This window comes from Emticicia fluvialis, from assembly GCF_024793945.1.
GTDB classification, from domain to species: domain Bacteria; phylum Bacteroidota; class Bacteroidia; order Cytophagales; family Spirosomataceae; genus Emticicia; species Emticicia fluvialis.
This window is the reverse complement of record NZ_JANUSD010000003.1, coordinates 140,314-255,656: the sequence shown is the minus strand read 5'-3', so window position 1 is coordinate 255,656 and position 115,343 is coordinate 140,314. Positions and strand designations below refer to the sequence as shown.

At 44.2% G+C, this 115,343-nt stretch carries 95 protein-coding genes and 1 pseudogene (1 of these 96 running past the window's edge); 46 read left to right on the top strand and 50 right to left on the bottom strand.

The features are described 5' to 3' along the window. From NZ848_RS04940 to NZ848_RS04890, 11 genes are all read right to left on the bottom strand, one after another. Positions 1–1,551, bottom strand: partial view of an alpha-L-rhamnosidase-related protein gene (locus NZ848_RS04940; RefSeq protein WP_259014600.1) — the 5' portion only. Its footprint begins 717 nt before the window's first position; only the first 1,551 of its 2,268 coding nucleotides appear in the window; its start codon is at positions 1,549–1,551; its stop codon lies beyond the left edge, outside the window. Positions 1,552–1,605: 54 nt separating this feature from the next. Then, complete coding sequence (locus NZ848_RS04935) at positions 1,606–2,931, bottom strand: Gfo/Idh/MocA family protein (RefSeq protein WP_259014599.1); 1,326 nt, start codon at positions 2,929–2,931, stop codon at positions 1,606–1,608. A gap of 26 nt (positions 2,932–2,957) precedes the next feature. Continuing rightward, positions 2,958–4,499, bottom strand: coding sequence for a hypothetical protein (locus NZ848_RS04930; RefSeq protein ID WP_259014598.1), 1,542 nt, complete (start codon positions 4,497–4,499; stop codon positions 2,958–2,960). A gap of 29 nt (positions 4,500–4,528) precedes the next feature. Further along, positions 4,529–6,544, bottom strand: coding sequence for an NPCBM/NEW2 domain-containing protein (locus NZ848_RS04925; protein ID WP_259014597.1), 2,016 nt, complete (start codon positions 6,542–6,544; stop codon positions 4,529–4,531). A 17-nt stretch (positions 6,545–6,561) separates the two neighbouring features. Continuing rightward, on the bottom strand, positions 6,562–8,562 hold the full coding sequence (locus tag NZ848_RS04920; RefSeq protein ID WP_259014596.1) for an NPCBM/NEW2 domain-containing protein: 2,001 nt from the start codon (positions 8,560–8,562) through the stop codon (positions 6,562–6,564). Between the two features lie 25 nt (positions 8,563–8,587). Further along, a complete protein-coding gene (locus tag NZ848_RS04915) occupies positions 8,588–10,294 on the bottom strand; it encodes a hypothetical protein (RefSeq protein WP_259014595.1) in 1,707 nt (568 codons plus the stop codon). A gap of 41 nt (positions 10,295–10,335) precedes the next feature. Next, on the bottom strand, positions 10,336–11,703 hold the full coding sequence (locus NZ848_RS04910; protein WP_259014594.1) for a 3-keto-disaccharide hydrolase: 1,368 nt from the start codon (positions 11,701–11,703) through the stop codon (positions 10,336–10,338). Positions 11,704–11,774: 71 nt separating this feature from the next. Continuing rightward, positions 11,775–13,634: a RagB/SusD family nutrient uptake outer membrane protein gene (locus NZ848_RS04905; protein ID WP_259014593.1), complete on the bottom strand. Its 1,860-nt coding sequence runs from the start codon at positions 13,632–13,634 to the stop codon at positions 11,775–11,777. A gap of 20 nt (positions 13,635–13,654) precedes the next feature. After that, positions 13,655–16,960, bottom strand: coding sequence for a TonB-dependent receptor (locus NZ848_RS04900; RefSeq protein ID WP_259014592.1), 3,306 nt, complete (start codon positions 16,958–16,960; stop codon positions 13,655–13,657). A gap of 324 nt (positions 16,961–17,284) precedes the next feature. Then, the gene (locus tag NZ848_RS04895) at positions 17,285–18,367 is read right to left on the bottom strand and encodes a FecR family protein (protein WP_259014591.1); all 1,083 of its coding nucleotides are present in this window, start codon (positions 18,365–18,367) and stop codon (positions 17,285–17,287) included. Positions 18,368–18,434: 67 nt separating this feature from the next. Further along, positions 18,435–19,034 (bottom strand): RNA polymerase sigma factor, encoded by a 600-nt coding sequence (locus NZ848_RS04890; RefSeq protein WP_259014590.1) that lies wholly within the window; start codon positions 19,032–19,034, stop codon positions 18,435–18,437. Positions 19,035–19,678: 644 nt separating this feature from the next. On the opposite strand from NZ848_RS04890, the gene NZ848_RS04885 reads away from it, so the two are divergent. The 3 genes from NZ848_RS04885 to NZ848_RS04875 all read left to right on the top strand — a co-directional run bounded on the left by NZ848_RS04885 (position 19,679) and on the right by NZ848_RS04875 (position 23,116). Then, entirely contained in the window at positions 19,679–22,105 is a 2,427-nt protein-coding gene (locus NZ848_RS04885; RefSeq protein ID WP_259014589.1) for a TonB-dependent receptor, read from the top strand. A 233-nt stretch (positions 22,106–22,338) separates the two neighbouring features. Further along, complete coding sequence (locus tag NZ848_RS04880; protein WP_259014588.1) at positions 22,339–22,662, top strand: type II toxin-antitoxin system TacA family antitoxin; 324 nt, start codon at positions 22,339–22,341, stop codon at positions 22,660–22,662. Then, the gene (locus tag NZ848_RS04875) at positions 22,616–23,116 is read left to right on the top strand and encodes a GNAT family N-acetyltransferase (protein WP_259014587.1); all 501 of its coding nucleotides are present in this window, start codon (positions 22,616–22,618) and stop codon (positions 23,114–23,116) included. The genes NZ848_RS04880 and NZ848_RS04875 overlap by 47 nt, the downstream gene beginning before the upstream one ends. A gap of 208 nt (positions 23,117–23,324) precedes the next feature. Here NZ848_RS04875 and NZ848_RS04870 read toward each other — a convergent pair whose 3' ends face one another. From NZ848_RS04870 to NZ848_RS04860, 3 genes are read right to left on the bottom strand one after another with little or no spacing between them, the layout of a single operon-like run. Beyond that, positions 23,325–23,867 (bottom strand): YceI family protein, encoded by a 543-nt coding sequence (locus NZ848_RS04870; protein ID WP_259014586.1) that lies wholly within the window; start codon positions 23,865–23,867, stop codon positions 23,325–23,327. 2 nt (positions 23,868–23,869) lie between these two features. Continuing rightward, the gene (locus tag NZ848_RS04865; protein ID WP_229236260.1) at positions 23,870–24,772 is read right to left on the bottom strand and encodes a DUF5777 family beta-barrel protein; all 903 of its coding nucleotides are present in this window, start codon (positions 24,770–24,772) and stop codon (positions 23,870–23,872) included. Between the two features lies 1 nt (position 24,773). Beyond that, positions 24,774–25,199, bottom strand: a complete 426-nt coding sequence (locus NZ848_RS04860; protein WP_259014585.1) for a QcrA and Rieske domain-containing protein — start codon at positions 25,197–25,199, stop codon at positions 24,774–24,776. A 203-nt stretch (positions 25,200–25,402) separates the two neighbouring features. Between NZ848_RS04860 and NZ848_RS04855 the strand changes: the two genes are divergently transcribed. The 11 genes and pseudogenes from NZ848_RS04855 (at position 25,403) to NZ848_RS04810 (ending at position 37,187) form a co-directional block, all read left to right on the top strand. Then, positions 25,403–25,939 carry an RNA polymerase sigma factor gene (locus NZ848_RS04855; RefSeq protein WP_259014584.1) on the top strand — a complete coding sequence of 179 codons (537 nt, stop codon included), beginning with the start codon at positions 25,403–25,405 and terminating at the stop codon, positions 25,937–25,939. 5 nt (positions 25,940–25,944) lie between these two features. Then, the gene (locus NZ848_RS04850; RefSeq protein WP_259014583.1) at positions 25,945–27,135 is read left to right on the top strand and encodes a PorT family protein; all 1,191 of its coding nucleotides are present in this window, start codon (positions 25,945–25,947) and stop codon (positions 27,133–27,135) included. A 385-nt stretch (positions 27,136–27,520) separates the two neighbouring features. After that, a complete protein-coding gene (locus NZ848_RS04845; RefSeq protein ID WP_259014582.1) occupies positions 27,521–27,796 on the top strand; it encodes a hypothetical protein in 276 nt (91 codons plus the stop codon). 290 nt (positions 27,797–28,086) lie between these two features. Continuing rightward, positions 28,087–31,302 carry a S41 family peptidase gene (locus tag NZ848_RS04840; RefSeq protein ID WP_259014581.1) on the top strand — a complete coding sequence of 1,072 codons (3,216 nt, stop codon included), beginning with the start codon at positions 28,087–28,089 and terminating at the stop codon, positions 31,300–31,302. 296 nt (positions 31,303–31,598) lie between these two features. Next, positions 31,599–32,642: a hypothetical protein gene (locus tag NZ848_RS04835; protein WP_259014580.1), complete on the top strand. Its 1,044-nt coding sequence runs from the start codon at positions 31,599–31,601 to the stop codon at positions 32,640–32,642. Positions 32,643–32,963: 321 nt separating this feature from the next. After that, entirely contained in the window at positions 32,964–33,614 is a 651-nt protein-coding gene (locus NZ848_RS04830) for a hypothetical protein (RefSeq protein WP_253525547.1), read from the top strand. A 49-nt stretch (positions 33,615–33,663) separates the two neighbouring features. Continuing rightward, entirely contained in the window at positions 33,664–33,915 is a 252-nt protein-coding gene (locus NZ848_RS04825) for a hypothetical protein (protein WP_253525544.1), read from the top strand. A gap of 20 nt (positions 33,916–33,935) precedes the next feature. Beyond that, positions 33,936–34,244: pseudogene (locus NZ848_RS21550) on the top strand (C10 family peptidase); the annotation flags it as partial. A gap of 10 nt (positions 34,245–34,254) precedes the next feature. After that, positions 34,255–34,728, top strand: a complete 474-nt coding sequence (locus NZ848_RS04820) for a hypothetical protein (RefSeq protein WP_101726365.1) — start codon at positions 34,255–34,257, stop codon at positions 34,726–34,728. 1,125 nt (positions 34,729–35,853) lie between these two features. After that, on the top strand, positions 35,854–36,393 hold the full coding sequence (locus NZ848_RS04815; RefSeq protein WP_253525526.1) for a hypothetical protein: 540 nt from the start codon (positions 35,854–35,856) through the stop codon (positions 36,391–36,393). 113 nt (positions 36,394–36,506) lie between these two features. Beyond that, the gene (locus NZ848_RS04810; protein ID WP_259014579.1) at positions 36,507–37,187 is read left to right on the top strand and encodes a hypothetical protein; all 681 of its coding nucleotides are present in this window, start codon (positions 36,507–36,509) and stop codon (positions 37,185–37,187) included. 526 nt (positions 37,188–37,713) lie between these two features. Here the strand turns inward: NZ848_RS04810 and NZ848_RS04805 are convergent. Further along, positions 37,714–38,154 (bottom strand): DUF1579 domain-containing protein, encoded by a 441-nt coding sequence (locus NZ848_RS04805; RefSeq protein WP_259014578.1) that lies wholly within the window; start codon positions 38,152–38,154, stop codon positions 37,714–37,716. Between the two features lie 213 nt (positions 38,155–38,367). On the opposite strand from NZ848_RS04805, the gene NZ848_RS04800 reads away from it, so the two are divergent. The 6 genes from NZ848_RS04800 to NZ848_RS04775 all read left to right on the top strand — a co-directional run bounded on the left by NZ848_RS04800 (position 38,368) and on the right by NZ848_RS04775 (position 45,000). After that, positions 38,368–38,784 (top strand): hypothetical protein, encoded by a 417-nt coding sequence (locus NZ848_RS04800; RefSeq protein WP_259014577.1) that lies wholly within the window; start codon positions 38,368–38,370, stop codon positions 38,782–38,784. A gap of 741 nt (positions 38,785–39,525) precedes the next feature. Beyond that, the gene (gene aroC / locus NZ848_RS04795) at positions 39,526–40,605 is read left to right on the top strand and encodes a chorismate synthase (RefSeq protein ID WP_259014576.1); all 1,080 of its coding nucleotides are present in this window, start codon (positions 39,526–39,528) and stop codon (positions 40,603–40,605) included. A 106-nt stretch (positions 40,606–40,711) separates the two neighbouring features. Further along, positions 40,712–41,350 carry an O-methyltransferase gene (locus NZ848_RS04790; RefSeq protein WP_259014575.1) on the top strand — a complete coding sequence of 213 codons (639 nt, stop codon included), beginning with the start codon at positions 40,712–40,714 and terminating at the stop codon, positions 41,348–41,350. Between the two features lie 210 nt (positions 41,351–41,560). Continuing rightward, the gene (locus NZ848_RS04785; protein ID WP_259014574.1) at positions 41,561–43,708 is read left to right on the top strand and encodes a LysM peptidoglycan-binding domain-containing protein; all 2,148 of its coding nucleotides are present in this window, start codon (positions 41,561–41,563) and stop codon (positions 43,706–43,708) included. A 181-nt stretch (positions 43,709–43,889) separates the two neighbouring features. Continuing rightward, complete coding sequence (locus tag NZ848_RS04780) at positions 43,890–44,462, top strand: DUF3109 family protein (RefSeq protein WP_259014573.1); 573 nt, start codon at positions 43,890–43,892, stop codon at positions 44,460–44,462. Between the two features lie 208 nt (positions 44,463–44,670). Then, on the top strand, positions 44,671–45,000 hold the full coding sequence (locus tag NZ848_RS04775; protein ID WP_259014572.1) for an MGMT family protein: 330 nt from the start codon (positions 44,671–44,673) through the stop codon (positions 44,998–45,000). 97 nt (positions 45,001–45,097) lie between these two features. Here the strand turns inward: NZ848_RS04775 and atpH are convergent, their stop codons facing one another. The 7 genes from atpH to NZ848_RS04740 all read right to left on the bottom strand — a co-directional run bounded on the left by atpH (position 45,098) and on the right by NZ848_RS04740 (position 51,479). Next, positions 45,098–45,631: an ATP synthase F1 subunit delta gene (gene atpH, locus NZ848_RS04770; protein ID WP_259014571.1), complete on the bottom strand. Its 534-nt coding sequence runs from the start codon at positions 45,629–45,631 to the stop codon at positions 45,098–45,100. Positions 45,632–45,798: 167 nt separating this feature from the next. Next, the gene (atpF, locus tag NZ848_RS04765; RefSeq protein ID WP_259014570.1) at positions 45,799–46,293 is read right to left on the bottom strand and encodes a F0F1 ATP synthase subunit B; all 495 of its coding nucleotides are present in this window, start codon (positions 46,291–46,293) and stop codon (positions 45,799–45,801) included. 175 nt (positions 46,294–46,468) lie between these two features. After that, the gene (gene atpE, locus NZ848_RS04760) at positions 46,469–46,738 is read right to left on the bottom strand and encodes a F0F1 ATP synthase subunit C (RefSeq protein ID WP_101726376.1); all 270 of its coding nucleotides are present in this window, start codon (positions 46,736–46,738) and stop codon (positions 46,469–46,471) included. A 48-nt stretch (positions 46,739–46,786) separates the two neighbouring features. Further along, complete coding sequence (gene atpB, locus NZ848_RS04755) at positions 46,787–47,851, bottom strand: F0F1 ATP synthase subunit A (protein WP_101726377.1); 1,065 nt, start codon at positions 47,849–47,851, stop codon at positions 46,787–46,789. Between the two features lie 440 nt (positions 47,852–48,291). Continuing rightward, positions 48,292–48,507 (bottom strand): AtpZ/AtpI family protein, encoded by a 216-nt coding sequence (locus tag NZ848_RS04750; RefSeq protein ID WP_253525466.1) that lies wholly within the window; start codon positions 48,505–48,507, stop codon positions 48,292–48,294. A 498-nt stretch (positions 48,508–49,005) separates the two neighbouring features. Further along, positions 49,006–50,115: a glycerate kinase gene (locus NZ848_RS04745; RefSeq protein ID WP_259014569.1), complete on the bottom strand. Its 1,110-nt coding sequence runs from the start codon at positions 50,113–50,115 to the stop codon at positions 49,006–49,008. Further along, positions 50,112–51,479 (bottom strand): methylmalonyl-CoA mutase family protein, encoded by a 1,368-nt coding sequence (locus NZ848_RS04740; protein ID WP_259014568.1) that lies wholly within the window; start codon positions 51,477–51,479, stop codon positions 50,112–50,114. Before NZ848_RS04740 ends, NZ848_RS04745 begins: the two co-directional genes overlap by 4 nt. Positions 51,480–51,687: 208 nt before the next feature. Here NZ848_RS04740 and dnaA point away from each other — a divergent pair, with 208 nt between their 5' ends. Continuing rightward, a complete protein-coding gene (gene dnaA / locus NZ848_RS04735; protein ID WP_173830540.1) occupies positions 51,688–53,145 on the top strand; it encodes a chromosomal replication initiator protein DnaA in 1,458 nt (485 codons plus the stop codon). Here dnaA and coaE read toward each other — a convergent pair. Then, positions 53,131–53,736: a dephospho-CoA kinase gene (coaE, locus tag NZ848_RS04730; RefSeq protein WP_259014567.1), complete on the bottom strand. Its 606-nt coding sequence runs from the start codon at positions 53,734–53,736 to the stop codon at positions 53,131–53,133. The genes dnaA and coaE overlap by 15 nt on opposite strands. A gap of 123 nt (positions 53,737–53,859) precedes the next feature. Continuing rightward, positions 53,860–54,180 carry a c-type cytochrome gene (locus NZ848_RS04725; RefSeq protein ID WP_101726385.1) on the bottom strand — a complete coding sequence of 107 codons (321 nt, stop codon included), beginning with the start codon at positions 54,178–54,180 and terminating at the stop codon, positions 53,860–53,862. Positions 54,181–54,437: 257 nt separating this feature from the next. Here NZ848_RS04725 and NZ848_RS04720 point away from each other — a divergent pair, with 257 nt between their 5' ends. Genes NZ848_RS04720 through NZ848_RS04710 form a run of 3 tightly spaced genes read left to right on the top strand, consistent with a single transcriptional unit; the run spans position 54,438 to position 59,345 of the window. After that, positions 54,438–56,525, top strand: a complete 2,088-nt coding sequence (locus NZ848_RS04720) for an OmpA family protein (RefSeq protein ID WP_259014566.1) — start codon at positions 54,438–54,440, stop codon at positions 56,523–56,525. Between the two features lie 3 nt (positions 56,526–56,528). Then, positions 56,529–58,226, top strand: a complete 1,698-nt coding sequence (locus NZ848_RS04715; RefSeq protein ID WP_259014565.1) for a hypothetical protein — start codon at positions 56,529–56,531, stop codon at positions 58,224–58,226. 24 nt (positions 58,227–58,250) lie between these two features. Then, complete coding sequence (locus NZ848_RS04710; RefSeq protein WP_259014564.1) at positions 58,251–59,345, top strand: acyltransferase family protein; 1,095 nt, start codon at positions 58,251–58,253, stop codon at positions 59,343–59,345. A gap of 213 nt (positions 59,346–59,558) precedes the next feature. On the opposite strand, the gene NZ848_RS04705 is transcribed toward NZ848_RS04710, so the two are convergent. Together NZ848_RS04705 and NZ848_RS04700 are read right to left on the bottom strand one after the other, a co-directional pair. After that, positions 59,559–60,809 carry a T9SS type A sorting domain-containing protein gene (locus NZ848_RS04705; protein ID WP_259014563.1) on the bottom strand — a complete coding sequence of 417 codons (1,251 nt, stop codon included), beginning with the start codon at positions 60,807–60,809 and terminating at the stop codon, positions 59,559–59,561. A gap of 71 nt (positions 60,810–60,880) precedes the next feature. After that, a complete protein-coding gene (locus NZ848_RS04700; RefSeq protein WP_259014562.1) occupies positions 60,881–61,417 on the bottom strand; it encodes an RNA methyltransferase in 537 nt (178 codons plus the stop codon). A gap of 281 nt (positions 61,418–61,698) precedes the next feature. On the opposite strand from NZ848_RS04700, the gene NZ848_RS04695 reads away from it, so the two are divergent. The 3 genes from NZ848_RS04695 to NZ848_RS04685 all read left to right on the top strand — a co-directional run bounded on the left by NZ848_RS04695 (position 61,699) and on the right by NZ848_RS04685 (position 64,271). After that, entirely contained in the window at positions 61,699–62,382 is a 684-nt protein-coding gene (locus NZ848_RS04695) for a DUF3291 domain-containing protein (RefSeq protein ID WP_259014561.1), read from the top strand. A 135-nt stretch (positions 62,383–62,517) separates the two neighbouring features. After that, positions 62,518–62,862: a YbaB/EbfC family nucleoid-associated protein gene (locus NZ848_RS04690; RefSeq protein ID WP_259014560.1), complete on the top strand. Its 345-nt coding sequence runs from the start codon at positions 62,518–62,520 to the stop codon at positions 62,860–62,862. A 422-nt stretch (positions 62,863–63,284) separates the two neighbouring features. Continuing rightward, complete coding sequence (locus NZ848_RS04685) at positions 63,285–64,271, top strand: glycosyltransferase family 2 protein (protein WP_259014559.1); 987 nt, start codon at positions 63,285–63,287, stop codon at positions 64,269–64,271. Positions 64,272–64,317: 46 nt separating this feature from the next. On the opposite strand, the gene NZ848_RS04680 is transcribed toward NZ848_RS04685, so the two are convergent. Beyond that, positions 64,318–66,180: a CocE/NonD family hydrolase gene (locus NZ848_RS04680; RefSeq protein ID WP_259014558.1), complete on the bottom strand. Its 1,863-nt coding sequence runs from the start codon at positions 66,178–66,180 to the stop codon at positions 64,318–64,320. Between the two features lie 176 nt (positions 66,181–66,356). Between NZ848_RS04680 and NZ848_RS04675 the strand changes: the two genes are divergently transcribed. The 4 genes from NZ848_RS04675 to NZ848_RS04660 all read left to right on the top strand — a co-directional run bounded on the left by NZ848_RS04675 (position 66,357) and on the right by NZ848_RS04660 (position 69,110). After that, positions 66,357–66,623, top strand: a complete 267-nt coding sequence (locus NZ848_RS04675; RefSeq protein ID WP_158237930.1) for a type II toxin-antitoxin system HicB family antitoxin — start codon at positions 66,357–66,359, stop codon at positions 66,621–66,623. Next, a complete protein-coding gene (locus NZ848_RS04670; RefSeq protein ID WP_253525316.1) occupies positions 66,623–66,856 on the top strand; it encodes a type II toxin-antitoxin system HicA family toxin in 234 nt (77 codons plus the stop codon). Before NZ848_RS04675 ends, NZ848_RS04670 begins: the two co-directional genes overlap by 1 nt. Positions 66,857–66,960: 104 nt before the next feature. Beyond that, positions 66,961–67,209 (top strand): NifU family protein, encoded by a 249-nt coding sequence (locus NZ848_RS04665; protein ID WP_253525313.1) that lies wholly within the window; start codon positions 66,961–66,963, stop codon positions 67,207–67,209. Positions 67,210–67,340: 131 nt separating this feature from the next. Next, complete coding sequence (locus tag NZ848_RS04660; protein ID WP_259014557.1) at positions 67,341–69,110, top strand: D-alanine--D-alanine ligase family protein; 1,770 nt, start codon at positions 67,341–67,343, stop codon at positions 69,108–69,110. Positions 69,111–69,194: 84 nt separating this feature from the next. Here the strand turns inward: NZ848_RS04660 and NZ848_RS04655 are convergent, their stop codons facing one another. Beyond that, positions 69,195–70,541, bottom strand: a complete 1,347-nt coding sequence (locus NZ848_RS04655) for a tetratricopeptide repeat protein (protein ID WP_259014556.1) — start codon at positions 70,539–70,541, stop codon at positions 69,195–69,197. A gap of 259 nt (positions 70,542–70,800) precedes the next feature. Here NZ848_RS04655 and NZ848_RS04650 point away from each other — a divergent pair, with 259 nt between their 5' ends. Continuing rightward, entirely contained in the window at positions 70,801–71,406 is a 606-nt protein-coding gene (locus NZ848_RS04650; RefSeq protein ID WP_253525291.1) for an OmpA family protein, read from the top strand. A gap of 216 nt (positions 71,407–71,622) precedes the next feature. On the opposite strand, the gene NZ848_RS04645 is transcribed toward NZ848_RS04650, so the two are convergent. The 3 genes from NZ848_RS04645 to argS all read right to left on the bottom strand — a co-directional run bounded on the left by NZ848_RS04645 (position 71,623) and on the right by argS (position 75,221). After that, a complete protein-coding gene (locus NZ848_RS04645) occupies positions 71,623–72,504 on the bottom strand; it encodes a 1,4-dihydroxy-2-naphthoate polyprenyltransferase (protein WP_259014555.1) in 882 nt (293 codons plus the stop codon). A 304-nt stretch (positions 72,505–72,808) separates the two neighbouring features. Continuing rightward, a complete protein-coding gene (locus NZ848_RS04640; RefSeq protein ID WP_259014554.1) occupies positions 72,809–73,411 on the bottom strand; it encodes a glutathione peroxidase in 603 nt (200 codons plus the stop codon). A gap of 34 nt (positions 73,412–73,445) precedes the next feature. Then, the gene (gene argS, locus NZ848_RS04635; protein ID WP_259014553.1) at positions 73,446–75,221 is read right to left on the bottom strand and encodes an arginine--tRNA ligase; all 1,776 of its coding nucleotides are present in this window, start codon (positions 75,219–75,221) and stop codon (positions 73,446–73,448) included. A 246-nt stretch (positions 75,222–75,467) separates the two neighbouring features. On the opposite strand from argS, the gene NZ848_RS04630 reads away from it, so the two are divergent. Beyond that, on the top strand, positions 75,468–76,169 hold the full coding sequence (locus tag NZ848_RS04630; RefSeq protein WP_259014552.1) for a hypothetical protein: 702 nt from the start codon (positions 75,468–75,470) through the stop codon (positions 76,167–76,169). 87 nt (positions 76,170–76,256) lie between these two features. After that, positions 76,257–78,971 carry a PAS domain S-box protein gene (locus NZ848_RS04625; protein ID WP_259014551.1) on the top strand — a complete coding sequence of 905 codons (2,715 nt, stop codon included), beginning with the start codon at positions 76,257–76,259 and terminating at the stop codon, positions 78,969–78,971. 69 nt (positions 78,972–79,040) lie between these two features. Here the strand turns inward: NZ848_RS04625 and NZ848_RS04620 are convergent, their stop codons facing one another. Both NZ848_RS04620 and NZ848_RS04615 read right to left on the bottom strand, forming a co-directional pair. Continuing rightward, entirely contained in the window at positions 79,041–79,406 is a 366-nt protein-coding gene (locus NZ848_RS04620; RefSeq protein WP_259014550.1) for a hypothetical protein, read from the bottom strand. Between the two features lie 285 nt (positions 79,407–79,691). Further along, positions 79,692–83,123 (bottom strand): ThuA domain-containing protein, encoded by a 3,432-nt coding sequence (locus tag NZ848_RS04615; protein ID WP_259014549.1) that lies wholly within the window; start codon positions 83,121–83,123, stop codon positions 79,692–79,694. A gap of 262 nt (positions 83,124–83,385) precedes the next feature. On the opposite strand from NZ848_RS04615, the gene NZ848_RS04610 reads away from it, so the two are divergent. Further along, positions 83,386–84,126: an NUDIX hydrolase gene (locus tag NZ848_RS04610; RefSeq protein ID WP_259014548.1), complete on the top strand. Its 741-nt coding sequence runs from the start codon at positions 83,386–83,388 to the stop codon at positions 84,124–84,126. Between the two features lie 350 nt (positions 84,127–84,476). On the opposite strand, the gene NZ848_RS04605 is transcribed toward NZ848_RS04610, so the two are convergent. From NZ848_RS04605 to NZ848_RS04595, 3 genes are all read right to left on the bottom strand, one after another. Continuing rightward, positions 84,477–87,005: a heavy metal translocating P-type ATPase gene (locus tag NZ848_RS04605; protein ID WP_259014547.1), complete on the bottom strand. Its 2,529-nt coding sequence runs from the start codon at positions 87,003–87,005 to the stop codon at positions 84,477–84,479. A 484-nt stretch (positions 87,006–87,489) separates the two neighbouring features. Further along, complete coding sequence (locus tag NZ848_RS04600; RefSeq protein WP_259014546.1) at positions 87,490–88,152, bottom strand: hypothetical protein; 663 nt, start codon at positions 88,150–88,152, stop codon at positions 87,490–87,492. A 268-nt stretch (positions 88,153–88,420) separates the two neighbouring features. Next, positions 88,421–88,840, bottom strand: a complete 420-nt coding sequence (locus tag NZ848_RS04595; RefSeq protein WP_259014545.1) for a response regulator — start codon at positions 88,838–88,840, stop codon at positions 88,421–88,423. 536 nt (positions 88,841–89,376) lie between these two features. Between NZ848_RS04595 and NZ848_RS04590 the strand changes: the two genes are divergently transcribed. The 4 genes from NZ848_RS04590 to nhaA all read left to right on the top strand — a co-directional run bounded on the left by NZ848_RS04590 (position 89,377) and on the right by nhaA (position 93,488). Further along, positions 89,377–90,240, top strand: a complete 864-nt coding sequence (locus NZ848_RS04590; protein ID WP_253525207.1) for a cation diffusion facilitator family transporter — start codon at positions 89,377–89,379, stop codon at positions 90,238–90,240. A gap of 380 nt (positions 90,241–90,620) precedes the next feature. After that, positions 90,621–91,166 (top strand): Crp/Fnr family transcriptional regulator, encoded by a 546-nt coding sequence (locus tag NZ848_RS04585; RefSeq protein ID WP_259014544.1) that lies wholly within the window; start codon positions 90,621–90,623, stop codon positions 91,164–91,166. Positions 91,167–91,247: 81 nt separating this feature from the next. Continuing rightward, positions 91,248–91,892, top strand: coding sequence for a hypothetical protein (locus NZ848_RS04580; RefSeq protein WP_259014543.1), 645 nt, complete (start codon positions 91,248–91,250; stop codon positions 91,890–91,892). 450 nt (positions 91,893–92,342) lie between these two features. After that, positions 92,343–93,488 (top strand): Na+/H+ antiporter NhaA, encoded by a 1,146-nt coding sequence (nhaA, locus tag NZ848_RS04575; protein WP_259014542.1) that lies wholly within the window; start codon positions 92,343–92,345, stop codon positions 93,486–93,488. A gap of 5 nt (positions 93,489–93,493) precedes the next feature. On the opposite strand, the gene NZ848_RS04570 is transcribed toward nhaA, so the two are convergent. Beyond that, the gene (locus NZ848_RS04570) at positions 93,494–94,339 is read right to left on the bottom strand and encodes a polysaccharide deacetylase family protein (RefSeq protein WP_259014541.1); all 846 of its coding nucleotides are present in this window, start codon (positions 94,337–94,339) and stop codon (positions 93,494–93,496) included. Positions 94,340–94,504: 165 nt separating this feature from the next. On the opposite strand from NZ848_RS04570, the gene NZ848_RS04565 reads away from it, so the two are divergent. Both NZ848_RS04565 and NZ848_RS04560 read left to right on the top strand, forming a co-directional pair. Further along, complete coding sequence (locus NZ848_RS04565) at positions 94,505–95,320, top strand: helix-turn-helix domain-containing protein (protein ID WP_259014540.1); 816 nt, start codon at positions 94,505–94,507, stop codon at positions 95,318–95,320. Positions 95,321–95,414: 94 nt separating this feature from the next. After that, positions 95,415–95,858 (top strand): DUF6265 family protein, encoded by a 444-nt coding sequence (locus NZ848_RS04560; protein ID WP_259014539.1) that lies wholly within the window; start codon positions 95,415–95,417, stop codon positions 95,856–95,858. Between the two features lie 68 nt (positions 95,859–95,926). Here the strand turns inward: NZ848_RS04560 and NZ848_RS04555 are convergent, their stop codons facing one another. The 4 genes from NZ848_RS04555 to NZ848_RS04540 form a co-directional block, all read right to left on the bottom strand. Then, positions 95,927–96,907 carry a hypothetical protein gene (locus NZ848_RS04555; protein WP_259014538.1) on the bottom strand — a complete coding sequence of 327 codons (981 nt, stop codon included), beginning with the start codon at positions 96,905–96,907 and terminating at the stop codon, positions 95,927–95,929. Between the two features lie 795 nt (positions 96,908–97,702). Next, positions 97,703–99,079, bottom strand: a complete 1,377-nt coding sequence (locus NZ848_RS04550; protein WP_259014537.1) for a TolC family protein — start codon at positions 99,077–99,079, stop codon at positions 97,703–97,705. 61 nt (positions 99,080–99,140) lie between these two features. After that, complete coding sequence (locus NZ848_RS04545) at positions 99,141–100,487, bottom strand: HlyD family secretion protein (RefSeq protein ID WP_253524903.1); 1,347 nt, start codon at positions 100,485–100,487, stop codon at positions 99,141–99,143. A 6-nt stretch (positions 100,488–100,493) separates the two neighbouring features. Continuing rightward, a complete protein-coding gene (locus tag NZ848_RS04540; RefSeq protein ID WP_259014536.1) occupies positions 100,494–102,131 on the bottom strand; it encodes a peptidase domain-containing ABC transporter in 1,638 nt (545 codons plus the stop codon). 128 nt (positions 102,132–102,259) lie between these two features. Here NZ848_RS04540 and NZ848_RS04535 point away from each other — a divergent pair, with 128 nt between their 5' ends. Continuing rightward, positions 102,260–102,943 carry a TetR/AcrR family transcriptional regulator gene (locus tag NZ848_RS04535; RefSeq protein ID WP_259014535.1) on the top strand — a complete coding sequence of 228 codons (684 nt, stop codon included), beginning with the start codon at positions 102,260–102,262 and terminating at the stop codon, positions 102,941–102,943. Positions 102,944–103,235: 292 nt separating this feature from the next. On the opposite strand, the gene NZ848_RS04530 is transcribed toward NZ848_RS04535, so the two are convergent. Beyond that, positions 103,236–104,561, bottom strand: coding sequence for a Fic family protein (locus NZ848_RS04530; protein ID WP_259014534.1), 1,326 nt, complete (start codon positions 104,559–104,561; stop codon positions 103,236–103,238). 234 nt (positions 104,562–104,795) lie between these two features. On the opposite strand from NZ848_RS04530, the gene NZ848_RS04525 reads away from it, so the two are divergent. Further along, entirely contained in the window at positions 104,796–105,089 is a 294-nt protein-coding gene (locus tag NZ848_RS04525; protein WP_259014533.1) for a hypothetical protein, read from the top strand. A gap of 153 nt (positions 105,090–105,242) precedes the next feature. On the opposite strand, the gene NZ848_RS04520 is transcribed toward NZ848_RS04525, so the two are convergent. The 4 genes from NZ848_RS04520 to NZ848_RS04505 all read right to left on the bottom strand — a co-directional run bounded on the left by NZ848_RS04520 (position 105,243) and on the right by NZ848_RS04505 (position 107,506). Beyond that, on the bottom strand, positions 105,243–105,668 hold the full coding sequence (locus tag NZ848_RS04520) for an SRPBCC family protein (protein ID WP_101726421.1): 426 nt from the start codon (positions 105,666–105,668) through the stop codon (positions 105,243–105,245). A 52-nt stretch (positions 105,669–105,720) separates the two neighbouring features. Further along, entirely contained in the window at positions 105,721–106,047 is a 327-nt protein-coding gene (locus NZ848_RS04515) for a hypothetical protein (protein ID WP_101726422.1), read from the bottom strand. 97 nt (positions 106,048–106,144) lie between these two features. Then, positions 106,145–106,798, bottom strand: coding sequence for an SHOCT domain-containing protein (locus NZ848_RS04510; protein WP_259014532.1), 654 nt, complete (start codon positions 106,796–106,798; stop codon positions 106,145–106,147). Between the two features lie 21 nt (positions 106,799–106,819). Continuing rightward, on the bottom strand, positions 106,820–107,506 hold the full coding sequence (locus NZ848_RS04505) for a helix-turn-helix domain-containing protein (RefSeq protein WP_259014531.1): 687 nt from the start codon (positions 107,504–107,506) through the stop codon (positions 106,820–106,822). 277 nt (positions 107,507–107,783) lie between these two features. Between NZ848_RS04505 and NZ848_RS04500 the strand changes: the two genes are divergently transcribed. The 3 genes from NZ848_RS04500 to NZ848_RS04490 all read left to right on the top strand — a co-directional run bounded on the left by NZ848_RS04500 (position 107,784) and on the right by NZ848_RS04490 (position 111,283). Next, the gene (locus NZ848_RS04500; protein WP_259014530.1) at positions 107,784–108,182 is read left to right on the top strand and encodes a hypothetical protein; all 399 of its coding nucleotides are present in this window, start codon (positions 107,784–107,786) and stop codon (positions 108,180–108,182) included. Between the two features lie 618 nt (positions 108,183–108,800). Continuing rightward, positions 108,801–109,067, top strand: coding sequence for a hypothetical protein (locus NZ848_RS04495; protein WP_259014529.1), 267 nt, complete (start codon positions 108,801–108,803; stop codon positions 109,065–109,067). A gap of 1,214 nt (positions 109,068–110,281) precedes the next feature. Then, the gene (locus NZ848_RS04490; RefSeq protein ID WP_259014528.1) at positions 110,282–111,283 is read left to right on the top strand and encodes a hypothetical protein; all 1,002 of its coding nucleotides are present in this window, start codon (positions 110,282–110,284) and stop codon (positions 111,281–111,283) included. A gap of 444 nt (positions 111,284–111,727) precedes the next feature. Here the strand turns inward: NZ848_RS04490 and arsB are convergent, their stop codons facing one another. From arsB to NZ848_RS04470, 4 genes are all read right to left on the bottom strand, one after another. Next, entirely contained in the window at positions 111,728–112,759 is a 1,032-nt protein-coding gene (gene arsB, locus NZ848_RS04485; RefSeq protein WP_259014527.1) for an ACR3 family arsenite efflux transporter, read from the bottom strand. Positions 112,760–112,762: 3 nt separating this feature from the next. Then, entirely contained in the window at positions 112,763–113,377 is a 615-nt protein-coding gene (locus NZ848_RS04480) for an arsenate-mycothiol transferase ArsC (protein ID WP_259014526.1), read from the bottom strand. A 20-nt stretch (positions 113,378–113,397) separates the two neighbouring features. After that, entirely contained in the window at positions 113,398–113,871 is a 474-nt protein-coding gene (locus NZ848_RS04475) for a DUF6428 family protein (protein WP_253524819.1), read from the bottom strand. A 75-nt stretch (positions 113,872–113,946) separates the two neighbouring features. Beyond that, complete coding sequence (locus NZ848_RS04470) at positions 113,947–114,276, bottom strand: ArsR/SmtB family transcription factor (RefSeq protein ID WP_253524816.1); 330 nt, start codon at positions 114,274–114,276, stop codon at positions 113,947–113,949. Positions 114,277–115,343: the final 1,067 nt, after the last annotated feature.

Below are 115,343 nucleotides of genomic sequence, written 5' to 3'. Positions count from 1 at the left end.
TGCTTTAGTGGCATACAATTGTGCGTCGGCTGTTTTGCCCAGTATGGCGGCTATCTGGCTCATCAATACCAGATTACGGTAATAATAGGCGTTAATAACCGCGTTATAGGTATTGTACACAAAGCCATCGGTTTCTCCTTTATATTCTTTTTCATTACCAATGTAGTCGCCGGTTTGAGGCCAGTCTACGTTGTCATGCAGGCCGCGGCGGTTATCAAACGTGGCGGTTATATGAATGGTCTTCAGAAAATCATCAGTTTGTTTATTGGTTCGGGTGCTTATCAGGCCGTCCGGACCGGCAAGTGGCATCAGTATTTTGTGCTGCAGTTCGGTGTAGTATTTTCTGAGCAGCAGGTCATCGCCTGTGTATTGATAATCGTTCCAGGCTATCAATACATTTTGCAGGCTCCATTCGGTGGGCCAGGTAGGGTGGTAAATAAGGTAATTCATCGACCGCCTGCCAATGCTGTATTCGGCATCAACCGCATAGTGCGACAACTGATTAATCAGCGCATCGGCCTCGTAAGGAACCCGCTCGCGGTCGCCGTCTACATAATAACCGGTAAAGCTGGTGGCTTTCATTGAATATTTGCAGAGGTCCCATATCTGGTTCAGTACCGTATCTGCCGAGCTGAATGAAGAAGCGGTTTCATCAAACGGATAAAAAACTATTTTTCTTTGTACTGATTGCGGGTTGATGCTGCCCTGAAAGTTATGCAAGCTCAAATACCTGAAAGGATACACCTCGCCTATATAAGCGGGCATCTGAACCGGATTCCGGCTATTCCGTTTTTCGTTGGGTAGCCAGTTTATCACGTAGCTGTGCGTACCGGCCTTCACCCATATTCTTTGTTGATGATAGCGGATGTTTCTACCGGCGTTTTTGTTTATTACACCGGGTTTTTCCAATGCTTCGCCCACTTCAATCCAGATTGAATCAGTTACAGGGCTTGTCAGGTGCAAAGATATCTGCGCCAGTGCATCTTTCCCGAAGTCAAAAAAATAGCTGTTTGCCGTGGTTTTTATTATCTGCCGGGGTTTTTGCATTTCTGCTACCAGCGGCTGGTGGGCAAATGGCTCGGCGGCGTCAGGTTCGCTCAGATAAAAGGCTGCTGTTGCCGAATAGGCCGTGGCTACGCCTTTTTGGTTCCAGGTGCGCACTTTCCAGTAAATAATGGTGCCGGGTCTAAGCGGTTTGCCCTGATAAACCACCTGATTTTTACGGGAACTGATTTTTTGCGAATCCCACAAGTCGGCACGGTTGCTTTGCAGCAGGCGGGCATCAGTTGCTGCCAGAATCTGGCAGGCATTTACGCCGCCGGCCTCCCGGGGTGTTTCCCAGCTTAATACCGGGTTTGGGTTGCTTATATAGGCAAACTGATAGCGTTTTTGCTGTTTTAGGGCCGAATCAAGCGGTATGTCGACCAGAAAGCCCCTTTGGTAAACCTGATGAGTATTCAGCAGCTTATCCGTCCGCAAGCGAAAAGGTTCCTGACAGCGGGCTTCAAAAAATAATAATAATAACAGAATGGCGGGCGCTAGGCTTCTCATGCAATTAAGGGTGGATTGATTGAAAAAACTGAACAAATCTATATCACCCGAAATTTAAACTTTTGGGAATACAAAACCATTATGGTAGGTTGGTTTTATAAGCGCGTTGGCCTTTTTGTTGTCAAATTTTCCTTTGGCGGCATCCCAATGGATTCTGTCGCCGCTTCTGAGCGATACGTTACCCATGTGTGCATTAATGGCCACGGTGGCTCCGGCGTGTATAGGGCAGGCCAGTTGTTCAGGTTTGCCGTTTTTCATTACGTCCACAAAGTTTCTGGCGTGTAGTTCCAGCCCGTTGTCAGACTTCTCAATCAACGGAACGGCCTCCATCCTGAATCCCTTACCGTCTTTTTCAGGTATTACCTCCCAGCCGTTGCGGGTTACTACCAGGGTTCCTTTGGTGCCAATAAACGCAATGCCGTGGCCTTTGCCATATTGCCCGGCACCAATGCCCATGTAGTGTTCCCAGGTGTTAGAGAATGAGCCGAAGTCATACGTTACATGAATGTAATCCGGTGTTTCGCGCGGGTCGTCTGGGAAAAGCCTTTTACCACCTACCGACGATACCGACAGCGGCTCGCTGGCGCCCATGCCCCACAAAACAATGTCTATCAGGTGCACGCCCCAGTCGCACATTAGGCCACCGGCGTAGTCCCAGAACCACCTGAACTCGTAATGAAACCGGTTGGCATTAAATGGCCTTTTAAGTGCCGGGCCCAGCCACATATCATAGTCTACACCTGCAGGCACGGGGCCGTTGGCCACATTGGGCAGGGGAGTAGTGCCGCGGTACATCCAGGTTTTGGTATTGATGATGGTACCCAACTGGCCCGATTTTACAAACGCAACGGCGTCTTTAAAGTGTTTCTGGCTGCGTTGCCACTGGTTTACCTGCACTACCTTGCCCGACGCCTCAACGGCGCGTACCATAGCTTTGGCTTCGGCAATAGAGTTGGCCACTGGTTTTTCTACATATACGTGCTTACCGGCCGACAGGCTGTCAACCAGTTGCAGGCAATGCCAGTGGTCTGGTGTGGCTACCAGCACGGCATCCAGCTCTTTGTCTTCCAGCATTTTGCGGTAGTCTTTATATACTTTCAGATTCGGGAAACCCGCCTTGCTCAGGTCGGCTTTGCGTTTATCCAGTTGTTCGTCGTCTACATCACAAATGGCTGTCAGGTTAATTTCATTTATTTTCAGAAATGCCCTTATGTTATTAAAGCCCTGGTTTTTTACCCCAATCAGGCCCACGTTGATTCTGTCGCTGGGGGCAACTTTTTTTCTGATAGATGCCAGCGCTTCAAGGGGCAACAATTCCATTAAACCTAATCCGCCTAGTGTTGCGGCAGTGTTTCTGATAAAATTTCTGCGAGAACTCATTTTTATATAATGTAGGGTTGAATAAATTATTTTCCGGGTGTTATTTCAATGATGGGTTGTGTCAGTTTCTGCATGGCAGGCACCTCATACGTTATTTTATAGAAAAACGGTACGTCGTCTGCTATGGCATATTTTTTCTCGGCCGTTTTGGGGTCTGTTTTTTCTATGTTCAATACCTTCAGGCTGGTTTTTACCTGCATTGCAAAACCCGATAAGTTCCAGTTCTGTTTCATAAAATGGTCGGGCAGCGTAGCCGGGCTGTAAACCAGCACTTCAAGCTGATGCGCCTCCGGGCTGCTGCTGAAAATCTGCATGGTGGTGCGGGTGGTTTTTAAATTGGTGTGGCCGTCGCCCTGTATGGCCAGCCATCCGGTTGTGCCGCTGGTATTTTTCCAGTGTATGGTTCCGGTCTTTATTTGTTCCCATACGCGCTTATTGCCCCACATGGCGCCCATCATCCAGTTCTTATAGATGGCAGCACTTACGGCTTTGATACTGTCTCCGGTGTAATTATTTGGTACATCTCTGTTTACAAATACCGGAAACGATTGGGCTTTCATGGATTGAAGCGCCGCAACAGGTATTGACAGCCCCAGATGAAAAATAGTGCTGAGGTTGCTCATTTCGCCATATTTGCGGCCTATTCCGGCAGGTATCGGCGCCAGCGCTTCGTTGTCAACTGCCAGCGCAATCCAGATTCCGGTGATAGACAAGTAGCGGGTCATTTCCATGCCATAGCCTCTGAAATACGGCCCGGCCATGTTCTTTAGCACAGGGTTATAGAACAGCACAATTTCCTGCCAGAAATCTTTTTCAAGCGAATGCGCCATTTCGCGCAGTTCTTTCGAAAATGACATTTCTCGCCATAAGGCCAGGCCAATCAGGTTTACGCCATAATAAGTAGGCGAATTGTATTCGCTGAAAGTTTTGTGAGCCTGATACAGACTGAATATGGCTTGGGCCTTGGCCACCCCTGCTTTTTGCAGGTAATCTATACCCAGGGCAGTGCCTGTGTATTCCATCAGAAAGGCACTCATGATAGATATATTGGTGTAGTCGGCGCCTACGTTTCTTTTAAAAGCGCCCTTTGCCGCGTGCAGCAGCCCTGTATCTATGTCTTTCAGCATGTCGGCAGGCAGCAGGTGTCTGTATTTCTGACGGATGATGATGAGGTCGCAGCCGATAAACTCCCGCCAGTTTTTATCGAATCTGTCGTTCAGCACTGAGGTTTTCCAGATGCCATACAGTTCAGAGGTTTCGTCCTGATACTGGTTTTGCAAAATCCATTTCAAAATAACCTTTGCCTGTTCAATGTCGCCGGGTGCGTTTCTAAACAGCAGTGCCTGTGCCACTCTGGTTTTTGAGCGCAGGCTGGCATGGTCTGTCAGCGTGGTTTCTGCCTTTACACCGGGGGGTATTTCGCTGTTCAGAAAAGTATCAAACAGTTTTTTCTGATAGGCAGAAAGGGTTTTGTAAGTAAACCTTTTGTTATATAAGGGGCTGCTTTGCTGTGCCTTTGTGCTGATGAAACCCAGCACGAAAGCCAGTATGAAAATTGTTTTGCTCATTATGCCTGCCGATTAATAGATATATAAAATTATTTGACAGGTGTTGCCCGTAGCAGCACCACCCCATGATGCCTGATGGGGGTTTTATAAGTACTACTGAAACGCCCCAGGTTTTTCTGCCGCCAGACGTCGCGAAGCTGATAGTTGCCACTCAGGCCTATTTCAGCCAGATTGAGGGTGAAAACGGTGGGTTTTTCGTTACCCCAGTGAAAATACGACTCCGGACTTTTGCCGAAGTCGGCGGTGTAAAAAAGGCCAATGGCAAAAGAGCCGTCTTCCAGTGGTTTTTTCCATATTTCAACGCCGTTTTTGTTGTCTATCAGCCGGGCAGCTTTGCCCAGCGGGTCCTGATTAATTTCTATCACTTCATCGTTCGATAGCAGATTAAGTGTGAAATCGTCCAGCTGTTCAATGGGGCAGCCAATCAGCAGCGGGGCAGCCAGCAGGCTGAACAAGCTCACGTGGCTGTATTGTTCGTCGGGTGTCAGGCGGGTATCGTGCATCTCAGAGCCAATGGCTACCTTGCCTACAATCATCATGTCGGGGTCTGCCCAATGGCCATGCCCGCTATACGGCGACCACTTGTCGAGCGAGAAAGAAGTCATATAAAGGCTTGTCCAGCTGTCTTTAATATCTGGCCCGGTGCGGTACATATTTGAGGTACGCACCCAATCTTTTACTTTGTCGAAAGGGGCATTATTTGAAAGGCTGAAGACCACATCACGCCCCGACTTGTTGAGTGCATTACGCATTCTCTCGGCAGAGTTTACGTCAATCCGCCAGTCATATTTCAGAAAATCTACCCCCCATGCTGCCATTTGCCGGGCATCTGCTTCTTCAAATCTGTATTTGGCAATGCGGTTAAATGACCGGCGGTTTACGATGATAGACTCATGGTTTTCGCCACCTTTCTCAAAGTCAGACGATGCCCCGGCGTATCCGCCATAGCTTGATATATATGGGGTTGAGTAGAGCCCGGCTTTCAGCCCCAATGAATGGATGTAGTCAAACAGGCCTTTCATGTCCGGAAACTTACTGTTCGGTTGCAAGGCCGATTCTGGGCCGCTGTGTTCGCCCTGCCAGGCGTCGTCAATATTTATGTAGGTCCAGCCGTGGTCTTTCAGACCCGATTTCACCATCGCGTCAGCAGAGGCCATCACTTTTTCGCGGTCAATGTTAGCCTCCCACGAGTTCCATCCATTCCAGCCAATGGGTGGGGTAAGTGCAATGGTATCGCCAATAACAATGGTTAAGTTACGGGTAGATACCCCCAGCGCATTACTTGCCGAAATGGTTGTCTGATAGGTTCCTTTTTGGGTTACTTTTCCGGTAATGATACCCGTGCGGATGTCTAGCACAAGCCCATTTGGTAAGGGGCTGGCCGCAAAGCTGAGCGGTTTTTGCCCGGTGGCGGCAATGGTGTATAAAAACGGATTGCCGGGTGTTGCGCCAAATAATCTGGCTGAATTGATACGCGGCTTAGCCGACGGCCTGGGAGTAAGTATATATTTTTCGCCTTGGGTTATTACGTGTTCCGGCGCATGTCCGGCTGCCATTTCCAGCCGGGCGTCTATCCAGTTGCAATAAGTTCTTTTGTTATTAATGCCACCAACGGGGTCGGTAACCAGCAAGCCGAGTTGTTTGATACCCTGCAGATTTACCGAAACAGGCTGTGGGGTGTCTCCAATGCGTATGGGTTTGCTTTCAAACAGTACTTTGCCGTCGCCCAGTACATAAAAAGTCAGGGGCAGGTCTTTATTGCCCATGTCGTCGGCTCCAATCAGGGCCGTAAAACTGCGGGCGTGCCCATTCAATGCAAAGGCTAACACACAGGGCGACTGCGCACCAATACCGCGGCTGTATCTGCGGCCGTTGATGCGCAGCGTATCTCCCTGATAGTTTTTTTTGCCAACAGCAGGTCTGAGTCCTTCAGAGAATGATTGAATCGGCAGGTCGTCGAGCCAGATGGTTTGTGTTTGCTGGGCAAAACCGGCGGCAGACCATAATAGTGTAAAGGTTAAGGCGAAAAAATTTATTCTGAACATAGTAGGGGGTCGTTAGATTATTTTACGGGCGAAATTCTGAGCATTACCACTCCATGATGGTTAATAGTGCCTGGATAAACCCCACTGAAAACACCCAGGTTTTTCTGCCGCCATACGTCTCTCAACTGATAGCGGCCTTGTAACCCGAGTGCCTTCAGATCAAGGTTGTAATGAATAGCTTTTTCATCGTCCCATCTGAAATAAGACTGCGGTGTTTGCCCATAGTAGGCTATATTAAACAGCCCGATGGCATAAGAGCCGTCTGCCAGCGGTTTCACCCAGGTTTGCACGCCGTTTTCTTCTTTTACCAGCCGGGCGGGTTTTCCGGCAGGGTCCTGGTTTATTTCTATTACTTCATCATTAGTTAACAGATTCAGCGTGAAGGCATCGAGCTGCTCAATGGGGCAACCAATCAGTAAAGGCGCCGAAAGCAGACTGAAAAGGCTCACGTGGCTGTATTGCTCGTCGGGTGTCAGGCGGGTAGGGTGCAGGGCAGAGCCCGTGGTTACATTCCCCAGTATCATCATGTCGGGGTCAAGCCAGTGGCCACGGCCGCCGTAGGGAGCCCATTTGTCGAGCGTAAAGGCTGAATGATACAGGCTAAGCCAGCTATCGCGGATGTCGGGGCCTGTTCTGAAACTGTTGGTGAGCCTTGCCCAGTCTTTGGCATAGGCAAAGGGGGCAGAGTTTGAAATACTGTACACAATATCCCGGCCGGAGTTTCTGAGTGCCACCGACATTTTTTCAGCAGCTTTTACGTCAATCCGCCAGTCATATTTCAGGTAATCAATGCCCCATGCGGCCATTTGCCGGGCGTCGTTCTCTTCAAAAGTATATTTGCCTATGTACCTGAACGCCCTTTTGTTGTTTTTGATGGAATCGGTTATGCGGCCGTTCGGGTAATCTGACGAGCCGCCAATGTATCCTGCATAACTGGTGATCATGGGTGTTGAATATACGCCCACTTTCAGACCCAGCGAATGGATGTAATCAACCATTTTTCTGAACTCCGGAAACTTCTCATTTGGCTGAATGGCGTTTAATGCACCGCCACGCTGCCCCTGCCAGGCGTCGTCAATGTTAATGTAGGTCCAGCCGTGCTGGTTCAGGCCCATTTTTACCATTGCATCGGCAGAGGCCTTCACTTTTTGCTGGTCAATGTTTTTTGCCCACGAGTTCCAGCCGTTCCAGCCGATAGGCGGGGTAAGCGCAATGGTATCGCCAATGGTTATGGTTAATTTCTTTTGGGCTTCTCCAAAGGCATTGCGGACTTTCAGGTTAGCTGTATAAGTGCCTTTCTGCATTACTTTACCGCTGATAATGCCCGTTTGGGTATCTACCGACAAACCTTTGGGCAGGTTTTGAACCGAGTACGTTACCGGTCTTTGGCCGGTGGCGGCAATGGTATATAAAAACGGATTACCCGGCCTTGCACCAAACACACCTGCAGAATTGATGCGCGGTTTTTTGTCTGGTTGTGGCGTAAGAATGTACCGCTGCTGCTGGTTGGGTATGGTAGCGGGTATAAAATTGTCTTTCATCACAAAAGCTGCATCGGCCCAGTTGGTAAAGGTGCGGTTTATATCTATATCAACCAGCACCAGCAAACCCAGGCGTTGTATGCCTGCAAGGTTTACATTTACAGGCTTGGGGGCATCGCCCCAGCGCATTTCGCCGCTGTCAAAAAGTATTTGTTTGTCGCCAATTACGTAAAAACGGTGCGGCAGATTTTTTATGCCCAGGTCGTCAACCCCAACCATGGCCGAAAATGAATCGGCATGCCCTGCCAGCTGAAACGACAGCACACTTGTCGAGCTGACCCCCACACCATGCGCGAAGGTTTTACCGGCTATTTTCATCTGGTCGCCGGCGGCATTGGTTTTAGGTAAAACTGCCGGTATGCCCTCAGAATACGACTTAATGGGCAGGTCGTCTAGCCATAATGGCTTTGTATTTTGCGCAATTGTGCTAGTGGCAAGCATAGCGAGCCACACTAGCAGAGCTAATTTTCTGTTCATAAGCAAATGAGGTGAATGTATGGATTCAGGATAAACGGATGGTATGCTTAAAAGGCGTAAAGCCTGTCAGATAAACCGTTGGCGCATCCATTGCGGGTAATGCACCGCGCAACTGCACACCTTTGTGTTCGATCCGGCCTGAAGAAAAATGAATGGTATCTTTACCTGATGTATAAGAGCCGTTTTGCCCACCGAAAAGATAAGCATGCGGCTGTGACGCATGAGGCGTTACCCCCGTAAAAGTACCACCCGGCCTGAAAATGAGTTCGAGTGAAACCGGCACACCGTCTGTGCCGGTTATGTTTAAATCCACATCAACACCATTGTCAGTCGGGGTTATGGTTACAGTTGTGTTTAATTCCTGTATTTCGCTCTGTTTTCTGAGCGTGCGTGGCATTTTATCGAGGTCGCCATCGGGCGATATTTTATCTGTATCGAGGGGTTGGTAATAGGGGCCTTCCTGATGCCGCTTCAGTACCCATTTGTTGCCGTTCTGCTCTATTTTTTCAGACTGAAACTGCCCTTTTCCAAAAAATGAAGCAGCCACACGCATGGCCTGCAACACGGCATTGCCTTTATGAAAAGTGAGCCAGCCGGGGTTGTTAGACAGCAGGGTGGTGTCCCAGTTTCCTTGGCGTATTCTTACTAAACCAGAGTACGGAAAAGCCTTTACGTAATTAACCGGCAATGGTTTGTCTGGCGGCAAGGGCTGCCAGAGGGTGGGGTCTTCCAGAAAATAATCCAGATACCCGGCCAGTTCCTGTGGGGTGCTGGTTTGTTCAATCAGCCTGCACATGGCGGCCATCCGGCCGTTATTTTTATTTAGCGCCATGTATCGGTAACAGTAATAGTATTTAAACATATTACCGATGGTGCCTTTGTCCTGGCGGTTCGAGGCCTCAGTTACAACTTCTCCGTTAGGATGTACATAATAGAGGGTCATTTCCAGATTTTTCAGAACTGGTTCTAAAAGCTCCGGCTTACTGAGGCCCCTGGCCAGGGTAATCAACGAGCGGTCTACGATTGGGGAATAACTATTGGTGCTTTTTTCAGTGTACTGGCCGTCGGGGTCAATATCTATGTGTTCAGCTAACCATTGGTCTATGCGGTTCAGATAGCGTTTGTCCGGAAAAAGCGCATGCAGCCTTACTAAGGCAGCCGATACCACCCATCGGTGGTTGGGTGTATGTATTCCGCCTCTGATGAGGCCTTCTCCGGCATTTTTTAGAAATGTCTGTATATAAGCCAGCGACTGCCCGGCGCCTTTGGTTTGTGATTTTTTCAGAAACTGCCAGGCCGGAATCATGTTTTCCAGAATAAAGGCGGTGTCGGGCGTTGAATGAAAATTAGTGGCCAGCAGGTCAATGGTGCCGTCGGTATGCTGAAACTTCAGCATGGCCGCGGCGGCGGCCTCTACTTCTTTCAGGGTATCTGCCGACTGATAATAAACTGACTCAGGGCAGGCCATCAGCATACAGGCTTTGGCAATAAAACTGCTGGTAGTGTGTGGGTTAGGTATTTCTACATGGTCGGTGTAGCCACCAAAGTATCTATGGTTGGGGTCGGTTACTTTCAGCGCCCTGAAACCGGGTAGCTGTGCCTCATTTATTTTTATCCAATCCACAATCCAGGCGGGTTTCTGGTCAGGCACAAAGGCGCCTGCGCTCAGGTTCAGGAATGGTACTGAACAAACCGAGAGGATTCCGGTATTGACAAATGTTCTTCTGTTCATGATACTAAAAGAATAGGGTTAATGAAGTGCAACTGCCCGCATCAGAATTCTCTGATTTTGATACTTCTGAAATGCACCTCATCGCCGTGGTCCTGCAACAGGATATGCCCTGCATACGCCTGCGCAAAATTTTCGTAAGTGCTGTATTTACTTTTGGCTACCAGATTACGGAAAATCTGCGAATGGCGGTCGTATTCTACCATTTTCAGGTTATTGAGCCAGTGTTCAACATGGCCGTTTCTGGATACTATCCTTAGCTTGTTCCACTTACCCGGCGGATTGATACGTTTTTCTTTACTGCCTTCCGACAGGTTTTCGGCAGTAATGAGGTCATACAGGGAGGCCGTAGTTCTGTTTCCGTTTACACCTGCTTTGGCGTCAGGGTGTACGTCATCGTCCAGAAGCTGAAACTCCGGCCCTAATCCTGTACCTGCTTTTCTTTTTGGGTCATTTACTACAAAATATTTCAATCCACTATTGGCTCCTTTGGTAAGCCGGAAGTCTAGCTCCAGCTCAAAATCTGAAAAAACCTGAACGGTTTCAATGTCTCCGCCCTTACGTACGCTGTCTTTTTTAGAGCCCAGCACTTTCAGCACACCATCTTCCATAACCCAGCCCGCCGATGGGAAACCACTGCCATTGGCAACTTGCCAGCCGTTGGCAGTTTTGCCGTCCCAAAGTAAACGCCAGCCTTTTCTTATTTCATTTTCAGTGAGCCTGTTGGGCAGGTAACTTACTTCGGGGGCTTCTTCGCCTTTAAAAACTACTTCATTCAGGTTATCTGTTGCTATTCTGATGTTCTTCCATTGTACTGTCAGGCCTTCCTGTTCGGGTCTTTTTATCTGGTGTACCTGCAGGGCTATTAAACCGCGGGCGGTTTGGGCGTCAAGCACGTTGGCACAGGGTATGCCGTTTATCCAGGTCTTGATATTGGGCCCTATGGCCTCAATATGATAGCGGTTCCATTGCCCGTTTCTGAAAGCCACTCTTCCCTGCGGGTTGGCCGACATCGGATACAACCAGCCGTTGCGGGCTTCGTCGTAAATACCGCCGCTCCAGGCACGTGGGGCGGGGTCTATCTCTACCTGATACCCATGCACGCGGCCATTCATAACGGCGGGGTCGCTGATGCTGCGTATCTGAATACCCGAGTTAAGGCCGATGTCAACTTTTACATCCATTTCAAGCACAAAATCGGCATACAGGGTTTCGGTGCATAAAAAGGTGTTGGGTGTGTTGAGCCTCGAAACCCCGATAATGGTTTTGTTTTCAATTCTGTACTCGGCATTTCCGTTGCGTTTTATCCAGCCTTTCAGGTCTGCGCCGTTAAAGAGGTCTTTCCATTCTGCATGAGTGGTAAAGCTGGTCAGCAGCATTGCCACAAATGCTGTTTTTATCAAATTATTCATAGTGTCAGGGTTAAATAGATGGCTATTGTGAGCGAGGCAGCCGAGGCCGCCTCACTCAAAGAATTACTGAATCAATAGCCCGGATTTTGCGCCATTTTAGGGAATGACAAGTCTATTTCAGACTGTGGTATTGGTCTAAGGTAATGTATATCGCTGATAGCCTGTCCCTTCACCCAGGGATTGTATTTTTTCACACGTTCTACCAGTTTACCTGTTCTTTTCAGGTCAAACCAGCGGTTGTATTCGCCCATTAGTTCACGCGCTCTTTCGTCCAGTATCAGGTCGACGCTGATGTTGGCCGCTGTGGCACGATAAGAAACAGCCGCCAGCGATTTCTGGTCTTCAGGTGCGGCGGCACATTTAGGGTCGGTGCCTTTTTTGGTACCCAGGGCGCGGTCAAGTACTTTGTTGTAGTAAACCTCTGCGCCACCCAGTTTGCCACCTTTTGCACCTTTTACAATGGCTTCGGCGGCAATCAGATAGGCTTCAGCTGCTCTGAAAACAGCTTCATTAAAAGTACCGTAGGCGTCGCCGTAAGGAATACCCGGCTGCCAGAATTTCCACATCAGTGGGGCTTGTATGTTATAGCCTGAATTATCAATCGGGTAACCTCCACCATATTCGTAAGTATTCACTACGGCGTAGTTTTTGGTGCCGCCCAGGTCAACGCCTCTTTCAGTTGTCGACTTCGTAGGGTTGTTCCAGGGGCGGCATACCAGTACAGTATCGCCAACGGCGAAACTCACTTTCAGGTTTGGGTTACTTAAGGGCAATGGTTTGTAATCTTTAACCGCCGATAACGAATACCCCACACTTACAAAATTATGCGCGTAGCGGGTGTCGATATCCGGGTCATACATGCGGTAAGCGGCAGTATTTACCTGGTGTATACCTACCGAGCGGTTGTAGTCTGTGGTACGGCCTTTGCTGCCAATGAAACCCTCTCCACTTGGGCCAAAGCGCGAGTGCAGGTCGTTTCCACCGGCGGCATCCTGCGTAAAGGCCGGGTCGGTTTTGTTGGTAAGTATATCTGAGTTATACTGCACGGCAAAAATTATCTCGGCGTTTTTGTCGTTCTGTGCACCTGTGTACTGAGTAAGGGGGTTATCGGATCTTTTTGGGAAAAGATCTTTATAACTGGAAGCCAGCGGATAGGTGTCAATAATTTTATCGGCATATTGCAGCGCCATGTCAAAGTCGGCATTGGTGCCACCCAGCGCATTGTTGAAGTTCCAGCCGCGGGTAAGGTAAACACGTGCCAGCAAAAACTGGGCGGCGCCTTTGGTTATACGGCCATAGTTAGAGGCCGTAGCCGGTAGTTTGGCTTCGCAGTCAAGCAGGTCGGCAATTATCTGTTTGTACACTTCAGCCGAAGCCACCCTTGGGAAATTTTTCTGAGGCGTGGTGATTTCAGCCAGCGGCATGGGTATGTCTCCCCAGTGTTGTACCGCATAGAAGAAACACAAGGCCCGGAGGAATTTTACCTCGGCCACGCGGGTATCTTTCAAAGCCTGTGCCATAGTGGTGATACCGTCGGCACGTGAGATAGCCGTATTGGTACGTGCAATTTCTGCATAAAGCAATTGCCATAGCGTTTGTACTTCCGGAATAGCGGCATTGAAACGGTTGTCGTACACATCAAGCAATACGGGCGGGGTTTCTTTGCCATTTACTGCTGAGGGGTTCCAGCCCGGCTGCGACGAGAAAATATCTGTGCCGTTAAGTACCAGTATGCGGTTCTGATGAATGTTTCTCAGCAGTGGGTAACAAGCCCTTACGAGGTCTTCAAACCCTGCTTCGGTTTTATAGTAAACATCGGTAGTAAGGGTAGTTTTAGGGTTTTCGTCAAGAAAAGAATCCTTACAACCGGCTGATACAAGCAATAAGCCTGCGGCGATTAAGAATTTTGATTTTGAATATATAGATTTCATTGTCTTTCGATTAATATAAATTAGAAACTAAGATTAACACCCAGGCTGAAAGTAACCGATGGTACGTCGTCCTGATAAATGGCTGAGTTGAATTCAGGGTCAAAACCGATAAACTTGGTAACAATAATCGGATTGGTTACCTGAGTATAAACCCGGGCATTGTAGAGTTTCCATTTTTCCATCAGATTACGAGGTACATTATAGCCCAGTGTGATGTCAGAGATTCTTAAGAAACTGGCATCCTGATAGTTGATTGCACTGCGGTATGGGTTTGCTACTGCAACCCCGAAATACGTGTTCGAAGGGTTTTCGCTGGTCCAGTAATCAAGGCCGGCCAGCTTGTTATATCGTTGTGCGTTAACCTCACCAAATGTACCTGAAAGGGTTTTGTTGTTGTATAGTGTACCGTTTCTGTAATAAGCAAAGAATGAGAAGTCGAAGTTTTTGTATTTAAAGCGGTTGGTCATACCCATCAGGAAGTTAGGCAGCTCTGAGCCCAGATACACACGGTCGTCTTTTCCTTCTGTCGACGATATAATGCCGTCGTTGTTCTGGTCAACTACACGTACCGAACCCGGCACCTGATTGTATTTAAGGGCAAGATCTTTATCGGCCAGTTGCCAGATGCCGTTAAACTTGTAGTCAAAGTTGGCTCTGATAGGGTAGCCCACAAAGAGGTTATTGCCTTTGTCGGCCATTTGCCCGTTGCCGTAAAGTTCAAGCAGTTTGTTGTTGTTTTTGGTAAAGGTAAGGGTGGTGTTCCAGCTGAAATCGGTGGTGGCAATGTTTACGGTGTTCAGGAGTATCTCAATACCTTTGTTCTGAATTTTACCTACGTTGGATACCACCTGCGAGAAGCCTGACGTAGTAGGTATTTTCTGGCTCAGTATCAGATCCTGCGTTTTTCTGTCGTATAATTCAACCGTACCCGATATCCGGTTACCGAACAAACCGAAGTCAAGGCCCAGGTTCAGCTCTTTGCTGCGTTCCCAGCGCAGGTCTTTGTTGCCCAGGTTAGAAGGGGCAAAGCCATAGGCTGCAGTGCCGTCAAAATCATAGCCGGTGTTGATCAGCCCTGCCTGTGTGCTGTATGGCGCTACGGTTGAGTTACCTACCTCCCCATAGCTCAGGCGTAATTTCAGGTTTGACAAGGCCTTGATGTTTTGCATGAACGACTCGTCAATTACTCGCCATGCCAATGCAACAGATGGGAAAAACGCCCACTTGTTACCTGCTGCCAGCTGCGAGGCGCCGTCTGAACGGCCGGTGGCTGTAAACAGGTATTTGTCGCGGAAGGTGTAATTGATACGCCCCATGTACGATGACAACGAACGCTCTACAAGAGAACTGCTGAATGCCGTAACGGTACCGGTGTTAAGGGCATACCAGTCTGAGTCATAAGGCAGGTCTTTGGCTGCAATGCTAGACGCCTCATTGCGCTGGTAGAAAGCACTTTGTAAACCTGTAAGGTTTATTTTGTGCTGGCCCAGGGTAAGGTTATAGTTAATGATGTTGTCTAAGGTATAGCTGCCGATAACGCGGTTGTCGAGCTGGGCTCTTGGTTTATTACCCGTCTGCGATTTTGACCACATACCGCGGAAGTCGCCAATCTGGGTAGTGCCGTAAGTAGATGATAGCGACGACCGAATGCTAAGGCCTTTTACAGGTGTGTACTCAACATAGGCATTAGCCATGATGTTTGATACCCTGGTGCGTAGTTTAGACTGGTTAGGGTCTACGTCGCTCAAAGGGTTAGGTACCTGTTTATCGTTGATACCCATCCAGATAGCCAGTCCGTTTACGTTGATGTCCTGGTTTTCTGAGGGGTTAGTTAGGTCGCTGTAATAAGGTACGCCGGTAGGTCTGACGCGGTAGGCGCCTCTGAGTGACTCCTGCGAGCCCAGGTTCTGTACCGAAAAGGTGGCGTAAGAAGTAAATCCAACCTTGAAGCGCTCGCCAAGTTTGCTGTCAAGCCCGGCATTGAGGTTATATCTTTTAAAATTGGTGCTAAGCACGTTGCCGTCTTCGTTCAGGAAACCGCCCGAAAACCGGTAGGTAGTTTTTTCATTACCGCCCGACACGCTCAGTGAGTGGTTGGTTTGTACGCCGGGGTCTGTAACCAGGTCTACCCAGTCAGTACTGCGGCCGTTTTTGATGTTGTCAAGCTCGAGAGAAGTAAATTTGGCTTCAGCTACTCCTTCCAGAATGCGGTCGGTGTAGGTAGCTTTATAAAACTGCTCGCTGTTCATCAGTTTGGGTAGGTGCGCCGGTACTTTTACACCCACGTAGCTGTCATAATTGACACGCGGCTTGCCCGATAACCCTTTTTTGGTAGTGATAATAACCACCCCGTTGGCTCCTCTGGCACCATAAATGGCGGTAGAGGAAGCATCTTTCAGTACGTCCATCGACTGAATGTCGTTCGGGTTCAGGTTATTGATATCGCCACCCATTAAACCATCTATTACAATTAGGGGTGCAGTAGAGTTATTAATAGTGTTTTCTCCTCTGATGGTTATGTTGTAAGAACTCCCCGGCCGGTTGTCTGATTTCGTAACGGTAGCGCCGGCCACCTGGCCTTGCAATGCTTTAGAAGCCAGCACCGGATTAGCCCTGGTAATGTCTTTGGTCTGCATAGAAGCTACGGCGCCGGTAAGGTCGCTTTTTTTCTGTTCGCCATAGCCGATAACCACTACTTCGTCGAGCGATTTATCGTCAGGAAGCAGCTTTACATCAATGGCTGAGCGGTTACCGGTTACAATTTCCTGGGTTACATAACCCACATAACTGAACACAAGAATGGTGGTTTCGTTTGGGACATCCAGCTTATAAATGCCTTCTACGTCTGTTGTTACACCTTTGGTGGTGCCTTTTACCACTACGCTTACACCGGGTATACCTTCGCCTTTTTCGTCGGTTACTTTACCCGTTACTATTCTGAGTGGTTTTTCTTCTTCAACTACCGACCCGGCTACTATTACTTCGGGCTCTTTCAGCAGGCTTGCTACTTCTTTGTAGAGCATTATCTGCTTGCCTTTTACTTCATAAGATATCTGTAATGGCTTGCAGATTTTAGCCAGTACAGATTTAAGCGTTTCGTTGCGGGCTTCAAATGATACTTTCTGGCCAATGTTAATTTCGCGTGGATTATACACAAATTTTACGCTGGCACTTTGTTCAATAAAACTCAGCATGGCCTTCAGGTTGTCGTTATTGGCCCTGATGCTGATACGCTGCTCTAGCACTTCCTGCCCGTTAGCGGTGTGTGCGTATGAAATACCCAGTCCGATAAGGCTAAACAAAACTTGTATAAATGAAACCCTCATAAGTTTCTTTAAAAAAAAGGGGGAGAAATATTCTTTCATCAGAACGAGATAAAATTTAGGGTTAAAATGTTTTTTATCAAAGAATTAATTGGAATAATTATTTTCCACAGCAAAATCAGGCATCATTAGCAACTGTTGCCTGCCGGTATCATTGATAAAACGCGGGTTGTTGTAGGTTCAGAGACCCCAAAAGTGTAGAAAGCAGATTGTAAAAGTCCATCCATAGATAAATGTAATTGTGGTTTTATCTATGGATGGCAGAACCTGTATGCAGATACTTGTTATTATGAAAATTTTTTGTGAAATAATGCAAATTATTTCACACTAGCATCCGTTGCTATGTATAACTATCTGAGCATCAACTATTTCGTAGCTTGAGTGTGTAACCTTGCAAATGATATTTAATTTTTCGTACAACGACTCCTCTGTAAAGGTGGCGGTAAGGTAGCAGTTCTTCATGTTTTTTTCGTCATAAATAATCTGTATACCATAGGCGCGCTCCATCTGGCTGAAAACCTTTGATATCGGGGCCTCATCAAATATAAAGTTTTCGGGTGTTTTGGCTACCAGAATTTCAGGCTGCCTGCTGATTGATTTAAGCAGGCGCGCTTCGTTAACGGTGTACTCTATAGACTGGTTGGGCGTAAGTATAATACCGGCCATTTCGTTATTCTGCAGGCGTTTGGCTTTCTGCAGGTCTTCATAGCGGTAAACCGACACCCTGCCTGTACGTACTTCTACTTTTACATTCTTTTCGTTTTCAAAGGCTTTTACCATAAAACTGGTACCCAGCACCTGGGTAGATATATGGTTGGTGTACACCCAGAATGGCCGTTTAGGATTTTTGGCAATATTAAAAAACGCCTGACCCTCCAGATAGACCTCGCGGGTTTCCGGCGAGAAATGAATCGGGTATCTGATTTTACTTTTCGGATACAGCGTTATCACGCTGCTGTCTTGCAGGGTGATGGTCTGAGTCCGGTTTTCGGTGTTTTCGGTTTCTATGTAATCTGCCGTAAGGTTAGGCGATATGGTCTCAAAAAAAGCCAGTTTCTCTTTTTCGGTATACAGCTTAAATGCCAGCATACCTGCCCCTGCTATAATGGCCAGGGTGGCGGCAATTCTGAAAAAGGGTTTTTGCCAGAAGCTGATAGTGCTATTGTTGGCCGGGTTCAGAATCTGTTGCGTAATGGCGTCCAGCTCCTGGTCTGTCAGGGCCGGGGCTTTTTCATGCAAAGCCAGTAAAAGTGCGCGCGCGGTTTCTATTTTACCAGCCGAAGCCGGGTTCTGCGAAATCCATTCGTTCCAGTACAGCTCGGTTGGGGGGTCTGGGTTCAATACCCAGTTTCGGAACGACTCATCATGGCAGAAGTCTTCCGGGTTAAAGTTTTTATAGTCTGAATTCATCAGTAATAAGGTATATAAAGTAGGATGCCAACGGCAGTTAGTAAATACTGTATTTATAGAGTTTTTTTTATAAGATAAATCGCATTAGCAACAGATAGCTGATTGACAGGCCTCCCCAGTTTTCTCTGATGGCGCTAAATGCCACCTGCAAGAGGTTAGAGACCGACTGCGAGTTGATGCCCATTATCTGCGCTATTTCGTCGCGTTCCAGATTCTGGTAGTATTTCAGGTAAATTACTTCGCGCTGCCGTTTGGGCAGGGTGTTGAGCATAGCCGATATTTTCTTTACGTTTTCCTGCGTGCGCTCTTCTTCAATAATGGCCAGCTCGGGCGAAAACTCAGCAAAGCTGATGTCGTTTTCTACGTTTTCCAGATTATTGTCGTGGTCTATTTTCTGGCGGACACTCTCGCGGAGTATTCTTTTACGAACCGAAGTAAGCAGGTAGGCTTTTACGCTGTCGGGCTGGGCTATGGTGCTGCGGCGGGTCCAGATCTCAACAAAAACTTCCTGCACACAGTCTTTTACAAAGTCTTCGTTTTTGATAAACTTGTAGCCGTAGTTTTGCAGCAGATTAAAATATTTTTTTATGAGTTTGCCCAGCGCTGATTCGTTGCCATTCTTTAGCTGTTGCCAAAGTTGAGAATCATTAGGGGTGTTAACGTTCATTACCTGGGAGTCCATTTTTTCCTTGCCTGTCGATGTTAAAACCTGCTCTGTGCCAATAAAAACTTTTACGGAGATTGCCGCCCTAAGCTAAGCAGAATCAAAATTATTAAAATCCTGATTAATTCGGGAAGGTAGCTAAAAATACTTGTTATATTTTGTATTTAATTAATAAAAAATAGGACGCCGCACCCGCTGCACACTTGTAAGCGGCCATAATCTGCAAGGTGGCCTGCTGTTTTGCCTGTCTGCCAAGCTACGTATATGCTTCTGAAAAACGCCTGATTGTAAGGCCGGCAGCGCCTCAAATAAAAATTATATTTTTTGTAACCTTTATGATTTTGAAAAGTTTACCTGCCGGAATAGGGGTGATTCTGGCAACTACGAAAAATTTCGTAATATTTTTTGGCAGGTGAAAAAAGTTCTGATATATTTGCTACGAAATTGTTCGTAGGTAAGGACTTCCAAACTAAGTTTCTTGTTGTTAAAAACAGATTAGTTGGTTTTGGTAACAGTTTTGCCCCTTAACTTTTAACTGTTGGTTTAACCAGTTAGTTTTATGTTGATTTATCCCGACGGGCAATTCAGCCATTTTGCGAAAGCAGGCTGGCAATTACAAAATTATTGAAAAGCACTTTAAAAAAATTATGAAAAATCTATTACTCGTATTACTCCTTGTGAGTATGGCGCAGCTTGCGCGTGCTCAAAACAACTTGTATGCCATTAAAGGTCAGGTAAAAAATCAGCAGAACGAAGTGGTTTCTTTTGCTACCATTGCTGTACACGCGGCAGTTGATTCTTCATTGGCCAAGGCCGACATAGCCGACGAAAACGGAGGCTTTAAAATAGGTAATCTGAAAGCCGGCAGGTATTTCATTAAAATAAGTGCAGTAGGATTCAATCCGTTCCGGTCGCCGGTTTTTGAACTCGTAGACCGCGACATCGAGTTTCAGCCCTTTACGGTATTGGCCGATACCAGGCAGCTGAGCGAAGTAAAGGTGGTAGCGGCCAAACCACTGATAGAGGTGCAGAACGACAAAATTGTTTTTAATGTTGAGGCCAGTATTAATTCTACGGGTTTAAATGCACTTGAGCTATTGCAGAAGTCGCCCGGTGTGCAGGTAGACAAAGACGAAAACGTACTGGTGAAGGGCAAAGCCGGGGTACGCATTTTTATTGACGGGCGGCCGTCGCCCATGAGTGGGAAAGACCTGGCATCAACCCTGAAAAGCATGAACTCGGCCGACATTGAAGCCATTGAGGTTATCACCAACCCGTCGGCCAAATATGATGCCGCCGGAGACCTGGGTATTATTAACATCCGCCTGAAAAAGAACAAAAAGATTGGTACCAACGGTAACCTGAGCCTGGGGGGTATGTTTGGTATTACGCCTAAATACAACGGCTCGGTTAACCTGAACCACCGCGATAAAAAAGTGAATATCTTTGGTAACTACGGTTATAATCAGGGGGCATGGCATAACCGCACGCTCGACGACCAGATACTGAACAACATTGCCTATAACAAAACCTGGCGCGGTATCTGGCGCGACACCTCTCATAATGCCAAAGTGGGCCTGGATTATTTCATTAACTCAAAAAACACCATTGGCTTTAATGTGAACGGACGCGTGAGCAACCACAACGGCGGTGGCGAAAGCCAGACCCTGATCGGTAAAAGATACAGCGCCGTGCCGGATTCGGCCATTCTGGATTCGCGGACGTCGAACCCCGAGAAAAACAAAAACCTGAACGTAAATATGAACTACCGTTATGCCGATACCACCGGCCGCGAACTGAACATAGATGCCGACTACGGGATTTTTACGTCACGGGGGATTAGCTACCAGCCCAATACCTACGAGTTCCCTAATTCTGACAGGCCTTCTTTCAGCCGCAATTTTGTAACTAAAACGCCGGTTGATATCACCATTAAATCAATCAAGGCCGATTATGAGCAGCCCCTGAAAAAAGGTAAACTAGGGTATGGCGTGAAGCTGTCGGACGTGAAGTCAGACAATACCTTCGATTTCTTCAATGTGCTGAATGATGCCGAAGTGCGGGACATTGAACGAAGCAACAACTTTGTGTATACCGAGCGCGTTTATGCAGCGTATGCCAATTATAATGTTTCGCTGAACAAAAAATGGGATTTACAGCTGGGTTTGCGAGCCGAACGCACCCAATCATTAGGAAAACTGACCAGCTATAAACAGAATGACCTTGATAAGGTAGATACAACGTACCTGAACGTTTTTCCGAGTGGGGCCATTTCTTACAAACTGTCAGATAACCACAACCTGAATCTGAATTACAGCCGCCGTATTAACCGCCCGAGTTACCAGAACCTGAACCCGTTTGAATACCGGGTAGATGAACTGGTGTATTCTAAAGGTAACCCTTTTCTGCGCCCTGAATATGCCAACAACTTTAAGCTGACACACGTGTATAAGGGCAAACTGACAACGTCGGTGGGTTACTGGCGTACGCGCTTTCCGGCGGTGGGTTTACGTATGCCTTATGATGCCAGCCGCACTTACTTTATTGAGCGAAATCTGGACTACACCCAGGGTTTCAGCCTTGATATGAGCCTGGCAACTGATATAACCAAATGGTGGAATGTTTATGTAAATGTAAGCGGATACACGAATGTATGGCGCGGAGATCTGGAAAACGGGTTGTCGTTCAACAACCGCACCCTTGCCGCCAATGCCAATGCGCAAAGCACATTTAAGCTGAAAAAAAACTGGACCATAGAGTTATCGGGCTGGTATAATTCGCCTTACCGCCGGATTGACTATAACCGCGCCATGGGTACTGTGGATGCCGGGGTGCAGAAGAAATTTATGAAAGACAATGCCACGCTGAAACTTAGCTTTACTGATGTTTTCCATACGGGTAGGGGAGGGTACCACTCTGATTATGCCGGAGTGTACACCAATCTGCGGTTCAAGTGGGAGTCGCAGCAGCTCAGGGTTAATTTCACTTATCGTTTTGGTAGCAATGAAATAAAAGCAGCCAGAAACCGCCGTAACGGCTCGGAAGACGAGCTGAACCGCATTAAAGGCGGTTGATAAAATTTTAAACCATAGAAAACCACAAAGGCCGGATTCAACCCAATGTTGTTTCCGGCCTTTGTGGTTATGATACAATTAGCTAGTAGTATGGAGCTATTTTGAATGCAATTATATTCAGAAAAAAAATTATTTGTACGGAAAATATACGTACATTTGTTGAGCTGATTATATCAAGTTAAAAACTCCTTTTAATTGGGTAAGTCGGTTGCAACATTCTAAATATTTTGAATATGGGTACTTCAGTTAATGACAGATTAGATGTTCGGATAAGTAAAGAACAGAAGGAACTGATAAAGTATGCATCAGAGCTGAGCGGATTTAAAAGTCTGACAGAATTTGTGATTTTTTGTATAAACAAAGAGGCAGTTAAAATTATTGACGAAAATAACCACGTACTGAAGAGTATTGAAGATAAGAAGGTGTTTTTAGAAACATTAATGAACCATCCTTCGCCTAACAACAACCTTCAAAAAGCACGCATGAACTACGAAAAATTTGCTGAACTAAATGGAGCTGAAAATACAGATACTCGAAAAACAGTGCGACAAAAGTAACTTTAACTGTGGATACGAACTTTTAGATAATTATTTAAAACGACAGGCAAAACAGGATGTTGGCAGAGATTTGTCTGCCTGTTTTGTTTTGGTCGACAATGCTTTAATTGTAAAGGGATATTATACACTTTCGGCAAATGCTATTAAAAAGAGCGACTTCCCGGATTATTTGCAGAAGAAGTGGCCACCGAATTATCAAGATATACCCACCGTGCTGTTAGGCCGTTTAGCCGTTGATATTTCTATCAAGGGTAAAGGTTATGGAGAAATTCTGCTAATTGATGCTTTGAAAAGGTGTTTTGATATTTCAGAAACTGTGGGAACATTGGCCATTGTGGTTGACCCCATTGATGAAATTGCCAGGAACTTCTACTTAAGGTATGGATTTATTCTTTTGCCAACGTCGGGCAAAATGTTTTTGCCAATGAAAACCATCAGAGAATTATTTGCTTAGGCAGGCATGGGTTAATGGGTGCAGGGCTGGCAGGTTATTAATTGCTGGCAGCAAAATAAGGCAGGCACAAAAAAAGGGCAAAGCCCCCCTCAAACCACATCCTGCCACACCGGGGGAACCCCGCCTGAAATTCACCTAACTAAGATTTTTCATTGTAAAATTCCATACCTGCCAGCCCATTGCTGAGCCGGCAGTTGGTATGAAACCCCTACTTTCTGCTAAAAACAAACTTATTTTTCACGGCTATATTTTCTGCAATTTTGGCAATAACCAAGGTTGGCACGTCAATCTTGTGGTCTTTCAGAGCCACGTCAAAGTCTGCCAGCAAGGTAATCTCATTGCCATTTACTATCAGGCGGCCTTTCAGGGTGCGTTCGCGGCTTACGCCGTGCATGGTTAGCTGCCCGGTAGCGGTTATGTCATAAGTACCGTTTTTGGCGGGGTCTGCATTTCCCTGCATTTTGCCCGAAAACGTAGCCACCGGATACTTCTCTGTTTCCATGTAGTTTTCGTTGAAATGCTCTTCCATCAGGTGGTTCTTAAACTTAAAGGCAGCTACATTCATCTTAACGGCCACCTGGCCTGTACTGAAATCAATAATAGATACTACATTTTTATTAACAGCGGCTATGTTTTCAACCGGGGTTTCCGAAAAAAAACTGGTTTCACCTTTGCTGCAAATCCATTGGTTCTGGGCAAAAGAACCGGCAGATATCAGCATACCTGCCAGTATTGTAAAAAGGGTTTTCATGGCTATCTTTTTTTATCAAAGCTGAAAGTTCTTGAAATATTAAATCCGTAGTGTATATCGCCTTTGTTCCACATTCCGTCTGTCTGGGCTATAAACTGGCGTTCTATCATACCCAGCGAATTGGTAAAGTGCAACTGAAACACGTGCCCGCCGGTTTCGATATCAAAGCCCACCGAAAGCGAGTTATGATAAACCGTGTTTTGCAGGTTAAAAGTACCCGTGGTAAGCGGTAACCGGTAGAAATACTCAGCGTTGATAGACGTTCTCTTGCTTATTTTCATGCGGCCGCCAATGCCCATCGCCAAAATATCGTTGGGTTCAGAGCTGGCTTCAATGCGGTTGCTGTGCAGATAGGTGGGGCTTAACTGTAAAGAGAGCTTCTCGTTAAATTTACGGGCTATCAGCAACTGCCCAACGTAGGTAAATCTTTGCTGATTATTATAAAATGTAAGGTTGGGGCTGGTGCTTAGCGTAATGGCATCGGCAGCGGCCAGCGCGGTAATACTAACCGGCGACCCCGACGGCGACTGCCTGAGGGCTCTGTATTTGGCAAAGAAGTCGTAGGTTTTCTGGCTGGTACTGCGGCCCACACCAATCATTAGCCTGTCGGTAAGTCCGTATTCAAGGCCAATGCGCATGGTGGCGGCATCGAGGCCGTAAAGGTTATACGCGCCTTCGTTGAGCCTGCCGAAACGGTGAGAAATACGGAAGTCCAGGTGTTTTTTGGCAACAGTCTCAACCGAGTGGCCGTTAATTACTCTGGTAGATTTAAACGTGGCAGTAGTGTAGGTTTTAGCCAGCGGCACGGTTTTGTCAAGCTCGTTCAGTAAATCCTGGGCAGCGGCCATCTGCCGGGCTCCCAGCAGTGCGGCAATTAAAAGGGTTCTTTTCAGCATGGTTTTCATTTTAAGCGGTTATGGTTAGGGTATTGCCGCTTACTGCGGTTTTATAAACAGTAAGCCCGGCTCTGCCTTCGCTGTTAAGCCCCTTTCCGCTGGTGTCAAATTTTGCGCCGTGCGCTGTGCAGTACCATTGGTTGGTCTGAAAAGTAATCTGCTGGCGGCCCTCGTGGCTGCAGGTAAGTGTGGCAGCTACATAGTTTCCGTTATAGCGTGCTATTACAATTCCGCTTTTTATTACATAGCCTCCTTCTTTTTTCAGGTTGGCATAAGCGGCGTCTGTCAGGTCAATGGTTATTCCGTTTGATGATATCGGCGTTACGCCGGTTTCGTTTTTGCAACTGCTTGCAGTGTATAAAGCAAAAAGTGCCGTACCTGTAAAACCCACTTGTTTCAGAAACTGATTACGATTGATTTTTTCCTGTAATTTCATTGTTACTAAAGTTTGGTTATTTAGCACTACATACGCAGATTACCCGGGTTTGCTTCCTGGCAGAGATTAATTTTTTTTTTAATCTCGAAAAAACAATTCTGGAAGCATATTTGGTATAAATTGCGTATATGCCATTGGCGCCTTTGATTAGTAAGCTAACCTGTTATAATGTGTTTTTTAGAAAAAGAAATAACCGATTTGATTTGCAAAAAACCATAGAGGGCTGTGTGGCCGGGAAACCCCTGGCACAAAAGCAGTTGTTTGACCACTTCGCCGGTTTTGCAAAGAGTATCTGCCTGAGGTATGCCGCCCATGATGAAGAGGCCGAAGAAATGGTGAGCGACGGATTCATCAAGGTTTTCGGAAACATAAGCCGCTATAACACCGGGCAGGTGTTTGAGGCCTGGTTCAGAACGGTAATGGTGAATGCCGCCATTGACTATTTCAGAAAACACCACGCCCGTATTGAATTGACAGATCTTGACCACGCCAGCCGCACACAGGCAGATGAAGAACATCTGGAACTGCTGACGGTGGATGAAATAATGGAGTTTGTGCAGAAACTAAGCCCCGTTTACCGGACGGTCTTTTCGCTGGCGGTGGTAGACGGCTATTCGCATACCGAAATAGCCGGTATGCTGGGTGTTACAGAAAGTGCCGTAAGGGCCAATCTGTCTAAAGCAAGAGCTAAATTGCAGGAATGGATAAATCAGTATTTGACGCGACTTTCAAAAATATAAACTTTATGGCAAACGAGCTATTTGATAAAAAAATCAGGGAAAAACTGGAGTCCGTCCGCAGGCCGGTCAGCGAGGGTGTCTGGCAAAACATCAGGGGCAGAATGCCTGTGCCCTGGTATCTGGACTTCTGGCGGCGGTTCGGCTGGCCGCTCTATGGCAGCCTGGCCACTGTGCTGCTGATATGGAATTTAATAGACAAATATGATTACGAAAAGCAATTCCGGATACTGAATGATAAGATTTCTACAATTGAACAATTAAAAACAAATACGCAGGTACAGGAAATTGTACACCGCGACACCGTGTATATCAACAAAACCATTTATGTGGTGCAAAAACCCCCGGTTACCTCAACCGGCAATGCCAACAGCCCGCGCCCGGTGGTGTATGAGGCCCCTGTACAGGTTACTATAACCGATAAGTCGGTTGCTGATGCAGGCACCACTTTGGTAACTGAGGCGCAGGAGCCAAAGCCTGAAGGAGCAACTACCATTGAAAAGGCCGATGAACCCGCAGTTGTTAAAAAAAGTGCAGATTCGGTCTATAAACGCCCGGTAATTACGCCTGCCGAACAAAGGCGTTCGTTCAGATGGCCGCGCATTGATACCCGCCTGGGCTTAAATACAGGCCTTGGGTTTAATCATACCCTAGACCTGGGGCCTGTTTTTGAAGTGTTTTTTGGCAAAAGTCTGAGTTTTACCACAGGCTTAACGTTCCTTACTAACCCCGAGGCAGAGTATTATAACCCGAAGGAGTTTAATTTGGATACCCGCCAGAATTTCACCGATATGTACAAGCACTACCTGCCCGAAAAATATGAACGCATTGAAGATATACATATCAGGGCATCTATGCTGAGTATTCCGCTGAACCTCAATTATTATCTGCCCCTTAATCGCCGGTGGGATATGAAATTTATGGCAGGCACTAATCTGGACCTGCGCCTGTACCAGAACGTAAGGTTTGAGGCCCATGTTGATGGCGACGAGCTGTATTCTTCTTTCAATACAGAACAAAAGAAAGGCCTCATTCATAACCTGTCGCTGGGTACTGGTCTGCAATACAGGCACAAACGATATGTTTTTCAGCTCACACCTGTGTATATTTATCATTATCGTGACACCGATTTCCTGAGCCCCAGATACAATTTCAGAGTAAATGGCAGCGTGCTGATAAATCTGAAACGTGAAAAGTGATGGTTGCCTTTAACAGATTTTTTGTTTTGGTTGAATTGCCTGATTTCCTGTAAAAACTAGTCCCGTCCGGCGAATATTTTTCCTGACGGGACTTGTTTTTATGCGCTAATGGTTTTCTAATTCTGGTACTTGAATGATGCGTTATTGTGGTACCAGGAGTTGCTGTCGCAGAAGCAGAGTCCCCTTGCTATGCACAGGCAAAACGCACACCGGGAGACTCTGCTTTGACATTTATAGGTTAAATGGTTGGTTATTCTTCGGAATTTATTTTGATATTTCTGTTTTATTTGTGGATTAATAATTATTTGGGTTAGTTGAACTGTAATTCAGAATATTAGCAACTTTGGGTTAATGAATTAAATCTCAACACATACAACGTTCAATTATGACAGACACCCCGGAATTTATAGCTGCCAAGCAATTTGAAATTATTAAAGCCAAAAGTGTGCGTGAAAGATTTGAAATTTTTGACGGCATGATGTCGTTTGTTCGTCAGCTTGCTATTAAAAGGATAAAAAAACGCTTAGGAAATGATATTTCTGCAGCTGAGCTAAAATATGAGCTTATTAAAGAATACTACGGCCATGAGTTAAGCGAAATTCAATTGGCCGAAATTAAAGCCGGGCTAATTAATTATGAAAATGAAATGAGTAAGGCGTAGATTTTTTTATTTTCCAATGACGGTTTTCTCCGACTGTACTTAAATTATCTTTTCACATGGTTCAAAAAACGGCTGTCGCAGAAGCAGAGTCCCCTTGCTTGGCTTAGGCAAAACGCACATCGGGAGACTCTGCCAAGCCATCTAAAACGCAAAATACAGCCAATTGAGCATCCTCCTCCTTTCACCTAACCCCAATTCATCTCCACTTAAACCGAAATCATCTGATTTTTGATGGTTCAAACCGTTTTTCTTTTAAATTTGATTGTCAATCAATCAGCAAACTATTGCCCATGAGAAAAACGCTTTTAACCTCAACAATTACCTTTTTTACGGTGCTGTGCCTGCAGGCGCAGAATAACCTGCTGCTCCGCCAACCGGCTATTAACAAAGACGGTTCTCTGGTGGCTTTTTCGTTTCAGGGCGATATCTGGACGGTGCCTGCTTCGGGCGGTAAAGCCACTCGTCTCACCATCCATGAGGCCTACGAATCAAACCCCGTTTTTAGTCCTGACGGCAGGCAGATAGCTTTTTCAGGTGCGCGATTCGGCAATAACGATATTTTCGTGATGTCGGCCGAAGGCAGCATGCCCAAACGACTGACCTACCATTCGGGTGCCGACAATATTGCAAGCTGGACACAGCCGGATAAAATCCTGTTTTCGACCAACCGTGAGTTCAGACAGATTGAACGCCCGGCCGAGGTTTATAGCATCAGTCCGAAAGGTGGCACCGAATCACGCGTGCTTGATGCCGTAGGTTTCGACCCTGTGCTGTCGCCAGACGGCCGTTTTCTGGCTTTTGTCCGGGGCGACATCAATCCCGTAGCCCGTCAGGCCTACAAAGGCAGCTCAGACCGCGACATCTGGATTTACGACACCAAAAACAAAACTTATCAGCAGCTACCGGGTTTTGAAACCAACGATGTTTTCCCGCAATGGGGCAACTACAGCACGCTTTATTTTATGAGCAGTGAGGCAGGCGCGTATAATATTTATAGGCTAAAGCTCGATGCCAACGGCAAAGCCACCGGCAAGCCCGAAAAACTGACCAGCTATAAGGATGAATCCATCCGGGCATTCAGCGTATCGGCAGACGGCAGTTCTATTGTTTTCGAGAAAGACATGAACCTGTACACCCTTAAAACCGATAAGGGTTCGGCACAAAAACTAAATGTGGTTATCAGCGCCGATGACCGCCTGGATGCCACCGAGCAGAAGACCTTCACCAGTGGCGCGGCTGAATATGCGGTGTCGCCTAACGGAAAGCTGCTGGCTTTTTCGGTGCGTGGTGAGATTTTCCTGAAAGAAGCCGATAAGGAAAAAACCAGAAGTATCAATGTAACAGCCCATGCCTACCGCGACATGGAACCAACCTGGCTGAACGACTCTACCCTGTTGTTTACCAGCGACAGGGCCAATGGCAATTTTGATATGTACATGGTGCGCTCGGCAGATACCACCCAGCGCAACCTGTTTAAGTCAATGAAGCACGGTGTGGTGCAGCTTACCAAAACCACCGGCGATGAGAAGAGCCTGACGGTATCACCCGATAACAAGAAGATTGCCTACGTACGTGGCAGGGGTACATTTGTGGTGGCTGACATAAGCCCGGACGGTAAACTGACCAACGAAAAAATTCTGGGCGATAGCTGGGATGCACCCGGCGGCATAGCCTGGAGCCCGGACAGTAAATGGCTGGCGTATGCCATCAGCGATTTATATTTTAATGAAGAGATATTCATTCAGGCAGCAGATAACTCAACCAGGCCTGTCAATGTAACCATGCATCCGCGGGCAGACTACAGCCCCTTCTGGAGCGCTGATGGTTCTAAATTGGGCTTTATATCGGGTCGGAGTTCCAGCCGTAGTGACGACGTTTGGTTTATATGGCTGAAAAAAGAAGACTGGGAGCGCGAAACGCAGGACTGGCAGGAACAGGATAAGCCTGAAACCCCCGCAGCACCGGCCAAGCCGAATGACAAAAAAGCGCCGAAGCCCGTAAAAATTGATTTCGACAAAATACATGAACGCATTGTAAGAGTAACCAGTTTTCCCGGCGATGAAGGCGGGCTGGTGATATCAAAAGACGGTGAGACCTTTTACTACACCACCACCTCTAACACCGCACGCGGCCGAGACCTGTACAGCATCAAATGGGATGGCAAAGATTTGAAGGAAATTACCAAAGGCGGCACCAACCCGGCCGGTGTAACCATAGACCGCGAAGGGAAATACCTGTATTTTACACGCATGGGTGGCGCATTGAGCAGGCTTGATATAAAATCCGGCGCAATAGAGGCCCTGCCGTATTCGGCAAAAATGAAAATTGATTATACTGCCGAACGCACACAGGTATATGAAGAGGCCTGGCGCACCATTCGCGATGGTTTCTATGACCCAAAGTTTCATGGAAACGACTGGGTGAAACTGCATGATAAATACAAAGAACGCAGCATTAACGCCAGCACCAGCAACGATTTCAGAGATATGTTCAACCTCTTGCTGGGTGAACTGAACTCGAGCCACATGGGTATGACCGTAACCGACCGCATTGATACCCAGAAAGAAGCAACCGGATTGTTGGGTACCGAACTGGTACCTGTAAGCGGTGGTGTGAAGGTAGCGCATGTTGTGCCGGGTACACCTGCCGATAAAGAGAAAAGCAAGCTGAATGCCGGTGATGTGATTACCGCCGTGAACGGACAAGCCGTAAGCGATAACGATAATTTCTACGACCTACTGAATGGCCTTGTAAACGAGAAAGTATTATTGAATGTGCGCAGTGCAGATGGCAAGAGCAAAGAAGTGGTGATTCGCCTGACAGCCAGCATCTTTAATAATTTGTATGACGAATGGGTTGAAAACCGCAAAAAGCTGGTGGAGAAATTCTCTAAAGGTCGCCTGGGGTATATCCATATTAAAGGTATGGATTTCCCGAGTTTTGAGGTGGTAGAAAGAGAGTTTACCGCTGCCGGGTATGGAAAAGAAGGTCTGGTGATTGATGTACGCTACAATGGTGGCGGCTCAACAACCGACTACCTGATGACGATTCTGAACTACAAACAACACGCCTACACCATACCAAGAGGTGCCAGCGAAGATCTGGAGAAAGACAAGTTGAAATTTAAAGACTATTACCCGATTGGTGAGCGTCTGGTTTATGCTGCCTGGACAAAACCATCTATTGCGCTTTGTAATGAGGGCAGTTACTCAAATGCAGAGATTTTCTCTCATGCCTATAAGTCGTTGGGTATTGGTAAGCTGGTGGGGGTACCTACCAACGGTTCGGTGATTTCGACAGGTGGTAAGGGGCTGATGGATGGCTCGTTTGTCCGTCTGCCGGGTCGTGGATGGTTCACCAAAGCCACCGACAAAAATCAGGAATTAGGACCAGCCGTACCGGATATTATTGTTGAGAACCAACCTGACTGGCTGGCAAAAGACACCGACGACCAATTGAAAACAGCAGTAGATGAATTACTGAAGCAGATAGACGGGAAGAAATAATTATTGATAATAGCCAATACTGCACAGAGCCAAGGCATTGCCTTGGCTCTATTATTTTTGTACTATTGTAGAGCCACAATGCTTGTGGCTTATCGTAGAATTTGGCTGCCGATAGGTAAAGTTGGCATTATCAATTGTGTCAGGGTCTCCTGCCTACCGTGGGCTTACACGCACGGAAGACCCTGACGAGACATAAACATCTGTAAACTCTACAAATATTGAAGATGCTGTTGAGTATTTTATGGATAATTATTTTGAACAAATATTTAAAATCAGGAACACTTATCAATAAATTTATGCTAAAGTTTTTAGAGGAAAGCAGATTTTCAAAGGCTGGGGATATATTAGTTACCTCTCAAGGGGCAGCATTTTCTTATCATAATAATCTCTATATTGAAGACTATCATAATAGAAGAGAAATTGTAATTCCACCTAATTTAAAACTCCGTTTTCTTAGAATGAAAGGAAACAGTATTGAATTTGTATCAGCTCAAGGGGAGTTATTCTATATTAATAGTAAGGAAGGTAATGAACTTAATTTAATAAATTATGCTCCTGATGAAGAGGGATATGGATTATATGACCATTACTTAAATAATAAGAATATCTCCATTCTGATATTGTCAAAAAAACGATTCCTTAAAATTATCATGTATGATTTCCTTTCCAAGGAAGTTATTTATTTAATCGAGAATCTGGAAAAGTTAACTGTACTGTATGTAGATGAAGAAAGGATAATATTTTATGCTAAGGAGAATGAGTCCTTTATAATGAAATGCTTTAAGCTGGATGAGAATAAGCTATTATGGAGTTTTGATTTAAGTAAATATTCTACTGATGATTTAGACATGTCTTCCCTAGTAACTGTATACAATGGGAGCATTATTTTTAGCATTATTTTTAGCATTAATTTTACGCATACTTTATGCATTCATATTCAAACGGGACGACTTAACTGGATAAGCGAAAATGACACTGATATAATAGATGTGGCAGAGGGAAAGGCCTATCAATTTAATAGAGGATTTATTCGCATAATAAGTTGTGACACAGGAGAACTTTTACACTATCAGGAAAATTGGTTTGATACAAATCTTTATAAAGATTCCTATGGTGTATCGTCAATTATAGCTTGTTTTTATAAGAATTACATCATTTCATTTTCAGCTCAAGCAGAAATATTTATCATTGACAAAGAGAAAAACACCGTCGTAAATAGTTTTGTACCTCCTTTCAAAGGTAGGGAATCATTCAGAAGATCATTAATGATGTATAAAGATTACCTTTTCATGATGGATTCAAGTCCCACTATTTATAAGTATCGCCTTGAAAATGACTGAATACCAGTTGAAGTATAAAAAATATGGGCATTGATACCTATACTACTACGACAGGGTCTCCTGCCTGCCTGTGCCTTACACGCACGGAAGACCCTGACGAGACATAAAATTCAGATCCATCAAGTAGTAATTATATAGTAACTATTAATAGAGGTACAGATATATCAGTCAGCACTTTTCGCAACATTTATTTATCTGACACCAATATTGACAATCTCGAAATGGTTGGAGTAGTAATGAAGCAGAAATCATCCCCTACAACTACACCTCTCCCTTTCAATACGTATATTGAAGCAAATATTACTAAAGACCAATTGCAAGTTGAAATGGCAAAATGGTGCCACAAAAAATAAACTCATGTATGCAAGATATTTTTATTTAAAGTGGGATAATCTATTGAATAATTTAACGAATGCTTATAAAGCGGTTTATCCTTATGACGATTTAAAGGAGGTTTTGGATTTAACTGTAGATGATACCCTTCGCTTAGATTATTCAGAAAATACTAAAAAATATTTTTTTAAGCCTATTCCTCTGGAAGGATATGATTGGATTGAATTGGTACAAGTACCTATGGACTTGACTCATTACCGTTATATACTTGAATTAGATAATAATGTGTATGCTAACAAGCATATTCTTTCAGAAGAAGACATAGAGGCTTTAGAACTTATTCAAGATTTAACATTCGGTAGATGGGGTGCGCCATTAGAGGTTAATATTGAAAACGTTTTTAAAGATTATGACTATGAACTTTTACAGTATACAAGCAAGATATTTGCTAACAAAACCTTAAGCCCGAATATGGTTGATACAGTTCTAAAAAAATGGGAGGAACATAACTTTAAAGAAAAAATGGATGTTTTTGGAAAGGAAAATCATATGGAAAGAAGAATTATGTTTTTATGGATAGAGTTACTAAAAGCCGTAAAAGAAAGAGAAAATTGTGGATTAGTATATAATTGGTACTAATAAATTAATATATCTAAAAAAAATCCAATCATTTAGATACAATATTAAAATGAAGCGAATTTTACCTATAGTAATTGCTGTGCTAATAATCATGATGAGTTGCTTGCCAACATTCGCCAATGATGACAAGGACGATCCATCAAAAAACAACTCACAACCAATAGCCAAAACTAAAAGCTATTCAAAATACCGAACATTCGCTCCTGCTCAGAATTTGGTTAGTAAGCAGATTTTAGCCAGTGTTGAACACCAGATTGAAAATCAGGAGCAGGAGATGACGACGCGAGAGATGCTTTCGTAAATGATTATGGTTATACTTATGCAACACTTGCCAACTATTATGCTCCGACGGTTATATCAAATTTAAATAATGGGCACTCGGTTTATTTATCAGGAGGATGGTTTGCCAACTGGTGGATATTTTATTATATTGATGGTGGACACGCTTGGGTATGTGATGGTTATGATTCGTATAATTTTTGTGAATCTGGTACATATCTATATCTCCATATGACTTGGGGACGGAGAGGTGGTGAAGATGGATGGTTTGCTTATGACAATTTCAACCCAGATCCATCGCGTTACCATTCATATAATGTTGATCCTTATATGATTTATAATTTATTTTAACAGTAAAACCATGAAAACGATAATCACATTCTTCTTCCTAACCCTTTTCCTAACCTCCTGCGATAAGCACAGGGAAATATGTTGCGATATAGTTGATACAGCGATTGAGGTATCCGTTCTAAAAAAAGACACAAACATAGATTTATTAAATCAAAATCAGCCTGGCCACTATGTTTTTGGAGATATCGCGCTCGAATATGCATCTGCAAATAATCAAAAATGGCCTATTAACTTGATGCCTTACAATAAACCATTACTATTTCAGCAAAACGGCAAGTATTATATGAGAGTTTTCGCTTCAATGCATGAATCCCCAGGAGATATAAACAAAGTAAAAATCTATTGGACTGACAACGATGTAGATGTAATTACCTTTCACATAAAAAACGACAAGACCATGAGCATCACGGAAAAAATTCTGGTCAATGACAAATTAATGTGGACTCAAGCCGATGGCGAAAGAGTAATTACAATTCTAAAATAATTAAGAAATTTTCAATCATCCCTGTTTGTAAAATATTCATGGAGTACACAAAAGTAATAGACTCTTTAAGTACTTCATATATTGCCGGATTTAATTCTTGGCCAAGCAAGCTTAAAAGTTCATCAAATTTTTAACTTATGATATGCTGCCCCGTCCTGCAAAATTTATATTTAGCAGGTGTGGGTAAGGTTTTTAAAACTCATAAATGAAAAAAGAATATCAAATACAAAATCACTCAAACCCATCTCACATCACCCACAAAACAGACAGGCCTTCAGCCTACAAAAGCCCCCAATTTTCGTAGAGCCGCAATGCTTGCAGCTGGGGCAGAAGCGCTCCCAAATATTTTGAACTGGTCAATATTCAACTAAATATATATTTAGCCGCTGTGTATTGCGTTCTTGGAACGCATAAATGAACAGTTCAAAAATTTTCAGTAATCAAATTCCACCACTTCACATCTTCCGCCGAACAGACAGGCCTTGAGCCACATGCAATGTGGCTCTACAAAAGCCCCCAATTTTCGTAGAGCCGCAATGCTTGCGGCTGGGGCAGAAGCGCTCCCAAATATTTTGAACTGGTCAATATTCAACTAAATATATATTTAGCCGCTGTGTATTGCGTTCTTGGAACGCACCAATGAACAGTATAAAAATTTTCAGTAATCAAATTCCACCACTTCACATCATCAGCCGAACAGACAGGCCTTGAGCCACCTACAATTTGGCTCTACCAAAGCACCCAATTTTCGTAGAGCCGCAATGCTTGCGGCTGGGGCAGAAGCGCTCCCAAATATTTTGAATTGGTTCATATTCAACTAAATATAAATTTATTCGGTGTTTATTGCGTTCTTGGAACGCATGGAAGTATCGTTGTTCTAATAATAATAGACATTGAGGGATTAAGCACTAAAGCCTATCTGAGTTCCTTTTAATAGAGCCGAAAATATATTTATCGAAATCTTTACTTTGTTATACAAATATATTTTATTTGAATTAACTATAATTTCTTTTATTGCTTGGCTGTCACTAAATATGCTGTTTGATTAAATACTTCAACACAATTAAGAGATGGCAACACAAATTGTCAATAATGTCATTTTTAATAAAACCTTTACCTAAACCAATGAAAAAACTAATTCTTCTTATTGCTGTATTAGTAGTAATAACTATTCCAGCAGTGATCTACTGTTTCAACTATTTCACAATTATCAAACCCGTCAAAGAGAAATTGAATAGTGATGTTCGTAACGAAGGCATAAAAATTGATGTCCACTACAAAAATTATACGCAATCAAAAACACTTACCTTCAACCTAGAAGAAGTAAAAGATGAAAAAGCCCCTATTGATGTATTCAGAGTTCTTTTGCATACTGCTAATGCACTTAAAGATAAATCTTTTGATAAAGTTGAATTATCATTCAGAAATAATTTAAAGTTTATACTCAAAGGTGATTACTTCCAAAAATTAGGAGAAGAGTTTGGAGACCAAAATCCAATGTATACGCTTCGTACCATGCCTGAGAATTTGCTTGATGCCGAGGGCAATGCCGTATATGGCGAATGGGAAGGTGGATTAATAGGCGTTCTTAATAAGCAAATGGAGGATTTCAACGACTTTAATCGCAAATGGTATATCGAAGACAGCATTAAAAAAGAAGAATAAAATTAAATTCTGCTTTTTACAATACAAAAAACATTATCATCATAAGAATCCAAAAAATCTACGAACCTATTAATGTAATAAGATTTAAACTTATACTAAAATAAATCTATTGTATGAAAAACGTTCTACTTCTTTCAATATGCTTTTTTGCTATTTTAAGTTGCACATCCAAAAAGGAAAAGGAGAGAATTCGGATGGAAACTGTTAGGGATAGCACAAAAAAAGCACAAGCCTGGAAAGATAGTGTTGCCATTGCTGACCAAGATAGAGCTATCGGCAATATATACTTCGGTATTTCACCGAAAGTTTTTGATAAAAAACTTGAAGAATTTAAAGAAAGTACAAAAACACCTTATTCAACTTCTTTGGATGGAACGGTAATAATGTATAATAATAGAATTGGAGATTTTAAATTTATTGTAGTTACACCTGAATTTTATCAAGACTCACTTTGGTCAGTTGAAATAAATGGATATAACTACAATCGTTACGAATATGTTTATGAAACTAAAAGTCAAAAAGAATCTCTGGTAAAGGAATTAACAAAGAAATATGGAAAGCCGGAATATGATTTTCCTGTGAGAAACGATTATACAACCGAAGGACACTATTTAATTGCCGGATGGAATGTTGGGAAAAAGAGAGTAACAATACTTTCTGCATATTTTAAAGACAAATATAATTTAGTGTTGCAAATCTTCAATATGGAAGTAAATGCTAGACTGAGGGATGAAGAATATCAAAAAATGAAAGATGGGGAGAAAAATTTAAAGTCTGCAAGTGATTTATTATAACTACATCCTCCGTTCAACTAAATATAAATTTAGTCGCTGTAGATTGCTGCGTTCTTTGAACGCATAAAAGAACAGTTCAAAAATTTTCAGTAATCAAATCACCACCACATCGCATCACTCACCGAACGCACAGGCCTTGAGCCACATGCAATGTGGCTCTACCAAAGCACCCAATTTTCGTAGAGCCGCAATGCTTGCGGCTGGGGCAGAAGCGCTCCCAAATATTTTGAATTGGTCAATATTCAACTAAATATAAATTTATTCGGTGTTTATCGCGTTCTTGGAACGCATAAATGAACAGTTCAAAAATTTTCAGTAATTAAATTCCACCACTTCACATCTTCCGCCGAACAGACAGGCCTTGAGCCACATGCAATGTGGCTCTACCAAAGCAGACAATTTCCGTAGAGCTGAATTGCAATACGGCTCCAGTAGTTTTTGCAATCAGGAGATTCAATTTTTGGTAAGCAAATTCGTCGATAAGCCACAATGCATTATGGCTCTACCAAATTAGGACGTTATTTCTCTATACCTCTTTCACCAATTTGATATGCATATACGGCGCCCATACTTTTTCCTGGTTGAGTTGCTCCCATACGCCTGAGAAAACGGTATCATTTTCACTGAAGCCACCTTTAAACAGCAGGGTTTCACCTCTGAAAATCCACAGGTCGTCCATTAGCGTTACCTGAAACTGCCCCGAATTACCGATGTTATCATAAAACTGAGTCATGAAATGGTTTTCCTGTTCTTCAAAACTAAATACTTCCAGTGTTCTCTGATGGCGGTCGCCCATTTCAAGTTCAGAATTGTGTAGAAGAAAATACTCACCTTCCAGCCATTCATAGCTCTCATGCCCCCTGATATCAGTGTCAGCCTTGTTTGAAGTGGGTAAAATTTGCCCCACTGTGGTCCATTTTCCTACAAATTTTTCAAGTTGTGTGCGCTTTGCGTCAAGGTTCTCCATAATCTTATTAAAAAAAATCTTTCAACAATATCCAAAAAAAGTGTGCCAGAGTGTTTTTAGGCAATGTGCCAGGGCAGTCGGGCTGCTATGAGACTTTTTTGATAAGTGCGTTAATCATTAATTTTTTCCGTTCATAAAAATCACCACAATTGGGGTAACAACTTCTAAGCAATTTTGCCTATATTTGTATAATTAATTATGAAAAGCATTTTAATGAAAAAGCTACTTACCTACGGCTGCCAAGGTGTTGCCTGTGTGCCTTATGCATTGGGCATGGGTGCGGGTTCTGCATCTTATCTTAATCGTTTTTCATATCGCGGGTTTAGTCATCAGGGTACTTATATGGGGGTGTGGTCAGAAGCAGTACATACGTGGTCTGTTGCAAAAATTTTTTTTGCCAGCCTTGCAACATACGCCGCGCAGGCAACGTTGTTAGTTACGTATAGCATCATAAAGCTGTATCCTTCATCAAAAGCGCTTTTGTCTGCTTCCGGCGGTTATCCTGCCGGGTGGGCTGTGGCTCCGGTGCTTTTACCAACAAACGCCATACTTAGTAATACCCAAACCAGCGAAAATCCGGTTTCAGGGTTTATGCCAGTTGCAGTTTTTTCTAAACCGCAATGGGGGTAAGGTATGTGGTGCAGATAAGTATTTTTACTTAAAAAGTGCCGATTTCGGGCTGATGAACCCTACGGGTTGTTTGGGTCTGTTTGCTTTGTAAAGTAATTAGGTATTTAATTTGCGGAATGAAATGCCCGGAGGATGAAAAGAAACAGCAGCAGAGGCAAAAAACTGCTTGTTAGGCGAACCAGTATTTGTATAGACAAGCAGATAAAGAAATAGAAATAAATCAGTGCCTGATACCTGATGGAAAGTTTTATAGCCTCAGAATTATCTATTGAAAATGGCTGACATTGTAAACATCCGTTTTTGGTTTCAGGAAAATGAAAATATAAACTTTGCCGATAGTGTGTTTTTGTCAATTGAATAAAAACCGGTAAAAGCCCGGGGCTACATGCCGGGTATTGTTAGCAAAGAAAAAGATTTTATACAGTTTAGTTTAGTTTATTGAATAAAAACCGGCCGCTTTGAGCTCGGTTTTTTTTTGTGCCATAGTCGGCCGGATTGCCTTATTTTTGCCCAAAGGCGGGCTGAAATCTGATTTTTTTTTCAGAATTAGAAAAATTAACATTTTTTTAATAATTGTATTTTCAGCTTAATGCGGGGTTCAGGCTTCGGTAGTTATTTTCGTCGCTTTGGCCCGTTGCCTCAGCAGTTTGAAGTCAAAACTCAAAATATATCATCCACACACCAACATTTTATCTTAATTTTACACCCGTTTTAAAATATAGCAAAACCCGGTTTTCTCTTATGAGTAGTACTTACGGAACAATTTTTAAGATTTCAACATTTGGTGAATCACACGGCAAAGCCATCGGCGTAGTAATAGACGGATGCCCCGCAGGAATAGATTTTGATGAAGCCTACATTCAGCACGAACTAGACCGCCGCAAACCGGGTCAGTCGCGCATTACCACCCAACGCAAAGAGGCCGACGAGTTTCAGGTACTATCGGGTATTTTTGAGGGCAAAACAACCGGTACGCCCATTGCTATGGTTATTTTTAATGAAGACCAACGCTCTAAAGATTACAGCCACATAGCGCATCAGTTCAGACCATCGCATGCCGACTACACCTATACCGCCAAATATGGTGTTCGCGATTACCGCGGAGGCGGGCGCAGCTCAGCCCGCGAGACAGCCGCTCGCGTAGCGGCCGGGGCGCTGGCTAAAATGCTGCTGGCGCAACAGCAAATAACCGTGCAGGCGTATGTGTCGCAGGTCGGTAATATTAAACTGGATAAAGAATATTATGAACTGGATTTGAGCAAAACCGACGATAACGCCGTGCGTTGCCCTGACGAGGCCACCGCGCAAAAAATGTTTGATTTCATTGACGAAACCCGCAAAAAAGGCGATTCTATCGGTGGTATCATCACCGGGGTTATCAAAGGTGTGCCGGTAGGCTGGGGCGAACCTGTGTTTGATAAACTTCATGCCGAGCTAGGGAAGGCTATGCTGGGCATTAATGCCGTAAAGGGTTTTGAATATGGCAGCGGCTTTGATGGCGTAGCATTATTCGGCTCGCAACACAATGACGAGTTTTACGTTGGCGAAGACGGAAAGGTACATACCCGCACCAATCATTCGGGCGGTATACAAGGCGGAATTTCGAACGGAGAAGATATTTATTTCAGAGTGGCTTTTAAGCCGGTGGCCACAATCATGCAAGACCAGGAGAGCGTAAACGAAGCCGGCGAAACCGTTGTGGTGTCGGGCAAGGGCCGTCATGACCCATGTGTGCTGCCGCGTGCGGTGCCAATTGTTGAGGCAATGGCAGCCCTGGTGCTGGCCGATTTCAGCCTGCGCAGCAGAAGCAACAAGCGCTAATTAAACGGTACCAAAATGACTTTTAAACTTCTGAGGGGCAAAAAAAGCCCCTTTTTTGTTCATTTTTTTGAAATATGTTCTATTTTTGTATAAAAATGCTTTCCTGATGGAGTTTATTCCTGCTGATATTGACCAATATTGTCTGGATCATACCACGCCTGAAAATGACCTGCTGAGCAAATTAAACCGCGAAACGCATGCAAAAGTCTTGCAGTCGCGTATGCTTTCAGGCCACCTGCAAGGGCGTTTACTGGCTATGCTTTCACAGATGATTCAGCCCGGGCTGATTCTTGAAATCGGTACTTATACCGGTTACTCGGCGTTGTGCCTGGCAGAAGGGCTTACCCAAAACGGAAAAATCATTACAATTGACGTAAACGAAGAGCTGGAAGATTTTGTAAGAAATTTCTTTACTCAATCGCCGTTGCATCACAAGATAGATTTCAGAATCGGTAATGCACTGGAGATTATTCCGGAAATGGAAGGGCCGTTTGACCTTGTTTTTATTGATGCCGATAAACTGAATTACCAGCGGTATTATGATATTGTTTTCGATAAGGTGCGCCCGGGGGGCTATATCATAGCCGACAACGTATTGTGGAGCGGCAAAGTAAGCAACCCGGCTGCCAAAGATAAAGATACCCTGAACATCAGGGCGTTTAATGATGCTATACATAACGATAACCGCGTAGAAAATATCCTGCTGCCCATTCGTGATGGGTTGCTGGTACTCAGAAAAAAATAATTAATAACTCTTAATAAACTTACCAGATATTCTCATTTGAAGAGAAACAAACTGCTGCCATATTCTTTTGCTGAATTTAGAATTGAGTATGCGGCTTATTAAGCTAAGCCGTATTTAAAAAGATGCAATTTCTTGTTGCCTGCAGGCAGATTTTGAAAGACCGTCTTATCATTCCTAAAATTTGTGCTTTTACTAATAACTCATTAGCTCATGAAAAGAATTTTTGTGCTTTCGTTTTTTGTGGTAGGTTTTCAGGCAGTGCTGGCGCAGCAGTCGTCGTTACCGCAGGTACCCAAAAAGGTAGTGTTTGCAGGTGTTTCAGTGCAGTTGGATGCCGACGCCCAGGCACTTGTTGAAAAAGAAGTATCTGCGCTGTTGATTCCTGAAAACAGATATGTTCAGGATAAATTGCAGCGTATTCAGTGGTATTTTCCGGTTATAGAACGTATTCTGGCAGATGAAAAAGTGCCTGACGATTTCAAGTACCTGGCCGTGGTTGAAAGCTCATTGCTGCCCGATGCCGTTTCCAGTTCAAACGCCGTTGGTTTCTGGCAAATGAAAGCCCCTACGGCTCAGGAACTGGGCCTGCGGGTTGATAACGTCATTGATGAACGAAAAAATATCTATGCCTCTACCAAAGCTGCGGCAAGGTATCTGAAGCGCAGCAACCAGATTTACAAAAACTGGATTTCCTCTTTATATTCTTACCTGCTGGGTGCTGCCGGTATCAGCAAAATTGTACCGTCTGAATGGGTCAATGCTTCTTCTGTAACTTTTAATGCCCGTACCGACCGCTACCTGATTAAAACAATAGCTGCACGTCTGGCTTTTGAACACCGCGTAAGCCAGATGAAGCAAAACGAATGGGCCTTTTTTGAGTACCGCCAGGGCAAAGGCAAAACCCTGGCCGAAATAGCCGCCGTTTTTGAAATAGACCTTATTGAGCTGAAAAAACATAATTCGTGGTTGCAGACATCTACCATACCTGACGATTACTCAGTGGCACTTTTTGTACCTGCCAACAGGCTGGACCTGGTTCAGATTAAGGCCATCGGGCAATCGTCACTGATGCCCAATAACACAAAACCTGCCGAAAAAGAAACCGTAACGCCTGCACCTGTAATAGCCAGACCTACGGCCAATCATGCCGGATACCCCGTGTTGGTACGCACTGGCAAACCCGCTAAAAATGATGATGGCCCTGTTTTTTATGAAATAAACGAGAAGAAAGGTATTTTGGCCAAAACCGGCGACGATGTGGCCTCGCTGGCCAAAGCCGGCAGGGTATCGGTGAAGAGCTTTTTATTATATAACGACATGACCGATGCCGACGTGGTTGTGCCGGGTAAAGTATATTACCTGCAACGTAAATACAGCAGGGGGCCTGTGGCAGAGGCAGATTTAAAAACGGGGGAGTCGACCTGGGAGCTTTCTCAGGCTTATGGTGTAAAACTGCATAGCCTGCTGAAATACAACCGCTTAAGCGACCCTGCGGAAATACGCGAAGGCCAGGTAGTTTATCTGCAAAGAAAACGGCCGAAACACCAGCCGCTGCAAACCGGTATAGAACCTAAGCCTAAGCCGCAGGAAGTAGTGCCTGCCCAACCACTACCACTAATGGAGAAGTTTGACCAGAAAACAAACACCAAACCAGAAGTACTGGCCAAAAATACCAAAGCCCCGGAACGCGAAGTGGTAAGAGAACCACAAGCCTCTGAAACCGTAGTAATAGAGCGTGCCAGTAAAAGGCCAGCCACTAAACAGCCGGAGCCGTCTGCGGCAGCAGAAACCAAAGTAACACCATTGCCGGGCCAGTCGACAGATGATGAGGCAGACACCGTGCCGATTATTAAAATAGAAGACGAAAAACCTGTGTATACGGCGTCAACATCAACCGGCAAGCCATCTGTTACACCTAAAACAGTGATTATGCGTGAACCAGAGGCCGACAAAAGCACCAGAGCCAGCGTAGCGCCTAAAAAGGTTTATTACAGAGTAACGCCGGGCCAGAACTTATACAGTATAGCCCGCAAGTATAATGTTTCAGTGCGAGACCTGGCCGAGTGGAATAATTTTTCGGTGAAGGAGAGAGTAAAATCAGGGCAACAACTGATAGTGGGCTACAAAGACAGCCCCGCCTACGAAACAAGAGAAACAACGGTAAAAGAAAACCCGGCTAAAGAGAAAACTGAGCCAGCCAGAGCATCGGTGGTTAAATCGCATAAGGTAGTTAGGGGCGAAACGCTTTTCAGTATTTCAAAGAAATATGATGTTACCATGAAGCAGATTCAGGAATGGAACAATATGACCAGCCGAGATGTTAAAATAGGGCAGAAGCTGCTTATCAGAAAAATATAGTGGCCCGGAGCATGTATGCCTTCAGGCTTCAATGCAACCGGGTTGTATATGCAAAAGCCCCTTTGCCTTTTAAACACGGTAGAGGGGCTTTGTAATAAAAAGATGCTTTGGTTTACGCAGTGCAGATGTCTGATACCTAAAACAAGCCTTATTGAACACTACCCAGTAATTTTTATATACAATGATATTGATTGAGAATACCTGTGTCAGCGATGATGTAGCTGACAAATTTTTTGTTTGTAACCTCGACAAATGTAAGGGAGCCTGTTGCGTGGAAGGCGACCTGGGCGCACCTCTGGAGGAGTCGGAACTGCCTGTACTGGAAGAGATATACGAACACGTAAAACCTTACCTGACACCCGAAGGTATAAAAGCCATAGAAGAACAGGGAAAATACATAAAAGACTGGGAGGGCGACTTCTCTACCCCAACCATTGAAGACCGCGAATGCGCCTACGCCGTATATGACGAAAAGGGTATTCTGAAATGCGGTATTGAACAGGCTTACCTGGACGGGAAGATAACCTGGAAAAAGCCTATATCCTGCCATTTGTACCCGATACGAATTACTAAATACGAGAGTTTCCACGCCGTTAATTATGACCGCTGGTCTATCTGCAGCGACGCCTGCGAGCTGGGCGATAAACTGGGCGTGCCTGTTTATCAGTTTTTAAAAGAACCCCTGATACGGCAATATGGCGAAAGCTGGTTTAATACACTAGAGAAAGAGATAAAGGAGATGGAAGGAAAATAATGATTTGTCAATTTTGATTGCAGATTATCAAATTTTTTGAATAATATAAAATTATAGTGAAACATTGTGGAATTTGAGAACATTGTGGCAATGATATTATCGGTTATGAACTGAAAGCTCAAGCCATAATTTTATATTCGACAATCTGCAATCGCAGCAGCTAACAGTCGTCTACATAAATTCATTCACTAAATCGCTAATTCACCCGATGGCTCAAACCAACAACATTTATGATGTTATATACCAGGTAGTGCGCCTCATACCCAAGGGTAGGGTAACCAGTTATGGCGCCATAGCTCAGTATATCGGTTCAAAATCGGGGGCGCGGCTGGTGGGTTGGGCCATGAACGCCTGCCACGGCCTGCCTGACGTACCTGCCCACCGGGTAGTAAACCGGAATGGCGTATTAAGTGGCAAAGCGCATTTTGGCGGCAACCGCATGCAAGAGCTACTGGAAGCCGAAGGAATTAAGGTGGTAAATGACAAAGTGGTTGATTATGCTGCTCTTTTCTGGAACCCCTCAACAGAGTTATTATAAGCAGACCGCCCATAAAGAAAAAACCCCCGAAGTTCGGGGGTATTTCTCAACTTTATAGCCATGAAAACTAATATTTTTTATAACATTTTCATTTATATTATGCCAATGTTATTTTCAAGTCATTTAATTTCTTTCTGATAGAGGTATCAAACTGTTTGTCGTCCAGTTTTAAAACATAACCACCAATCAGTGCTTCGTTTGTTTTTTCCTCCAGCAATACTTCTTTGCCGGTAGATTTGGCAACCAACGCGGTAATTTCCTGACGTTGGGCATCTGTTAGAGGAGTAACGGTAGTTACAGTAGCTTTTTGAATACCTTTTTTAGCGTTGTAGAGTTTCTCAAACTCTTCGGCAATTGAGTATATCAAATTTTCTCTGTGTTTCTTGGTTAAAACATTGAAAATCGAAAAAGTCACATCGCTTACGCGATTTTCGAAAATATTTTTCAATATTCCTAATTTTTTGTCGTGACGAACAATCGGATTATTCATCACTACCATAAACTGTCTGTTTTCGTCGCAAATCTGCTGAAACAGGACCATGTCACTGCTCACTTCTTCTACAACATTTTTTTCGGTAGCCAGGTCGAATAATGACTTGGCGTATCTGTATGCAACTATTGAATCTGCCATTTTTTTCTATAAAGAACTAAATTCTCGGTTGCAACATATATTTAGACAAAAATACAACCGACTCTATCAAAAAAACAAATTTTGTAAGACTTATTTTGCAAAAGCATAACAATAAATTTGCAATAATAAGTTTTTTACTTTACTACCAACCTGATTTTGTATCAGAATCAGTTCAACTTAGCTTCTGAAATCAAATCTGAAACCAGCGATTCCTGTGCTTTTTTGTCGGCCAGCTCTTTACGCAATACTTTTTCAGCGATTTCGATAGAGAACGCAGCCACATCTTTTTTCATTTGGGCAACCAGGGCAACTTTTTCCTGCTGAATAGCCTCACGTGCATCAGCAATAATTTTGGTACCTTCAGCAACTGCTTTGTCTTTGGCTTCAGCCAGCATATTATCTGAGGCAATTTTTGCTTCACGGATAATCTTGTCGCGCTCAATACGTGCATCAGCAATAATTCTGTCGTTATCGGCCTTTAACTTGGCCATTTCTGCACGGGTTTCTTCTGCCATTCTCAGTGCCGACTCAATTGAATCTTCACGCTCTTTAACGGCGCTCAAAATTGGCTTCCATGCAAATTTAGCAAGAACAAAAACTAAAATACCAAAAACCAAGAGCATCCAGAAAATCAATCCGGGGCTGGGGGTTAGTAATTCCATATCAGTTTTAAAATTTTTATTTAATTATTTGATTGGTAAAGACCTGGTGTTTACAACAACTATTTTATTATAAACTACTTTACATTGAACGATGGCCGAGACTTGTAGGAATCCTGCACTAACGCCTAATGCGAATAGTACAGGATGCCTGAATCAGATCGTTTACTTTTGATTCTTATACTAATTTGAAAGAGATCAAAAGACAGATTACAGCTGCAAAAAGAGCTACGGCTTCTACAAGGGCAGCGATGATGATCATCATAGTCTGGATTTTGTTAGCAGCTTCTGGTTGACGTGCAACACCTTCAAGCGCGCTACCACCGATTTTACCAAGACCTAGACCTGCACCGATAGCGGCTAGACCAGCACCTAAAGCGGCGCCAAATACTGCAAGACCACGAGTTGAATCAGCACCTGCTTGTAAAAGAGTTTGTAATAAAGACATGATTAAACAATTTATATATTAATGAAAAAATAAATACTTAATTAATTATCAGTGGCCGTGGTCTGCATCATGGTGCTCTTCAATGGCACTACCGATATACATTGATGAAAGCAGCGTGAAAATAAACGCCTGCAAGAATGCTACCAGCAGCTCAATGGTGTTCATGAACAGGGTAAACAAGGTTACCACACCGCCAATGGCAAAGTTTTTGAAAATAAAGATAAGACCCAGCAAACTAAGAATAATGATGTGGCCAGCCGTAATGTTGGCAAACAAACGTATCATTAGCGACATCGGTTTCATGAACACACCGGCAATCTCAACCACCCACATAAGTGGCAGCATAACCACAGGTACGCCCTCTGGCTTAACCAGGTGCAACCAGTAGTGTTTGTTGGCGTTGATGTGCGTAATGAAAAACGTAATAACGGCCAGAATCATGGTAATGGCTATATTGCCTGTTACATTAGCGCCACCCGGCAACAAACCAAGCAGGTTGTTGATAAGCACAAAGAAAAACAGGGTAAGCAAATAAGGCAGATATTTGGCGTACTTAGGCCCGATGTTGGGTTTAACTACTTCGTCTCTGATGAAGAAGATAATCGGCTCCATAAAAGACTGCAAACCCTTTGGCGCTTTGCCTCTGTTGGTATTGAAACTTTTGGCAACTGAAGACATCACCACGATCAGAATAACGGCACTCAGAATTAGCGATGCCACATTTTTGGTGATAGACAAATCCCATACATGAACGCTTTCATCAACCGAGCCATCGGCCTTCACTCTGTGAATGTGCTCGTGTTCATTTTTGTAATCGTTGTAAATACCGTTACCTTCTTTGAAGCGGGCCGATGAGAATACCTCAACGCCGCGGTCTTCAGAATAAAGAATAACAGGAAGCGGGATGACGGCACCATGAGAGAATTCCCACTCGTGAGAGTCCTGAATGTGGTGCATAATCATTTTACCAATATCAAAGTTTTCATCCTCGTGAGCAGTGCTTTCTTTGGCTTCATGATGGCTGTCATGAGCCTCCTGGGCTATTGCAAAAGTTAGAGAAAAGATTGATAATGAGGCTATTAATAAGATTCTATTTGTAAGTAAACGCAACATGTTGTTTAATTTATTCGGTCATTCAACTTTTCAGGAATTCACTTTTCTGAATTTCGGCGCAAGTTAGCATTTAAATTCCAAATTTCAAATATGGTGTAAAATAAATATAATACAAAAAAGTTGGCCACGAACAATTCCTGCTGCTTTAGGCCGAGGTATAATTCTATGCCGATAAAAATGAGGCTAAGAATAAGACGTAAAGCAATTGTTGCGAGATAAAACTGGATAAAGTTTTTATTTTTTTCGCGGAAACCCAATTCCATTACTCTGTTAAAAAGAAATGAATAGGCCACAAAAAAGCCCAGAATTATCCATTTTTGCGGATGTAGCAGATGGCCAAGGCCAATGGCCCCAGCTAAAAAAAATACAATTATCAATACGCCGGTGAGTATAAGTGTTTTTGCCATATAATACTGAAATAAGCTGCAATAGGTACCTGATTATTGTTTAGGCAACTGCCTGATAACGTTATAAAGCGAGACGCCGATAGAGGTAAGCGATAAAATGAGGGTATAGACAGGAGTTTTGCTGTCCGAGCGGTTGTCGAGCCAATAGCCAAACCAGGTGCCCAGCCCGATGGTGAGTATCATCTGAAGACCAATCTGGGTAAACTTTAACCAGGTGCGGCTGTTGTTGCTGTTGTTGTCTTCCTGCATTGGTTTACGTATTTTTTTGCAAAACTAGGCTTTATGCCCCAATGAACATATTTTTTACATAAAATATAGACTTGTTGTGCAAATTAAGATGCAAAAAGGCAACTGCTGCGCACTGAGCAGATGTACCCTGGCTGCCTAACAGGCTTAATAAATACTAATAAAAATTGATGAAATGTAATTGCAGGCAAAGCATAAAACCTGCCAATGGGCAAGAATGTTTTCGGTTACAGAATTTTTTTTCAGGCTGATGCCGTTATGATACAGAAATTAAAACAAATATGTATTTATGAGCCTGACATTTAAACACTAAACTACCTGGGCATGGGTGGTTCTGGATTGACTGGCTTCGAATTTGCGATGTTGACAAAGATATTATTGTAGACAACAAATTTTTTAACATGAAATGGATTAACCTGGACGGCGTATTTACAAAGCAGTAATTGTTTAGTTGTAAAATTTATGCTTGTAAGGGTGGGAAGATTATTTCCTGCCCTTACATTATTTATATAACAAATTTACCAGATAAAACGCGGCGTCTCTTACCCCGGCGTAGCCAGATTGCAGGGCTTCGTTTAAAGTTTGTGGGCGGTTAAGCACAGAAGCCGCGTAGCTGATGCCCATTTCTTTCATTTGTTGCGGGGTGGCATCTAAGGTACCGCATAGCGCTGCTACGGGTATTGCGCCTGCTTTGCCGGTGATACCTTTTATTAGTTTCCCTTGCAGGGTCTGGTTGTCAATTTTACCCTCGCCGGTAATGATTAAATCAACACCAGACAAATGTTTGTCGAAATCACAGAAATCCATCAACAGTTTTACGCCTTCTTTCAAAGAAGCATTCAGAAAAAAGACCGTTCCGAAACCCAGTCCACCCGCAGCGCCATAGCCGGGGCTGTCGAAAGTTTCGCGAGAAAGGCCTGTTATGCTGGCAAAATCCTGCAAACCTTTGTCAAGTATTTCAACGGCGTGGGCATCGGCTCCTTTTTGCGGGCCATAAACAACTGCTGCTCCGTTGGGGCCATAGAGAGGCGCAGTAACATCGCAGGCTGTCTGAAACTTTGGCAGTTGAGCGGCCAGAGGAGAAGGAATGATTTGCCTGATGGCCGACAGATTGCCCCCAATGGCTTCTACTTCCTGCCCGGCGGTATCCAGAAACCGCCAGCCTAATGCTTTGGCCATGCCAATGCCTGCATCAGTAGTGGCACTGCCACCAATGCCCAGTATCACTTCTTTTACACCGGCTTCCATTACCAGTTTTATCAGTTCGCCTGTGCCGTAAGTGCTGGTAAGTAAAGGGTTACGGTCTTCAGGTTTAAGCAGGCTCAGGCCCGATGCCGTGGCCATTTCAATAAAAGCTGTTTTGCCGTCGGCCGATATACCATAGTCGGCATTGATGATTCTGCCCAGGGGGTCTTGCACCTGAGCTGTTTTCTTTTGTCCGCCTGCATACCAGAGCAGCAGGTCAAGCGTGCCCTCGCCGCCATCAGCCATAGGCAGGCTTACGGTTTCAATGTCGGCCGATACCATGCGAATGCCTTCTGTCATGGCCTCGCACACCTGCGGGGCATCAAGCGAACCTCTGAATTTATCGGGGGCCAGGAGTATTTTCATTCAAAACTGGTTGATAGTCTTCTGACAGGTAAAAAATGTTTGTCTACATCCGGCTGTGTGGGTAGGGCCTGCGGCGTATCAAACGGAGACTTGAATCGATTGACACCCACCATCACTTTTCCGTTTTGTAGCTGCGCCACTTTTTCCTGATACGCCTTTTCTATTTCGGTCTGCACAAATTCTTCTTCAAAAGCAGCCAGAATGCCTCCTTTTTGCTCAACTGCCAGAAACAGGTTCCAGGCGGTGGTTGATAAATCGTTCGTCAGGCTTTCCAGGTAATAAGACCCGGCGGCAACGTCACGGCTTTTGCCCATGTAGCTTTCGTCGCTCAGCAGATTAGCTATGTTACGGGCTATTCTGTTGCTGGTTTCATTGGGTTCGGTAGTAAATACGTCATCATACCCATGAATACCGAGCGAGTCGCAGCCACCGATAACGGCGGCCATGGCCTCGGTGGTAGCGCGCAACATATTAGTGTGGGCGTCTGGCACGGCATCATAAAAATAAGAGGTGTGGCAATGAATACGGCAGCTGGTATCTGTAAGCCCGTAGGCGGTCAGTACATGGCTCCATAAAAAGCGCAGGCTGCGTATCTTGGCTATTTCCATAAAATAATTGGTACCGATGGCCAGCGAGAACTCAATCTTTGAAGCCACCTGTGCGGCCGTCAGTCCTTCGTCCGTCAGTTTGTCAAGATACGTAACGGCGGAGGCCAGTGTAAAGGCCAGTTCCTGCACTGTATTGGCGCCGGCATTATGAAAAGTTTCAGACTGCACCGCAAGCACATAAAACGCAGGGCTGGCGGCTGTATCAGTAATCAGGTTTTTTGCACTTTTCCAAGTTGCAGGGTCGGCAGGTGCTCTGCCTGTGAAGAAATCGCCTAACGAATCGAAGATTAAGCCACCTTTGGGCTGATACGCCACGTATTTCTTAAGGGCAGCCAGCAGGGCGGTATGGTTATTGGTTTTAAAATATACGGGTGTGTCGCTCAGTTTTATTTTGTCGAGAAGCCGGGGAATATCAACCCCGGATACCTCTGCATGGCTCAGGTCAATGGCTACCGCATGTACTCCGTTTTGCAAGGCCTCTATAATGGCTTTGTTGGCCTGTTTTTCGTTTACAAAGCTTATTGAAGAGCGGTTTTGCCAGCCCGGGTTTTTTTTTGAAGCCTGCGCCTGCTGTATGGCGCTTACGGGTACGGCGGCCAGGTCTTCTTCTGCATAATAGGGCTGCACCTGAAAACCCTCGGGGGTGTTCCAGACCAGAGTTTGCTCAAAGTTTTTTCCTTTCAGGTCTTTTATTGCCTGCGCCTCCCAATCTTTTTTTGTTGATGTCTGAAATTCATCAAAGAATTTTTTCGTCATAACCAAATTGTATTTTTTGGTGAAAAAACCTGATATTCAAAGTAAATGTAAAGGTACATTTTGTATTTTTATGAGGCAAATCTAATTTGGCAAAATAATGTTTTGGATTTACTTTGAAAATACATTTAAAATCTCAAAATTCACTTCTTGGTTGCAAAACTAATTTTAGTATCTTTGCACCCCTTTAGAATCCCTATGTGTGGCCATTATGACTATTTTAGAAACACCAAAGATACAGCGAGAGGTAGATTTAGTATGGAATAACTGCCTGAAAATCATCCGTGAGAATATCTCTGAACAGAGTTATAAAACCTGGTTTGAGCCTATTGTACCCGGTAAGTTAGACGGCAAGAAGTTAATCATACAGGTGCCAAGCCAGTTCTTTTACGAATGGCTGGAGGAAAACTATGTGCAGTTGTTGAGAAAAGCGCTTGACTATGCCATTGGCAGAGACGGTATGCTTGAGTATTCTATTATAGTAGATAGTGGCAACCAGAAAAAGAACGAACCGCCCATTGCGGTAAATATGCCACAAAACAGCGGGGGGTACCAGCATCATAGCAATCGGCAGCAAGACCCCGGGCATGGTAACGACATGGTACGAAGCCCTTTCATGATGAAAGATCTTGACCTGCCGAACGTTGACTCTTACCTGAACCCCAATTATACTTTTGATAACTTTGTAGAGGGAGACTGTAACCGGCTGGCGCGTGCCGCAGGTTTTGCGGTGGCATCTAAGCCCGGTGTTACGTCGTTCAACCCATTGATGATATACGGCGGAGTTGGGCTGGGTAAAACGCACCTGGTGCAGGCCATTGGCAATTTTATGAAGAGCAAGGCCATGAATAAATTTGTGCTGTATGTTTCGTCAGAGAAATTTACCAGCCAGTTTATCAATGCCATTAAAAATAACAGCCTGCAAGACTTTATGAATTTCTACATGCAGGTGGATATTCTGATTATTGACGACGTTCAGTTTTTATCTGGTAAAGAAAAAACCCAGGAGACATTCTTCCATATATTTAACCACCTGCACCAGTCAGGCAAACAGATAGTGATGACGTCTGACCGCCCACCGCGGGAGCTGGAAGGGGTAGAAGACCGCCTGTTGTCTCGTTTTAAATGGGGGCTTACCGCAGACCTGCAAACGCCTGACTTTGAAACCCGTATTGCCATTATTCAGAAAAAAGCGCAGGCCGAGGGTATTTCTCTTGACTACGAGGTGATTGAATACCTGGCCCATAGCATTGATACCAACGTGCGCGAACTGGAAGGCGTAATGATATCTTTACTGGCGCAGGCATCATTAACCCGCCGGGAAATTGATGTAGATTTAGCAAAAGCCACTTTACGCCATCTGGTAAAAGATACAGAAAAAGAAGTAACGATTGATACCATCATTGAAGCCGTTACTGAACACTACAAAGTGCGCATACCAGACCTGAAAGGCAAAAGCCGCCTGCGGGATATTGTATTGCCAAGGCAGGTTGCCATGTATCTGGCTAAAGAAATGACCAACCTTTCGTTAAAATCTATCGGGTATCATTTCGGCGGGCGCGACCACAGCACGGTTATCCATGCCATTCAGACTGTGAACGACCTGATGGATACCGACAAGGAAATCAATTCGGCGGTTAATAAACTCAAAAAACTATTCGGTAAGTAATACGCCCCGGCTCAGGCTTTGGTGTAGTTGCAGTACCTGCGGTATCAGCAGGTGTTTATCATCATTTTTAATGGTGTAGTTGGCTATGGCCGCAAACTGCTCGTCGGTTTTCTGGCGGGCCATTATCGTTTTTATATCTTCAGTTGTTCTTTGCGGGTCTCTTTTCAGGGTGCGTGCAATTCTTAATTCTATAGGAGCGCTTACCACTATTACGGCATCAAAATCATTGTTATCTCCGGCGGCGTTCATCAATGCGGCTTCGCGCAGGGTGTAGGCTTCATGCCGGTGTTGCAAAAACCATTGGTCGGTATCAGCAAAAACCCTGGGGTGAATCAGCCCGTTCAGCATTTTCAGCAGCGCCGGGTTATCAAAAACCTGAGCAGCCACCCATTGGCGGTTGTATTGTCCGTTGGCATCATAGGCATTTCTGCCCAGTAATTCTTTTATTTCTTTGCGCAGTTGGAGGTCATTATTAGTGAGCCATCTGGCGCGTTCGTCGGCATAGTAAACGGGCACCCCCAGGATTTCGAACATGCGGCAGACAATGGATTTCCCCGACCCAATGCCACCTGTAATGCCTATTTTAAGCACAGTTGTAAACGTTTGGTTGTTTGCAAAGATAGTAGAAATCAGGTAATCCCGGCTACCATTGCCACAAACAAAAACCCCTCTGCTGGTGAATCCGGCAGAGGGGTTTCTGATATATAAAGGATATTACTTTAAAGTAGTAATCCATTTGGCTATTTTCAATGCCTCATCTTTTGGAACCTGAGTCATCGGAGCCATCGGAGGGTAACCTTCCCAGTTTGCAGGGTTAGGTTTGTAGATTAATTCTACAATTTGTTCTGCCTTGTATTTTTTCTTTTTCATTACGTCTTTATAGGCCGGGCCTACTAAACGTGTATCTACTTTATGACAAGCCAGACAAGTATTTTTTTGTAATAATTTCTCAATATCCGGTGGTATTTTGGTTTGAGCCTTTGAAACAGAAGCTATGCCAAGCACAACGGCAACGGTCAGGAATGTTTTTTTCATTGTTAATCTGATAATTAAATAATACTTAAGTCGGAGCGGAAAACTTTTCCGCTAAATACGTAAACAAAACGTTAGGAAGAAAGAATTTGTTGAATTTTTAATGTACTAATTTGTTAACGAAACGTTAAATAGGTTAACTGAAATGTAAAAACCATTCAGGAGCTGTCAGAAAGAGGCATTTTCTTGATAGTTTACAGTTTTTGCTTTACTTTCGTTGCATTGCCGGCTACCCGGGCTTACCCAAATTGAAGAATTGTATGAATCTATTACTTACCCTGAAAAAAGGCAGAGCAATGCTGTATCTGTTAAACTGCTTTTGCTGCTTTGGGGTGTTTTTTTTAATGTCTTTTCAGGTTTCGGCCCAGCAGGTGCAGTGGGCAGGTAAAGTGTTGGGGGTGTCGTCTGAACGCAGCGACCCAACCGAAGACGGCCCGCAATATAAGGCCGTACAGATATTGGGTAAACCCAGCAAATTACCACAAACGGGTAGTTCAAGGGCGGCCTGGTCTCCGGCCGGAGCAGATACCAACGGCGATGAGTGGATAAAAGTAGGTTTTGAACGACCCATGAAAATAAGGCTGGTTTGTGTGGCCGAAAACCATAATCCCGGAGCCATTATACGCATTTTTGCTGCTGATTCTGCCAATAAAGAGCATTTGATTCATGAAAACATAGGGGCTGCCCCAACAGTACCGGGGCGTATGTGGAACGTGGTTATTCCGCAGACATCGTTTAAGGTGCATGCTATCAAACTGGTAATGACACCCTCATTGGTGCGTGGCTATAATGAGATTGATGCCGTGGGGGTATCTGAGGTAGGTACGCCTTATGAACCCAAAATTAATGTAGCCAAAAGTATACCAAAAGAAATTGTAAAAGAGAATTTGGGGCGTGGGGTAAATACCAGATACAAAGAATTAGCCCCCATAGTTGCACCTGACGGGAAATCGCTCTATTTTACCCGTGAAGGCCATGATGCCAACATCGGTAAAATGAAAAGCCAGGATGTGTGGGTTTCTAAAATACAGCCTGACGGCACCTGGGGCGAGGCAGAGAACTTAAGGAGCCCCATCAACAACGAGCAGCATAATGCGGTTGCCTCGGTGTCTTCTGATGGAAAACTCCTTTACCTGCTTAATATTTACAGGCCCGATGGCTTAATGTTTCAGGGCTTGTCGACCTCAAAAAAGACACAACTTGGGTGGGAGTTTCCGAAAGAAGTAAAAATAGATGATTATTATACGCTTGGCGAATTTTCGGAGTTTACCCTTGCACCCAATAATAGAGTATTGGTAATTGCCTCTAAGCGCAAAGATACCAGAGGCGGAAAAGATTTATATGTTTCTTTCAGGAATGATAATGATAGCTGGTCAAAGCCATTGAATATAGGCGCTGATTTAAACACCGTAGAAGATGAAATTGCCCCTTTTATAGCGGCCGACTCCAGAACGATTTACTTTTCTACCGAGGGATTACCGGGCTTTGGCAATAATGATATTTTTATGAGCCGCAGGCTTGACAGCACCTGGACACACTGGAGCGAGCCTGAAAACATTGGGCCATTAATTAATACACCCAAATGGGATGCATTCTTTACCATTCCGGCTTCCGGCGAATACGCCTATCTGAGTTCAGTAGAAAAATCTTTTGGCTCTGAGGATATCTTTCGGCTTAAGTTGTTTCCTTCTATCAAGCCAGACCCGGTAGCTATAATATCAGGCGTGGTAATAAACGCGAATGATAAAAAGCCACTGGCTGCAGAGGTATTAATGGAGGTTATTATGGACACCACATCGCGCGACAGTAAAGACAAAATTTTGTCGGAATTTGACCCCTCCACAGGCGAGTTTAAATTTGTGGTACCTTTAAAGAAAAGTTACGGCCTGAGCGCCTCTAAAAAAGGTTTTCTTTCGGTAAGTGAAACCATAGATTTAAGCAAAGATAACCGCTACCGCGAAATCAGAAGAACCATCAGTCTGATACCCATTAAGGAAGGCGAAAAAATTGTGTTGAACAACCTGTTTTTCAATCAGAGTAAGTTTGATATTCTTCCGCCGTCGTTCCCTGAGCTGGCACGGATTATTGACCTGATGAAAGAATACCCCACAATGGAAGTGCTGATTGAAGGCCACACCGACGGTGCCGACGATAACCTGATGCTGAACGTGAAGTTGTCGCAAGACAGGGCCAATGAGGTAAAAAAGTATCTGGTTGAAAAAGGTGGCATAAACCCGGCGCGTATTCAGACTAAAGGTTGGGGGCCGTCGAGACCCATTGCCAGTAATGCCATTGAAGAAACCAGAAAGAAAAACCGTAGGGTAGAATTTTCGATTTTGAAACTGTAATCTATGCCTGTAAAAAAAACACCTGCACAGAAGGCGGCTGCTCTTTGTCTTGTATTGTTGCCTATGCTGATTTTTGGGTTCATATTTCAGAAATATGCCCTTAATATACCCCATTGGGACGACCTGGCCGTGCGAAATTCGCTGGTTAATTTCCTGAGCACGGATAGCCTTGCCGAAAAGTTTAAAGTGCTTTTTGCACAACATAACGAACACCGGATTTTTCTGACCCGTATTTTTGCATTGCTGGTGTATCAGCTGACGGACACACTGCAGCTGAAATGGTTGATGGTGCTGGGGAATCTGGCATTGGCAGGCTTGCTGCTGGTTTTCTATAAGGTTAGTGTGCGCTATAAACTTTCTTTGTGGGCTTTGGTGCCTGTGTCATTCCTGTTGTTTCTGAGCAGCTTATATGAAAACGTTTTCTGGGGTATGGCCTCGGTGCAAAACTTCTGGGTTATTCTGCTGGCGTTTCTGTCTTTTTATTTTCTGGTGTTTTCTTATGGTAAATCAAACCCGGGGTATCTGACATTGGCAATAGTGCTGTGTTTTCTGGGTGTTTTTACCAGCAGCAATGGTATATTGATTCCCATTATTGGTATTGGCCTGCTGGCGTTTCAGAAAAGATACCGTGAGCTGGGTATTTGGGCCGGGGCTGCGGTTGTGTTTTTGTTTATGTATTTCTTTAATTATACCAAGCCGCCTGGTAACAACGCCGGTATTGATTTTTCGGCGCCCGGTACCTTGTTTAAAGGTTTGCTGGCGGTGCTGGGCAGCGGGCTGGATGTGTCTTTTATTGCGCCCGGCAAACGTCTGGATTTACCCATGACAACCGGAGTATTGCTGTTGATTATTATCGCGCTTTTTACATTACAGGTGCTGTTCAGGAAATATAATATCAATCAGCGGAACAATGATTTATTTCTGCTGGCCTGTGTGGCATTTCTGGGTATTACCTGTGCGGGTATAGTGGCCGGGCGGTTGTCTTATGGTATTGAGGTGCTGCTTACCAGCAAATACAAGATAAATTCGATACTTCTTTTGTGCCTTGCGTACGTTATTCTGTTAAACTCGGTAAACGAAGCCACCCGAACGCAGTTTATAAGGTTAATGATAGCCGGAACCATTGTTTTTCATTTTTATACTTATCTGGCCGAATACCAGAATATCAGTTTCCTGCACCGCGAACGCATTGCCGACCAGTTTAAAATTCAGCATAGCGACAAGCTGATGCCCACAAGCGGTATCTATGCCCAACTGCAGCACCCGGCACCTGCATTCTACGATGCTCTGTTGCCACAACTGGTGGCTGGTGGCGACTCTGCCAGTATAAAACCGGGCGTGCAGGAAACAGAAACAACCTATATTATTACCGATAACAGGGCGGGTATCTTAAATGTTAGTGCGCCTGACGCCGGCCAGTATTTTGTATTACGGTCGGCAAAGGCGGTCTATCTGTTTGCTTCAAGAGTGGCTACGCCAGCCACCCGACCCGTGAAAGATTATCTTAATTTTGGTTTTCTTTTCGGAAATCAGTTAAAGACCAGTAGTTTTGTGACAGAGTTTTTGAGATTTTACATCCAGTCGGGTAATTATCAGCTGGGTATGGTGCAGGTTGAGAATGGTACGGCGAAGGTGACATGGACCAGCCGGTTTGTCCTAATCAAGGCACTGAAGAAACAAGAAATCAAACAAAACTGGTAATTTTCTGTAAGAATCCAATTTCTGATGTCGGCAAAAAACACTTCTTATTTAAAGCAACTCGATGGCATTCGTTTCATAGCCGTATCGTTGGTATTGATTGACCACTGGTCTGACGACAGGCTGAAAATTCCATTCGGGTTTCTGGGTGTTTGCATCTTTTTTGTGCTGAGCGGTTTTCTGATCACGCGTATTCTGCTCAATGCCAAAGACAAAGACGAGGCACTTGGCCGTTCACACGGATTCTCGCTCAAGCAGTTTTACATCCGTCGTACCATTCGTATTTTTCCAGTTTATTACCTTTCTATATTGGTGCTGTATGTGCTGAACGTGCCCCCTGTGAGAGAGAAAATAATCTGGTGCCTTACCTACTCTACCAATATTTATATTGCCATTCATCAATCGTGGCTGGGGGTTATAGACCACCTGTGGTCGCTGGCGGTTGAAGAGCAGTTTTACCTGTTTTTCCCTTTTGTGATGTTTTTTATTCCTTCGCGTTATCTGGTGCGGGTATTATATGGTTTTATTATTCTTTCGGTTGCGCTCAGGTTTGTACTTTTCCTGAACAACGTTGGCTGGATGGCCTCTTACGTGCTGATGCCTACCTGCCTTGATGCCTTTGGTATGGGTGGGCTGCTGGCTTATTTTTTCTATCATAAAAATGAAAAAGTAAAGGCTTTTATAACCAATAAACTGTGGCTGGTGCTAAGCATTGTGGTTTATGCAGGGGTAGTGGGTTTCAGCAAAATGATATCTGAAGAGCAAAACATTATAACCATTGTATTTTTAAGGCTGTTCGAGTCGCTGCTTGCTTTGTTTCTGGTGGGTAACGCGGCCTATAATTTCGGTGGTATTGCCAGGTTTGTGCTCGAAAACAAAGTGGCGGTGTATCTGGGGCGCATCAGCTACGGCATTTATATTTACCATAATTTCATATATAACTACTATCACTCGGGGCCTTTGCATCCTACTGTCAGGGTGCTTAACAAACTGCCTTTTATAGCCCATCATCTGCCGCTTAAGTTCATTTTTCTGTATGCGGTTACGGTTGCTGCGGCTACGGTGTCATGGTTCCTGATCGAAAAACCAATTAATCAATGGAAAGATAAGTTTGGGTATTGAGGGAATTAGTGATTGAGCGAATTAGTGAATTAGTGAATGAGTGATTGAGCGGCCGCCGTTGCGGGGAATGAGTGAATTAGTGAATGAGCGAATTAGCGAATTAGTGATTGAGTGGCCATCATGGCGGGGAATTAGTGAATTGTGATTAAGAGGCTGCTGTTTTGGGGCATTATTGTTTCGATGGCGTAATAATTATCGGGGTGCTTTTGGGTGTTATGTGCCGCGTTTGATTAGTTTTTTGGTGGTCAGGCGGTTGGCGTCTTTAATTTTTAATAGATACAAGCCATCAGGCAGGTGGGTCAGGTCTAGTGTGTAGGTCTCTGAAGTTATCGATTTCCCTTCTATCTTATTAATCACTACTCCTTTTGAATCTGTCAGTTCGGCGCTTACATCGCGGGCTGAATTGCTGAGCGGAAACGCAATGGTAATCACATCTGCCACCGGATTCGGAAAAACCAATACGTTTAGTTGTTGAACTGGCTCAACAGAATTAATAATATAGCCGTCCGGGTCTATAATATACCAGCCCATTTCCTGTAGGGCCCGTAGCAGTAGTTCGCCGGGTTTATGGTTCACCTCGGCGGTTCTTACACTGGGCGACATCAGCGAATTATCGCTACCGGCAGGATAGGTGTTTTCGTCAAAATGAGAAATGCTCGACCCCTCACTAAATGTAGTAGGCGCATAAATTCTGGGCAGGCTGTTGGCAAAAGCAGCATTTTTTAGTCCGAAATACAAGGCATTGCTGGTGAGCGCGGTTTTTAAGTCGGTCGACGGATTGCCATAAACCGTGGCATCTGTCAGTTTGATACGGCCGGAATCCTGCAGAAAAGTATCGTAAATGTAATTACTGCCCGATTGCCCGTATTGCCCCTGAGTGGTGTTGGTAATTTTCATGGAAGACGAAAACCCAAGGCCATGTGCAATTTCGTGCAGCACCACGGTGGTAAAGTCAAATCGCCCTGCGGATGACCTTCCGTCGGTATTGAACGACCAGTTTACACCACTATTCAGCTTCATTTCTATTTCAAATTCGTCGTCGTTCAGATTCCGCCCTGATATAGCCTCTGCCATTGCCACCGGATACCATAGGTTGGTATAAGGTGCGCCGGTAAAATTTTTATAGATGCGGGTTGAACCCGTTACAGCCAGCACACCTGTATTGAGGGCTGTCCATGTGGCTTTAATGCGTATGGGCTGGCTTGAGTACAGATACCCGGCCCAGATGCTCATAGCTTTTTCGTAGGCCGCTTTGGCAGTTTCGGGGAAGTCGACATAAGTAACTTCAATGGTGGCAGTAGTGGCAGGTCTGGCATTGGCAGAAAACAATCTTTCAGGCAGAATTTCAGTGAAACTGTTTTCTTCAATATAATGGCATACAACCGGCACGGCAGGCATTGATTGCTGCGCAAACAAGTTGCAAAATGCCAGTAGAAAAAAAGAGATGAATGCCGATAGACGCATTTTCTGGTTTTTAGTGGGGTAATTATAAATATAGACGAAACAAGTGCCAAAAAAATTGCATGGCGTGTTGTTCAATGAATGGCTATCAGTTTTGAAACGTAGTCCCAACAGATAATACCCACAGTAACCGAGATATTGAGCGAGTGCTTGGTGCCAAACTGGGGTATTTCAAGGCAGCCATCGGCAGCGGCAATAGCCGTATCATTAACCCCGAAAACCTCGTTGCCAAATATAAAAGCATATTTTTGACTGGCCTCGGGTCTGAAATCCGGTAGTTTCATGCTGTTTTCAACCTGCTCAATGGCCAGCACGGTATAGCCATTGCTTTTCAGCTCGGCAATCAGGTCTGTAATGCTGCTGCGGTGTTCCCAGGCTACCGATTCTGTTGACCCCAACGCAGTTTTCTCAATTTCGCGGTGGGGCGGGGTGCCGGTAATGCCGCACAGATATATTTTCTCAACCAGAAAGGCATCAGCCGTTCTGAACGCCGACCCAACGTTGTTCAGGCTTCTGACGTCGTCCAGAATCAGACAAAAATTTTTCTTTTCCACTTCCTGAAACTCCTCAACCGTCAGCCGGTTCAGTTCTTCCATCTGCAGTTTTCTCATATCCACATTTTTTTGCAAAGGTAAGGGGTATTTGTGGTAAAGCGATGCTTTGGGCGTGAAAGGTTAGGGTTTTAATCAATTATTAACCCAAAGTGGGTATATCCAGATTGATTATTTGAATGGAATCTGAAACAATGAATGCGCTCAATTGTTTTCATTGTAGAATAAAAGTGTGTTTCTGAGACAGGCTTCTTATTAATCATCAAAATAAATTACTTTGCATAATTATGCCTTCGGCTGTGTTTAAAAGCCGTAATAAAATCAACTGTCTGTCTATGTTCATGTCGCTTACTATTGTGCGTTATCCGGGCTGGGCGGTTCCGCTGGCCTTTATTTCTATGGCGGTGTTCAGGTTACCGCTTTTGTTTACTAAAGGGTTGACCTTCTGGAAATTGCTGGGTTGTGGTAAAAACGGTACTTTTGATATAGAACCCGACTTGAAACAATGGGGGCTGCTGGCCGTTTGGGAAACCGAGGCTGATTTTGAAAATTTCAGACAACATTCGTTTCTTCAGCGCTGGTGGAAAACCCTTTGCCATGAGCAGTGGACCATATTGTGCCAGCCTTGCGAGGCGCACGGTAAATGGGACGGCAAGGAGCCGTTCAGCAAAAGCGCGGTCAGTAAAGATTATCAGGGCAAAATAGCGGTGCTTACCCGTGCCAGCATCCGTCCGTCCAAGTTGCGTGGTTTCTGGGCCAATGTGCCGCCGGTTGCGGCAGGCATTAAAGAGGCCGCAGGCTTTATTACTTCGGTAGGGGTAGGCGAGATGCCGTTTGTAAGGCAGGCTACTTTTTCTATCTGGGAGAGCCTGAACGACGTGAAGCAGTTTGCCTACAAACAGCGTACACATGCGGATGTTGTAAGAAAAACCCGCGATGAAGGCTGGTATTCGGAAGAATTATTTGCCCGTTTTATACCGCTTAAAACCTTTGGCTCTTTAAACGGGCAGCGTTACCTCTTATAATGGCGCATCATTTTTGATGAAAGTGGAAGCCCGGCTTTGGGGTTATGCAAATGATATTTGGGTGGGCTGTCTGAACCGACGGCCTTTTTTTGTAGTTTTGTGTTGGAAAAAGAAACATTAAATTCTGATATAATCATGAACATGGGAGATATTTTCGGGCTGGCAGGTAAAATGAAAGAAATGCAGGCTCGTATGCAGGAAGCACAGGAAAACCTGGGTAAAATAACCGAAACCGGTGAAGCAGGTGCCGGCATGGTGCAGGCTACCGTAAACGGTAAAAAACAGATTCTGAAAATTGAGATAGATGATGAACTGCTGAAAGGCAATGATAAAGAAATATTGCAGGATCTGATTGTGGCCGCCACCAACAAAGCGCTGGAGAAGGTAGAAGAAAAAGCCAAAGAAGAATTGAAAAAAAGTACCGAAGGCCTGATACCGAACATACCCGGTATGGATTTGGGAAGTATGTTTGGGAAGTAATAATTTAGCGAATGAGCGATTGAGTGAATGAGTGGTTGAGTGAATGAGCGATTTAGTAATTTAGCGGGCGGCGTTCCGCTGAATGAGTGATTAATCCTAAATACATGCCAACCTATTACTGTGGCAGGTAATTGTATGATTAAACCAGATATGTACTTATAAAAAATTAACTAACAATATTTTACCACGGAGTGGCTCGGAGTTTAGCACAGCGTTTCACGAAGTTTAGAGAAAAATCCTCCGTGAAACTCCGTATTTTCAACTTTGTGTTACTCCGTGGTTTAAATCTTTAATTTTAATTAATATTTTCTTTGTACTTATAGTAAACCACTAACCTGACAAAGCCATATCGTGTTTACATCCTAATCACTAAATCACTCATTCACTAAATCACCCAATCGCTCATTCACAATTGATTCTGCATGTCAAAAGTAGCAATAGTTATACTTAATTATAATGGGCAGGGGTTCCTCAGGGAATTTCTGCCTTCTGTGATTAAACACGCTGAGGGATATGAAATTGTAGTGGCCGACAACGCCTCTACCGACAATTCTCTGGTGTTTATGCGGCATAATTATCCGCAAATCAGGTTAATCAGCCTGCCTGTCAATACCGGATTTGCTGGCGGATACAATGAGGCGTTGGCGCAAATAGAGGCCGAATATTATGTGTTGCTGAACTCAGACGTAGAGGTTACGCCCAACTGGGTGGCTCCGCTGGTTGAGTTGATGGATGCCAACCCTGTTATAGCTGCCTGCCAACCCAAACTGAAAGATTATAAAAATAGGCAACAATTTGAATATGCCGGGGCAGCCGGAGGGTACATTGACTGGCTAGGGTATCCGTTTTGCAGAGGAAGAATTTTTGATACCTGCGAAGCCGACAACGGGCAGTATGACGATACCCGCGAGGTGTTCTGGGCCACGGGTGCCTGTATGTTTGTGCGGGCGTCGGTTTTTCATGAGCTGGGTGGCTTTGATACCTCATTCTTTGCCCACATGGAAGAGATAGACCTTTGCTGGCGTATGAAGAACGCAGGCTACCAGGTATATTATTCAGCAGCCTCAACGGTTTATCATGTGGGGGGTGGCACGCTGCATAAATCAAACCCGCGCAAAACTTTTCTTAACTACCGCAACGGGCTGGCCATGATGTACAAGAATCTGCCGTCGGGTCAGTTATTTTCTACTATTTTCTTAAGATTGATACTCGACGGGGTGTCTGGTATAAAGTTATTTCTGGGTGGGTCTTTTAAAGATGTATGGGCTATTATTAAAGCGCATTTTGCTTTTTATGGCATGATGCGGAATCTGGAACGAAAATCGCCCAAAGTATTGAAAGATGTCTATCCGAAAAGCATTGTACTGGCTTATTTTCTGAAAAAGAAAAAGACCTACGGCGAGCTGTAAACGCACCGCAGGCCTTTTTTATGGAAGTTTTATACAAGCCTGTGTTTTATTCTAACACGCGCACTTTCAGGTGGCTGGCGTTGGTTTTGTCGTGATACACCTTATGCGTGGCCGATTGGAAGTCTGACGGTTCGGCATAATGAATATTGGGCAGAAACTTCTGCGGGTTGCGGTCTATGATAGGGAAAAACGTGCTTTGCACCTGTACCATAATGCGGTGGCCTTTCTTGAAAGTGTGCAGCACATCCTGCAACTCAAAATTTACCTCTTCTACCTTACCCGGCTTAAACGGCACGGGGGTATCAAAACTCTTCCGGAATTTACCACGCATGGCCTCACTTCTTACCATTTGCTGATAACCGGCCATTCGGATATGTTTGGCTGTGTTGGGGTTGTCTTTGGCGTCGTCGGGGTACACATCTATCACCTTTACAACAAAGTCGGCATCAGTACCTGTGGTTGATACCTTCAGGTCCGCCCAGATATTACCGGCAAGGGTAATGTCTTTGTCGAGCACGTCAGTCTGGAACGTAAGCACATCCGGGCGGCGGCTGGCGTGGCGTTGGTCGTCAACCATGTATTCGCGCGGCATACCAGAGGTGATATAGTCTGACGACGGCACTGGTTTGGCAGGGTCTGAGATGTACTGGCTTGCGCTTTGGGCTGCAGCCGGGGCATCAAAAGAAAGTTTACCGTTGGCACCAAAGTACAGATTACGTTCTTTAGCTGCTTTGGGTGGCCATTCGGTAAAGGTTCTCCATTGGTTGCTTCCGGTTTCGTACATGGTGGCTTCATTAAAATTATTGTCGCCGATGCCTTTCAGGTAATAATTAAAAAATTTACGCTCTATATTCTGGCGGTAATAAATACCCGTTTTTTGTCCGAAATTCACATTACCCAATATGTCGCCGTCGCCTCTGGCCCAGCCGCCATGTACCCAGGGGCCAACCACAAAAATATTAACTATACCGGGGTTTTTTTGTTCAACAGACTGGTAGGTTTTAAAAGTACCGTACAGGTCTTCGGCGTCATACCAGCCACCCACTACCATTACGGCGTGCCTGATACCGTTGTGGTGATTCAGAATATTGCGGCTTTTCCAGAACTCATCATAATTCGGGTGTTCCAGATTCGCACGCCAGTAAGGGTCTTTGCCCAGGGTTTCGGCATATTTTAAAGAGTTTTTTATCGGGCCCAGATTCAGATAAAACTGGTAGCCGTCTGGTGTGCCGAAGTCAAAACGTTTACCGGGCGTTTGTGTAGGTTTGCCGTCTGTCCGGTTGGTGAACGACGGATAAAACCCAAAGTTATGGGGCAGCATAAAAGCGCCGTTATGATAGCTGTCGTCGCCGCGCCACAAGTCGGCCATGGGTGCCTGAGGCGACGACGCCACCAGCGCAGGGTGGTTGGCCATAAGCCCGGCAGAAGCATAAAAACCCGGATAGCTGATACCCCACATACCCACCTTGCCGTTGTGGTAGTTCAGGTTTTTCATCAGCCATTCAATGGTGTCATAAGTATCGGTCGATTCATCAAAGGCTTTGCCGCTTTTGGTGTCCTGGTGGGGGCGCATTTCAATAAATTCACCCTCCGACATCCAGCGTCCGCGTACATCCTGATACACAAAAATGAAGCCGTCCTGCATCAGTTCGGCGCTTGGGCCTACCTGAGTTTTTAGTTTCCCTTCACCATACGGAGCCACCGAATAGGGGGTGCGCTGCATCATGACAGGGTATTTTTTTGTTGAGTCTTTGGGTAGGTAGATAGAGGTAAACAGGCGCACGCCGTCGCGCATGGTAATATAGACCTCACGTTTCAGGTAATTGTTCTGTACGTAGGAGGGGTCTGGCGTTTGGGCAGACACCGCCACAGTGCAGAAAAACATAAGCACTAAGATAAAGCTTCGCATAGTTGGTTGATAAAAATTTACAGTTTGGATATTGATTGAATTGGAGGTTGTAAAGATAGTAAAGAGAGGAATAATTGTTTGGATTTGAATGTAATAGTTTTGGTTGCATTATTAATTATACGATTGCTTTTGATACCGGGTTTAATTATATTTGGTAAAATTTAAGAATGCATGAAATGAAAAGCAGAAATTATAAAGTGCATATTACAAAGCAGGAGGATGGAGGCTACATGGCTAATATACCTTCGCTGCAGCATTGTTTTTCGTTTGGGGAAACCATTGAAGAAGCAATTGAACACGTAAAGGAGGCCTTAGAGGGTGTGTTGATGGTTATGGAAGAAAAAGGATTGCCTATACCGGACGATAATGATGTTATTGAGGCATCCATTACTATTTCTGAATCTTCTTCTAAAAATCGTTTATCAAATCTTGTATCAGCCTGATGGATTTATCACCGAAGTCTCTGGTTAAATTACTTACTCAAAGAGGTTGGGTGTTAGTGAGAGTAAACGGGAGCCATCATATTTTTTTTAATGAAGACACCAGACAAACACTGCCGGTTCCGATACACAGTAATAAAGATTTAAAATTGGGTACCTATAAAAGTATCTTAAAGATGGCCGGTATTGATTTTGCTGAAGTTGCTAACATCAGTAAAAAGAATAAACCAGATTGAAAACGCCTTAAAGGTAAGTTGGTGTCATCTTTCTAGCTCCGATTTTGAACTTTTTCAATATTTTTTTACTTTTGTAATAGACAAATACTCCGATTGAAAGGTATATGGAAAATTTAATAGAAAGAGTAGAAACTGCCTTAAACTCAGTAAGACCTTATTTACAAACCGATGGCGGAAACGTGAAAGTGGTTGAAATTACTGACGATTACACAGTAAAACTGGAACTGATTGGGGCTTGCGGGTCGTGTCCGATGTCGTCAATGACTTTTAAAGCAGGGCTTGAAGAGGCAATTCTGAAAGCTGTGCCAGAGATACGAAAAGTAGAAGCGCTAAACCTGACACCGGCGTTTTAATACGGTTTCAGGGCTTGGTTAAGCTAAAAATATACAGCCACTTGTGTTTGCAAGTGGCTTTTTTATTATCTTGCAAACACTTTTCATTTGCAGACACTGCGCTAATCAAATAATCAGCTTTAGGTTATAAAATGGCAACCAAAATCAGAGTAGGGGTTTTCTTTGGCGGACAAGCCAGAGAAAGGGAAATATCGTACCTTGGCGGTAAGACAGCTTTTGAGCATATTGACAAAGCCTTGTTTGAGCCAATACCGATATTTGTTGACAGCTTAGGTCATTTTATTCAGATTAACCCTGAACTACTCTACGAAGAATCCATCCGTGATTTTTTTCCTTCTAAAAACCTCAACCGCGGTTTCAGGGTATATATAGAATCGTTAGGAGAACTCAACGAAACACAGCTATACAAATTAATTTATAAAGTAGGTAAACAGATTCATCCGGCCGATTTTCCGGAAATAATGGACTTTGCCTTTACCATTATGCACGGCCCACAGGCTGAAGACGGTAGTTTGCAGGGTTTGCTCGAGTGGTATGGCATACCTTATATGGGCCCGGGGCTCATGGGCTCTGCTGTGGGTATAGACAAACCCATGCAAAACAAGCTGATAGCGCTTGTTACCGGCCAGCAAAAAAAGACCATTACCTTTACCCGCGAAGAATGGGCATCGGCCGACCGCTCAAAACTTTTCACCGATCTCATTAACTCAATCGGTTTTCCTTTTGTGGTAAAAGCACCGCATCAGGGCTCATCAATCGGGGTGGCCATTGTCAGAAAAAGAAGTCTGGAAGAGTTTACCAAGGCCGTTAACCAGTGTTTCTTTGAAGCGATTTTCAAGAAGAGCGACTGGGAGAAACTGACCGAACGCCAGAAACGCCACATTATGGAGAAAACCTCTAACCTGGACGAGGGTATTGGTTTCCCGGTAATGGTAAACGGTAAAATATTGGCGCACCCTGCCGACCTGATGGAAGAGCTGGATGCCGTTTTGTTTACGGCCGATACCGCCACGGTGGTGTCTGTACATGCCGAAGATTATGTGATGATAGAAGAGTTTGTACACGGGCAGGAGTTTAGCTGCGGCGTGATACAACATGATGACGGCAAAGCCATTGCCCTGCCACCAACAGAAATTTACGGCGAAATACAGACTTTTGATTTTAAATCGAAATATAAATCGAATGTAACTAAGAAGCGGATTCCGGTGGAAACCAGCATGGAGAATCTGCATAAAATACACGAGAGCCTGTTGAAGACCTTCAACACACTGGGTTTTTGTGTAGTAACCCGCATAGATGGCTTTTTAACGCCAGACGGGCGCGTGCTGCTGCATGACCCGAACACCATACCGGGCATGTCGCCGTCGTCATTGATATTCAAGCAAATGGCTGAAATCGGGCTTACCGTTACGCAGTCAATTACTTATTTTATCCGCCAGTCAATCCGTGAGCGTATCAGAAGCGGTAAGAATACCGTTAGTTTACGCCAGTTGCTCGACAAACTGGATGGCATGATAGAAGAACGAGGCGCCAGCCACCGCAAAAAAGTGGCTGTGATTTTCGGGGAGTCTGACGAACTGTATAAAAGAGCGCAGAAGAAAATCGGGGAGTTTTCGGCTTCGCCGGTGTATGAACCCGTGCCGGTGTGTGCTGCCAAAAACGGGCAGATGTATAAGATACCAATGAACCTGATGTTCAAGGCCGATATCATGGACTTCGGGCAGTCAATCGGTAAGCCCAAACATCCTTTCATTGCCGAAATCATTGACAAGGCCAAAGATATTACAGCCAAATATGCCGGAAGTTTCGATACCCAGATGAAAAAGCTCTCAGAAGCCGAACTGGCCGAAACTGTTCAATTTATTTATCAGTGTGATGCTGAAACGCTGGTTGAATTGTGAGTATTATCTGATAATACATAATATAAAGAAAAGCTCCTGTTCTGTCGAATTGGAGCTTTTTTGTGTTATATTAAGTAGCAATGCTTAGTTACAATATTCGCGTATTACGTTGTAGGCGGCTGAGTAGCCTAGTTCTCCGGCGTGGCTCAGGTCGTAGCAGCCACCGTTTTCGTCGCCCAGGGCGTGTTTAATAATGCCTCTTACGTAGTAGGCTTCGGCATATTTTGGGTTCAGCTTAATGGCATTGTTGCAGTCTTGCAGGGCTTCTTTCTGGGCATTCATAGATGAGCGTACAAAACCACGGAAAAAATAGGCCTCTGCCGATATCGGGTTTAGCTCAATGGCCTTGTTCAGGTCAATAATAGCATCTTTGGCATCTCCGTTTTTGAATTTCACAATGCTGCGGCTATAGTAGCCTTCTGAGCGGTCATCAGAAAACTCGTTGATTTTGCTTTTTTCCTGCACCTGATTCCGGAGTTCGTCCAGAATATTCCGGGTTATTCGCCCATTATACACCACTTTCGATTCAATATTTGGGTTATTGATTTCAATGGCTTTGGTAAGGTCATTTAAGGCGCTTTTCTGATTATTAAGCCTGCTGTAACAAAAACCGCGGCCGTAATAGGCCTTTATGTGCTGGTTGTCTAAGGCAATGGCTTTGTCGAAGTCGCTGATGGCACCCCGGTAATCATCAATTTTGGTTTTGCTGAAACCCCTGTTATATAAAGATTCGCCATCTTCCGGGTTTAGCTTAATGGCCTCGTCAAAGTCTTTTATAGCGCCCGTGAAATCGTTTATTCTGAGCCTGCTGAACCCCCTGCTGGCAAAAGTCTGCGAGCGTTTCGGGTTCAAATCAATGGCTTTTGTAAAATCGGAAATACTACCCTGAAAATCTTCCAGGCGGGATTTACACAAACCGCGCGAAAAATAAGCCTGAAACTTGTTCACCTCTTCTGTGTTCAGTTCCAGCACTTTGGTAAAGTCTTGTATGGCACGGGTGTAATCAAACAACTTGGCGCGGGCTGTGCCTCTGTACAAATACGCCAGGGCGTCGTCGGCGCTTAAATCAATGGTGCGGTTGTAGTCTTGCAGGGCCGAGCGGTAATCGTCCTGCTCGCTTTTGCTTTTACCTCTGAACAAGTACGCCAGGGCATTTTTGGGGTCCAGGTCAATGGTTTTGTCAAAGTCCATAATGGCCCCGCGGTGGTCTTTCAGTTGTTGTTTGGCAAGGCCGCGGTTGAAATAGCTGCTGGGGTTGTCCGGATTCATAGATATAGCAGTGCTGTAGGCATGAGAAGCTCCCACAAAGTCGCCGGCTTTGCTTTTTAAGACACCGATGTCAAAATAATCAGACGCAGTTTGCTGTGCACATAACTGCGTTGCCCCCAATGCCGCTATCAGGAAGCAGACCAGGAAAAAACGGTTATTCATGCTAGATTTTTGGGTAGGTGTAAGTAAGAATGTAAGTGATTTTCTCTGGAAATATACTTTAGCAAAGATAAAAGTATTGGTTATTTACTCAAGGATTTTCATTAAAAGATTTTATTAAATTTCTGTAAGTGAGGGGCTTATATAATTATTCGTCAAAAAACTTGCAATCTTTAAATGTTTTTTAGGAACTTTGCCCGGTTTAAATACTTTTTTAAAAACTAAGTCCTCTTACTTACGTAGCTTTTAACACTTAAAAAACATGAAACTACATCGGCTTCTGGCGGTGGCGGCATTGGGTATAATGCTTGTTGCAGCGTGCAAATCATCAAAAAAATCTTCTCAGGAATCCGGTCGGAAAAAAGACCCTGTAGCTGCCGAGGCTGCTGTAAGAATCGGAATTATGCTTGACAAACTGGCAACCGCCCTGATAAACGCCACCAAAGGCAGTGCAGACATTGTGCGTACCGCCGACGGCATTAACATTGCGTTTCAACCTGATTTTTACTTTGAGTCAAGCTCAGAAAATCTTACCAGTAATGCCAAAGGAGTTTTAGGAAGCATATCTGGTGTGCTGAACGAATACCCCTACACTGAAATATTTATAGAAGGCCATGCCGATAGCAGCGGCAACCAGATGAAAAACAAGATATTGTCTGAAAACCGGGCCAAAGCCGTGGCTTTGTATCTGAAAGGTAATGGGGTGTTGGCCGAAAGAATGGCCATTGCAGGTTATGGCGCTACCAGACCCGTTGAAAGCAATGCCACACCGGAAGGCCGCCGTAAAAACCGCCGGGTTGTGGTAAAAATCAGAGCCAATGAGAAGAAATTCCTGGAGGCCAAGTCGTCAGTGGCGGCGGGGAAATAATGAGTGAATGAGCGGCCGCCGCTGCGGTGAATGAGTGAATTAGTGATTGGGAAACTATCATTTGTGAAACATTGTGTCATTTGGGTACATTGTGGCAATAAAAGAAAGAGCAGCGGTGTGTTGCTCTTTTTTTGTGCATTGAGGTAATAAAAAAAGAGACAAGGCAGTGCCATTGTCTCTACGCAAATAAAAATAGTATCTCTACAAGAATCGGTTCTACAACAACAACTGCCCGATACCAAACAGCAACACAAATGCCAGTGTTGAGAGCGACATCTGTTTCAGCATGGGGTCGGGGTTGGGGAGTCTGGATACCTTAATGCCGTTGATGAAAAACAACGGGAAGCATAGCACGTAGATAATCATGTATTGTTCTTTCAGCAGGCTGTAGGCCAGTATGCTCAGCATACCACCCAGCAATAGAAACCAGTGGTATCTGATGGCGGTTTCGCGCCCCAGGCGAGCGGGGATAGTCTTCTTACCCGCACGGGTGTCAGAATCTATGTCTCTGATGTTGTTGATGTTCAACACCCCCGTAGCAAAAAAACCGCAGCTGAAGGCAGGGAGCAGATTGAGCCAGTCGAATGTTTTAGTGTATAAATAATTACTGCCCAGAACACCCACCAGGCCAAAGAATATCAGCACCGATACATCGCCCAGCCCTGCATACCCATAAGGTTTTTTACCGGCTGTGTAGGTATAAGCAGCCAGCATACACAACAAACCCAGCCCCAGAAAACCCCAGAACTCGTTGGCCTCGGCATCTCTGAAAGCAAAATAAAGTAATGAAACGCCAAAAACAAGGCAGATAACGGCTAGCAATATAATACCCCTGAACATCTGCTGTGGTGTAATGGCGCCCGACTGTACCGCTCTTTGCGGCCCCACACGCCCGGCCAGGTCGGCGCCGTTCTGGGTGTCGCCGTAGTCGTTGGCAAAGTTAGAGAGTACCTGCAGGGCAATGGTGGTAAGGCAGCAAAAGGCAAAAATAAGCCAGTTGAATTGCCTGGCTGATACGGCCAGAAAACTGCCCATCAGGATACTAGATAACGACAACGGTAAGGTACGGGGGCGGGCAGCCGAAAGCCAGTTTTTCATATTCGGGCGATATTCAGTAACAATTGAGTAATGTGTTCGATTAATTGCAAAATTACATAATCCGAGTTCAGAATTATGTAAAATTTAGTATAAATTCATGAATTGTGAGTCAAGTCGACAGAATCAGGTATCCCAGAGCGATAATCTGTCAGTAGAATTAGGTTTTTCGGTTAAATTAAAGAAGTCCCGTAGGGACGATATATTAATATACCGTCCCTACGGGACTTTCAATGCAAATATCTATTCTATTCTACCAATATAACATCCCAACTGGATTTACATTAACAGAAGATTATTCTCTGAATCAAATCCCAACGGCTTTTTTGAACTCTTCGTTATCAGGAGTAACTTTTGAGTTGAAGAAGTTGGTCAATTCGCCTTTTTCATTTACTACATACTTGCAGAAATTCCAGGTTGGCGCGCTGTCGTTCCAGCCGTTCAGGTCTTTGTGGCTCAACCATTGGTAAAGCGGGTGTTGGTCTTCACCTACTACGCTCACTTTCTCTAACATCTGGAAAGTAACGCCGTAGTTTTTCTGACAGAACTCGGCAATTTCTTCGCTTGTGCCTGGCTCTTGCGAACGGAAATTATTGGCCGGGATACCCAATACCACGATTTTATCGCCATATTTTTTGTGGAACGCCTGCCAGTCGGCATATTGTGGGGTAAAACCACATTTAGAGGCCACATTTAACACGACTACTTTTTTGCCTTTGTAACGGCTGAAATCAATAGTTTTTTTGCCGTCGAGCGATTTCAACGAGTAATCATAGAACGAACCTTTGGCTACTGCCGACGCTGGGCGGCTTAATGCTGTTTCGGATAGAACATTGTTTAAAGCAACAAAACTCATGGCACCTATAAGGGTAACCACTGCTGCTGCGGCTAAAATGAGGGTCTTTTTCATTTTAATTGATTGGTTTGATTGAAAGTTTCAGGTATTACATTCTGTTGGGTACTTCTATGCCTAATAACGCAGTTGCCTTACGAATTGTTTCTGAAACTGCTTTTATTAATGCCAGCCTGAAAAGCTGTTTGTCGGTGTTGGGTTCGTTCATGATAGATATACCCGCATAAAAGTGGTTGAATGTCTTGGCCAGGTCGTAGGTATAGCTGGCTATAACCGACGGCGAATACTCATTACCAGCCTTTTGCAATGCTGCCGGGTATTCGTTCAGTACAAAAATCAGGTCGGCTTCGGCCTTTTCTATGGCCACATTTTTTACGCTGTTGCCCACGGTTATACCCTGCGATGCCGCCTTGCGCAAAATAGAGCAGATACGCGCGTGGGTGTACTGAATAAACGGCCCTGTGTTACCCTGAAAATCGATAGATTCGGCCGGGTTAAAAAGCATTTTTTTCTTGGGTTCTACTTTCAGCAAAAAGTATTTCAAAGCGCCCAGGGCAATCATGCTGAACAGGCTGTCGGCCTCTTCTTTGCTGAAATCATCAATCTTGCCACGTTCACGCGTGGTAACCTCGGCGGTTGCAATCATTTCAGCCACCAGATCATCGGCATCTACCACCGTTCCTTCACGAGACTTCATCTTGCCTGATGGCAGGTCAACCATGCCGTAACTCAGGTGATAACAGCCATCGGCATAGCTGCGGCCCAGTTTTTTCATGATGGCAAACAACACCTGAAAGTGGTAGTCTTGCTCGTTACCCACCACCCATATCGACTTATTGTTGCTGTAGTCCTGAAACTTCAGGTCGGTGGTGCCTAAATCCTGCGTAATATACACAGAAGTACCATCGGCACGCAGCACCAGTTTTTCGTCGAGCCCTTCTTCTTTCAGGTCAATCCATACGCTACCGTTTTCTTTTTTGAAGAAAATGCCCTTAGCCAGCCCTTCTTCTACTATATCTTTACCCAGCAGGTAGGTGTTAGACTCATAATAGGTTTTGTCAAACGACACCCCGATTTTCTGATACGTTTCGTTGAAGCCCGCAAAAACCCAGTCGTTCATTTTACGCCACAGGGCCAGGGTTTCTTCATCGCCTTCTTCCCATTTAATAAGCATCTCCTGCACGGCTTTTATTGCCGGTGCGTTTTTCTTGGCTTCTTCCTCTGTCATGCCCTGTTGAACAAGGGTCTCAATTTCAGATTTGTAGTGTTTGTCGAAAATGACATAATACTTGCCCGCCAGGTGGTCGCCTTTTAATCCTGCCGACTCCGGCGTTTCGCCGTTGCCAAACTGCTGATACGCCCACATTGATTTGCATATATGCACGCCGCGGTCGTTTACCAGGCAGGTTTTTACTACATTATAGCCGTTGGCTTCCAGAATTTTAGAGACCGAGTAGCCCAGAAAATTGTTTCTTAAATGCCCCAGATGCAGCGGTTTGTTGGTATTGGGCGACGAGTACTCAACCATGACCGACTGATTGTTTTGAGGTAACACACCAAAGGTGCTGTCGGCCAGTATGGCGTTCAGGGTGTCAAACCATACGTCGTCGGCCAATACCAGATTCAGGTATCCCTGTACAACATTATAGGCTTTTATATAATTGGCACTTGTTTTCAGGTATTCTCCCAGGGCGTTGGCAATATCAGCAGGGCTTTTGCGCAGTTGTTTCACTAACGGAAAAACCACATAGGTGTAATTGCCCTCAAAGTCGGCCTTGGTGGGTTGCAGCGCTACTTCTTCTTCAACCTGAAACAATGCAGATAATGCCTGCGCAATAGCAGTTTTTAATGATGATTCGATATTCATAAATTGTACTTGGATGGTTCAGCCATGCGACAGTGCGCTGGTTACGGAACCGCAAAAGTATGATTTTTTTGGCAGAAATGTTGGTAAAATATCAGGAAATGGTTTTGCCTGATGAATTGTGGTTTCATACCAAAAGGGTATAAATGTTTAAGAAACCAATTCAAATAATTATTAGAGGTATTTTCTATAATAAACGATTTGATTTATATTTGGCTAAAACCTACTGATTCTGCGGTCTGATAAATAATGAAACAAAAAAGAATCTACGCTTTTCTGATTGATTTGCTGGTTATTGCGGTGCCATCAACACTGTTGATGGTGCTGAGCGTTTTTATGCTCCGGCAAGATTTTCTGCCCGCCTTTTATGGTCCGCTGGCGTTGGCTGCCTTGCTGCTATTTCTGAAAGACCTGCCCTTTGGGCGCAGCCCCGGCAAATATTTTCTGGGGCTTGAAATCAGCAATGGCGCATCTGTACTGAGGCGCGTCTGCCGGAACATGACCCTGATTGCCTTACCAATAGAAGCACTGGCGTTGCTGATATACGGTAAACGGCTGGGCGACGTACTATTTAAAACCGACGTGGTAGCCGACGAAACCAGTAGCTTTAACAAATTTACAGAGCTGCTGGCCGGTGTATTTATTGTTTTGCTGCTGGTGTTTTTGCAGTTGCGGAACCTGGCTGGGTATTACATACGCCAAAGGCAGGAGTACATGGTGGCTGAAGCCTTTATTTATGGTAATCAGGCCATCCGCCAAAAAACAGGCGAGGTGGTTAAACTAAGCAAAGTGCCCGATTTTAACTTCAGAAAACGCAACGGCCAGACAGAACTGACCATAGAACTAAAGGTTTATGGACAAAAAGAAAATGCCGATCTGGCCATCAACCTGATAAAAAAGGATGGTGGCCAATGGGTAGTGAGCGATTATGAGATTATGGAAAAAGAATAATTGCACAGATATTGTATATATTTGTTGCCGGATGATTATCTCTCTGTACTATTCATACAAATCTGACATCTAATCTGAAATATAGCTATGGGCAATAAGTCATCTCCGAAGGCATCCGATGATTCAAATTTATCTGTTCAGCTTGATTTCCAACAGACTGTTAACAACTTTTTCATGCAGGCATCTGGTATTTTTTGTGTGCTTAAAGGCACAGATTACGTATTTGAACTGGCAAATCCTTCTTTTTTACGGTTTTTTGGTCAGCGCGAAGTGATAGGCAAAAAGCTGGGCGTGGTAATGCCCGAATTAACGAAAGAAGTTTTTGAGAGCGTTCTCAATAAAGTGTATTCAACCGGTGTAACGCATACTGATGCTGCAATGCGCTTCCTGTTCAGCCAGCCCGGCTGTGCGCCAAAAGAGGCCTTTGCCAATTTAACGTTTCAGCCGCTTCAGAACGTGAATGAAGAAGTGATAGGAATCATCATTTCCGGTTATGAGGTAACAGAGCAGATATTGGCGCGCCTGAAAGTGGAAGAACTGGAAGAACGCATGCGCCTGGCGGTTGACATCAGCAATATTGGTATTTATGATTATAATATACTGACAAAAGAGGTGGTGTCGTCTGACATCATGAATAAAATATTTGGTATTAACCCGGGGATGCCCCCAAAGGGATACGCAGAAATGATAGACGTGGCCGATATGCTGAAGCTGAAAGAAATGTTTGGCAAAGCGCTTGAAACAGGCCAGTTTGACTACCAGTTCAGAATGAGAATGAACAGCGGCGAGCAGAAGTGGATACAGACAACGGCCAAGGTGTTTTATAATGACGGGGGCCAGCCTGTAAGAATGCTGGGTACTCTGAAAGACATTACAGAAAGCCGGGTGGCAGAAGAAAAAATGGCAACCCTGGCAGCCATTGTTGAGTCGTCGGAAGATTTGATTCTCAGCAAGGGCCTTGATGGCATTGTTACGAGCTGGAATGCCGCCGGTGAGCGCATTATGGGTTATAAGGCTGAAGAAATGATAGGCCAGCATGTGTCGAAACTGATACCAGCCAACCGCCTGCAGGAAGAAGACGAGATTATCAGCCGATTGAAAAAAGGCGAGCGAATAGAACATTTTGAAACCGAGCGTATCAGAAAAGACGGCCGGAAAATAGATATTTCGCTTACGATATCGCCCGTAAAAAATACACGCGGAGAAATTATCGGGGCCTCTAAAATTGCCCGCGACATAACCAACCAGAAGAGCACCAAAAGGCTGGTGTCTGAAAACGAAGAGCGTTTAAAGATAGTATTGAAAGCCAGTGAACTGGGCACCTGGGAACTGAACCTGAAAACGGGTGAGATCTGGGCTTCTGAAAGATACCTGCAGATTTTCGGGTATGAGTCTGCCGGCGATTTGATGCATGAAGACTTTATCAAACACCTTTACCCGGATGATTTGCCTGTAAGAGAAAAGGCCTTTAAAACAGCTACTGAAACTGGTGTGTTGCATTATGTTTCGAGGCTGATACGTACCGATAAAAGCATCCGGTGGTTTGAGGCCCGCGGCACGGTGCTGTATAATGAGGCGAACGAACCTTATAAAATGCTGGGGACCATCAGAGACATGACCACCGAAATGAACTATCGCCGCGAACTGGAAACCAGAGAGCAGAAGTTTAGTTTACTGGCCGACTCTATGCCACAGCATATCTGGACGAGCGACCCCGAAGGCAACATGAATTATTTTAACCAGGCCATGTACGACTTCTCGGGTATGACCAAAGACCAACTGGGCCCGCAGGGCTGGTTAGGGCTTTTGTGTGCCGAAGAAAAAGAAACCAACCGCCAGCTATGGCTGAAAGCCGTAAAAACAGGAGAGCTGTTTAAAATGGAACACCGTTTCAGGCGGCATGACGGCCAGTACCGCTGGCAGCTGAGCCGCGCGCTGCCACAGAAAGACGAAGACGGTAATATTGTAATGTGGGTGGGTACCAGTACCGACGTGCACGACTGGAAGATTTTTACCGACCAACTGGAAGAGCAGGTAAAACAAAGAACAAAAGAGCTGCAGGAGTCGAACGAAGAACTAAGCAAGCTGAATAATGAACTGGCGCAGTTTGCCTACGTGGCCAGCCATGATTTGCAGGAGCCCCTCAGAAAAATACAGACGTTTTCGGCACGGATACAGGAAATTGAAAAAGACAGGCTGTCTGACAAAGGCAAGGATTACTTTATGCGCCTGCAGAATGCCTCCAGACGTATGCAGCAACTGATACTCGACCTGCTGGCTTACTCAAGAGCCAATACGGCTGCAAGGCATTATGAGCCTGTTGAACTGGCCTCGCTTACTGATGGCATACTTGAACAACTGAAAGACACTATTCAACAAAAGAATGCGGTAGTAGAGGTGCTAAATATGCCAACTATGCACGTGGTGAAGTATCAGTTTGAGCAGCTTTTTACCAATTTACTTACCAACGCGCTTAAGTTTTCTAAAACTGATGAACAACCCCGCATAAGTATTACCTGTGTGGTAGTACCGGGTAGCGGAATCAGTATTTCGGGTATAGACCCTAAACAGAGCTATTATCATTTTTCAATAACCGACAACGGCATTGGCTTTGAGCCTGAATATAACGAGGCCATTTTTCAGGTATTTAAACGCCTGCACGGTAAAGATGAGTACCCCGGAACGGGAATCGGACTGGCTATTGTTAAAAAAATTGTAGAAAACCACTCCGGGTTTATAACCGCCAGCGGCGAGTTGGGTAAAGGCGCCCGGTTTGATATGTATTTTCCGGTAGGGGAGTAATAATTCTGAACTTTGATTTAGCGGTAAGCCGCCGCGGCTGATTGCTAAATCAAAGTTCAGAAACGTTGTTTACTTCAGGCGCGTACCTTCAACCTCTATCATATCCATCAGTTTGCCTACAAAGTGATCGTCGTCTTTTTTGGTGATAACCATTGTGAGGTCATATCCACCTGCCGAAAAGGCTGCAAACAACTCTTCACCTTTTATTTCAACTGAGGTCATGTTGGCTACTTCTTTGGTTTCAGGGTTGGTAACTTTGCCAATAATTTTGCCGTCTACTACCTCAAAACTCATTGGCAGTTTCACGTCGCCCTGTGGGGTGCCTTTTACAAGTACTTCCCAGTTGCCTGTAAAGAAATTGGTTGTTGCAGGTGCCTGCGCATTAGCCAGCGATACCGCGGCTATTAATAAAACAAATGTTAGAAGAGATTTCATAGGGTAAATAGTGAATTAGTGATTTAGTGAGTGAATGAGCGATTTAGTGAATTAGTGAATTAGTGATTTAGTGAATTAGTGAATTAGTGATTTAGTGAATGAATTTATTAATGAGCGGCTGCGATTGCGGTGAGTTAGCGGAACGCCGCCCACTCATTCACCGCAACCGCGGCCCACTAAATCATTCAGCGGAACGCCGCCCGCTCAATCAGCGGAACGCCGCCCGCTCAATCACTAATTCACTAATTCAGCGGAACGCCGCCCGCTCACTCACTCATTCACTAATTAATTTTGCTCGCTGAGTTTAAATTCCAGTCCGGTTACAATCATCAGGGTGCCGTTTTCAGATTTCGGGTTTACGTACACCACGTAGATGTCGTGCAGGCCTTCTACCTTGCTTATCGGTACTTTCAGAATGTTAGGGGTCATGCTCATTTGATCAGATGGCTCAAGGAAGGCCGACTCACCCACCAGCTTGCCTTTGGGGCTGTCGAGACGTAACTCAACTTTGCCACCCAACGCGTTAACCTGTGGTTTAGGGGCCATTGCCTGAATCTGCAATTCGGTAATGCCGCTCAGGTCTACTTTGTTAAGCACCATGTATGCGCCAGACTTGGCAGGCATAGCCAGGTTACGGCCACTGAACGACATCTTGTTTACGTCTTCATATTTATCAAAATCGTGCGCACCCAAAGTGGCATTTCTAAGCGTAAAAGTCTGCTCTGATTTTAGCGATGGCAAGCCGTTGGCGCCCTGGTCTTCGTAGGCTGCTCTTACAATATAAACACCTTTGCCTTTGTCGTTAGCAGGTAGTTTGGCAGTGTAAGTGCCTTGCAGCGGCAACGATTTTGCTTTCGGTTTTTCGTTGGCCAGGTTCAGGATGTACTTCACCATTTCTCCGGCATCGGCTGCTGAAAGTTGCGGGTGGCCACTCATTGGGGTTTCGCCCCATACGCCACCACCACCGCTGATAATCTTCTTAGCCAGGCGGTCGGCGGCATCTTTGTCGCCTTTATATTTGGCAGCTACGTCGCGATAGGCTGGCCCGATAGATTTTTTCTCTACACTGTGGCAGGCTTTACAATCGCTGGCTTCTATCAGTCTTTTACCAGCTACAAATGCCGCGCTGGCATCAGCCGAACGGTGGCCTTGTGCAATGGCTACTTTATCAAATCCTTCAGGCAGGTAGTCAATGCTTACGGCCACGTTTTCGGCATCAATGCCTTTGCCGAGCGTGCCATCCTCTTTATCTTTTACCTTGATGTCGTAGTCGAAAGATTTGTTGGCAACATAGAAAGACCTGTTACCTTTTTGAATATCGAAGCTCAATACCGGAGGCTCGTTACCGGCTATGATTTCTAACGACTGCGCGTTTGTGCCGCCTTTGCCATCATTAACAGTAAGGGTGGCTTTATAAATGCCCGGCTTGGTGAGCGTCAATGCGGCATCTGGCGTGCTGATAACCTTATTGAAACCATTTTTTGAAGTAATTTGCCAGCTGTATTTCAGGGCGTCGCCGTCGGCATCGGTTGAGCCTTTAGAGCTTAATTTCAGGTTGAAAGGCACCGCGCCACCCAGCTGATTAGCCGCTACGGCAATTTGCGGTTTGCGGTTGCCACCGTTGTATTCAATGCGAATCAGGCGGGCGTCATCATTACCTGTAAACCAGCCCGAGCCGTATTCAAGCATGTATAAGTCGCCGTTTTCGGCAAACTCCATGTCCATCGGGTTGTTGAATTTATAGCTGGGCATAAAACGCTCCATCGATACATAATTGCCGTCTTTATCCATAGTTACGGCCATTATCCAGCCGCGCATCCATTCATAAATAAGCAATTTGTTATCGTAATATTTAGGGAACGCGCGTTGAGCCGTTTTGAAATTATCTGAATAAAACACCGGCCCGGCCATGGCGTTTCTACCACCGCTACCCACCAGCGGAAACTCTGGCGAAGCCCCATAAGGATACCAGATGAAAGCCTTTTGCGCCGGAGGCAGTACTTTCAGACCCGTGTTGCTGGGTGAAGTATTGGTAGGGGCGTTTACGTCCCATTTCTCTAATGATTTTTTGTTTTCAAAGTCATACTTATTGTAAGCTTTGTTGTCGCCCACAAAGTGTGGCCAGCCAAAGTTACCCGGTTTGCGTGCCTGGCCAACCTCGTCGTGCCCTGCGGGGCCGCGGTCGTCGGCAGGTTTTGAGGCATCGGGGCCTACTTCGCCCCAGTAAACAAATCCGGTTTTGTTATCAACCGAAATTCTGAAAGGGTTACGGTGACCCATCGTATATATTTCAGGACGCGTACCGGCGGTGCCTTTCGGGAAAAGGTTGCCTTCCGGAATGGTGTAGCCACCCTCAGGCGTAGGTTTTATTCTGATGATTTTACCTCTCAGGTCGTTGGTGTTGGCAGATGATTTCTGCGCATCCCATGATTCTCTGCCCGGTCTTTCGTCGCTCGGGCTGTAGCCGTTCGAGCCATGCGGGTTGGTGTTGTCGCCGGTTGAAAGATACAGGTTTCCGGCTTTGTCCCAGGCAATAGAACCCCCGGTGTGGCAGCATTCTTCGCGTTGGGTGGGTATTTCAAGCAATACTTTTTTAGACGAAAGCACCAGTTCGTCACCTTTCAGCTCATAGCGGGTCAGAATGTTCTTCGATTCCTCCGGTATTGAGTAGTACAGGTAAATCCAGTGGTTTTGTGCAAAGTTGGGGTCTTTGTTAAGGCCCATCAGCCCGTCTTCACCCATCGACTCCTTGCCTTCTTTGCTTTTGTACTTGATGCTTACAGGTATAGAAGCAATGGTTTTCAGTTGTTTGGTTTTAGTGTTATACAGTTTCACGTCTCCCTTGCGCTCAATGAACAGCACACGGCCGTCGTTCAATACGCTCAGCTCCATTGGTTCGTTCAGTTTTTCTTCAAGCACCACTTTGGTAAAGCGGTTTTCTTCAGGGCGTGCATTGGCGTAATTTAAAGGCTTGGGGTTTGGCCCTCCCATAGCGTAATTGATACCTGCATACAGGTGATTAAGAAACAGAGGCTCGGCGTAGGTTTCGTCTGTATGCCCCATGGCAGTGTAGAACGACCGGCCACCGTCAAACTCCTGATACCAGCTCATCGGGTGGTAGTCGGGGTTTTTGCCTCCCTGATACGTTTTTTCGTCAATAGTCAGCAATACGTTAATTTTGGGCGAAATATTTTTGAAGCTGTAAAACTCGTCGCTTCTTTCAAACTCGTCGGGCATGCCCTGGGTAGCCCAATGGTTTTTTTGTACAACCGTATATTTACCTTTTTGTACGTTGCTGGGCACCATGGGGTGGTCCAGAAAGTAAGCGCCTGCCAGTTTACCATACCAGGGCCATTCGTACTCGGTGTCGGTAGCTGCGTGTACACCTACATAACCGCCACCGGCCTGAATGTACCGTTCAAAAGTGGCTTGTTGCTTGTCGTTCAGTACGTCGCCGGTAGTGTTCAGAAACAAAACGGCGTTATACTTTTTAATATCGGTTTCATTAAAAGCCTCGGCGTCTTCAGTAAAAGTTACGGCAAAGCCCTTTTCGGCTGCCATTTTGGCCAGCGCTTTTTTGCCTGCATCAATAGACGCGTGCCTGAAAGAGGCGGTTTTGCTGAATACCAGCAGTTGCGGCTTTTTTACCTGTGCCTGTACCAGACCATACGACAGCAGCAGGGTTAACAATAAGCTGATTGTTTTGTTAGATTTCATCAAAGTAAAATAAATTGTTTACGGGTGTAAAGTAATGGCTTTGAGGCAGAAGCACAAGGCGCCTGTTGCGGCGTAAATGCACTCTTCCGGATACAAATGTGTGTACTTAAATAATAGAAAACAAGAATATTGTCTAATTTTTAGACAATAATGAAATTTTGACTAATATTGTACCCAAAACAGAATAAATAGTACGCGTTTTAGAAAAGTGGTTAAAACTAAGCACAAAGTTTTAACGGGCAGATAAACCCCCACAGCAATCATGGAATTATTTAACAAGAGAGAATTTATAGAGCAGGTTTCTGTTGATTGTGTCATTTTTGGGTTTTATGACAGGCAGCTAAGGGTATTGTTGCCCCGGCTGAAAAATATGGATATATGGATGGTGCCGGGTGGTTTTGTTAGGCAAAATGAAAGTCTGGACAGCGCAGCGTTACGGATTCTGGCAGAGCGAACCGGAATAAAAGATATTTATCTGGAGCAGTTTGGTGTGTTTGGCAGCCTGGAGCGGTCGTCTCCGGAACTGATGCGGCAGGTAATAGAACTCATAAAAGGGGGTCTGGGAGAAGGTGAAGTGCTGTCTGAAGACCTGGAATGGCTACAGCGCCGGTTTATATCTATTGGGTATTATGCGCTGGTAGATATTCATCGGGTAGTGCCTCTTTGCTCTGAGCTTGACGAAACCTGCCAGTGGTATGATATGAAAGACCTGCCCCGGCTGGCATTTGACCACGCCGATATTATAATGAAAGCCCTTGAAAGCCTGCGCCTGATGCTGAATTACAAGCTGATAGGGTTTAATCTGCTGCCTGAAACGTTTACCATGAAAGAGGTGCAGGATTTATACGAAACGATATTGGACAGGCCTTTCCGGAGAAATAATTTCCAGAAAATGATTCTCGACCTGGATATTCTGGAACGTCTGGAAAAGAAATTTACCGGAGCAGCCAATAAGGCTCCTTATTTGTATCGGTTTAAAAGTCTTGAAAAAATCGCGAATTAGTGAATCGCGAATTAGTGAATGGCGGATTAGTGAATGGCGGATTAGTGAATGGCGGATTAGTGAATGGCGGATTAGTGAATGGCGAATTAGTGAATGGCGAATTAGTGAATGGCGGATTAGTGAAGTTTTGCTGAAATAATTTAGCTCAGTCATTTCGTAGAGACGTGCTGCGGGGCCTCTTCAGAGGTATATCTGATTCATTGAATTATTGTCAATTCTAATGGCTAAGAAGACTGGTTATATAAATTAAATCATTCAGAGAAGTTTTATCTGGTACGCATATTCCCCGGAAGCCGCACGCGTTGCGGCTCTACCAAAAAACTGTTAATTATTCGCCATTCTGCATATCCCTAAATCTTCTTACTCCTCAACCGTAGCGAATTGGTGATAACTGATACCGAGCTGAAGCTCATGGCGGCGGCGGCTATCATGGGCGATAACAGCACCCCGAAGAACGGATACAGCAAACCGGCGGCCACGGGGATACCCAGGGCATTGTAAAAGAAAGCAAAAAACAGGTTCTGGCGGATGTTTTTCATCACGGCATGGCTCAGGTTTTTGGCTTTCACTATCCCTTGTAAATCCCCTTTTACCAATGTGATGCGGGCGCTTTCAATGGCTACGTCGGTGCCGGTGCCCATGGCTATGCCTACGTTGGCCTGCACCAGTGCGGGGGCATCATTAATGCCGTCGCCGGCCATAGCTACTATTTTGCCTGCCTGTTGCAGCCGTTTAATTTCATTCAGTTTGTCTTCCGGTAGGCACGACGCCCTGAAATTGGTCAGGTTCAGCTCTCGGGCTACGGCAGCTGCGGTGTTTTCGTTGTCGCCGGTAAGCATCATTACTTCCATGCCACCGTCAATCAGTTCGGCAACGGCCGCTTTGCTACCAGGTTTTATGGCGTCAGCAATGCTTACAAAGCCAATTGCCACGGCGTCTACTGCCATATAAGAAACCGTTTTACCGCGTTTCTGCGCTTCAATCACTTGTTGTTCAATGTCGGGGTCAATTAGCGCCTTGCGGCTTGCCATTAATGCCTTGTTGCCCAATGCCACTTTTTTGCCGCCAACGGTGCCGGTAACGCCTTTGCCGGTTATGGCTTCAAAGTCTTGCGCCTGCGGCCATTGTATGCCTTTGCCGGCTGCAAAATTTACCACGGCCTGTGCCAGCGGATGCCCGCTGTGCTGGTTCAGTGCGGCTATATAAGCCAGTGCCTGGGTTTCGTCAAATTGTTTAGTAAAGACACGCTCTACTGATGGTTTGCCCTCGGTTATGGTGCCGGTTTTATCTATAATCAGCACATTTACCCGCGCCATTGCCTCAAGGGCTTCGGCGTTTTTAATTAATATACCAGACTGCGCGCCTTTGCCCACACCAACCATAACCGACATGGGCGTGGCCAGGCCTAATGCACAGGGGCAGGCAATAATAAGCACGGCCACAGCATTAATAAAACCATAAACCGCACCGGGAGCAGGGCCCCATTTGAGCCACATAAAATAGGTTATTACCGCCGCCAGAATAACCGTTGGTACAAAGTATCTGGATATGGTATCGGCCAGTTTCTGAATGGGGGCTTTAGAGCGGCTGGCAGTGTTTACCATCGCAATTATTTGTGCCAGCAGGGTTTCAGACCCCACTTTTTCGGCTACCATAATGAAAGATTTATTGCCGTTAATGGTGCCTGATGTAACGGCATCACCCACTTTTTTATCTGCCGGAATCGGCTCTCCGGTAATCATAGACTCATCAATGCTGCTTTCGCCTTCTGTTATTTTTCCGTCCACCGGTATTTTGTCGCCGGGTTTAATTCTTAGCAAATCGCCGGGCTGAATGGCATTTATCGATACTTTTTCGTCTTTGCCGTTGCGTACCAGCGTGGCATCGGTAGGGCTTAGTTTCAGTAATTCTTTAACGGCCGAGCTGGTTTGAGTATGGGCTTTGGCTTCCATCAGCTGCCCCAGCAGTGCAAGCGTCAGAATAACGGTAGCGGCCTCAAAATAAAGCGGCACCGACCCGTGTTCAGTTCTGAATTCAGGCGGGAAGATGCCAGGCGATATTACCCCGGTAACGCTGAAAACAAAGGCAACCGCCGTGCCCAGCGCAATGAGCGTAAACATATTCAGGTTGCCTGATGTAACAGACCGCCAGCCTCTTTCAAAAAACAGCCATCCGGCATAAAAAATAACCGGAAGCGACAGCCCCATTTGCAGCCAGTTCCAGTACCGGGCGTCCATCAGTTGCAGTAGTGGGTTATGGGGTATCATCTCAATCATGGCTATCAGAAAAATGGGCAGCGTAAAGGCGGTAGCCACTATCATTTTTTTGCGCAGGTCATGATACACAGCATTATCGTCGGTTTCTGAGGGCATTAGCGGCACCAGGTCCATGCCGCACTTTGGGCAGGCACCGGGGGCGTTGCTGAGCACCTCCGGGTGCATAGGGCAGGTATATTGGGTGGGGGCGGCCAGTTCGGGCAGTTTTTCCAGATTCATGCCGCAAACCGGGCAGTTGCCGGGTGCGTTATAGGTTTTGTCGCCCTCGCAGTGCATAGGGCAGTAATAGGTGCCTTTGCCGCTTTGTGTCAGACGTGGAGCGGTAGCCTGATTATGATGTGCGGCCTGCTGATGAGTTGCTGTATGCCCCCCATGCACCTGCGTGTTTTGAGGGGTATTTTCGGTGCTGATGGTGTATTTACCTGCTTTTGATAATGCCGCCTGAAGCACTGGCAACGAAATATGCTTTTGCATACTGATTACGGCCTGGGGTGGGTCAAGACTCACCGTTGCCTGTACGCCTTCAAGGCTATTGAGGGCTTTTTCTGCCTTTGTGCGGCAGCCGTCGCAAGACATGCCCTGTATAAAGTAAGTATGTGTCAAGGGAGTAAATCTGTTTAAGAAGGCAAGCGCAACGCATCTGCTTGTCTTGAAGAGAAGAAAACAACGCACTATTGCCTATATAACACCAAAAATAGGGTTGTTTGTTTAGCAGGAATATGAGAAATGTCAGGAATGGGGATGATTTAGGTAGGAATTGGGATTGAATAATATTAATAAAATGGAATAAAAAAAGACCGGATTTCCGGTCTTTTTTTATTCCATTTTAGAACTCATTTAGAAAAGACATATAAACGAAATACACGATTAATAAAATTATTGCACTAATAATGAAAAATAGTACTTTTCTTTTATCTAATATAACAAACCCTTTTTTTATTTCTACATACCTTATTAAAAGAGCGATTGCAAAAAGTAAAAGATATATCCAGATATTATACACTTTAACCATGAATAGCCAAAATATAGCTATAATTATCACTACTCTAAGTGTTTTGGTTATTTGAAGTATTTTTTCCATAATATGTTAATGACATCCGATTGCTTGTTGTCTGCAGTATTCCATCGCAGCAGCTGCTGATGCTAAGCACAGAGGTACTCCAAGTCCTGAAGTTAAAAGAATACAAGCTGCTCCCCCAACAGTAGCCACATTTATGCAGGATTCGTATATGGCTCGACAATTATCATCATTTTCCTTTAAATTTGCACTTCTTTTTTTTACAAACTCAGAAAGAGCTTGTTCAAATATATATGGTTTGTTTGACAAATCAGAATATTTCTCATGAAGAAGATTTTTTAAAACTTCTAATCTGTTTATCTTTTCAACAAATAATTTCTCACTTGAAAAGCCAAAAGAGGTACTCATTTTATAATAATCTGAGTCTGACAAACTTTGCTTATTTGATAATGATGATAAATACTGCCTTGAAGTTTCCACTTCTTTTTTAGAGCGGTTTTCTAAGTAATTTGAATGCCCAGCAAGCATCTGCATGGTTAATGAAGCAAACTCATTAAAAATAATATCATTTTTAAGCGTCTTGACACTTAAAGAAATGATAGGGGCTTTTGTTTCTTCCTTCTCACAAGAGATTATGAAAAAAGAAGATAAGCATAAACTAAGGGAACTTTTAAGATTAAATTTTTCATTTAATTGTTTGATTTGATGTAAAAATATTAATTCTGAGTACATACATCAAAGCTATAATTAAATTCCGAATGATAAAGGTGTATTTTTACTCATTTTGTTACGTAGAAATACGTATTTACGGAGATTTGACCAGAAAAATATTTACTATAAACATTAGATAAACTTAGATTATCCTTAAAATTTTGCTTGCCACTTTTAAACTATTAATCAGTTATTTAAAATACTTATGTGAGTTTTATATAAATGAAATTTTATTAGTTAGGGAGGGATTCTAATAGAAAAGTTTATATTTTAAATAAATGGACTAATTCTAGAAAAATATCGGCAGGTTCATCCGCCAGTCGGAGGTCAGAATTGTTCTTACGGTTTCTACATATTCATTAAAGTTAATGGGCTTGGTAAGAAACAGATTGGCCCCTGCCTGGTAGGCGCTTTCTTTAATGATGGGGTCCTGGCTGCTGGTGAGTATCACCGAATAAGTGTTGCTGAGGGTCTGGTCTTTCCTGATTTCTTTCAGGCACTCAATGCCGTTCTTTTTGGGCATGTTAATGTCCAGAATCACAATATTATAGTTGGGGGCATCGGGCGACCTCAACGTTTTCATTAATTCGTAGCCGTCACTTACCACTGTTAGTGTGGTGGGTATATTCACTTCTTCCAGTGCGTTATTGAAAATATCCTGATAATCCTTATCGTCTTCGGCCAGAACAACATTTAATGAAACGTGCATACTTTTTTTAAATTAAGTAATGAAAATGGTACTTACGGGAAATTTTTAACACACGGCCTGAGGTACTCTAAGCCAATAACCAAGGGTAATTTCAGATATAACTGAATTTTAGTGATTTAGCCACTATCTCTTTTTTGAAGGTCTGTTGTGGTATTATAACAATAGGCAAAACAGGCAGCCGGTTTGACTATACTAAGATTGACTTTGTGTTGCTGATTTAGTATTCTGCTACAAATTAGAATCAATTTTTATTAAAGCAAGCATTTATGTGCTTTTTTTAACATTGTTTTAATAAAAGCACCAGAATTTGTTAAATAATTGCAGTTTATGCGTTGTTCTTTTTACGATGTGCCTTGCACCTGCCCCGCGACACTGCATTTGTATTTATAACGGTTTTTGTTGCCTTTTATGTATTAATATCAGCAAATGGGTAAAAAATAACCGCCACATTCGGGGTTTTGCTCTACATTTGCAAAAAGTTGCTTGCAGCGTGTGTTTCGGGCTTTATTATTAATTTTTTTTGAAGGCAGTATATCATGAAAGAAAAAGCCATCAGGGCCACGTATTTCAGTATTTTTGGCAATATAGCCCTGGCAATTATTAAATGGCTGGCCGGATTTTTCGGCAATTCTTATGCCCTAATTGCAGATGCTATTGAGTCGACAACCGATATTTTTGCGTCTATTCTGGTGCTGATGGGTATAAAATATGCCAGCAGACCTGCCGACGATAATCACCCGTACGGGCATGGGCGCATAGAACCGCTGGTTACGTTTCTGGTGGTGGGTTTTCTGATTATGTCGGCCACCCTGATAGCCCATGAGAGTATCAACAATATCAGAACGCCTCATCATTTGCCTAAAGCCTGGACACTGATAGTACTTGGGGTAATTATTTTATGGAAAGAGTTATCTTACCAGATTGTGATGAAAAAAAGCCGCGAGACCAACAGCTCGTCGCTAAGGGCTGATGCCTGGCACCACCGCAGCGACGCCATTACTTCTATTGCGGCTTTTATTGGTATTACTGTTGCACTGATTATGGGTAAGGGCTATGAGTCGGCTGATGATTGGGCGGCGCTTTTTGCATCTGGATTCATTTTGTATAACTGCTACCTGATTGTAAGACCTGCGCTGGGTGAAATAATGGACGAAAACCTGTATGATGATGTGATTGCGGCTATCAGACTGAAATCGATGGAGGTAGACGGGGTTATTGAAACCGAAAAATGTTATGTGCGCAAGGCGGGTATGAAGTATCATGTAGACCTGCACGTTATTGTAGATGCCCACATGACCGTGCGAGAAGGACACGCCGTGGCACACCGGCTGAAAGATTATCTGCAAGCCGAAATGCCGGAGCTTGACCAGATTCTGATACACGTAGAACCGCATGAATGAGCGAATGAGTGAATGAGTGATTTAGTGAATGAGCGAATGGTTTATGAGCGGCCGGCGTTCCGGTGAATTAGTGAATGGTGAATGAGTGATTGAGCGAATTAGTGATTGAGTGGCTGGCGTTCCGGTGAATGAACGATTTAGTGAATGGTGATTTAGTGAATGGGTGAATTAGCGGCTGGCGTTGCGGTGAATGAGTGTGGCGTTGTTTTGGTAAATTAGATTTAATATTTTTTGCTCGGTAGATTACGGCTTTATATAAATTCAGGTTTATTTGCAGGCGCAATTATTTGCTTCATTCTGAAATAAAGGGTTCGCTGTAAGAGAAGTTTTCTGATTTGACCATATCAGTGGTAAACCTTTCAAAACCAATAACAAAACTGATGCTTTTTGAGGTTTTAAATAAAATTGGCAGATTTACCGAAAGTGAGGCCGCATTTATTGCCTCAAAAATGGTTACCCGTCAGTATAAGAAAAACCAATGGCTTTTGGCGGAGGGTATCATTTGCCGAAGTATTTCACTGGTGGTGTCGGGGGCGGCTTATCAGTTTACTTTGAATGATATTGACGAAAACATCATTGATCTGTATATGGCAAACGACTGGGTGATGAACTACACCAGCTTTGTAGGGCAGAAACCATCAGCCACTTGTATAAAAGCTCACACCGACTGCGAGGTGCTTGAGATGTCTATTCACGCAGCGCATGAATTAATCGGTATCTCGCCGGTTTTCTTCCAACTCGGTAAGGTGCTTGAGCAGGCCCTGACCCGCAATCATTATTTTGATAACACCCTCACACCACTGCAAAAATATAATCATCTGCTCAGCACAAGGCCTCAATTGTTGCAGCAGTTTCCGCTCAAAATGATAGCCTCTTACCTGAAAATGACACCCGAAACACTCAGCAGGGTGAGAAGTATTTATTAGCCCATTGTTTTTCTTGATTTGAATCAAGTGATGTTTTGCTGACACCGCTGCAATTTTGTGCGCATCTTCAAAAAAATCATTATGAACAATCAATTCAGACAAACATCTGCTTTCATGTTATTTATGGGGGCCTTTCTGGCCGCCGCTACCATGATTCATCACCCCATCGGTGGTAGCATAGAGTATATCATACATGTAAAAAAAGTTATTATGTTTACACATGCCCTTGCTATTGCCTGTATGCCTTTTATAGGTTTTGGCGCATGGGGGCTATCGGTGCACCTGCAAACGCCGGGCCGATTGTCTATGCTGGGGTTTTGTGTTTTCAGCATAGGGCTTATGGGGGGCATCATTGCAGCCGCATTTAACGGTTTTGTTATGCCCAATTTTGTAGAACACTACTACGGAACCAAAGCCAGCCGGGAAACCCTGGACATGATAGTGCATTATGGCTTTGATATCAATGCCGCTATGGCTTATCTGTTTATTGGGGGTACCACTTTTGCGGTAGGGGTATGGTCGGTGGTTATTCTGGCAACCAGCCGCTTGCCTAAATGGATTGGGTATTATGGATTATTGATTCTGGCCGCAGGACTTGCCGGTTTATTGCTGAAATTCAACTTTATTAGCGTTTGGGGTTTCAGCATATTTGTTTTCGGGCTGATAAGCTGGCTGGTACTGGCAGGGGTATTGATGTGGAGAAGGAAGAGCGATTTAGTGAATTAGTGATTTAGTGAATTAGTGATTTAGTGAATTAGTGAATTAGTGAATGAGCGGGCGGCGTTCCGCTGAATTAGTGAATGAGCGGGCGCCGTTGCGGTGAATGGTGATTGAGTGAATGAGCGGGCGGCGTTGCGGTGAATGAATAATCGTGAATTAGCGAATTTTCCTTGTGGGTTATTGGATTACAAGCGCATTTATAAAAAAAAAGGGGTTTTCGTAAATAAATCCTCTCAATCACTAAATCAGCGGAAACGCCGCCCGCTCATTCACTAAATCACTCATTCACCATTCGCCATTCACCGCAACGGCGGCCGCTAACTCACTATTCACTAATTCGCTCATTCACTAAATCACCATTCACTAAATCACCATTCACTAAATCACTAAATCACTAAATCACTAATTCACTCATTAATAAATGCGTATCTTTGTACACACAACAAACGGGAAAGCATGAAATTAACGGCTTTATTTAAGGATTTTTTTGAAAGCGAAAAAGCAGGCGGCCTTGTGCTGATAGCCTGTACGGTGGTTTCGCTCATACTGGCTAATTCGGGTATGGCAGAGGGCTATCAGCACCTTTGGCATAGCCAGGTAGCCGGGCAGCCGCTTGAATACTGGATTAACGACGGTCTGATGACCATCTTTTTTTTGCTGATAGGCCTTGAACTGGAGCGTGAAATTTATCTGGGCGAATTGTCGGACATAAAAAATGCCATGCTACCTATTTTTGGCGCCATTGGCGGTATGCTGGTACCGGCGGGTTTATACCTGGCTTTTAATTTCGGTGGCAGTGCGCAGGCCGGGGCGGGTATCCCGATGGCTACCGACATTGCCTTTGCACTGGGTATTTTATCTTTACTGAATGATCGTGTGCCGGCATCACTCAAGATTTTTCTGACGGCTCTGGCTGTTATTGACGACCTCGGCGCAATACTGGTGATTGCCATTTTCTATACCAAAACCCTGATGTGGGGTAACCTGCTTATTGCCCTGGGCATACTGGCCGTTTTATTTATTATGAACCGCCTGAAAGTAAGAAACCTGATACCTTACCTGATTGGCGCTGTAGCCATGTGGTATTTTATGCTGCACTCGGGCGTGCATGCCACTATTACTGGCGTGCTGGTGGCATTTGCGCTGCCTTTCGGCAACGGCGACGAGAAGTCAACCTCTTATTTGCTGCAACATTTTCTGCATAAACCGGTAGCATTTGTTATTCTTCCGGTGTTTGCGCTGGCCAATACAGCCATTAGTCTGGGCGGCAACCTGGGCGAAATGCTTACCCAGGCTTACAGCCTGGGCATAGCCGCAGGGCTTGTTATTGGTAAACCGCTGGGGATTTTTCTGCTGGTGTTTTTATCTGTCAAGCTGAAAATCTGCCGCCTGCCCGACGACCTCAGCTGGAAGTCGATTGGTGGCGTGGGTTTTCTGGGGGGCATAGGTTTTACGATGTCTATCTTCATAACCCTGCTTGCCTTTAATGATATCACCATTATTAACGAAGCCAAGTTTGTGATACTGCTGTCGTCGTTGGTGGCAGGGGCTATTGGTTATTTCTTTCTGAAATTGGTGCTGAAAGACCGCGTTACCGAATAGCGTTGCTATTGGCCGCGTTGCGATACCAGCTTTTCGTTGGTAAGTTTTACAAATTTGTATCCTTTGGCGCGTAGTACGGGTATGGCCATCTGCAATGCCTGTAGCTCGTGCCATTGCGGGTGGTTGAAGTGCATAATTACAATAGCCCCCGGCCGTGCCTGGCTGCTGATGGTCTGGCTGATAAGCTCCGGAGCCGCAAACGGAACGGCGTCGCCGCTGAGTACATCAAAGGCAACTACCTGCATACCCAGCTGATTGGCAATCCGGGCGCAGGTTTCGTCGGTATAGGCCGTAGCCGACCTGAAAAACCGGGGCCTTTTGCCGGTGAGTTTTTCTATTTTGCGCGAATTGAGCTCCATTTCGTCTATCACCTCCCCAACATTTTGGGTGGCAGCAATGCCATATTTTGTTTCGCCGTCAACCGAGCAAAGCCGGTGCAGCAGCCCATGATTACCGATTTCAAAAAGAGAATCAGCCGCCAACTGCCTGAAGGTAGCCAGGTTGTCGTCAATCCAGAGGCCGCTCACAAATAGGGTAGCAGGTATATGCTCTTTTTTAAGGTAAGCTATCAGGGGCGCGTTGTAATCATTGCTTTTACCTATACAAGCATCAAAAGTAAAGGCAATTACCTTGTTGGCGTCGGCCACATCTTCAAAAACATCTTTAATAACCACGCCAAAGCGCCCCGGGGTGGCGTTATGAAATTCGCCCATTATCTGGTTCTTAAACCGCAGGTAATCTGGGGTATAGTAGGGCTGTAGTTTTGCTTTCAGCTTTGCATTTGGCCCTTTGGGCGGCTGTGCGCACAATGCCAGTGGCAGTAGCAAGCTTACTAATACGAGTGTTTTCATGATACAGGTTTTTGCCTTTGCTTTGCAAAAATGGCATACTTTGGTTAAAATCTGTTTAAAGTCTTATTAAAATAAAGCTAAATTGTGGTTTAACTTTACAAAATATACCCAAATTGCCAAATGATGCAGTAATTTTTTAATTTGAGTATCTATAAACAGATGCCTATGGATTACCGGACTTACACGCCTGCCCCGAAACTAACCGGGGTGGTTAATTGCTACTGGACATTGGAGGCGCCTGCGCAGGTGAGTGCTGAAAAACAGCACATTGTGCCAGACGGCTGCATGGAAATGATTTTTCATTATGGCGATGCTTTCAGGCAGTATATGCCAGATGGCAGCAGTCTGGTGCAGCCTTTGTGCTTTGTGTTTGGGCAGGTGACCCGGCCGCTGGCTATAGAGCCTACCGGTGCAACGGGTATTTTTTCAATAAGGTTTCAGCCGGAAGGGTTTGCTGCTTTTGCCACCATGCCTGTAAGTAATATGGAAAACCGCGCCGTGCCGCTTGAGGAGCTGTTTGGCGCAGACGGCAGCCTGCTGGCCACCGCTGTTTTAAACGCCGGGCAAACGGAAGCGCGTATCAGGCTGGTGGAAGATTTTCTGATTGAAAAACTGATAACTGAGGAGTCAGTAAGTACACTGATACGCTCAAGTATTGAACTGATTATGCAACTGAACGGGCAGGTTTCTGTTGGTGAACTGACCGATAGCCTGCACGTGAACCGGCGGCAACTGGAGCGCAAGTTTATGAAAAATACGGGGCTAAGTGTGAAGCAGTTGTCGAGAATTGTGCGGCTACAGGCAACACTGAAAATGCTGGCCGGGCAGCAACCGGGTACGCTTACGGGCGTGGCGTATGCGGGTAATTATTATGACCAGGCCCATTTTATTAGAGATTTCAGGTCGTTTACGGGCATGAGCCCCAAGCAATTTTATGGAGGGCATCTGAGGCTGTCGGCCTTGTTTTCAGGTATGGGGTAGGTTGTGTCGCATTTATACAATTATTGCCATTAAAAGTGGTATAGTTTTGAGGGCGTAATGAAACATTAATTGTAAACCTTAAATGCAAAAACCAATGAAAACCCTTGCAAAAACCTGTTTAATATTGATGCTGGTGTCTTTTATAAAAACCGACGGCCTGAGTGAACTGTATTTTCTGGAAGGAACCTGGAAAACTGAAAACAAGGAAGTTTATGAGACATGGAAGCAACTGCCCGATGGCACACTGGAAGGGCAGGGGTATAAAATTAAAGATGGCGCCAAAGTGGTAACCGAGCGCCTCAGGATACGGATTGTTAAGGGCAAAACCACCTATGAGGCCACCGTACCTGACCAGAACAATAACCAGACCATAGCATTTGAGCTCAACAAGGCTACGGCTGGTGTTTTTTCATTTGAAAACCCGGCGCATGATTTCCCGAAGAAGATTCAGTATCGGCCCGTTGACGGCAGAACCATTCAGGTGCGCGTGCTGGGCGATGGCGACAAAGGTTTTGAGTACAAAATACTGAAACAGTAGGCAGGCATTAATTTTTATGACCCGGCGCACCTGAACGTAACCGGTTACAGGTGCACGGGGTGCAAAATTTATTCGAAGTAGGTTTGTACGTCTGACGACCCACTTACCAGAAACTGGTTGTTGTTGATTTTCGACTGCAGGCGTGCCATCAGCTCTTCGCGGGTAAATGGCCGCTTAAAAGCCTGGCTCACCAAATTCAATACCTCAGAAACGCAGCCGGAGCGGTCTTGTGCCGGTTGCCCCAATAAAGAAGATTCGGACATTCGCAGCCTGTCTATTTCCTGGCAGTGTTTTTCATTAAAGTTCTCTATTTCGCCGTGCAGAAACACGTTTTTGTCATACGTGTATCTGAACGAAAACCCTACTTTTTTATCATCTTTTTGTACCGACAGGTCTTCGGCATACACCAGCATATTAGAGCCTGAACCATCGTAGTTGTCGGTTAGGGTAACGCGCAGGGTAGTGCCGTCAGATTGTTTTTTAATGTAATTCTTTACTTTTTCCACAATCTGCCCGGTGGTGGTAGAGGTAGTTTTAGACTCACTGAACATAATGCCACTGCGGCTGTCGGTAGAGGTTTTAATTCTGGCCATCTTTTTCTGGTTCGGATACTCCACCAGGCAATCGCAGTCGTGTTCGCTGTAATTACCGAATTTCTGCTCAATAATGAGGCTGTTTTTTACGGCATAAAAAGTACAATGCAATTGCAGCAGGGTGTCGAGGTCGATTTTCATATTGGCCTGGCCGTTCAGAACCGTAATAAGACCCGAAACTTCACCTTTTGGAGTTTTGTCGGTCAGGCTGATAATATTGCCATCCTCTACGCGAACCACACTATTGGTGTTGATTTTGGAAATAAACTCAATATTCCCGGTGTAGGGTTTATTGGTGTAGTGAAAAATAATTTTCTCGTTTTGAAGCGTAAACTTACTTTCGAAAGCTTTCTTCAGATTGGTGTCATATTCGTCGAGGTCAATGGTTACTTTGGCGTCGTCGTCACATGAAGTCAGAATCATAACAGCAGTTATGAAAAACAGCATTTTTTTCATTGGGTCTGGCAGATTAAAGTACAATGTTGAGTAAATATACTCATTTGATACAAGAAATAAATCTGCCACTATTGCTTTGGCTACGGTAAATAAGTATTTTTTTTATTAAAATTATCTTTCGGTACCATAACGGAGTGCATATACGCAGCCAGATGCGGGCGTTGCTTTAAATGGCTGAGCAGAAAGGAGTTGGAAGAGGATTAACAAAAAGCCAAGGCAAAAGCCCGTTGGCAGCGGATAGAAAATCAACCTGGCTTTGCCTTTATTTGCGTTGAATTTATCTGGCGGTAGCAATGGTTTCAAGGCTTTTTTAGACATGCCATGCCGGCGGTCTTTAGCAGCCTGAAAAACAAAGCCCAAAGTTTCATAATTGGGCTTTCTGGCAGGGTTGGGGTTATGGCTTTTTGAAGAGTTGCAGGATGTGTTTCTTTACTAACCTGAAGACTGCAATCAGATATTTGGTTATAAGGTCTTCCGGTGGTTGGTATATAATTTGTTGGGGTTTTATGGTTTGTGTTTGTTTTTTTGTGAAGATAGCGAATGTGCCTGAAAATAAAGATAGGGTGTGCTCATGTTTTCGGAATGCCGTTCAAAGAACGGCTGACACAGCGACTGAATGAAGATTCAGCCGAGCTGGGATGAAAGGTTTGATTCAAATATTTAAAATCAAAACTCAAACATAATTTATGGAGCTTATATGCCCCCGAAGCCGCACGCAGTGCGGCTCTACCAAGTTTGCAGATGTATTAACCGTGCCACGCCTCTTCTCTTTTGAGTATAAACGTGGCACGGTGTTTAAAAGCCTAATCTACCGGTGGCGTAATCAACGGCGATGATGGCTTTGGCGGCTTTGGCTTGTAGCGATATCAGTTTTTGCTGGGCTTCAAACAACTTGTTTTCGCGGCTGTTTACCAGAAACAGGCTGCTTTCCCCGTTGTTGAAGCGGGTCAGTTCGGCATCGTACATACGTCGGTAATTGATAACCGTTTGCTGGTAGATGGCCGTCTGGCGTTGTAGTTGCACGGCATCGTTATAATATTGGTTTACCTTGTTTTGCTGCTCGGTAAAAAGCAGGCGGTTTTCCCAGGTTTGCTGGGTTATTTTCAGGTTGGCTTTGCGGTATTCGGCGCGGGCCTCACGCAGAAACAACGGGATACCCACCGTAAATCCCCACTTATAGTTGTTCTGAAACAGATTGGGGTCGGCAAAGAAGGTATAATCTTTGTTGAGCAGGTTATACTGCACATTAAAAGTAGGTAGCAGGCTCTGAAACTTCAGTTGTTTTTCAATGCCCAACACATTGGTTTTTATTTGTGCCTGCTGCAGCTTGGGGTGGGTGGCTACCAGGCTTTGGTACTGGTTTATGTCTTGCAATGAGCGTTCGGCTACTATCAGTGCAGGCTCAACAAATGGGGGTAGCTGGTAGGCCTGCTGGTTTTCTTTCCACAAAAAATTGCTCATTTCAAATGTGGCGTTGTTCAGGGTCTGTTCTGCCTCGGCCAGCATAAACTCAAAGCTCTGCAACTGGGTGAGGGTCTCAACGGTGTCAATGGCTGGTCTGTCGCCCAAAGTCACGCCATTCCTGATAAACTGGTAGCGTTCCTGATTCACTCTCAGCAGGCTGTCGGCCAGGCGTTTGGTGTAGTAGGCGCTTTGCCATTCATAATATACACTGGTGGCTTCGTAGAGCAGGTCGTTGAGCATCAGCCGTCGTTCTTCGTCCGAAAAAGCCACCATTTCTCGTGCCTGTTTTACTGCGGCCCTTCGTTTGTCTATCAACAGGCCTTTGGCTAAGGGCAAAGATGCGCCTACAAAACTACTGCGGCCCTTGGTAAGCTCGGTGGCTGTAAACTGCCCCTGATTGTTTTCTGTACCGGCTTTCAAATCAAGCCCATACCAGGTGGGTACTTTCAGTTCGGTGGTGAGGTAGTTGTAATAATCTTTACCGCCAAATTCTTTCTGATTTTTGTTGATATAAAAAGATGGCTCAAAGGCTCCGCGGGCGCTTTGCAGCTCTGCTTTAGCCATGTCGGTCTGAAGGGTGGCTTGCTGCGCTACGGGGTGGTATTTTCTGACAATGTTAATGAACTCATCATACGTGAGTTTTTCCTGGGCTTGCAATTGAACCGCAAAACCCAGAAAAAACATTATATATAACCTTAATTTATACATTTTACTTGCAAGTAATGGAGTGGTAAAGAGCTTGGTTCCCGTTTGGCTCTGTCGGGTTGTGTTATTTCTTGGCTGTTTTACCGGCCGAGTCGTCAACATAATATTCAGGTGGGAAACCGTTAATATTACGCCAGATTTCGTAGCCCAGCGGCACATCTTTCAGCAATATAAAGGTGTCGGTGGCTGTACCCAGGCGCAGGGTGTTAGGCCAGGGGCGTTCGGTGGGGTCTGGCTTTACCAAAACCCTGAAGTTGCCGGTGGCGTCAACGGTGTTTGAAATGGCCGTTACCACACCCCGGAAGGTACCGTACGACTGCCGCGGCCAGCCGCTGAAAACAATGGCAGGTATACCGTCAAAAATTACGTTTACTTTACTGCCTGTTTGTAACAGGGTGATGTCGAGCGGTTTTACAAAAATTTCAATGGCCAGCTCGGTGTGGTCTGGCACTATCTGCGCCAGTTCTTCGCCTTCTTTCACAATCTCGCCTAAGCCGGCTTTAATGGCCCGTGTTACCTGTCCGCTTTGCGGGGCAATTACATAATATAACTCGTTACGCAGTTTATAGCTGTCATACTGGTTTTTGAGTTTTTCAATGTCGGCCTGTCCGGAGGCTACCTGCGATAGCGACTGGAAACGTTCGCCACGTACTTTTGATACTTTTTCGAGGTAGTCCTGATTGGCGGCATTGAGGTCGATAGAGAGGTTGATTAAGTCTTGCTTCGAGTTCAGAAACTTGATTTCGTTGCTGGTGCGTTTGGCAAGGGCGTTCTGATACGCCTGATTACGCTGCTCATATTGGGTAAGCGACACCAGCCCCTGGTCATACATTTGTTTCTGGCGTTTCAGCTGTTCGCTGGCAATGGCGAAATCGTTGCGTGCGGCCAGCATATCCATGCTGTCGGCTTGTATTTTGGCTTTGGTCTGGGCAATTTTGTTTTGCAGCTGTGCAATTTTAAGCCGCAGAGATTCTGTAATGGCCGAGGTCTGCACGGTAGCCGTGTTGGCTTTTTCCTGATAGCTCTGGTTGGCTTGTTCTTTGGCTATTATCTGCTGGCGGGTACGTTCAATCAGGCTGGGGTCCAGGTATTCAACTTTTACTTCTTGCAGGCGGGCAATAGTGTCGCCTTTTTTTATCATGTCGCCTTCTTTTATATACCATTGCACTACTTTGCCTGTTATGGCGCTATAAACACCCTGCTGGCGTTGTTCCTGCCGGAGGGTGGTTACCTTGCCCCGGCTTTTGATGTTCTGGGTCCAGGGCAGAAAAGCCGCCATCACTATCAGGCCCAGCAGGCCGTAGGTCCAGTATTTTACTTTGCTTTGTTTGTTGATAAAATAAATATCGCGAAACGACTTCGGTTTTTTGTTCAGATCCTGGTCTTCAAAAATGGTTTCTAAGTATTTCATCTGAATTTATTTTAACTCTAATATTTTATTGAAATGGGGTTTGATTTCCTGTTGCTCAGAGGCAACCACTACCGTAATGGGCAAATTGCAGATGTACTCTGCCACTTTTTGTGCTTTGGCGGCACTCAGGTTTTTGAATGGCTCATCCAGCACCATCAGCGAGCTGGGTTGTACAAAAGTGCGCAGCAACAGGATTTCCTGAATAAGATGCGACGACAACTTGGCGCCTTTGGTGAAAAGCTCGGTGTCATAGCCATTGTCAAACTCATCAATGAAGCCGTCAAAACCTAGTATTTTTATTAAAGACGTTACAGTTTCGGGCTTGATGTCGGTATTACCTATACTGATGTTGTCCCAGAGCGAACCGTTAAAAATTTCGTTCTGGCCGCTCAGGTAGGTCAGGTGCTTTCTGATGCTCAGAATGTCGTAGTTATCTATCGGTACGTCATTGATATAAATATGACCCTGATACTGCGTCAGGTTATTGCTGATTAGTTTCATAACCGTGCTGGTGCCTCTGCCAGAGAGGGTTTTCATGAGCAGGGCTTTTTCGCCGGGCTGAATCACGAACGACAAGCCATTAAGTATGGTTGAGTGTCTGGTGTAAGCAAAACTTACATTTTTAAATTCAACCTTTAGCGGGTTGGCGTTGTTTAATTTTAGTTTACCGCTCGATTCGGTGGGTTTTTGCAGCACTTTGTTGAGTTTTTCAACGGCCGTGAGCACGTCATAAACGATATCAATACTGGTGATGAGTTTTTCTACCGAAGCCGTAATGGCTATGATTACGATTTCGGCGGCTATAAACTGGCCGATATTAATGAGCTGATTGAGCAAAAGCGCACAGCCGATTATCAGCATGGCCGCGGTGAGAATAACCTTAAAGGCCACGAGGCTCCAGTATTGGGTTTTCAGGATTCCGAAGTGACGGGTGCGGTTTTGGAGATACCCCTGCGTGAACTCGTCGGTCCGTTGTATATTCAGGTGGGTATATTCGTAGTTTTTAAAAGTATTCTGGTTGCGGCTTATTTCCTGCAGCCAGGCAGCTACTTTATACTTGTAGTCGCTTTCTTTCAGGCTGGTTTCAAGGCCGCGGTCTGAGCTCAGTCTGAATATCAGGTAGACAATGAGTATAAGTAAACCGCCAAAAGCAATAAAAATAGCATGATAAAAAGACAAAAGCAGAATGCCGAACAATATCTGCACGATGGCGGTGGGTACCCCCAGCAATAATTTAGAAAGGCCTTTTTGCAGATTGATGGTATCAAAAAACCGGTTGGTCTGCTCTGGCATATAATAGCCTTCGGTGGCTTCAGGCCTTATTTTCGGCAGGGTGTCGGCATATTCAAAGGCATACCTTACAAATATTTTCTGCTGTATTTTCTCGCTTAACTTCATCTGGTTTATCTGCAGCAAGCCAGCCAGAAAAACGCTTACTATTACCAGCCCTATCAGTACAACCAGCGAAGTAGAGGCGGTGTTGTACATGACAAAGTTGATGATTGACTGAATGCCCAGTGGCATAACCAGTTGTATAATACCCGAAAGGATAGCAAAAAAGTAGAGGGAGGTTATGTCTTTCTGGTCAAGCCTTAGTAAGTTGAAGATTCTTATAAAAGGATGAATAGTGTGATTGTCGGCCATTGGGTAATATTTTTTGCAAAGATAAAAAACTTAAGTTATGATAGTGTTACTATTATATAATATTGTTGTAATATCATTTATTGTATAATAACTATTATTTGTTTAGTTTTGTTCAAAACTAGCGCAAAATGGAGTATCAATTAAATTTTAACGTAAACCATAACATCTATATCAGAGACCCTGAGAGTAGTGAATTGGGCCGGCAGATTGTTCGGAAGGCCATTGATCTGATATACGAAGTGGGCTATGAACATTTTACTTTCAAAAAGCTGGCCATTGATATTGGTACAACCGAGGCAAGTATATACAGGTATTTTAAGAATAAACACCTGCTTTTGGTGTATATTCTGAACTGGTACTGGAGCTACCTTGAGTTTCTGCTCATGTTTCAGTTAAAAAACATCAGCGACCCTCACCTGAAGCTAAAGACGGTGATTCAGCTACTAACGCGTGAACTACCGGAGAATACCGGTAAAATTGAGTACAATATAACGTATCTGAACCAGATTGTAATTACAGAAAGTAGTAAAGTTTATCTGGTAAAAGAGATAAATGAAATAAACGAGGCAAAGGTTTTTAAGCAGTTTAAAGATTTGTGCAATACGATTGCTGGTATTATTCTGGAGCTGGACCCCGGCTATCCGTATCCGCATTCGTTGAGTAGTACGCTGATTGAGACTTCGCATAACCAACAGTTTTTTAGTTCGCATCTGAAAAGGCTGACAGACGTAAAAACCGACGAAGATGCCTCGGCCTACGTGGCGGCGTATCTGGAAGATCTGGTTTTCAGGGTGTTGAGGATGGGGGATTGAGCAAATTAGTGATTGAGTGAATGAGCGAATTAGTGATTGAGCGAATTAGTGATTGAGCGGGCGGCGTTCCGCTGAATGAGCGAATTAGTGATTGAGCGAATTAGTGATTGAGCGGGCGGCGTTCCGCTGATTGAGCGAATTAGTGATTGAGCGATTGAGCGAATTAGTGAATTAGCGGGCGGCGTTCCGCTGATTGAGCGGGCGGCGTTCGGGGGAATGAGTGAATACCTGTGTCATGCCTCAGTTCTTTTGAATATAGACTTGGCATGGCAGCGTTTGAGATTTGCTCAGACTATTTTTTTGTGTTTGATTGGATTATTTCAAAAATGCTTTTGAATAGAGTTCTGACCAGATTTTTAATTTCTGTTTCCTTAAAAACGTGAGCGTAGCTAAACTGAAGGTCAATTTGTGTTCTATCTAACTTAATATGGAAACTTCGACTTCTAAAAACGAAACTTAATAGCAGACGAGAGTCGTTAATTTGTTCATTTATCGAGTGCTGCAATTCCTTATCCCAGGTAATGGTATCTATGTCAGTAGATGTATTAATTACACTGGTTAATTCATCTAAAAATGTAAATCTTTTGCCATCTTTTCCTACGAAATAAATGTCATAAAATTTATTTCTCACTTTGAATAGTTCCTCAAAATCGGTTGATTTTTTATCTAATTCGATAAGAATAGGTTTTATCACCTCCTTAAACAAAAAGTATGTTTTTTGAGAACTTTTTGTTGGGTTCGATATATCTTTACCTAACTGCTCCCTCTTAAACAAAGCCACTTGCTTATCAATATCATCCTCTTCTTCTATGCTTTCACCTTTGGTGGCTTTTAGTTTGATTTGTAAGGACCAGATTAACTGTTCGCTAATGTAATTTACAAAGACCGGAAGTTTTCTATTATCAGAATCAACCTGATTAAGTGCATTCAGATAATTCTTTTTGTCAGCCGATTTAATAATAACGGGAGGCAAGCCATTTTTCAGCAAAACATAATTCATCAACAGACGCGAGATTCTGCCGTTACCATCATCAAAGGGGTGGATAAGAACAAATTTGTAGTGGAATATGGCGGCTAACTCAGTCGGACTTAACTCTTGTTTTTCTGTTTCTGAATGAAACCAAGCCATTAAATCGTTCATAGCCATTGGGGTATCCATTGGGGAAGCATAATGAAACATCTCTCCGTTTTGTAAAAGAACAGAGTTTGGATGCTGCTTGTATTCTCCAACCTGAATTTTTCTTCTGGTCGATTGTCCGTCTGCTGTAATAGCCTCTTTCCAGAATGGTCTTACCAGAATAATTTCATTGAGTTGCTTTATGTCTCTTTCAGTGAGTACATACGATTGGTCTTCAGCTATTTCTTTTATCCAACGATACGCAACATCATGCGCTTTCATTTCTTCAAATTCGCGCATTTCATGCTGGCCATCGGTTTTATCGAAAATCAACAATAACTTTGTTTCGCCATAGGTAAGGGTATTGCCTTCAATATGATTGCTGTTATAATTAAATTCTAACCTGTATTTATCATCCAGTTTTCTGGCATTTTCTTCAGAAATCGGCGGCAGGGCAGCTAATTCTTGCAACAAAGAACTTATTTTATCGCTTTCGTACATGATAATTAACCTGGTGTCTATTTTTGCAAAAACCAATCTTTACAAAAATAGGAGTATTTGGGCATAATTTAAGTTGAAATTAAAGATTTCTTAATTTATGATGTGTGTATCTGAAGGCGTTGAGTAACTGTGTAGCTAAATTATTGGCTCTGGCATAGTTATTTTGGGGGTTATAAGAAAACAAATGTTTCAGGCGTTTAGATAGTGTTACCAGATATAAAAAAACATTTTACCATGAGAACCATAACTACTTTTTTGCTGATTATGATGCTTTTTACGGCTGCTACCTGTGCCGATTCTGATGGCTATTCGGGGGTGATAGAAAGCATTGAGAACGGGAAGGATGGCTACGTGGCTACTTTGAAAGACGAGAACGGCGAGCGTTTTGAAGCGCTGTTTTCGATTCCGAATATGGGGCCTGATCAATTTAAACGCTGGCAGGTAGGGGATAAGCTAAATTTGGAGGGCGATACCATTCATATCAACCAAACTTACAGGGTTATTGCGCGTAAGGCGGAGAAGAAATGATTTGGTGAATGATTGATTTGTGAAATAAATACTATTTCAATTTGTGAGACATTGTGTGCATTGATAACATTGTGGCAATTAAATTATAGCTATTATTCTATACCCGTGCCACGCCCTTTTACTCATGAGTATAGGCGTGGCACGAGCAATTACTTAATTTGCTTCGGTATAAGCCTTAAAATTATCTAATATGGCCTGCCAGCCCATTTGCTGCATTTCAACGGGGTTTTGGGTTTCAGCGTCGAAAGTTTCTTCTACCTGTGTTTCAGTACCGTTTATGTCTGTAAAAACAATACTTACCTGTCGGCCGTCGCCCATAGTGTAGGCTATCAGCTGGTTTTCTTGTACGTCGTCATAAATGCCGCCGAAATCAAAGCTAAAGCTGCCGTCTTTGGCAGCCATGGTATAAACAAACTGCCCGCCAACGCGTAAATCGTTTTCAGCCTTTGGCGTGTGCCAGTCGGGCGATGCGTTGTTCCACTGCATTACCATTTCGGGCGTGGTAAAATATTTCCAGACTTTTTCTACGGGCGCGTTCACAGTGGCCGCTACCGTAATTTTTGTGGGTTGATTACTCATTTCGTCTCCGTTTAATTGGTTAAAGTTGTTTTAATTTTTGGCGTGAAGGCGCCTATAAGCCTGCGGCCATTGGTAACTTATGTTTGGTATATTTGCGGCGTTTGGGGCGTTCAATATACACTAGCGGTTTTTTATATTTTTTGCCTTTACCGGTAAGCAGGTAGTCGCCGGATACTTTGTATTTTTCAATCAGAATGGTCAGCCATTCCAGTTGCAGAATATCGCGGCTGTGGTCTTTGCGAAGCTGATAGATATTGCGGCTGTTGATGTTGTTTTCGGTGTAGAAATCGTTCATGAAATGGATGTGACCCATTTGCACGAGTTCGTCCAGAATTTCAAAGAAACGCCGGGTTACCTCCTGACTTTTATCAGATTGCATGTTAGTTAAATTTGGTTTACTAACAGCAAAGTTAATGAATGGCAGTTATGAAAAAATAAAAAAATGTGGTTTGTTGGAGCCTGGTGAAGAGCCGGATTCAGGAATTTAACAATTTTGCCTTTTGCCTGTCAAACTCATCTGTGGTTAATACTCCTGCATCTAAAAGATTTTTTAGTTTTTGAATTTCGTCGGCTACCGATGTTACCGGAATATTACCGGTAATAGTGCCTGTTATTTCAATATCTCCTCGTTTACCGATATGCTCTTCTATCATGCTTCTCCATTTTTGGCGTTCTCTATCGGCTGCCTTGTACAAAAGTTCACCATAAGATGTGCGGGTTTTAAGAAAGGCGATAGAATAAATTATTTTTTCGGGTGCACTTATTTCAATATCCAAATCTACTCCAAAATAATTTCTATCATAGCTATTAGCAATTGTATTGTCATAGTCAATGGTGCGGGGTTTCCTGTAATCCTTTATGATGGATCTTTCAACCGACTTAATACTCTTAATTTGAGAGAAATTGTAAATTTTTGGCTCATAATCAGTTGTAACAAAGCAAATCTTCTTGTTAGTTAAATCAAGGCCTATAGATGTGTTTAAACTTGTTCCATAATGAAACGTAAATGAACCAAGTGCCGGGTGTGAGGCAATATTTTTCTTTCTGGCTTTGTCTTGCTGAGAGGCTACAATGCTAAATGCAATCAATGCAATTACAATAATAATTGAGATTAGTATTAAGATTTCCATCTTACAATTAGCTATAATTTTTCAAAAAGACCTTTTAATTACTTTAAATATTTTATGTACGTCGTTCAAAGATAATTTAAAATCGGCGTATTCGGGGCTGTCGTTACGGCTGTGGCAGGTAATGGTGGCCGTTTCTTTATCAAAGCCCACAATGTCTTTAAACAGTACATTGCGTTTGGTGAGGATAACCCACCCGAATTTTGATTCCCCAAAGCCATTCATCCATAAATCCATTGGTTGTTCTTTGCCCAGCACAATGGCTCTGTCGGGGGTGTCGTCTATCAGGCCGCCATTCATGCTGTCGCCTGAAACCCTGAAAGCCACAAAATTACCCCTGTCTATTTTGTCTACAATAAAAGACACCATCTCGTCCGACTGCAGCGAGCCTGCTTCGCCCAGTTCGTCCAGGTAGCGGGCAAAGGCTTCGGCGCCCAGTAAAGGTGCCTGCACTATCAGGTCGCCGTTTTCATTGTTTACAAAGGTATGTATATTACGGCTTTTGCTGCCAGTAGCTTCTTTAGGTTTATAGGTCTGAAATACTTCTTTTATAGTACGTTCGGCCAGGCTTGATACATTCCTGTCGCCGCTTTCCCATAGTTGTACTGCTCTCATAGAAACACCAACAAGTTCGGCGAACTCGGTTTGAGAGAGCTTATTTTTCTTCCGGAAACTTCTGATTTCCGTTCCGCTTATGGCAGTTGCGCTCATATTCATGATGTGTGTTCCGTTAAAGAATTAAATTTTTTTTTGTTATTTACTTGCATAATGCGAACTTGTTCGCTATTTTTGTACATCATTTAACGAACAAGTAAGTATTATTCGACAAAAATACAGAAAATACGTAAATGTGCAATAAAAATTTTAAAAGATTCAGCCTTTTTAGCTCTGGATCCACACAAAACAAATTTATGAACAATAACCGGGTATAACCGGTTGCTGTAACACCTCAGAGCGGTCTGCCCCGGCTGGCCGCTTGCGGGGGGCAGTGCCTGACGCAGATGAGAATGGTATGGAGCGTGCGAGCGATAACAACCTGCGGCCTGATATAAAACCACATGAGGCAAGGGGATGCGTATTATGCCGGAAGATTAGCCACTGGGCAGAAATGGCGCTACTGATTAACAATGAATTTGCGCCGATGCCTGTGGGCTTTGGGTTTATTGTAAAAGATGCCAGGCTGGTGTGCGGCTATGTAGACAGGTTTGACAGAGACAGCGGTGATGCCCTGACACCACCCGGCGAAGCGACCGTTTTTAACACGATTGAAATGCCCTTTTCTGCCAGCACCACTGCTGCTGAGGTTTACGGGTATATTCAGCGGGCGGTTGAGTTGGCTGCCGACAGATGGAGTGCCATTGAAGCGGAAAAAAGCCTTTGGGCTTAAAGATAATGCTGTGACTAGAAAAAGTGTGTGATTTGACGCGTATGCTTTGTTTTAAATCCTCCTCCGGCTGGAGGAGGCATTTCTTTAGAGGTTTAGTTAAGTTAGGTTTATAGAGGTCTGAAAATCCCCTCCGGCTCGGAGGGGCATTTTTTCCGGCCGCCAGAATTTTTAGTCATTTTTTTTAGGGTAAGAATAGATATAACTAACAAATCCTCCTCCGTTTCGGGGGAGGCATTTTTCAACAATCAGTCAGGAGCGAAGCGAGGGTAGGGTGCTGGTTGCTTTAAACAAGAGAAGAGTTTAGGTTTTATATTAGTTTTAGGAACGATTAACGAAAACCCTCCTCTGCTTTAGAGGAGGTGTTTTTTCTGACATCGGCAATTAATTATTTGAACCAACAACAATATATATACAAGGCCGGGTTACTGACAACCACCGGCCATAAAAGCAGGTAATGCCTGCGCTGCCGATATGCTATCTGTGCATGAAACGGCCAATAAAACGGGTGTTTGGCCCATAATTAGTTAAAATTTTTGCCTGTGATTCTATCTGCTATGGTTTTATTCCTGCCAGAGAAAACGTAACAATCCCATTTTTAAACCTTCAATCAATACCACAATGACTTTATTCAGAACTTTTCAACCAGCCGATTTTGAGCAGATGCTTTACCAGCGTGTAAAAATAACCCAACGAAACAAAGTTTCTATCAGGGGAAAGATACTCGACGTGATTCCGGACGAAACCAACGGCGGCTTACACAAAATAGCTATTCAACAAGATTTTATATGCTCGGGTAAGGTAGGCAAGATAGTGCGCGAAAGCCGGCTGGCCGTTGGCACGGTTTATCTTAGCAACGTAGCCCAGGTAGAGATGTTGGAGCAATGAGGGGTGAGCGAATTAGTGAATGAGCGAATTAGTGAATTAGTGAATGAGTGATTTAGCGGCCGCCGTTGCGGTGAATTAGCGGGCGGCGTTCCGCTGAATGAGTGAATGAGTGAATGAGTGAATGAGTGATTGAGTGAATTAGTGAATAACTATCTGATTGGCAGATGTAAGGGTTTAATGCGGGGCCTTTGTTAAAATTTATTGTACCCATTTGCTTTTGCTGAAACTATATAGGGCTATATGAACGCGAATGCGTAGTAATTTAAAGAGGGCTGATTTCAATAGATGCCGCTCAATCACCGCAACAGCACTCGCTAAATCACCGGAACGCCGCCCACTCATTCACCGCAACGGCGGCCGCTAATTCACTAAATCACTAATTCACCCAATCACTCAATCACTCAATCACTCATTCACTAATTCACTCATTCACTAATTCACTAATTGTCTCCACAAATAACACCGTGTGATGAATTATATTGATTTGGTAAATCATTTCTGGCGATTGGATGACGGTGCTCAATTTACGGGTTGGGAAACCAAGCTGTATTTTTATCTATTAAAAACGGCTAATGGTTTAGGTTGGGTAAATGAATTCTGGCATTCAGACGGGCGGGTGTCTGCCAATGTCGGAATGAGCATTAATACGCTGAAGACTTCGCGTAACCGTCTGAAACAGGCCGGATTGATAAACTTTATTGCCGGAGGCAAGGGGCATGGTAACAAAACCAGGTATCAGATTCTGCCGCCGGAGGTCTGGCAGAAAGCCAGAGCAGAAGCAGGGGCAGAGGGCAGCAAGGGGGGCTCGCGCAGTAAATATATGCCCGAAATGCCCTTGTTTATGAAACAGAACGACACTGAGCCGTCTGCCATGCCTGCCCATTTGCATGCGGAGTCGACGGAGCAAGACCAGGCCCTAAACAAAAACCCAGACGCGCTGCCCTTTGTGGAGCAACACCGCAAGCAGGCCGCCGGACACAGAAGTGAGCCTTTTACGAAAGACGACCTGCGCGCCGATTTACAGGATAGCGAAATATGTAAAATGGCGGCAGGTAAAAATGATATTAAGCCTGAAGAATATGCCACCGCAGTAAACAGTTTTGTTGAAATGAAATTCGGCCTGGGCAAGCAAAAGCAATGGAAAGATATAAGCAGCGCGCGCGAGAATTTTTTGTACTGGCTGCCCTACTATAAACAGAACAACCTCAATAAATATGGAAAAAGTAATACCCACAAGACCACCGGCCGACAGATTGTTGAACAACCTGCCGACGACCACTCAGTTGTTGAGCAGGGAGCTGACGGGGTCTTACGCCGAATTTCGGGAACGGGAGTACAGACCTTTGCAGGATGAACTGTTCAAGGCTATTTTTCCGGTGCTGGGCAGGCATGCCAATTCGGCCAGGTTGAGCCCGGTCATGCAGCAGGCTTTTGTGCAGGAGCTGGCCGACAGGCTGACGAGCGAGTATTTTTCTAAAGCCTTTGACTACCTGAAAAAACAACAGAAACAGGAAGCCGCCGAAACCGCCAGAAAATTGCAGGAACAAAAAGAAGCCCGTACAGCCGCCATGCGGAATATATCTGCCACCGACTTTAAGGGCAGGATACTGGCAAATCTGGATGCACTGGTGGCAGCACGCAACCCGGGGCGTAAATTCAGGCTTGATAATTATTGTGTTAAAGCCTTTGAATTATGCCTCGGTTATTTTCATGCAGGGGGTGCCTCTGCCATGAACAAAAACAAGGGGATATGTTTGCTGGGCAAGGTTGGCACGGGCAAGTCTACCCTGATGGCGGCTTTTCAGGACAACCCGCTGGCGTCGTTCAGGGGTATAAAAGCGCAGGAAATTGTAGAAAGCTATGTGATTAACCCTGAGCAGACCATCGACGAAATTCTGGCCGAAAAACCGCTTGGCGGTGATGAAAACTGCTATGGATTTACCAGATATGACCTGCTGATTGAGGAAGTTGGGCGCGAGCAGCTATCGGTAAATGTTAGGGGCGAGTCTTACAAAACCACACCTGTGAACGTAATGGAAAAGGTTTTGCTTGAACTCTACGACCGCCCCGGTGTGCGGGTGCATTTGATATCTAATGCCGAAACCCCCGAAAAACTGGCCGCTCTGTATGGCGAAGCCGCCGCCAGCCGCATTTATGATATGTTTAATGTTATAACTTTTGACCCCAAAGCGCCCAACAGGCGGTACGGGGGCTGAGTTAGGGGGCGTTTTCTGTTCTTGATGCAGCCACCGGCAAACCGTTTTTGCCTGTTGGCTTGTTTTTTTTGATGGGGCAGTCGGTTAAAAAGTATTTCATTGCGCAAACATTATTTATATGATTTTTGCAGCTTTTTAGTTTTTAAAATAATTACCATGAATCCTTAGCTTAACAAATTTACAGTAGTCAAAAACAAGTCAGTATCCTTTTGCCAAGCTACCAGTAATTATAGATAAACAATTGATACAAAGACCATTACTGACAGGAGCGCATCACAAACCATTGCGAAGTTTGGTTTGGAAAGGCATTTGGAGGTGTGGCCGATTATTTTAAAAATATTCAACTTATTCTGTTTATTATAAAAGGGAAGCCTTAAGTCGCTCCCCTTGTAATCTGTGTAAGAGGTTTAGCGTTTGGCCACAACCCCTGAACTCCAGTTGCGTTTAATTATAGTACTTTTTTTTAAGCCACTGGCTTATTTTTACCAATAAAATCAGAACGGGAACTTCTACCAACGGCCCAATTACGCCTACAAATGCCTGAGGTGAATGGATTCCGAATACCGCTATTGCCACCGCAATAGCTAGTTCAAAATTGTTTCCTGTGGCGGTAAATGCAATTGCTGCGTTTTTGTCGTACGGCACACCCAAAGATTTATTGATAAAGAAGCTTAAGAAAAACATGAGTACAAAATAGACGACTAATGGTATTGCAACCTTCACGACATCCATAGGCAACTCTATTATTTTATCACCTTTCAGGCTGAACATCAATATTATGGTAAACAGTAAAGCATACAATGTAATAGGCGATATTTTGGGTACAAATTTACGGTTATACCATGCTATACCTTTTGATTTTACTAGGAAATAACGGCTAAGAAAACCAGTCAAGAAAGGGATGCCTAAATAAATCAAAACACTTTCGGTCACGTCTTTTATAGATACATTTACATTGAAACTTGCCAAGCCTAATTTGTTTGGCAGTACATTAATAAACAGCCAAACTAAGAAACTGTAACTAAATACCTGAAAGATGCTGTTTAATGCAACTAATAAGGCTGCATATTCTCGGTTACCTTTTGCCAGGTCATTCCATACTATAACCATTGCAATACATCTTGCTAAACCTATCAGTATCAATCCTATCATATAATCCGGCTCACTTCTTAAAAAAAGAATGGCTAAACCGAACATTAAAATTGGTCCGATAATCCAGTTTAACAATAGCGAGATGCCGATAACTTTTTTATCCTTCAATACTAAAGGCAACAATGAGTAATCCACCTTTGCCAGTGGCGGGTACATCATCAATATCAAACCTATGGCCAGCAGAATATTAGTAGTGCCAAAGGATAGCGTATTTGTAATTTTTGAAAAACCCGGAAAGAAATATCCTAAGCCTAAACCAAGTGCCATTGCAAGGAATATCCACAAGGTAAGGTAACGGTCGAGAAATTTGAGTTTTGGTTGCATTGGCTACTTAGTGATTTTTGAAAAAACATAAAACATTTCCAATGCTATCTGTAAACTCCTTTCTGAATATACTGTTGTCTGTTCAGGGGAATTATCTGAAATTTTAGGGTCTTCAAAAGTGATGGGAATCCTTTTTTCAGCACCAGCGATAAAAGGACATCCGCCGTCGGCCTGTGAGCAGGTCATGATAGCAGCAAAAGCAGATACAGGATTAAAAGGACTGTCATACTTTTTAGAAAATCCAATTATCGGTTGAGAATTATCACTATATTTTATGGCATAAACAGGATTAGTGCCATCATGTATTTTGAAAATATTAAATCCCTGATTGGATAAAGTTTCTGCTACTTTTGGAAACAATGCGGTTTCTTCTGTACCTCCTGAATAGCAATTCACCTTCTCAATATCGAAATGAGAGGCGGCTACTTGTGCCCAAACCTGTGATAAATGGCTCCTGCGCGAATTATGGGTACAAATGAAATTTATATTTATTTGCTGCCTGCTATTGACTTTTAGCTGAATAAAATCAATCAATGGCTGTAAGGTACTTTTACGCTCATCGTTATTAAATTTTTCCCATTCTAACTGTTGAATGGTCTCTATCAACATTGGATACATAAATATTCTAAATTAAGGGTTTAACAGCATCCTGAATTTGGAGTGCAGGAATTTGATTGATTTGCAGTTAATTCGGAAAGGCTTTTCTTTTGTTTTCCTGAAGGAATTCCGCAAGCATCCTGAGCCAGGCAGGCCGTCGTTTTATTTTTCAATACAAATGTATTTCCATTGAAATCCAAACCGTACTTACCGATAGTATTACTTTGGTATTCCACTTCTATCTCAGCATCTTCAATTCCTAATTTTTCTTCTGAAAGTCTGATTATACTTAATAGCTTTCCTGGTTTCAATCGGTGCTCATAATCATTGGCATCCCACAATTGAAAATTGACCGCCTTTTCATTACGGATTACGCCGCCACAATCAATAAAATTTTTGTTGATTTGTCCGATTTCGGTAACGTGAAAGTGTTCAGGAACAAATGTTCCGTTTTCTAATTGAAATTCAACATTTTCTAATGCTGGTAAAATTTCTTTGATTTCAGATAACTTCATAATACTAAATTTAAAATGATAAAATAGATAAACGTTATATAGCAATATGGCGATGTTAAAATGTAAAAAAATGCCTTAACAGCACTGCTTTACGTTAACATTCTGATTGAAAAAGCCATTAAATTCTTCTTGAAATTGTTTCCATACCTTTTCGTCAATACAGTAACAAACTGATTTTCCTTCAATTGAACCTTGAATAATACCTATGGTTTTTAATTCTTTTAAATGTTGTGAGATAGTTGCCTGCGCTAATCCTAATTCCTCAACCAGATTATTACAAATACATGCTTTTTGGTTGATAATATACTGCAGGATTGCTATTCTGGCTGGATGCCCTAAAACTTTAAGAAGCGATGCCAGTTTATTTTGCTCGTCTTTATATATTTCTGTTTTTGTAACTCCCATTTCTACATTTATTTACATCGTAATATTACGATTACATTGCAATATTACGATAATAAGATTAAATACAAAAGATTTTCGTTTTTTATTTTTGAAGACTCACGGTTAAACCTTTAAAAATCAACAAAAAAAGTAAAAAAAATTGAATCATAACACCGAAGCTGTACTATAACAAAACAGAACCAGAGCCTGATGGATATGGATGGCAAAACCATGGCCTGATAACCTATCTGAAAGATTACGCGGTTATGTTCACCCAAAAAAAAGACAAGGTATAAAATACCCTGCCTTTCCGACTTAAAGTTTAACCTCTCGATTTCAATCTTTAAAACACATCAATTATTTACCCTAAAATGTTTTTAATTTTTTTCTGCAAGCCGGGCTTTGCCTTGCCCGGTTATGCCTTTGGTTGTGGTATTGGAAGCGTTTTTTTATAAACAGGCAAATCAAATGCCATGCCGATTACAGCCCGTAAATATTAATTTACAGATTTTTCAAATGCATTATGTAAGGGTATTTTAAGCAATAGAGGCAGAGGCAATAATGCCTTTGCAAAAGAAAAGAATGTCATAAATAATAGGTTAAAAGTATTTAGTACCCTTGGTACCGGTGGCAAAATAATAAGAAAATATTTAAAACAATAATTTTCAGGTTTTTTTTTGGCCTGGGTATTGGGCGTGGGCTTTGCCAGGCGCCGTAGGCACGGCGGCATATTTCATGATAAAAATCATAATTCTACCTAGTTGGTATCATAATTTATGTAGGGGCCTGATTCTAATTTTGAACCGCAATAAAGACAATACGGTAATGTTGTGCTGTAGTAGTTTAGCAAACATTCTTTTTTTTTTCGATTAGCTCATGTAGTTAGAAACGCGAAAAATTTACACAACAAGAGCTTAAAAGTATTTGTCAAGGGTTTGTAGAATTAGGTTCTAGATGAGGTTAAAAAGGCAGGCGTTGCCTGCCTTTTTTCTACAATTGCCCGGTGGCAGCAGGTTTTTCATTTTAGTATGTAGTAAATAAGCGTGAACGGTTCGCACAATAGACATTGGTATAATGATTTTTATAAA

Excerpts from the sequence above, each read along its gene's own strand:
- NZ848_RS04880 (WP_259014588.1), top strand. The coding sequence starts at position 22,339 with ATGGGTACTTCAGTTAATGACAGATTAGATGTTCGGATAAGTAAAGAA.
- NZ848_RS04585 (WP_259014544.1), top strand. The coding sequence starts at position 90,621 with ATGCTTTTTGAGGTTTTAAATAAAATTGGCAGATTTACCGAAAGTGAG.
- NZ848_RS04815 (WP_253525526.1), top strand. The coding sequence starts at position 35,854 with ATGAAAAAACTAATTCTTCTTATTGCTGTATTAGTAGTAATAACTATT.
- NZ848_RS04650 (WP_253525291.1), top strand. The coding sequence starts at position 70,801 with ATGAAACTACATCGGCTTCTGGCGGTGGCGGCATTGGGTATAATGCTT.
- NZ848_RS04935 (WP_259014599.1), bottom strand. The coding sequence starts at position 2,931 with ATGAGTTCTCGCAGAAATTTTATCAGAAACACTGCCGCAACACTAGGC.
- NZ848_RS04885 (WP_259014589.1), top strand. The coding sequence starts at position 19,679 with ATGAAAAATCTATTACTCGTATTACTCCTTGTGAGTATGGCGCAGCTT.
- NZ848_RS04860 (WP_259014585.1), bottom strand. The coding sequence starts at position 25,199 with ATGAAATTACAGGAAAAAATCAATCGTAATCAGTTTCTGAAACAAGTG.
- NZ848_RS04665 (WP_253525313.1), top strand. The coding sequence starts at position 66,961 with ATGGAAAATTTAATAGAAAGAGTAGAAACTGCCTTAAACTCAGTAAGA.
- NZ848_RS04640 (WP_259014554.1), bottom strand. The coding sequence starts at position 73,411 with ATGAAAAAGACCCTCATTTTAGCCGCAGCAGCAGTGGTTACCCTTATA.
- NZ848_RS04810 (WP_259014579.1), top strand. The coding sequence starts at position 36,507 with ATGAAAAACGTTCTACTTCTTTCAATATGCTTTTTTGCTATTTTAAGT.
- NZ848_RS04690 (WP_259014560.1), top strand. The coding sequence starts at position 62,518 with ATGAACATGGGAGATATTTTCGGGCTGGCAGGTAAAATGAAAGAAATG.
- NZ848_RS04620 (WP_259014550.1), bottom strand. The coding sequence starts at position 79,406 with ATGAAATCTCTTCTAACATTTGTTTTATTAATAGCCGCGGTATCGCTG.
- NZ848_RS04915 (WP_259014595.1), bottom strand. The coding sequence starts at position 10,294 with ATGAACAGAAGAACATTTGTCAATACCGGAATCCTCTCGGTTTGTTCA.
- NZ848_RS04615 (WP_259014549.1), bottom strand. The coding sequence starts at position 83,123 with ATGAAATCTAACAAAACAATCAGCTTATTGTTAACCCTGCTGCTGTCG.
- NZ848_RS04505 (WP_259014531.1), bottom strand. The coding sequence starts at position 107,506 with ATGAGCGCAACTGCCATAAGCGGAACGGAAATCAGAAGTTTCCGGAAG.
- NZ848_RS04875 (WP_259014587.1), top strand. The coding sequence starts at position 22,616 with ATGGAGCTGAAAATACAGATACTCGAAAAACAGTGCGACAAAAGTAAC.
- NZ848_RS04565 (WP_259014540.1), top strand. The coding sequence starts at position 94,505 with ATGGATTACCGGACTTACACGCCTGCCCCGAAACTAACCGGGGTGGTT.
- NZ848_RS04515 (WP_101726422.1), bottom strand. The coding sequence starts at position 106,047 with ATGCAATCTGATAAAAGTCAGGAGGTAACCCGGCGTTTCTTTGAAATT.
- NZ848_RS04570 (WP_259014541.1), bottom strand. The coding sequence starts at position 94,339 with ATGAAAACACTCGTATTAGTAAGCTTGCTACTGCCACTGGCATTGTGC.
- NZ848_RS04520 (WP_101726421.1), bottom strand. The coding sequence starts at position 105,668 with ATGAGTAATCAACCCACAAAAATTACGGTAGCGGCCACTGTGAACGCG.
- NZ848_RS04645 (WP_259014555.1), bottom strand. The coding sequence starts at position 72,504 with ATGAAAAACTGGCTTTCGGCTGCCCGCCCCCGTACCTTACCGTTGTCG.
- NZ848_RS04865 (WP_229236260.1), bottom strand. The coding sequence starts at position 24,772 with ATGAAAACCATGCTGAAAAGAACCCTTTTAATTGCCGCACTGCTGGGA.
- NZ848_RS04785 (WP_259014574.1), top strand. The coding sequence starts at position 41,561 with ATGAAAAGAATTTTTGTGCTTTCGTTTTTTGTGGTAGGTTTTCAGGCA.
- NZ848_RS04470 (WP_253524816.1), bottom strand. The coding sequence starts at position 114,276 with ATGGGAGTTACAAAAACAGAAATATATAAAGACGAGCAAAATAAACTG.
- NZ848_RS04890 (WP_259014590.1), bottom strand. The coding sequence starts at position 19,034 with ATGAACGTTAACACCCCTAATGATTCTCAACTTTGGCAACAGCTAAAG.
- NZ848_RS04675 (WP_158237930.1), top strand. The coding sequence starts at position 66,357 with ATGAAAAGCAGAAATTATAAAGTGCATATTACAAAGCAGGAGGATGGA.
- aroC (WP_259014576.1), top strand. The coding sequence starts at position 39,526 with ATGAGTAGTACTTACGGAACAATTTTTAAGATTTCAACATTTGGTGAA.
- NZ848_RS04610 (WP_259014548.1), top strand. The coding sequence starts at position 83,386 with ATGGAATTATTTAACAAGAGAGAATTTATAGAGCAGGTTTCTGTTGAT.
- NZ848_RS04870 (WP_259014586.1), bottom strand. The coding sequence starts at position 23,867 with ATGAAAACCCTTTTTACAATACTGGCAGGTATGCTGATATCTGCCGGT.
- NZ848_RS04595 (WP_259014545.1), bottom strand. The coding sequence starts at position 88,840 with ATGCACGTTTCATTAAATGTTGTTCTGGCCGAAGACGATAAGGATTAT.
- NZ848_RS04480 (WP_259014526.1), bottom strand. The coding sequence starts at position 113,377 with ATGTATCCAATGTTGATAGAGACCATTCAACAGTTAGAATGGGAAAAA.
- NZ848_RS04825 (WP_253525544.1), top strand. The coding sequence starts at position 33,664 with ATGAAGCGAATTTTACCTATAGTAATTGCTGTGCTAATAATCATGATG.
- NZ848_RS04475 (WP_253524819.1), bottom strand. The coding sequence starts at position 113,871 with ATGAAGTTATCTGAAATCAAAGAAATTTTACCAGCATTAGAAAATGTT.
- NZ848_RS04590 (WP_253525207.1), top strand. The coding sequence starts at position 89,377 with ATGAAAGAAAAAGCCATCAGGGCCACGTATTTCAGTATTTTTGGCAAT.
- NZ848_RS04550 (WP_259014537.1), bottom strand. The coding sequence starts at position 99,079 with ATGTATAAATTAAGGTTATATATAATGTTTTTTCTGGGTTTTGCGGTT.
- NZ848_RS04625 (WP_259014551.1), top strand. The coding sequence starts at position 76,257 with ATGGGCAATAAGTCATCTCCGAAGGCATCCGATGATTCAAATTTATCT.
- NZ848_RS04710 (WP_259014564.1), top strand. The coding sequence starts at position 58,251 with ATGTCGGCAAAAAACACTTCTTATTTAAAGCAACTCGATGGCATTCGT.
- arsB (WP_259014527.1), bottom strand. The coding sequence starts at position 112,759 with ATGCAACCAAAACTCAAATTTCTCGACCGTTACCTTACCTTGTGGATA.
- NZ848_RS04920 (WP_259014596.1), bottom strand. The coding sequence starts at position 8,562 with ATGAACAGAAAATTAGCTCTGCTAGTGTGGCTCGCTATGCTTGCCACT.
- NZ848_RS04680 (WP_259014558.1), bottom strand. The coding sequence starts at position 66,180 with ATGCGAAGCTTTATCTTAGTGCTTATGTTTTTCTGCACTGTGGCGGTG.
- NZ848_RS04925 (WP_259014597.1), bottom strand. The coding sequence starts at position 6,544 with ATGTTCAGAATAAATTTTTTCGCCTTAACCTTTACACTATTATGGTCT.
- NZ848_RS04805 (WP_259014578.1), bottom strand. The coding sequence starts at position 38,154 with ATGGAGAACCTTGACGCAAAGCGCACACAACTTGAAAAATTTGTAGGA.
- NZ848_RS04930 (WP_259014598.1), bottom strand. The coding sequence starts at position 4,499 with ATGAGCAAAACAATTTTCATACTGGCTTTCGTGCTGGGTTTCATCAGC.
- NZ848_RS04705 (WP_259014563.1), bottom strand. The coding sequence starts at position 60,809 with ATGCGTCTATCGGCATTCATCTCTTTTTTTCTACTGGCATTTTGCAAC.
- NZ848_RS04695 (WP_259014561.1), top strand. The coding sequence starts at position 61,699 with ATGTCGCTTACTATTGTGCGTTATCCGGGCTGGGCGGTTCCGCTGGCC.
- NZ848_RS04655 (WP_259014556.1), bottom strand. The coding sequence starts at position 70,541 with ATGAATAACCGTTTTTTCCTGGTCTGCTTCCTGATAGCGGCATTGGGG.
- NZ848_RS04630 (WP_259014552.1), top strand. The coding sequence starts at position 75,468 with ATGAAACAAAAAAGAATCTACGCTTTTCTGATTGATTTGCTGGTTATT.
- atpF (WP_259014570.1), bottom strand. The coding sequence starts at position 46,293 with ATGGAATTACTAACCCCCAGCCCCGGATTGATTTTCTGGATGCTCTTG.
- NZ848_RS04670 (WP_253525316.1), top strand. The coding sequence starts at position 66,623 with ATGGATTTATCACCGAAGTCTCTGGTTAAATTACTTACTCAAAGAGGT.
- atpE (WP_101726376.1), bottom strand. The coding sequence starts at position 46,738 with ATGTCTTTATTACAAACTCTTTTACAAGCAGGTGCTGATTCAACTCGT.
- NZ848_RS04740 (WP_259014568.1), bottom strand. The coding sequence starts at position 51,479 with ATGACGAAAAAATTCTTTGATGAATTTCAGACATCAACAAAAAAAGAT.
- NZ848_RS04535 (WP_259014535.1), top strand. The coding sequence starts at position 102,260 with ATGGAGTATCAATTAAATTTTAACGTAAACCATAACATCTATATCAGA.
- NZ848_RS04780 (WP_259014573.1), top strand. The coding sequence starts at position 43,890 with ATGATATTGATTGAGAATACCTGTGTCAGCGATGATGTAGCTGACAAA.
- NZ848_RS04745 (WP_259014569.1), bottom strand. The coding sequence starts at position 50,115 with ATGAAAATACTCCTGGCCCCCGATAAATTCAGAGGTTCGCTTGATGCC.
- NZ848_RS04800 (WP_259014577.1), top strand. The coding sequence starts at position 38,368 with ATGAAAAAGCTACTTACCTACGGCTGCCAAGGTGTTGCCTGTGTGCCT.
- atpH (WP_259014571.1), bottom strand. The coding sequence starts at position 45,631 with ATGGCAGATTCAATAGTTGCATACAGATACGCCAAGTCATTATTCGAC.
- NZ848_RS04845 (WP_259014582.1), top strand. The coding sequence starts at position 27,521 with ATGACAGACACCCCGGAATTTATAGCTGCCAAGCAATTTGAAATTATT.
- NZ848_RS04900 (WP_259014592.1), bottom strand. The coding sequence starts at position 16,960 with ATGAGGGTTTCATTTATACAAGTTTTGTTTAGCCTTATCGGACTGGGT.
- NZ848_RS04540 (WP_259014536.1), bottom strand. The coding sequence starts at position 102,131 with ATGGCCGACAATCACACTATTCATCCTTTTATAAGAATCTTCAACTTA.
- NZ848_RS04905 (WP_259014593.1), bottom strand. The coding sequence starts at position 13,634 with ATGAAATCTATATATTCAAAATCAAAATTCTTAATCGCCGCAGGCTTA.
- NZ848_RS04820 (WP_101726365.1), top strand. The coding sequence starts at position 34,255 with ATGAAAACGATAATCACATTCTTCTTCCTAACCCTTTTCCTAACCTCC.
- NZ848_RS04580 (WP_259014543.1), top strand. The coding sequence starts at position 91,248 with ATGAACAATCAATTCAGACAAACATCTGCTTTCATGTTATTTATGGGG.
- NZ848_RS04775 (WP_259014572.1), top strand. The coding sequence starts at position 44,671 with ATGGCTCAAACCAACAACATTTATGATGTTATATACCAGGTAGTGCGC.
- argS (WP_259014553.1), bottom strand. The coding sequence starts at position 75,221 with ATGAATATCGAATCATCATTAAAAACTGCTATTGCGCAGGCATTATCT.
- NZ848_RS04510 (WP_259014532.1), bottom strand. The coding sequence starts at position 106,798 with ATGGAAATCTTAATACTAATCTCAATTATTATTGTAATTGCATTGATT.
- NZ848_RS04725 (WP_101726385.1), bottom strand. The coding sequence starts at position 54,180 with ATGAAAAAAACATTCCTGACCGTTGCCGTTGTGCTTGGCATAGCTTCT.
- NZ848_RS04525 (WP_259014533.1), top strand. The coding sequence starts at position 104,796 with ATGAGAACCATAACTACTTTTTTGCTGATTATGATGCTTTTTACGGCT.
- NZ848_RS04840 (WP_259014581.1), top strand. The coding sequence starts at position 28,087 with ATGAGAAAAACGCTTTTAACCTCAACAATTACCTTTTTTACGGTGCTG.
- NZ848_RS04850 (WP_259014583.1), top strand. The coding sequence starts at position 25,945 with ATGGCAAACGAGCTATTTGATAAAAAAATCAGGGAAAAACTGGAGTCC.
- NZ848_RS04490 (WP_259014528.1), top strand. The coding sequence starts at position 110,282 with ATGGAAAAAGTAATACCCACAAGACCACCGGCCGACAGATTGTTGAAC.
- NZ848_RS04555 (WP_259014538.1), bottom strand. The coding sequence starts at position 96,907 with ATGAAAAAAATGCTGTTTTTCATAACTGCTGTTATGATTCTGACTTCA.
- NZ848_RS04685 (WP_259014559.1), top strand. The coding sequence starts at position 63,285 with ATGTCAAAAGTAGCAATAGTTATACTTAATTATAATGGGCAGGGGTTC.
- NZ848_RS04835 (WP_259014580.1), top strand. The coding sequence starts at position 31,599 with ATGCTAAAGTTTTTAGAGGAAAGCAGATTTTCAAAGGCTGGGGATATA.
- NZ848_RS04495 (WP_259014529.1), top strand. The coding sequence starts at position 108,801 with ATGACTTTATTCAGAACTTTTCAACCAGCCGATTTTGAGCAGATGCTT.
- NZ848_RS04910 (WP_259014594.1), bottom strand. The coding sequence starts at position 11,703 with ATGAATAATTTGATAAAAACAGCATTTGTGGCAATGCTGCTGACCAGC.
- atpB (WP_101726377.1), bottom strand. The coding sequence starts at position 47,851 with ATGTTGCGTTTACTTACAAATAGAATCTTATTAATAGCCTCATTATCA.
- nhaA (WP_259014542.1), top strand. The coding sequence starts at position 92,343 with ATGAAATTAACGGCTTTATTTAAGGATTTTTTTGAAAGCGAAAAAGCA.
- NZ848_RS04700 (WP_259014562.1), bottom strand. The coding sequence starts at position 61,417 with ATGAGAAAACTGCAGATGGAAGAACTGAACCGGCTGACGGTTGAGGAG.
- NZ848_RS04660 (WP_259014557.1), top strand. The coding sequence starts at position 67,341 with ATGGCAACCAAAATCAGAGTAGGGGTTTTCTTTGGCGGACAAGCCAGA.
- NZ848_RS04600 (WP_259014546.1), bottom strand. The coding sequence starts at position 88,152 with ATGTACTCAGAATTAATATTTTTACATCAAATCAAACAATTAAATGAA.
- NZ848_RS04560 (WP_259014539.1), top strand. The coding sequence starts at position 95,415 with ATGAAAACCCTTGCAAAAACCTGTTTAATATTGATGCTGGTGTCTTTT.
- NZ848_RS04720 (WP_259014566.1), top strand. The coding sequence starts at position 54,438 with ATGAATCTATTACTTACCCTGAAAAAAGGCAGAGCAATGCTGTATCTG.
- NZ848_RS04545 (WP_253524903.1), bottom strand. The coding sequence starts at position 100,487 with ATGAAATACTTAGAAACCATTTTTGAAGACCAGGATCTGAACAAAAAA.
- NZ848_RS04530 (WP_259014534.1), bottom strand. The coding sequence starts at position 104,561 with ATGTACGAAAGCGATAAAATAAGTTCTTTGTTGCAAGAATTAGCTGCC.
- NZ848_RS04715 (WP_259014565.1), top strand. The coding sequence starts at position 56,529 with ATGCCTGTAAAAAAAACACCTGCACAGAAGGCGGCTGCTCTTTGTCTT.
- NZ848_RS04790 (WP_259014575.1), top strand. The coding sequence starts at position 40,712 with ATGGAGTTTATTCCTGCTGATATTGACCAATATTGTCTGGATCATACC.
- dnaA (WP_173830540.1), top strand. The coding sequence starts at position 51,688 with ATGACTATTTTAGAAACACCAAAGATACAGCGAGAGGTAGATTTAGTA.
- NZ848_RS04750 (WP_253525466.1), bottom strand. The coding sequence starts at position 48,507 with ATGCAGGAAGACAACAACAGCAACAACAGCCGCACCTGGTTAAAGTTT.
- NZ848_RS04895 (WP_259014591.1), bottom strand. The coding sequence starts at position 18,367 with ATGAATTCAGACTATAAAAACTTTAACCCGGAAGACTTCTGCCATGAT.